General features: G+C 60.3%; 114 protein-coding genes, 1 other RNA gene and 1 riboswitch (2 of these 116 running past the window's edge). Of the genes, 40 read left to right on the top strand and 75 right to left on the bottom strand.

Features of this window, described 5'->3' with window-relative positions; genetic code table 11:
* The 15 genes from HCF10_RS01420 to rsmI all read right to left on the bottom strand — a co-directional run.
* On the bottom strand, positions 1-170 hold the beginning of the coding sequence (locus HCF10_RS01420; protein WP_131698380.1) for a cell division protein FtsQ/DivIB. 700 nt of this gene lie to the left of the window's left edge; the window shows 170 of its 870 coding nt (coding positions 1-170); the start codon lies at positions 168-170; the stop codon falls past the left edge of the window.
* Between the two features lie 4 nt (positions 171-174).
* Positions 175-1,131, bottom strand: a complete 957-nt coding sequence (locus HCF10_RS01415; protein ID WP_012722298.1) for a D-alanine--D-alanine ligase — start codon at positions 1,129-1,131, stop codon at positions 175-177.
* Positions 1,128-2,573, bottom strand: coding sequence for a UDP-N-acetylmuramate--L-alanine ligase (murC, locus tag HCF10_RS01410; protein ID WP_131698381.1), 1,446 nt, complete (start codon positions 2,571-2,573; stop codon positions 1,128-1,130). Before murC ends, HCF10_RS01415 begins: the two co-directional genes overlap by 4 nt.
* Complete coding sequence (gene murG / locus HCF10_RS01405) at positions 2,566-3,636, bottom strand: undecaprenyldiphospho-muramoylpentapeptide beta-N-acetylglucosaminyltransferase (RefSeq protein ID WP_131698382.1); 1,071 nt, start codon at positions 3,634-3,636, stop codon at positions 2,566-2,568. The genes murC and murG overlap by 8 nt, the downstream gene beginning before the upstream one ends.
* Positions 3,626-4,849 (bottom strand): putative lipid II flippase FtsW, encoded by a 1,224-nt coding sequence (ftsW, locus tag HCF10_RS01400; RefSeq protein ID WP_053131437.1) that lies wholly within the window; start codon positions 4,847-4,849, stop codon positions 3,626-3,628. Before ftsW ends, murG begins: the two co-directional genes overlap by 11 nt.
* Positions 4,846-6,192: a UDP-N-acetylmuramoyl-L-alanine--D-glutamate ligase gene (gene murD / locus HCF10_RS01395; RefSeq protein WP_167654745.1), complete on the bottom strand. Its 1,347-nt coding sequence runs from the start codon at positions 6,190-6,192 to the stop codon at positions 4,846-4,848. Before murD ends, ftsW begins: the two co-directional genes overlap by 4 nt.
* A gap of 6 nt (positions 6,193-6,198) precedes the next feature.
* Positions 6,199-7,281, bottom strand: coding sequence for a phospho-N-acetylmuramoyl-pentapeptide-transferase (gene mraY / locus HCF10_RS01390; protein WP_003171875.1), 1,083 nt, complete (start codon positions 7,279-7,281; stop codon positions 6,199-6,201).
* On the bottom strand, positions 7,281-8,651 hold the full coding sequence (locus tag HCF10_RS01385; protein WP_167654744.1) for a UDP-N-acetylmuramoyl-tripeptide--D-alanyl-D-alanine ligase: 1,371 nt from the start codon (positions 8,649-8,651) through the stop codon (positions 7,281-7,283). Before HCF10_RS01385 ends, mraY begins: the two co-directional genes overlap by 1 nt.
* Positions 8,644-10,107, bottom strand: coding sequence for a UDP-N-acetylmuramoyl-L-alanyl-D-glutamate--2,6-diaminopimelate ligase (locus HCF10_RS01380; RefSeq protein ID WP_167654743.1), 1,464 nt, complete (start codon positions 10,105-10,107; stop codon positions 8,644-8,646). Before HCF10_RS01380 ends, HCF10_RS01385 begins: the two co-directional genes overlap by 8 nt.
* Positions 10,107-11,849 (bottom strand): peptidoglycan D,D-transpeptidase FtsI family protein, encoded by a 1,743-nt coding sequence (locus HCF10_RS01375; protein ID WP_167654876.1) that lies wholly within the window; start codon positions 11,847-11,849, stop codon positions 10,107-10,109. The genes HCF10_RS01380 and HCF10_RS01375 overlap by 1 nt, the downstream gene beginning before the upstream one ends.
* Positions 11,849-12,142, bottom strand: a complete 294-nt coding sequence (ftsL, locus tag HCF10_RS01370) for a cell division protein FtsL (protein WP_003216203.1) — start codon at positions 12,140-12,142, stop codon at positions 11,849-11,851. Before ftsL ends, HCF10_RS01375 begins: the two co-directional genes overlap by 1 nt.
* Positions 12,139-13,086 carry a 16S rRNA (cytosine(1402)-N(4))-methyltransferase RsmH gene (rsmH, locus tag HCF10_RS01365; protein WP_010213048.1) on the bottom strand — a complete coding sequence of 316 codons (948 nt, stop codon included), beginning with the start codon at positions 13,084-13,086 and terminating at the stop codon, positions 12,139-12,141. Before rsmH ends, ftsL begins: the two co-directional genes overlap by 4 nt.
* Positions 13,083-13,538 (bottom strand): division/cell wall cluster transcriptional repressor MraZ, encoded by a 456-nt coding sequence (gene mraZ, locus HCF10_RS01360; protein ID WP_003171868.1) that lies wholly within the window; start codon positions 13,536-13,538, stop codon positions 13,083-13,085. Before mraZ ends, rsmH begins: the two co-directional genes overlap by 4 nt.
* 354 nt (positions 13,539-13,892) lie before the next feature.
* Positions 13,893-14,246, bottom strand: an RNA gene (rnpB, locus tag HCF10_RS01355) — RNase P RNA component class A.
* Between the two features lie 96 nt (positions 14,247-14,342).
* A complete protein-coding gene (gene rsmI / locus HCF10_RS01350) occupies positions 14,343-15,215 on the bottom strand; it encodes a 16S rRNA (cytidine(1402)-2'-O)-methyltransferase (RefSeq protein ID WP_078731724.1) in 873 nt (290 codons plus the stop codon).
* A 209-nt stretch (positions 15,216-15,424) separates the two neighbouring features.
* On the opposite strand from rsmI, the gene HCF10_RS01345 reads away from it, so the two are divergent.
* The 4 genes from HCF10_RS01345 to HCF10_RS01330 all read left to right on the top strand — a co-directional run bounded on the left by HCF10_RS01345 (position 15,425) and on the right by HCF10_RS01330 (position 18,871).
* On the top strand, positions 15,425-17,236 hold the full coding sequence (locus tag HCF10_RS01345) for a penicillin-binding protein activator (protein ID WP_167654742.1): 1,812 nt from the start codon (positions 15,425-15,427) through the stop codon (positions 17,234-17,236).
* On the top strand, positions 17,236-17,607 hold the full coding sequence (locus HCF10_RS01340) for a YraN family protein (RefSeq protein WP_074843924.1): 372 nt from the start codon (positions 17,236-17,238) through the stop codon (positions 17,605-17,607). The genes HCF10_RS01345 and HCF10_RS01340 overlap by 1 nt, the downstream gene beginning before the upstream one ends.
* A 92-nt stretch (positions 17,608-17,699) precedes the next feature.
* Positions 17,700-18,293, top strand: a complete 594-nt coding sequence (locus HCF10_RS01335) for a phosphoheptose isomerase (protein WP_007904374.1) — start codon at positions 17,700-17,702, stop codon at positions 18,291-18,293.
* Entirely contained in the window at positions 18,290-18,871 is a 582-nt protein-coding gene (locus HCF10_RS01330; RefSeq protein ID WP_027604770.1) for a BON domain-containing protein, read from the top strand. Before HCF10_RS01335 ends, HCF10_RS01330 begins: the two co-directional genes overlap by 4 nt.
* 68 nt (positions 18,872-18,939) lie before the next feature.
* Here HCF10_RS01330 and HCF10_RS01325 read toward each other — a convergent pair whose 3' ends face one another.
* Both HCF10_RS01325 and HCF10_RS01320 read right to left on the bottom strand, forming a co-directional pair.
* Positions 18,940-19,713: an OmpA family protein gene (locus HCF10_RS01325; RefSeq protein WP_131698388.1), complete on the bottom strand. Its 774-nt coding sequence runs from the start codon at positions 19,711-19,713 to the stop codon at positions 18,940-18,942.
* 215 nt (positions 19,714-19,928) lie between these two features.
* Entirely contained in the window at positions 19,929-20,573 is a 645-nt protein-coding gene (locus HCF10_RS01320) for an MBL fold metallo-hydrolase (RefSeq protein ID WP_167654741.1), read from the bottom strand.
* Between the two features lie 144 nt (positions 20,574-20,717).
* On the opposite strand from HCF10_RS01320, the gene HCF10_RS01315 reads away from it, so the two are divergent.
* The 4 genes from HCF10_RS01315 to HCF10_RS01300 are packed head-to-tail and all read left to right on the top strand — an operon-like array spanning position 20,718 to position 24,163.
* Positions 20,718-21,308 (top strand): paraquat-inducible protein A, encoded by a 591-nt coding sequence (locus HCF10_RS01315; protein WP_167654740.1) that lies wholly within the window; start codon positions 20,718-20,720, stop codon positions 21,306-21,308.
* Positions 21,305-21,949: a paraquat-inducible protein A gene (locus HCF10_RS01310; RefSeq protein ID WP_145335315.1), complete on the top strand. Its 645-nt coding sequence runs from the start codon at positions 21,305-21,307 to the stop codon at positions 21,947-21,949. The genes HCF10_RS01315 and HCF10_RS01310 overlap by 4 nt, the downstream gene beginning before the upstream one ends.
* On the top strand, positions 21,930-23,585 hold the full coding sequence (locus HCF10_RS01305; RefSeq protein ID WP_131698392.1) for a PqiB family protein: 1,656 nt from the start codon (positions 21,930-21,932) through the stop codon (positions 23,583-23,585). The genes HCF10_RS01310 and HCF10_RS01305 overlap by 20 nt, the downstream gene beginning before the upstream one ends.
* Positions 23,586-23,602: 17 nt before the next feature.
* On the top strand, positions 23,603-24,163 hold the full coding sequence (locus tag HCF10_RS01300; protein WP_167654739.1) for a PqiC family protein: 561 nt from the start codon (positions 23,603-23,605) through the stop codon (positions 24,161-24,163).
* A gap of 12 nt (positions 24,164-24,175) precedes the next feature.
* On the opposite strand, the gene HCF10_RS01295 is transcribed toward HCF10_RS01300, so the two are convergent.
* From HCF10_RS01295 to HCF10_RS01275, 5 genes are all read right to left on the bottom strand, one after another.
* Positions 24,176-26,905: a LuxR C-terminal-related transcriptional regulator gene (locus HCF10_RS01295; protein ID WP_167654738.1), complete on the bottom strand. Its 2,730-nt coding sequence runs from the start codon at positions 26,903-26,905 to the stop codon at positions 24,176-24,178.
* Between the two features lie 242 nt (positions 26,906-27,147).
* The gene (locus tag HCF10_RS01290; RefSeq protein WP_131698395.1) at positions 27,148-28,512 is read right to left on the bottom strand and encodes a DUF1329 domain-containing protein; all 1,365 of its coding nucleotides are present in this window, start codon (positions 28,510-28,512) and stop codon (positions 27,148-27,150) included.
* 29 nt (positions 28,513-28,541) lie between these two features.
* A complete protein-coding gene (locus HCF10_RS01285) occupies positions 28,542-30,416 on the bottom strand; it encodes a DUF1302 domain-containing protein (protein ID WP_131698396.1) in 1,875 nt (624 codons plus the stop codon).
* Positions 30,417-30,746: 330 nt separating this feature from the next.
* Positions 30,747-32,429, bottom strand: coding sequence for a fatty acid--CoA ligase (locus HCF10_RS01280; protein WP_167654737.1), 1,683 nt, complete (start codon positions 32,427-32,429; stop codon positions 30,747-30,749).
* A gap of 131 nt (positions 32,430-32,560) precedes the next feature.
* Positions 32,561-33,193, bottom strand: coding sequence for a LysE family translocator (locus HCF10_RS01275; protein WP_131698398.1), 633 nt, complete (start codon positions 33,191-33,193; stop codon positions 32,561-32,563).
* 84 nt (positions 33,194-33,277) lie between these two features.
* On the opposite strand from HCF10_RS01275, the gene HCF10_RS01270 reads away from it, so the two are divergent.
* From HCF10_RS01270 to HCF10_RS01260, 3 genes are all read left to right on the top strand, one after another.
* Positions 33,278-34,243, top strand: a complete 966-nt coding sequence (locus HCF10_RS01270) for a 2-hydroxyacid dehydrogenase (RefSeq protein WP_167654736.1) — start codon at positions 33,278-33,280, stop codon at positions 34,241-34,243.
* A gap of 30 nt (positions 34,244-34,273) precedes the next feature.
* Positions 34,274-35,272: a class I SAM-dependent methyltransferase gene (locus HCF10_RS01265; protein WP_167654735.1), complete on the top strand. Its 999-nt coding sequence runs from the start codon at positions 34,274-34,276 to the stop codon at positions 35,270-35,272.
* Between the two features lie 50 nt (positions 35,273-35,322).
* A riboswitch (yybP-ykoY riboswitch) is annotated at positions 35,323-35,444 on the top strand.
* 88 nt (positions 35,445-35,532) lie between these two features.
* A complete protein-coding gene (locus HCF10_RS01260; protein WP_092487038.1) occupies positions 35,533-36,117 on the top strand; it encodes a TMEM165/GDT1 family protein in 585 nt (194 codons plus the stop codon).
* A gap of 81 nt (positions 36,118-36,198) precedes the next feature.
* Here HCF10_RS01260 and HCF10_RS01255 read toward each other — a convergent pair whose 3' ends face one another.
* The 4 genes from HCF10_RS01255 to HCF10_RS01240 form a co-directional block, all read right to left on the bottom strand.
* On the bottom strand, positions 36,199-37,017 hold the full coding sequence (locus tag HCF10_RS01255) for a M48 family metallopeptidase (RefSeq protein WP_131698401.1): 819 nt from the start codon (positions 37,015-37,017) through the stop codon (positions 36,199-36,201).
* Positions 37,018-37,167: 150 nt separating this feature from the next.
* Positions 37,168-37,788, bottom strand: coding sequence for an SOS response-associated peptidase (locus HCF10_RS01250; protein WP_131698402.1), 621 nt, complete (start codon positions 37,786-37,788; stop codon positions 37,168-37,170).
* A gap of 36 nt (positions 37,789-37,824) precedes the next feature.
* Positions 37,825-38,085: a putative signal transducing protein gene (locus HCF10_RS01245; RefSeq protein WP_131698403.1), complete on the bottom strand. Its 261-nt coding sequence runs from the start codon at positions 38,083-38,085 to the stop codon at positions 37,825-37,827.
* A gap of 11 nt (positions 38,086-38,096) precedes the next feature.
* Positions 38,097-38,279, bottom strand: a complete 183-nt coding sequence (locus HCF10_RS01240) for a CPXCG motif-containing cysteine-rich protein (protein ID WP_027604787.1) — start codon at positions 38,277-38,279, stop codon at positions 38,097-38,099.
* A gap of 133 nt (positions 38,280-38,412) precedes the next feature.
* Between HCF10_RS01240 and HCF10_RS01235 the strand changes: the two genes are divergently transcribed.
* Complete coding sequence (locus HCF10_RS01235) at positions 38,413-39,576, top strand: 1-acyl-sn-glycerol-3-phosphate acyltransferase (protein WP_178116709.1); 1,164 nt, start codon at positions 38,413-38,415, stop codon at positions 39,574-39,576.
* Positions 39,577-39,610: 34 nt separating this feature from the next.
* On the opposite strand, the gene HCF10_RS01230 is transcribed toward HCF10_RS01235, so the two are convergent.
* The gene (locus HCF10_RS01230) at positions 39,611-39,868 is read right to left on the bottom strand and encodes a hypothetical protein (protein WP_131698405.1); all 258 of its coding nucleotides are present in this window, start codon (positions 39,866-39,868) and stop codon (positions 39,611-39,613) included.
* 183 nt (positions 39,869-40,051) lie between these two features.
* Between HCF10_RS01230 and HCF10_RS01225 the strand changes: the two genes are divergently transcribed.
* Entirely contained in the window at positions 40,052-40,261 is a 210-nt protein-coding gene (locus HCF10_RS01225; protein ID WP_090409383.1) for a hypothetical protein, read from the top strand.
* Positions 40,262-40,319: 58 nt separating this feature from the next.
* Here HCF10_RS01225 and HCF10_RS01220 read toward each other — a convergent pair whose 3' ends face one another.
* Positions 40,320-40,907, bottom strand: coding sequence for a YajG family lipoprotein (locus tag HCF10_RS01220; RefSeq protein WP_131698406.1), 588 nt, complete (start codon positions 40,905-40,907; stop codon positions 40,320-40,322).
* A 194-nt stretch (positions 40,908-41,101) separates the two neighbouring features.
* On the opposite strand from HCF10_RS01220, the gene HCF10_RS01215 reads away from it, so the two are divergent.
* Both HCF10_RS01215 and mqo read left to right on the top strand, forming a co-directional pair.
* Positions 41,102-41,335, top strand: a complete 234-nt coding sequence (locus HCF10_RS01215; protein ID WP_131698407.1) for a hypothetical protein — start codon at positions 41,102-41,104, stop codon at positions 41,333-41,335.
* A 729-nt stretch (positions 41,336-42,064) separates the two neighbouring features.
* A complete protein-coding gene (gene mqo, locus HCF10_RS01210; RefSeq protein ID WP_167654734.1) occupies positions 42,065-43,591 on the top strand; it encodes a malate dehydrogenase (quinone) in 1,527 nt (508 codons plus the stop codon).
* 130 nt (positions 43,592-43,721) lie between these two features.
* On the opposite strand, the gene HCF10_RS01205 is transcribed toward mqo, so the two are convergent.
* The 4 genes from HCF10_RS01205 to HCF10_RS01190 form a co-directional block, all read right to left on the bottom strand.
* The gene (locus HCF10_RS01205) at positions 43,722-44,009 is read right to left on the bottom strand and encodes a PA4642 family protein (RefSeq protein WP_145335328.1); all 288 of its coding nucleotides are present in this window, start codon (positions 44,007-44,009) and stop codon (positions 43,722-43,724) included.
* 132 nt (positions 44,010-44,141) lie between these two features.
* Positions 44,142-44,627: a hypothetical protein gene (locus HCF10_RS01200; RefSeq protein ID WP_145335330.1), complete on the bottom strand. Its 486-nt coding sequence runs from the start codon at positions 44,625-44,627 to the stop codon at positions 44,142-44,144.
* A gap of 35 nt (positions 44,628-44,662) precedes the next feature.
* Positions 44,663-45,130, bottom strand: a complete 468-nt coding sequence (locus tag HCF10_RS01195) for a WbuC family cupin fold metalloprotein (protein ID WP_167654733.1) — start codon at positions 45,128-45,130, stop codon at positions 44,663-44,665.
* 3 nt (positions 45,131-45,133) lie between these two features.
* Complete coding sequence (locus HCF10_RS01190) at positions 45,134-45,691, bottom strand: hypoxanthine-guanine phosphoribosyltransferase (RefSeq protein ID WP_131698412.1); 558 nt, start codon at positions 45,689-45,691, stop codon at positions 45,134-45,136.
* A gap of 163 nt (positions 45,692-45,854) precedes the next feature.
* Between HCF10_RS01190 and upp the strand changes: the two genes are divergently transcribed.
* Together upp and HCF10_RS01180 are read left to right on the top strand one after the other, a co-directional pair.
* On the top strand, positions 45,855-46,493 hold the full coding sequence (upp, locus tag HCF10_RS01185) for a uracil phosphoribosyltransferase (protein WP_027604798.1): 639 nt from the start codon (positions 45,855-45,857) through the stop codon (positions 46,491-46,493).
* A 2-nt stretch (positions 46,494-46,495) separates the two neighbouring features.
* Positions 46,496-47,770 carry a uracil-xanthine permease family protein gene (locus tag HCF10_RS01180; RefSeq protein ID WP_131698413.1) on the top strand — a complete coding sequence of 425 codons (1,275 nt, stop codon included), beginning with the start codon at positions 46,496-46,498 and terminating at the stop codon, positions 47,768-47,770.
* A gap of 68 nt (positions 47,771-47,838) precedes the next feature.
* On the opposite strand, the gene hisC is transcribed toward HCF10_RS01180, so the two are convergent.
* The 10 genes from hisC to HCF10_RS01130 all read right to left on the bottom strand — a co-directional run bounded on the left by hisC (position 47,839) and on the right by HCF10_RS01130 (position 55,869).
* Positions 47,839-48,891, bottom strand: a complete 1,053-nt coding sequence (gene hisC, locus HCF10_RS01175) for a histidinol-phosphate transaminase (RefSeq protein ID WP_131698414.1) — start codon at positions 48,889-48,891, stop codon at positions 47,839-47,841.
* Between the two features lie 3 nt (positions 48,892-48,894).
* Entirely contained in the window at positions 48,895-50,214 is a 1,320-nt protein-coding gene (gene hisD / locus HCF10_RS01170; RefSeq protein ID WP_131698415.1) for a histidinol dehydrogenase, read from the bottom strand.
* A 128-nt stretch (positions 50,215-50,342) separates the two neighbouring features.
* Positions 50,343-50,978 (bottom strand): ATP phosphoribosyltransferase, encoded by a 636-nt coding sequence (gene hisG, locus HCF10_RS01165; protein ID WP_167654732.1) that lies wholly within the window; start codon positions 50,976-50,978, stop codon positions 50,343-50,345.
* A 213-nt stretch (positions 50,979-51,191) separates the two neighbouring features.
* Positions 51,192-52,457 (bottom strand): UDP-N-acetylglucosamine 1-carboxyvinyltransferase, encoded by a 1,266-nt coding sequence (gene murA, locus HCF10_RS01160; RefSeq protein ID WP_024073479.1) that lies wholly within the window; start codon positions 52,455-52,457, stop codon positions 51,192-51,194.
* A 23-nt stretch (positions 52,458-52,480) separates the two neighbouring features.
* Positions 52,481-52,720 (bottom strand): BolA family protein, encoded by a 240-nt coding sequence (locus HCF10_RS01155; protein WP_027604803.1) that lies wholly within the window; start codon positions 52,718-52,720, stop codon positions 52,481-52,483.
* Positions 52,721-52,834: 114 nt separating this feature from the next.
* Positions 52,835-53,140: an STAS domain-containing protein gene (locus HCF10_RS01150; protein WP_131698416.1), complete on the bottom strand. Its 306-nt coding sequence runs from the start codon at positions 53,138-53,140 to the stop codon at positions 52,835-52,837.
* Complete coding sequence (locus HCF10_RS01145; RefSeq protein ID WP_167654731.1) at positions 53,137-53,784, bottom strand: MlaC/ttg2D family ABC transporter substrate-binding protein; 648 nt, start codon at positions 53,782-53,784, stop codon at positions 53,137-53,139. The genes HCF10_RS01150 and HCF10_RS01145 overlap by 4 nt, the downstream gene beginning before the upstream one ends.
* A gap of 11 nt (positions 53,785-53,795) precedes the next feature.
* Positions 53,796-54,263 carry an outer membrane lipid asymmetry maintenance protein MlaD gene (gene mlaD / locus HCF10_RS01140; RefSeq protein ID WP_131698418.1) on the bottom strand — a complete coding sequence of 156 codons (468 nt, stop codon included), beginning with the start codon at positions 54,261-54,263 and terminating at the stop codon, positions 53,796-53,798.
* On the bottom strand, positions 54,263-55,060 hold the full coding sequence (gene mlaE / locus HCF10_RS01135) for a lipid asymmetry maintenance ABC transporter permease subunit MlaE (RefSeq protein WP_131698419.1): 798 nt from the start codon (positions 55,058-55,060) through the stop codon (positions 54,263-54,265). Before mlaE ends, mlaD begins: the two co-directional genes overlap by 1 nt.
* Positions 55,060-55,869, bottom strand: a complete 810-nt coding sequence (locus HCF10_RS01130; RefSeq protein ID WP_003171811.1) for an ATP-binding cassette domain-containing protein — start codon at positions 55,867-55,869, stop codon at positions 55,060-55,062. The genes mlaE and HCF10_RS01130 overlap by 1 nt, the downstream gene beginning before the upstream one ends.
* A 311-nt stretch (positions 55,870-56,180) precedes the next feature.
* On the opposite strand from HCF10_RS01130, the gene HCF10_RS01125 reads away from it, so the two are divergent.
* The 10 genes from HCF10_RS01125 (at position 56,181) to HCF10_RS01080 (ending at position 63,190) form a co-directional block, all read left to right on the top strand.
* Positions 56,181-57,155, top strand: a complete 975-nt coding sequence (locus HCF10_RS01125) for a KpsF/GutQ family sugar-phosphate isomerase (protein WP_131698420.1) — start codon at positions 56,181-56,183, stop codon at positions 57,153-57,155.
* Complete coding sequence (locus HCF10_RS01120; protein ID WP_131698421.1) at positions 57,156-57,680, top strand: KdsC family phosphatase; 525 nt, start codon at positions 57,156-57,158, stop codon at positions 57,678-57,680.
* Between the two features lie 8 nt (positions 57,681-57,688).
* Positions 57,689-58,261, top strand: coding sequence for an LPS export ABC transporter periplasmic protein LptC (gene lptC / locus HCF10_RS01115; protein ID WP_090409415.1), 573 nt, complete (start codon positions 57,689-57,691; stop codon positions 58,259-58,261).
* Complete coding sequence (gene lptA, locus HCF10_RS01110; protein WP_027604809.1) at positions 58,248-58,781, top strand: lipopolysaccharide transport periplasmic protein LptA; 534 nt, start codon at positions 58,248-58,250, stop codon at positions 58,779-58,781. Before lptC ends, lptA begins: the two co-directional genes overlap by 14 nt.
* The gene (gene lptB, locus HCF10_RS01105; RefSeq protein ID WP_027604810.1) at positions 58,781-59,506 is read left to right on the top strand and encodes an LPS export ABC transporter ATP-binding protein; all 726 of its coding nucleotides are present in this window, start codon (positions 58,781-58,783) and stop codon (positions 59,504-59,506) included. The genes lptA and lptB overlap by 1 nt, the downstream gene beginning before the upstream one ends.
* A 185-nt stretch (positions 59,507-59,691) precedes the next feature.
* Positions 59,692-61,185 (top strand): RNA polymerase factor sigma-54, encoded by a 1,494-nt coding sequence (locus HCF10_RS01100; RefSeq protein ID WP_065924292.1) that lies wholly within the window; start codon positions 59,692-59,694, stop codon positions 61,183-61,185.
* 75 nt (positions 61,186-61,260) lie between these two features.
* Positions 61,261-61,566 (top strand): ribosome hibernation-promoting factor, HPF/YfiA family, encoded by a 306-nt coding sequence (hpf, locus tag HCF10_RS01095; protein ID WP_090409416.1) that lies wholly within the window; start codon positions 61,261-61,263, stop codon positions 61,564-61,566.
* A 10-nt stretch (positions 61,567-61,576) separates the two neighbouring features.
* Positions 61,577-62,041 (top strand): PTS IIA-like nitrogen regulatory protein PtsN, encoded by a 465-nt coding sequence (gene ptsN, locus HCF10_RS01090; RefSeq protein ID WP_131698423.1) that lies wholly within the window; start codon positions 61,577-61,579, stop codon positions 62,039-62,041.
* 2 nt (positions 62,042-62,043) lie between these two features.
* Positions 62,044-62,901 (top strand): RNase adapter RapZ, encoded by an 858-nt coding sequence (gene rapZ, locus HCF10_RS01085; protein WP_027604814.1) that lies wholly within the window; start codon positions 62,044-62,046, stop codon positions 62,899-62,901.
* A gap of 16 nt (positions 62,902-62,917) precedes the next feature.
* Positions 62,918-63,190 (top strand): HPr family phosphocarrier protein, encoded by a 273-nt coding sequence (locus HCF10_RS01080; protein WP_131698424.1) that lies wholly within the window; start codon positions 62,918-62,920, stop codon positions 63,188-63,190.
* Between the two features lie 36 nt (positions 63,191-63,226).
* Here HCF10_RS01080 and HCF10_RS01075 read toward each other — a convergent pair whose 3' ends face one another.
* The 6 genes from HCF10_RS01075 to pmbA form a co-directional block, all read right to left on the bottom strand.
* The gene (locus HCF10_RS01075) at positions 63,227-64,120 is read right to left on the bottom strand and encodes a ZIP family metal transporter (RefSeq protein WP_145335336.1); all 894 of its coding nucleotides are present in this window, start codon (positions 64,118-64,120) and stop codon (positions 63,227-63,229) included.
* Between the two features lie 33 nt (positions 64,121-64,153).
* Positions 64,154-64,765 (bottom strand): superoxide dismutase, encoded by a 612-nt coding sequence (locus HCF10_RS01070; protein ID WP_131698426.1) that lies wholly within the window; start codon positions 64,763-64,765, stop codon positions 64,154-64,156.
* Between the two features lies 1 nt (position 64,766).
* Positions 64,767-65,195 (bottom strand): hypothetical protein, encoded by a 429-nt coding sequence (locus HCF10_RS01065; protein ID WP_131698427.1) that lies wholly within the window; start codon positions 65,193-65,195, stop codon positions 64,767-64,769.
* Positions 65,196-65,222: 27 nt separating this feature from the next.
* Positions 65,223-66,599, bottom strand: a complete 1,377-nt coding sequence (locus HCF10_RS01060) for a class II fumarate hydratase (RefSeq protein ID WP_131698428.1) — start codon at positions 66,597-66,599, stop codon at positions 65,223-65,225.
* Positions 66,592-66,987 (bottom strand): FagA protein, encoded by a 396-nt coding sequence (locus tag HCF10_RS01055; protein ID WP_131698429.1) that lies wholly within the window; start codon positions 66,985-66,987, stop codon positions 66,592-66,594. Before HCF10_RS01055 ends, HCF10_RS01060 begins: the two co-directional genes overlap by 8 nt.
* 147 nt (positions 66,988-67,134) lie before the next feature.
* Positions 67,135-68,481, bottom strand: coding sequence for a metalloprotease PmbA (gene pmbA / locus HCF10_RS01050; RefSeq protein WP_131698430.1), 1,347 nt, complete (start codon positions 68,479-68,481; stop codon positions 67,135-67,137).
* 108 nt (positions 68,482-68,589) lie between these two features.
* Between pmbA and yjgA the strand changes: the two genes are divergently transcribed.
* Positions 68,590-69,111, top strand: coding sequence for a ribosome biogenesis factor YjgA (yjgA, locus tag HCF10_RS01045; RefSeq protein ID WP_017138246.1), 522 nt, complete (start codon positions 68,590-68,592; stop codon positions 69,109-69,111).
* Positions 69,112-69,156: 45 nt separating this feature from the next.
* Here yjgA and tldD read toward each other — a convergent pair whose 3' ends face one another.
* The 8 genes from tldD to mreB form a co-directional block, all read right to left on the bottom strand.
* Positions 69,157-70,599, bottom strand: coding sequence for a metalloprotease TldD (gene tldD / locus HCF10_RS01040; RefSeq protein WP_131698431.1), 1,443 nt, complete (start codon positions 70,597-70,599; stop codon positions 69,157-69,159).
* Between the two features lie 16 nt (positions 70,600-70,615).
* Entirely contained in the window at positions 70,616-71,464 is an 849-nt protein-coding gene (locus HCF10_RS01035; protein ID WP_167654730.1) for a carbon-nitrogen hydrolase family protein, read from the bottom strand.
* A gap of 48 nt (positions 71,465-71,512) precedes the next feature.
* Positions 71,513-75,328, bottom strand: coding sequence for a YhdP family protein (locus HCF10_RS01030; protein WP_167654729.1), 3,816 nt, complete (start codon positions 75,326-75,328; stop codon positions 71,513-71,515).
* A gap of 76 nt (positions 75,329-75,404) precedes the next feature.
* On the bottom strand, positions 75,405-76,862 hold the full coding sequence (gene rng, locus HCF10_RS01025) for a ribonuclease G (protein WP_010213134.1): 1,458 nt from the start codon (positions 76,860-76,862) through the stop codon (positions 75,405-75,407).
* A 70-nt stretch (positions 76,863-76,932) separates the two neighbouring features.
* Positions 76,933-77,529: a Maf family protein gene (locus HCF10_RS01020; protein ID WP_167654728.1), complete on the bottom strand. Its 597-nt coding sequence runs from the start codon at positions 77,527-77,529 to the stop codon at positions 76,933-76,935.
* A gap of 51 nt (positions 77,530-77,580) precedes the next feature.
* On the bottom strand, positions 77,581-78,069 hold the full coding sequence (gene mreD, locus HCF10_RS01015; protein WP_131698435.1) for a rod shape-determining protein MreD: 489 nt from the start codon (positions 78,067-78,069) through the stop codon (positions 77,581-77,583).
* Positions 78,069-79,190, bottom strand: coding sequence for a rod shape-determining protein MreC (gene mreC / locus HCF10_RS01010; protein WP_145335341.1), 1,122 nt, complete (start codon positions 79,188-79,190; stop codon positions 78,069-78,071). Before mreC ends, mreD begins: the two co-directional genes overlap by 1 nt.
* Before the next feature lie 138 nt (positions 79,191-79,328).
* A complete protein-coding gene (gene mreB / locus HCF10_RS01005; protein WP_002555108.1) occupies positions 79,329-80,366 on the bottom strand; it encodes a rod shape-determining protein MreB in 1,038 nt (345 codons plus the stop codon).
* A 210-nt stretch (positions 80,367-80,576) separates the two neighbouring features.
* Here mreB and gatC point away from each other — a divergent pair, with 210 nt between their 5' ends.
* The 6 genes from gatC (at position 80,577) to HCF10_RS00975 (ending at position 85,816) form a co-directional block, all read left to right on the top strand.
* A complete protein-coding gene (gatC, locus tag HCF10_RS01000) occupies positions 80,577-80,864 on the top strand; it encodes an Asp-tRNA(Asn)/Glu-tRNA(Gln) amidotransferase subunit GatC (protein ID WP_003171764.1) in 288 nt (95 codons plus the stop codon).
* 16 nt (positions 80,865-80,880) lie between these two features.
* On the top strand, positions 80,881-82,332 hold the full coding sequence (gene gatA / locus HCF10_RS00995) for an Asp-tRNA(Asn)/Glu-tRNA(Gln) amidotransferase subunit GatA (RefSeq protein ID WP_167654727.1): 1,452 nt from the start codon (positions 80,881-80,883) through the stop codon (positions 82,330-82,332).
* A gap of 10 nt (positions 82,333-82,342) precedes the next feature.
* Positions 82,343-83,788: an Asp-tRNA(Asn)/Glu-tRNA(Gln) amidotransferase subunit GatB gene (gatB, locus tag HCF10_RS00990; RefSeq protein WP_131698438.1), complete on the top strand. Its 1,446-nt coding sequence runs from the start codon at positions 82,343-82,345 to the stop codon at positions 83,786-83,788.
* 174 nt (positions 83,789-83,962) lie between these two features.
* Complete coding sequence (locus HCF10_RS00985) at positions 83,963-84,334, top strand: septal ring lytic transglycosylase RlpA family protein (protein ID WP_131698439.1); 372 nt, start codon at positions 83,963-83,965, stop codon at positions 84,332-84,334.
* 58 nt (positions 84,335-84,392) lie between these two features.
* Positions 84,393-85,439: a calcium/sodium antiporter gene (locus tag HCF10_RS00980; RefSeq protein WP_145335656.1), complete on the top strand. Its 1,047-nt coding sequence runs from the start codon at positions 84,393-84,395 to the stop codon at positions 85,437-85,439.
* Positions 85,436-85,816 carry a carboxymuconolactone decarboxylase family protein gene (locus HCF10_RS00975; RefSeq protein ID WP_065924306.1) on the top strand — a complete coding sequence of 127 codons (381 nt, stop codon included), beginning with the start codon at positions 85,436-85,438 and terminating at the stop codon, positions 85,814-85,816. Before HCF10_RS00980 ends, HCF10_RS00975 begins: the two co-directional genes overlap by 4 nt.
* On the opposite strand, the gene HCF10_RS00970 is transcribed toward HCF10_RS00975, so the two are convergent.
* The 5 genes from HCF10_RS00970 to kdgD form a co-directional block, all read right to left on the bottom strand.
* Positions 85,813-86,754: an AEC family transporter gene (locus HCF10_RS00970; protein ID WP_131698440.1), complete on the bottom strand. Its 942-nt coding sequence runs from the start codon at positions 86,752-86,754 to the stop codon at positions 85,813-85,815. The genes HCF10_RS00975 and HCF10_RS00970 overlap by 4 nt on opposite strands.
* Positions 86,755-86,917: 163 nt before the next feature.
* The gene (garD, locus tag HCF10_RS00965; protein ID WP_167654726.1) at positions 86,918-88,471 is read right to left on the bottom strand and encodes a galactarate dehydratase; all 1,554 of its coding nucleotides are present in this window, start codon (positions 88,469-88,471) and stop codon (positions 86,918-86,920) included.
* 11 nt (positions 88,472-88,482) lie between these two features.
* The gene (locus HCF10_RS00960; RefSeq protein ID WP_131698442.1) at positions 88,483-89,847 is read right to left on the bottom strand and encodes an MFS transporter; all 1,365 of its coding nucleotides are present in this window, start codon (positions 89,845-89,847) and stop codon (positions 88,483-88,485) included.
* Positions 89,848-89,945: 98 nt separating this feature from the next.
* The gene (locus HCF10_RS00955; protein WP_167654725.1) at positions 89,946-91,391 is read right to left on the bottom strand and encodes an aldehyde dehydrogenase family protein; all 1,446 of its coding nucleotides are present in this window, start codon (positions 91,389-91,391) and stop codon (positions 89,946-89,948) included.
* 54 nt (positions 91,392-91,445) lie between these two features.
* Positions 91,446-92,357, bottom strand: a complete 912-nt coding sequence (gene kdgD, locus HCF10_RS00950) for a 5-dehydro-4-deoxyglucarate dehydratase (RefSeq protein WP_027604837.1) — start codon at positions 92,355-92,357, stop codon at positions 91,446-91,448.
* A gap of 242 nt (positions 92,358-92,599) precedes the next feature.
* Here kdgD and HCF10_RS00945 point away from each other — a divergent pair, with 242 nt between their 5' ends.
* Entirely contained in the window at positions 92,600-93,772 is a 1,173-nt protein-coding gene (locus HCF10_RS00945) for a phospholipase (RefSeq protein ID WP_131698444.1), read from the top strand.
* Positions 93,773-93,882: 110 nt separating this feature from the next.
* Positions 93,883-94,296 (top strand): hypothetical protein, encoded by a 414-nt coding sequence (locus HCF10_RS00940; protein WP_131698445.1) that lies wholly within the window; start codon positions 93,883-93,885, stop codon positions 94,294-94,296.
* Between the two features lie 16 nt (positions 94,297-94,312).
* On the opposite strand, the gene HCF10_RS00935 is transcribed toward HCF10_RS00940, so the two are convergent.
* Complete coding sequence (locus HCF10_RS00935) at positions 94,313-95,062, bottom strand: FadR/GntR family transcriptional regulator (RefSeq protein ID WP_131698446.1); 750 nt, start codon at positions 95,060-95,062, stop codon at positions 94,313-94,315.
* Positions 95,063-95,340: 278 nt separating this feature from the next.
* Here HCF10_RS00935 and HCF10_RS00930 point away from each other — a divergent pair, with 278 nt between their 5' ends.
* A complete protein-coding gene (locus tag HCF10_RS00930) occupies positions 95,341-96,930 on the top strand; it encodes a glucan 1,4-alpha-maltotetraohydrolase domain-containing protein (protein ID WP_167654724.1) in 1,590 nt (529 codons plus the stop codon).
* A 61-nt stretch (positions 96,931-96,991) separates the two neighbouring features.
* On the opposite strand, the gene HCF10_RS00925 is transcribed toward HCF10_RS00930, so the two are convergent.
* From HCF10_RS00925 to rplM, 7 genes are all read right to left on the bottom strand, one after another.
* A complete protein-coding gene (locus HCF10_RS00925; protein WP_131698448.1) occupies positions 96,992-97,411 on the bottom strand; it encodes a ClpXP protease specificity-enhancing factor in 420 nt (139 codons plus the stop codon).
* Between the two features lie 17 nt (positions 97,412-97,428).
* Positions 97,429-98,046, bottom strand: coding sequence for a glutathione S-transferase N-terminal domain-containing protein (locus HCF10_RS00920; protein WP_027604841.1), 618 nt, complete (start codon positions 98,044-98,046; stop codon positions 97,429-97,431).
* 148 nt (positions 98,047-98,194) lie between these two features.
* Entirely contained in the window at positions 98,195-98,974 is a 780-nt protein-coding gene (locus HCF10_RS00915; protein ID WP_027604842.1) for a cytochrome c1, read from the bottom strand.
* Complete coding sequence (locus tag HCF10_RS00910) at positions 98,974-100,185, bottom strand: cytochrome b (RefSeq protein ID WP_003171746.1); 1,212 nt, start codon at positions 100,183-100,185, stop codon at positions 98,974-98,976. Before HCF10_RS00910 ends, HCF10_RS00915 begins: the two co-directional genes overlap by 1 nt.
* Positions 100,185-100,778 (bottom strand): ubiquinol-cytochrome c reductase iron-sulfur subunit, encoded by a 594-nt coding sequence (petA, locus tag HCF10_RS00905; protein ID WP_027604843.1) that lies wholly within the window; start codon positions 100,776-100,778, stop codon positions 100,185-100,187. Before petA ends, HCF10_RS00910 begins: the two co-directional genes overlap by 1 nt.
* A 266-nt stretch (positions 100,779-101,044) precedes the next feature.
* Entirely contained in the window at positions 101,045-101,437 is a 393-nt protein-coding gene (gene rpsI / locus HCF10_RS00900; protein ID WP_003171743.1) for a 30S ribosomal protein S9, read from the bottom strand.
* Positions 101,438-101,451: 14 nt separating this feature from the next.
* The gene (rplM, locus tag HCF10_RS00895; protein WP_003171742.1) at positions 101,452-101,880 is read right to left on the bottom strand and encodes a 50S ribosomal protein L13; all 429 of its coding nucleotides are present in this window, start codon (positions 101,878-101,880) and stop codon (positions 101,452-101,454) included.
* A 248-nt stretch (positions 101,881-102,128) separates the two neighbouring features.
* Here rplM and HCF10_RS00890 point away from each other — a divergent pair, with 248 nt between their 5' ends.
* Positions 102,129-103,169, top strand: coding sequence for an NADP(H)-dependent aldo-keto reductase (locus tag HCF10_RS00890; RefSeq protein WP_167654723.1), 1,041 nt, complete (start codon positions 102,129-102,131; stop codon positions 103,167-103,169).
* Between the two features lie 77 nt (positions 103,170-103,246).
* Here the strand turns inward: HCF10_RS00890 and HCF10_RS00885 are convergent, their stop codons facing one another.
* Positions 103,247-104,383, bottom strand: a complete 1,137-nt coding sequence (locus tag HCF10_RS00885; RefSeq protein WP_131698450.1) for an acyl-CoA dehydrogenase family protein — start codon at positions 104,381-104,383, stop codon at positions 103,247-103,249.
* A 220-nt stretch (positions 104,384-104,603) separates the two neighbouring features.
* On the opposite strand from HCF10_RS00885, the gene HCF10_RS00880 reads away from it, so the two are divergent.
* Complete coding sequence (locus HCF10_RS00880) at positions 104,604-105,524, top strand: GlxA family transcriptional regulator (protein ID WP_178116718.1); 921 nt, start codon at positions 104,604-104,606, stop codon at positions 105,522-105,524.
* Between the two features lie 111 nt (positions 105,525-105,635).
* Here HCF10_RS00880 and zapE read toward each other — a convergent pair whose 3' ends face one another.
* The 3 genes from zapE to HCF10_RS00865 all read right to left on the bottom strand — a co-directional run bounded on the left by zapE (position 105,636) and on the right by HCF10_RS00865 (position 108,819).
* Positions 105,636-106,730: a cell division protein ZapE gene (zapE, locus tag HCF10_RS00875; RefSeq protein WP_053131627.1), complete on the bottom strand. Its 1,095-nt coding sequence runs from the start codon at positions 106,728-106,730 to the stop codon at positions 105,636-105,638.
* Between the two features lie 79 nt (positions 106,731-106,809).
* Positions 106,810-108,165 carry a tryptophan--tRNA ligase gene (locus tag HCF10_RS00870; RefSeq protein ID WP_167654722.1) on the bottom strand — a complete coding sequence of 452 codons (1,356 nt, stop codon included), beginning with the start codon at positions 108,163-108,165 and terminating at the stop codon, positions 106,810-106,812.
* A 24-nt stretch (positions 108,166-108,189) separates the two neighbouring features.
* Complete coding sequence (locus HCF10_RS00865; RefSeq protein ID WP_167654721.1) at positions 108,190-108,819, bottom strand: alpha/beta hydrolase; 630 nt, start codon at positions 108,817-108,819, stop codon at positions 108,190-108,192.
* 147 nt (positions 108,820-108,966) lie between these two features.
* On the opposite strand from HCF10_RS00865, the gene HCF10_RS00860 reads away from it, so the two are divergent.
* Positions 108,967-109,404: a YhcB family protein gene (locus HCF10_RS00860; protein ID WP_003171734.1), complete on the top strand. Its 438-nt coding sequence runs from the start codon at positions 108,967-108,969 to the stop codon at positions 109,402-109,404.
* 68 nt (positions 109,405-109,472) lie between these two features.
* Here the strand turns inward: HCF10_RS00860 and HCF10_RS00855 are convergent, their stop codons facing one another.
* Both HCF10_RS00855 and HCF10_RS00850 read right to left on the bottom strand, forming a co-directional pair.
* Positions 109,473-111,197 (bottom strand): ABC transporter ATP-binding protein/permease, encoded by a 1,725-nt coding sequence (locus HCF10_RS00855; RefSeq protein WP_131698453.1) that lies wholly within the window; start codon positions 111,195-111,197, stop codon positions 109,473-109,475.
* A gap of 100 nt (positions 111,198-111,297) precedes the next feature.
* On the bottom strand, positions 111,298-111,702 hold the 3' portion of the coding sequence (locus HCF10_RS00850) for a response regulator transcription factor (protein ID WP_003171731.1). It continues 156 nt past the right edge of the window; the window shows 405 of its 561 coding nt (coding positions 157-561); the start codon falls outside the window, past its right edge; it ends in the stop codon at positions 111,298-111,300.

The following is a 111,702-nucleotide window of genomic DNA, read 5'->3' as shown; positions in this document are numbered from 1 at the left end:
CCCAACACCACCAGCAACACCGGCCAGAACAGCGCCTTGAGGAAACCAAAGTTGGCTTTCGGCAGGCGCGCCGACATCGGCTCTTTAGCCACCATTCGACTGGCACCCCGTGGCACCGGCTTGCGGCTCGGTGCTTGTGGGGGCTGATGACGAAGCGATGCGCCTTTCATGTCCTTAGCCTCTTGGCTCAATGCTGGCGGCAAGAATTGCCAGCACCAACTGCTGGAAATCCAGGCCGGCTGCGCGAGCGGCCATAGGTACCAGGCTGTGGTCGGTCATACCCGGCGCAGTGTTGACTTCCAGGAACCAGAAATTCCCTTGGTCATCCTGCATCACGTCTGCCCGTGCCCAACCGGCAATACCCAACGCCTCACAGGCTTTCGCCGTGAGGTCCATCAATTCCTGTTCTTTGGTTGCGTCCAGGCCGCACGGGATCCGGTACTGAGTATCGGAAGCCACGTACTTGGCGTCGTAGTCGTAAAAGGTGTGGGGTGTGCCCAATGCGATAGGCGGCAATACCTGGCCACGCAGGGTGGCGATGGTGTACTCGGGACCCTGGATCCACTGTTCCACCAACACTTGCGAATCGTAGGTACTTGCCGCTTTCCATGCGTCGATCAATTCGGCGGCCGAGTTCACTTTAGCCATGCCGATACTGGAGCCTTCATGGGCTGGTTTGACGATCAAAGGCAGGCCCAGTTCCTTGGCTGCAGAAATACAATCGTCTTCACTGCACAGAACACTGTGACGCGGCGTTGGAATGCCCAGGCTGTGCCACACCTGCTTGGTGCGCAACTTGTCCATGGCCAGTGCCGAAGCAAGAATGCCGCTGCCGGTATAAGGAATACCGGCGCACTCCAACAGGCCCTGCATGCTGCCGTCTTCACCGCCACGGCCGTGCAGAATGATGAAGGCACGGTCGATCTTCTCGGCCTGCAGGCGGGCGAGGAAGTCATCGCCCACGTCGATACCGAACGCATTCACACCGGCGCTTTGCAGCGCTTCGAGCACGGCATTGCCGGACTTGAGCGACACTTCGCGCTCGGCGCTCTTGCCGCCGAACAGCACGGCCACGCGGCCGAAGTCGGCAGGCGTGATGGTGGAGAACAGGGAGCCGTAGTCAGTGGTCATTTCGACTTCCCCTTTTCGGCGGCAAACAGCGAGCTCGCCAATAGTTTAGGGGCAAGGCCACCGATATCACCGGCACCCTGGCACAGCAGGATGTCGCCGGCACGCAGCAGCGGCTTGACGATCGGAGCCAGGTCCACACCGCGCTCGATGTAGATGGGGTCCAACTGGCCGCGCTGGCGAATGCTGTTGCACAGCTTGCGGCTGTCGGCGCCCGGGATCGGTTCTTCACCGGCCGGATAGACTTCCATCAACAGCAGTACGTTGGCATCGGCCAATACATTGACGAAATCGTCGTACAAATCGCGGGTGCGGCTGTAGCGGTGCGGCTGGTAAATCATCACCAGGCGACGCTCCGGCCAACCACCCCGTACGGCCTTGATGACTGCGGCGACTTCGGTCGGGTGGTGGCCGTAGTCGTCCACCAGCATCACGTCACCGCCTTCCACCGGCAGTTGGCCGTAGACCTGGAAGCGCCTGCCGACACCAGCAAAGCGCGACAGGCCTTCGACGATGGCCTCATCGCTGACGCCCTCATCGGAGGCGATGCAGATGGTCGCCAGGGAATTCAACACGTTGTGGTTGCCCGGCATGTTCACCGACACATCCAGCGGCTCACGGTCGGGACGCAGCACGGTGAAGTAGGTCTGCATGCCTTCCTGGCGCACATTGATTGCGCGCACGTCAGCGTCTTCGCTGAAGCCGTAGGTCACGGTCGGACGCTTGACCTGCGGCAGGATTTCACGCACCACCGGGTCGTCCAGGCACACCACGGCCAAACCGTAGAACGGCAGGTTATGCAGGAACTCGACGAAGGTTTTCTTCAACTTGTTGAAGTCACCGTCGTAGGTAGCCATGTGATCTTCGTCGATGTTGGTGACGACGGCGACCAGCGGTTGCAGGTGCAGGAAGCTGGCGTCGCTTTCATCGGCTTCGGCGATCAGGTAGCGGCTGGTACCGAGCTGGGCATTGGTACCGGCTGCATTCAGGCGGCCACCGATCACGAAGGTCGGGTCCAGGCCACCGGCGGCGAACACCGAAGCGATCAGGCTGGTGGTGGTGGTCTTGCCATGGGTACCGGCGACGGCGATGCCGTGGCGATAGCGCATCAGCTCGGCGAGCATCTCGGCGCGTGGCACCACGGGAATGCGGCGCTCGAGGGCGGTGGCCACTTCCGGGTTGGAGGTGTTCACGGCGCTCGACACCACCAGCACGTCAGCGTCGGCGGCGTTCTCGGCGCGGTGGCCGATAAAGATCTGCGCGCCAAAGGACTTCAGGCGCTCGGTGACCGGCGACTCTTTCAAGTCCGAGCCGGACACCTGGTAGCCCAGGTTCAGCAACACTTCGGCGATACCGCACATGCCCACGCCGCCGATACCGACGAAGTGGATGCGACGGATGCGGCGCATTTCCGGTTGTGGCATGGCTTTCTGATTCTCAACCATGGGCCACCTCCAGGCAGATATCGACCACGGTGCGGGTTGCGTCAGGTTTGGCCAGGCGGCTTGCAGTGCTCGCCATGTTGTTGAGTCGTTCCGGTTGCATCAAAACCTCAGTCAGGCGTGCGGCCAAATCGGCGGCGCCAGTCGTTCTTTGCGGCAGCAGGAAGGCAGCGCCCTCCCCGGCCAAATATTCGGCGTTGCGGGTCTGGTGATCGTCGATGGCGTGGGGCAAAGGCACCAGCAAGGACGGCAGACCGGCGGCGGCCAGTTCACTGACGGTCAGCGCACCCGCGCGACAGACCACCAGGTCGGCCCAGCCATAGGCATGGGCCATGTCTTTGATGAAGGGCTGCACATTGGCCTCCACACCCGCGTCGCGATAACGCGTGGCGGTGACTTCATCGTGGTTCTTGCCGGCCTGGTGAAAAATCTCCGGGCGCAATTCCACAGGGAGTTGCGCAACGGCTTCCGGCAGCAATTTATTCAGCGGCTCGGCGCCCAGGCTTCCGCCCAGGATCAGCAGGTGCGCCTTACGCCCTGCGAGTGCTTCGCGGGCGATGTCCATAAACAGCTCGGTGCGCACCGGGTTGCCGGTGGTACGGCGCTTATCCGACACACTGAAGGTGTTGGGAAACGCTTCACACACCCGCGCAGCCAACGGCACCAGCAAACGGTTGGCGGTACCGGCCACGGCGTTCTGCTCGTGCACGATCACCGGCACGCCAGCAAGTCTGGCGGCGACGCCACCCGGGCCAGTCACATAACCACCGAAGCCGAGCACGCACACCGGCTGCAAGTCACGGATGACCTTGCGCGCCTGCCACACCGCCTTGAGCAACACGAACGGTGCCTTGAGCAGGGACAATTTGCCCTTGCCGCGCAGGCCCGTGACGTTGATCAGATGCAACGGCAGACCGGCATTCGGTACCAACTCGTTTTCGATGCCGCGCGGTGTACCCAGCCAGTGCACGGTGTAGCCACGGTTCTGGAATTCCCGCGCGCACGCCAGGGCCGGGAACACATGGCCCCCGGTGCCGCCGGCCATGATCAGCACGTTAGCGCCCATGGGTCGGCTCCTCGGCGAAGTCGCTTTCGCTGAACTCCATCTCTTCGCTGCCCAGATGGGTTCGACTCTCCCACTCGATGCGCAGCAACAAGCCAAGACAGGCGCAGCAGATCACCAACGAACTGCCGCCGTAACTGAGGAACGGCAAGGTCAGGCCCTTGGTCGGCAGCAGGCCGACGTTCACCCCGATGTTGATCAGGAACTGGCCGATCCACAGGAACGACAAGCCGTACGCCACGTAAGCGGCGAAATACTGTTTAGCCCTTTCGGCCCACAAGCCGATGTACATGCCGCGGACACACACGAATACGAACAGCGCGACGGTGCACAGCGACCCCACCACGCCGAGTTCTTCGGCGAGTACGGAGAACACGAAGTCGGTGTGCGCTTCCGGCAGGTAGAACTGCTTCTGCACGCTGTTGCCCAGGCCGACGCCCAGCCATTCGCCGCGACCGAAGGCGATCAATGCCTGAGTCAATTGGTAGCCGGAGCCGAACTGGTCGGACCAAGGGTCGGTAAAGGTGATCAGACGCGCCATCCGGTAGGGTTGCGCCTGCACCAGGATGGTCACCGCAGCCACCGCCAGCACCACCATCAAGCTGAAGCGGAACAAGCCCACGCCACCGAGGAACAGCATCGCCGCCGCCGCGCCCATCATCACGACGGTCGCGCCGAAGTCGGGTTCCATCAGCAACAGGCCGGCCATGGGCAGCAGCACGATGAATGGCTTGAAGAAGCCCATCCAGCTTTCGCGCACTTCTTTCTGGCGACGCACCAGGTAACCGGCCAGGTAGATCACCACGAAGACCTTGGCGATTTCCGACGGCTGCACGTTGAACGCGCCGAAACCGATCCAGCGCATGGAGCCGTTCACCTCACGGCCGATGCCGGGCAGGATCACCATGATCAGCAAGCCGAACGCGCCGATCAGCATCAGCCAACCCAGGCGCTGCCAGGTGGCAATCGGGATCATCATGGTCACGATGCACGTGCCCAGGCCGATGATCAGGTACACCAGGTGACGGATCATCATGTACAGGGTGTTGCCCGACTGCACGGCGGCCACTTCGGAAGAGGCCGAGGTGATCATCACCAGGCCCAGGCCCAGCAGCGCGAGGCAACCGGCGAGCATTGGGAAATCAAGGTCGATGCCACGCCCGGTGATAATCGGCGACGGGTACGGCTTGATGATGTTTCTGAAATCAATGCTCATGCCAAGCCCTCCACGGCGCGGGCGAACAACTGGCCACGCTCTTCGTAGTTCTTGAACATGTCGAAACTGGCGCACGCCGGCGACAGCAGTACCGCATCGCCTGGTTGGGCCAGGGCTTGGCACTGGGCAATGGCGTCGCCCAGGGAGGTGGCACGCACCTGTGGCACGGCGTCGCCAAGCGCGGCGGCGATCAAATCGGAGTCGCGGCCCATCAACACCACGGCGCGGCAATGCGCAGCCACCGGTGCCTTGAGGTCTTTGAAATCGGCACCCTTGCCGTCGCCACCGGCGATCAGCACCAGTTTGCCGTCGATATCGGCACCCAGGCCTTCGATGGCGGCCAATGCGGCCCCCACGTTGGTGGCTTTGGAGTCGTTGTAGTAACTGACACCATTAAGGTCGCGTACCCACTGGCAACGATGCTCAAGGCCGCCGAAGGTGCGCAGGCTCGACAGCATGGCGTCGAACGGCAAACCCACGGCATGCCCCAACGCCAACGCGGCCAAGGCGTTGGACTGGTTATGGGCGCCACGAATTTTCAGCTCGCGCACCGGCATCAGGTTCTGGAATTCGAAGGCCAGGTATTTCTCGCCGTTCTCTTCACGAATGCCGAAGGCCTTGAAGTCGGGTTTGCTCAGGCCGAAGGTCCAGCACGGCATGCCGTCGCCCATCAGCGGACGGCTCAGCGCGTCCTGGCGATTGACAACAAATTGCTTGGCGCCGCGGAAGATCCGGTGCTTGGCCAAGTGGTACGCCGGCAGGCCGCTGTAGCGGTCCATGTGGTCTTCGCTGACGTTCAACACGGTGGCCACTTCAGCGCCCAGGTCGTGGGTGGTTTCCAGTTGGAAGCTCGACAGCTCCATCACGTACAGCTCGATGTCGTCGCTGAGCAGGTCCAACGCCGGCGTGCCGAGGTTACCGCCCACGGCCACGCGCTTGCCGGCCGCCATCGCCATCTCGCCGACCAGGGTGGTCACGGTACTTTTCGCGTTGGAACCGCTGATGGCCACAATCGGCGCCTTCGCATTACGTGCGAACAGGTCGATGTCGCCGGACAGCTTCACGCCACGCGCCGCAGCGGCTTGCAGGGCCGGAGTCGCCAGGGCCAGGCCGGGGCTCACGTAGAGCTCATCGGCGCGGCACAGAAACTCGACATCCAACTCGCCACAACGCACTTCCACGTGCGGGTAGTCACGGCGCAGCGTGACCAGCTCCGGTGGATTTTCCCGCGTATCGGCCACGGCAAACGACGTGCCCCGGTTCGCCAGGAAGCGAACCAGGGACATGCCGCTCTTGCCGAGGCCGACAACGATGCGGAAGTGGTCTGAAGCGATCAGGGACACTCGTTTCTACCTCAGTTTCAGGGTGGCAAGGCCGACCAGGACCAGAATCACGGTGATGATCCAGAAACGGACAATCACACGCGGCTCAGGCCAGCCCTTGAGTTCAAAGTGGTGGTGAATCGGCGCCATGCGGAACACGCGGCGCCCGGTCAACTTAAAGGACGCCACCTGGATGACCACCGACAGGGTTTCCATCACGAAGACACCGCCCATGATGAACAGCACGATTTCCTGGCGAACGATCACCGCGATGGTGCCCAGGGCTGCGCCCAGCGCCAGTGCGCCGACGTCACCCATGAAGACTTGTGCGGGGTAGGTGTTGAACCACAGGAACCCTAGCCCGGCACCGATCAGGGCACCGCAGAACACGATCAGCTCACCCGCGCCCGGCACGTAAGGGATCAGCAGGTACTCAGCGAATTTCACGTTACCCGACAGGTAGCAGAAAATGCCCAGCGCACCGCCTACCATCACCGTCGGCATGATCGCCAGGCCGTCGAGGCCGTCGGTCAGGTTCACCGCGTTGCTTGAGCCGACGATCACGAAGTAGGTCAGCACCACGAAGCCGATGCCCAGTGGGATGCTGGCGTCCTTGAGCATCGGGATGATCAAGGTGGTTTCCACGGCGCTTGGCGCGGTGGTGTAGAGGAAGATCGCGGCGGCCAGGCCGAACACCGACTGCCAGAAATACTTCCAGCGGCTTGGCAGCCCCTTGGAGTTTTTCTCGATCACTTTGCGGTAGTCATCGACCCAGCCGATGGCGCCGAACAGCAGGGTCACCAGCAACACCACCCACACGTAGCGGTTGTGCAGGTCAGCCCACAGCAAGGTGCTGATACCGATGGACGAGAGGATCAGCGCGCCGCCCATGGTCGGGGTGCCGGACTTGGACAGGTGCGACTGCGGGCCGTCATTACGAACCGATTGACCAATTTGCAGGTTCTGCAGGGTGCGGATCATCCACGGCCCCAAAAACAGCGACAAAGACAGCGCGGTCAGCACACCCAGGATCCCGCGCAGGGTCAGGTACTGAAAGACCGCGAAGCCTTTGTGGAACTGTTGCAGATACTCAGCCAGCAGCAGCAGCATTAATGTTTCTCCGTACTTGAGCCACACAAGGCCGCGACGACGTTTTCCATCACCGCGCTGCGCGATCCCTTGATCAAAATGGTTGTGTGTTTGTCTTGTTCTGCCACGCCCAGCGCCTGGATCAACTCGGCCTGGGTTGCGAAATGTCGCGCACCGGGGCCGAAGGCGCTTACCGCATGGGCCATGTTCGTGCCAACGGCGTAGAGGGCGTCGACTTTGCCTGCGGCATACGCGCCGACTTCGCGGTGGCCTTGTTCAGCCCAGTCGCCCAATTCGCCGATATCACCCAGTACCAGCACCTTGCGACCGTCAAAACCCTTGAGCAGGTCTACAGCGGCATTAATGGAGGATGGGTTGGCGTTGTAGGTGTCATCAATCACACGCATGCCGTTGGTTGCCAACTGCGCCACGGTACGGCCCTTGACCGGTTGCACCGCGCCCAGGCCTGTGGCGATGCCGAACAGCGACACGCCCAAGGCATGGGCGGCAGCGGCGGCGGCCAAGGCATTGGCGACGTTATGGTTGCCCAACAAATTCAGTTGTACGTGTTCGTCACCTTGCGGGGTGTGCAAGGTGAAGGACGGGCAGCCACGGGCATCGACGGTGATGTTGGAGGCATGGAAATCAGCCGCTGCGTTAAGCACGGCAAACGTCAGGACCTTGCGACCGGCGGCGCGTACACGCCAGGTCTCGAAGGCCTTGTCGTCCAGGTTCAAGACTGCGGTGCCCGATGCATCGAGGCCCTCAAGGATCTCGCCCTTGGCTTCGACGATTTTTTCCGGGCCGCCGAACTCGCCAACATGGGCAGTACCGGCGTTGTTGATAATTGCAACGTGGGGCTTGGTCAGCGCCACGGTGTAGGCGATTTCGCCGATGCGCGAAGCCCCCAGTTCGATCACCGCCGCCGTGTGTTCCGGGGCCAGTTCGAGCAGGGTCAGCGGAGCGCCGAAATCATTGTTCAGGTTGCCACGGGTCGCCAACACGGGGCCGCGCGTACGCAGGACACCGGCGAGCAGTTCCTTGACCGTGGTCTTGCCGCTGGAGCCGGTGATGGCGGCAACGGGCTTATCGAAAGCGGCGCGGTTCAGCGCCCCCAATTGGCCGAGGGCCAGGCGAGTATCGGCGACCAGCAGTTGCGGCAAGGTGGCATCGGCCACTTCGCGCTGTACCAAGGCACCTACGGCACCTTTGGCGGCGACTTCGTTCAGGTAGTCGTGACCGTCGAAACGCGGGCCGGCCAGGGCGACAAACAGTTGCCCCGGTTTGATAGCACGGCTGTCGATGCTCACGCCGCTGAAGCTGCAATCGCTCGACAGTAAGCGTGCCGACAGGGCTTGAGTCAGTTCGCTGAACGTCATCGCCTTAAGCATGGGCGACCTCCCAGGCGGTCAAGGCGTGATCGGCCTCGACCAGATCGGAGAAGGCATGACGCTCGCCGTTGATTTCCTGGTAATCCTCGTGCCCTTTACCGGCCAACACGACCACGTCGTCAGCGCCGGCACTGGCGATCAACTGGGCAATTGCCACGCCGCGACCGGCAACGAAGGTGGCCTTGGACGCGTCTTTGAAGCCGGTGCGGATATCATCGAAAATCCGGCTCGGATCTTCGCTGCGTGGGTTGTCATCGGTGACCACTACACCATCGGCCAGACGCTCGACGATCTCGGCCATCAACGGACGCTTGCCGCGATCACGATCACCACCGCAGCCGAACAGGCAAAGCAATTTGCCCTTGGCGTGAGGGCGCAAGGCTTCGAGGACTTTTTCCAGGGCGTCCGGGGTATGGGCGTAATCGACCACCACCAACGGTTGAGTACCCCCACCCAGGCGCTGCATGCGACCGGCCGGGCCGTCCAGCTTCGGCAGTACCTTGAGGATTTCGTCGAGGGCGTAATCCAGGCCGAGCAACGCGCCGATGGCGGCGAGTACGTTGCTCAGGTTGAAACGCCCGAGCAGGGTGCTGCGCAAGTGGTGCTCGCCCTGAGGCGTCACCAGCGTGGCGCGCACGCCTTCGTCATTGAATTGGGCTTCACGGCAATACAGGTACGCCCTGGAGTCTTCCAGGCTGTAGGTGATCAGGCGCGCTTCGCTGTCTTGGGCGGCCAGTTGGCGACCAAAGGCGTCATCCAGGTTGACCACCCGGCACTTGAGGTCATTCCAGGCAAACAGCTTGGCCTTGGCGGCGGCGTACGCCTCCATGGTGCCGTGATAATCCAGGTGATCGCGGGACAGGTTGGTCATCACCGCCACATCAAAGGCCAGGGCGGTGACGCGGCCCTGGTCCAGGCCGTGGGACGACACTTCCATGGCAACCGCCTTGGCACCGGCCTTCTTCAGGTCAGCCAGGGTCGCTTGCACGGCGATAGGGTTCGGCGTGGTGTGCAGGCCGCTTTGCAGCGCGCCATAAAAACCGGTGCCCAGGGTGCCGACAATCCCGCAATGCTGGCCCAGCAGGTCGAGGGCCTGGGCAACCAGTTGGGTCACGCTGGTCTTGCCATTGGTGCCCGTCACGCCCACCAGATTGAGGTGGCGGCTAGGGTCGCCATAAAAGCGCCCGGCAATATCGGACAGCTGCTTGGCCAGACCCTTGACCGGAATCAGCGGCACGTCGGTGATCGGCAGCACGGTGGCGCCTTCCACTTCATACGCCACGGCAGCCGCGCCGCGCTGCAAGGCGTCGGCGATGTGCGCACGGCCATCGTACTTGCCGCCCGGCACCGCCAGGAACAGGTCGCCAGCGCGCACGTTACGGCTGTCCAGGGTCAACTCGCGAATCAGCAGATCGCGGCCGGCGTGGGCAAAAATCTTGTTCAGGCTAAGAGACATCAGCCGCGCCCTCCATTGGCTTTTACTGCAGCGGCCGGTGGTCCGGCATTCGCTTGTTGGGTCGGCGGCAGGTTATCCGGCGTGATGTTCATCAGGCGCAGGGTGCCGGACATCACTTTGCTGAACACCGGCGCCGATACCAGGCCACCGAAGTAACCGGCTTTGCTCGGCTCATCGATCACAACGACGATGGCGTAGCGCGGGTCGCTCATCGGGCCGAAGCCGGCGAACAGCGAGCGGTAGGAGTTTTCGGCATAGCCCTTGGTGCCGACCGACGTTTTACGCGCGGTACCGGACTTGCCCGCCACGTGATACGCCGGCACCTGGGCGCGGAATACACCGCGCGGCGCTTCGATCACTTGTTGCAGCATGCCTTGCATGGTCTTGGCGACGTTTTCAGGGATCACCTGGGTGGCTTTCGGCGCCTCATCGACGTGGATCAGGCTCAGCGGCACCATGCGACCGTTGTTGGCCAGCACGGAGAAGGCATGGGCCAGTTGGATCGCGGTCACCGACAGGCCGTAGCCATAGGAAAGCGTGGCGGTCTCGGCTTTTTTCCATTCGCGGTAGTTGGGCAGGTTGCCGACGCGCTCACCTGGGAAATCCAGGCCGGTGGGTTGCCCCAGGCCGATCTTCTGCGCGAGGTGGTAGATGGTTTCACCACCGATATCGAAGGCGACCTTACTCATGCCCACGTTACTGGAGTTGATCAGGATACCTGTCAAATCCAGCACCGGACCTTCAGTACGGGACACGTCACGAATGGTGTATTTACCCAGCTGCAAAGTACCCGGATACACCTCGACCTTGTCGCTGGGCTTCCAGCGACCGGTTTCCAGGGCGGCACTCATGGAGATGGCTTTCATGGTCGAACCCGGCTCGAACACGTCGATCATTGCGCGGTTACGCATCATCGCCGGTTGCAGGTTGCGACGGTTGTTCGGGTTGTAGGTCGGCTGGTTGACCATGGCGAGGATCTCGCCGGTCTTCACGTCCATGATCACAAGGCTACCGGCCTTGGCGCCGTTCTCGATGATCGCGTTACGCAGCTCGCGGTTGGCCAGATATTGCAGGCGCAGGTCAATCGACAACGCCAAGGGCTTACCGGCCTTGGCGTTCTTGGTGACCTGGACATCCTTGATCAGTCTGCCGCGCCGATCCTTGATGACTTGTCGTTTGCCGGGAACCCCGGCGAGCCATTCATCGTAGGCGAGTTCCACGCCTTCACGACCGTGATCATCGATGTCGGTAAAACCCACCATATGGGCAGTGGTTTCACCGGCCGGGTAGAAACGACGGAATTCCTCGATGCCGTAGACACCGGGGACTTTAAGGTCGAGCACTTGCTGGCCTTGCTCGGGGGTAAGGCCGCGAACGAGGTAGATAAATTCTTTATTTGCCTGGGCTTCAAGGCGCTCGGCCAAGGCTTTCGGGTCCTGGCCCAGGGCGGCAGCCAGTTGCGGCCACTTGTCCTTGGCAACCTGCAATTCCTTGGCGTTGGCCCACAGGGTGGTCACCGGCGTACTCACCGCCAACGGCTCGCCGTTACGGTCGGTGATCAGGCCGCGGTGCGCAGGGATCGGAATATGACGCAGGCTACGGGCATCGCCCTGGCCGATCAGGAAGTCACGATCGACCACTTGCAGGTCGATGATCCGCCAGGTAATCGCCCCCACCATCAATGCCAGCAAGCCGAGCATCAGGCGGAAGCGCCATGGGTAGAGTGCACCTTCAAGTTTCATCATGGCGCCACCATGCGAACTTCGGCCGCGCCCGGGATGTGCATTTTCAGCTGTTCGGTGGCCAGCACTTCGATACGGCTATGGGCCGTCCAGGTGCTTTGCTCGAGGATCAACCGGCCCCACTCCGCCTGCGCTTTGTCACGCACGCTCAATTCCCCATAGAGGGTATTGAGCAGTTGACGGTTGTAGTGGGCACTGTAGGACACCGCAATTGCGGACACCAGCACGCCGACAAACAGCAGCAACATAAAGAAGCTGCCGCCCGGGAGGGGCTTGGCGAAAAGCTTGCTCACCGCAGCTTCTCCGCAACGCGCATGACGGCGCTACGGGAACGTGGGTTGGCCTTGAGTTCGGCTTCGGAAGCGAACTGCGCTTTGCCATGGATTTTGATTTTCGGCACAAAGGCTTCGAAACGTACCGGCAGGTTGCGCGGCAGGTTATCGGACTCGCCCTTGACCAGGCGGCGCATGAACAGCTTGACGATGCGGTCTTCCAGGGAGTGGAAACTGATCACCACCAGGCGACCGCCCACTTCCAGCGCCTCAAGGGCAGCCTCAAGGCCAGCCTCCAGGTCGCCCAATTCGTTGTTGACGTGAATACGCAGGCCCTGGAACGCACGGGTCGCCGGGTTTTTGCCCTTTTCCCACGCTGGGTTGGCGACTTTAAGCACTTCGGCCAGGTCGGCGGTGCGCTCGAACGGCTGGATTTCGCGGCGCTCCACCACGGCACGGGCCATGCGGCCGGCGAAGCGTTCTTCACCGTATTCCTTGAACACGCGGGCAATTTCTTCCACCGGCGCGGTGGCAATGAACTGCGCGGCACTGACGCCACGGGTAGGGTCCATGCGCATGTCGAGGGGGCCGTCGTTCATGAAGCTGAACCCGCGCTCCGGGTCATCGAGCTGCGGCGAAGACACGCCCAGGTCGAGCAAAACCCCGGCCACCTTGCCCGCCATGCCGCGCTCGGCGACTTCGGCACCCAGCTCGGCAAAGCTGCGCTGCACAACGACAAAGCGGCCGTCTTCGGCCGCTAGCGCTTGCCCGGTGGCAATCGCTTGGGGGTCTTTGTCAAACCCGAGGAGCTTGCCGTCGGGCCCGAGCTGGCTGAGTATCAACCGGCTATGCCCGCCCCTGCCGAAGGTACCGTCCAAATAGCAGCCATCCGCGCGTACGGCGAGAGCCTCAACGGCTTCGTCAAGCAGTACGGTGATGTGGTTAAAGCCGCTATCAATAGTCACAGGATCAAATCACGCAGTTCATCAGGCATGGCGCCCGGTTGTTGAATAGCAGCCAGGTCAGCTGCAGAAACAGCATCCCAGGCATCTTCGTCCCACAATTGGAACTTGTTCAGTTGGCCGACCAGCATCGCGCGCTTATCCAGCTTGGCGTACTCGCGCAAGCGCGGGGGCACCAGGAAACGACCACTGCCATCGAGCTCGAGGTCGACGGCATTACCAATCAGCAAACGCTGCAGGCGGCGGTTTTCTTCACGCAATGAAGGCAGGGCACGCAACTTGGTCTCAATCAACTCCCACTCATCGAGGGGGTAAACACATAAACAAGGGTCAACGGCATCAATGGTGATGATCAACTGCCCGGAACTTCGCGAAATCAGCTCGTCACGATACCGGCTCGGCATGGCGAGACGGCCTTTTGCATCGAGACTGATAGCGTTAGCTCCGCGAAACACAGATGCGTTTCTCCAAATTTTAGCGTTTTACGTTCAAAAAACCCACTTTGTGCCACTTTCCGCCACTTGCGCACACTATAGGAATGCGCCCACCACACCGTCAAGGCGCGGATTCAAGGAAAAGCCTTACAGATCGGAGATTTAGGAGCGTAAAAGGAGGAGAAACCAGAGTTCGGCGGTGTTTTTGGCTCGATAAGCACAAATAGCTCAAAGAGCTACAGCTCAAAGTTAAAGTAATTTATTAAGAGTAAGATTTTTTTGGTATTACGAAGATGCATCTGCCAATGATTTGGCAGGGAGGGTTTCTTGCGTTACTACCGGTTTTCTGTCCGAGATTCGCACAGAAGGAAAAAGGTGGAGAGTCGATCTATAAGCCGGGTTCTGTCTTGAACAGTCATTCGTCTACGATGGCCATCACTGGACATCTTTAGCAACCTACCCGGTCCCAGCGCGGGCCACGCCTTGGGACCCTATTTGGTCTTGCTCCAAGTGGGGTTTACCTAGCCACGAACTGTTGCCAGTCGTGCGGTGCGCTCTTACCGCACCTTTTCACCCTTACCGGCACCGAAATGCTTAGGCGGTTATTTTCTGTGGCACTTTCCGTAGGCTCACGCCCCCCAGGCATTACCTGGCACTTCGCCCTATGGAGCCCGGACTTTCCTCCCCCCCCTAATTTTCATAGAGGGCAGCGACTGTCCAATCGACTCTCCGCCGCGCAGGTTAACGGCACGGCGGCCTCAGGACAAGTATTAAAAGTGCAGCATTGCCATCACGTTCGGACGGAATACCGGTTTAACCCCGGAACTATTCGGCTTTCTGTTTATCCAGCGCAACTTGATACAGCACATTCTTGCGTACGCCGGTAATTTCCGCCGCCAACGCCGCCGCGCGCTTGAGGGGCATCTCCTTGAGCAACAGGTCGAGGACACGCATGGCCTCGCTGCCGACTGCGTCTTCCGCCTCCGGTGCTGTCCAGCCTGCCACCAGCACCACGCACTCTCCACGCTGCTGATTGCTGTCGCCTTCGACAAACGCGCGCAGTTCTTCCAGCGGCAAGCCCTTGAGGGTTTCGAACGTCTTGGTCAGTTCACGCGCCAGCAACGCAAGACGCTCGCCACCAAACACCAGCTCCATGTCCTGCAGGCATTCGAGGATACGGTGCGGGGCTTCGTAGAAGATCAGGGTGCGCGGTTCTTCCTTTACCGCCTGGAGACGGGCACGGCGCCCCACCGCCTTGGCCGGCAGGAAACCTTCGAAGATAAAGCGATCCGAGGGCAGGCCCGCCGCCGACAACGCCGCTATCAGCGCGCACGCCCCGGGAACAGGTACTACATTGATACCTGCGGCCCGCGCCTGGCGAACCAGGTGATAGCCCGGATCGGAGATCAGCGGCGTACCCGCATCGGAGATCAGTGCGACATCGTCACCGGCCAACAGGCGGACAATAAAGCGGCTGCCTTCTTCGCGCTCATTGTGTTCGTGGCAGGCCGCCAGTGGTGTGCTGATACCAAAATGCTGCATCAAGCGCTGGGAGTGCCGGGTGTCTTCGGCCGCGATCAATTTAACCTCGCGCAACACTTTCAGTGCTCGGGCACTGATGTCGTCCAGGTTGCCAATGGGCGTCGCCACGACAAAAAGCGAGCCTGCAGTGGAATTCAAAGGACCTGGAGCAGTCAAAGCGCACACCTCGATGGTTGGCAAAAGCCATATTGTAGCGCGTAGGCGCCTTGAAAATATGCCATCACGGCCGATGCCTTTTCTGCCATCAATTGCCAACAGCAACATTTGCACGACCTAAATCAAAGGTTTCACGCCAGTAACATCGCGCCTGGGCCAGTGCTTGGGTACAATTCCACGCTAATTTGATCGGTATCAGGAACACTTACATGATCGCTTGCCTGCGGCTGCTCTCCGCCCTCTGCCTCGCTGCCTTACTGGCCGCTTGCGCCAGCTCGCCCTCGTCCAGCCTTGGCGACCTTCCACGGACCCCGGACGCCAGTATCGAGCAACTGCTCGAACAGGCCACCACCGCCAAGACACCAGAAAAGGCCGCATTGCTGCGCCTGAGTGCGGCAGACATGGCCTACCGCCAGAACAACCCCGGCCGCTCGTCGCAGATTCTTGCGCAAGTGTCCCTGGATGTCCTCAAGCCAGCCGCGCAAGTATTTGCCAGCACCCTGGCCGCCGAACTGGCCATGACGCGCAACCAGCCCAAGGCCGCGTTGACCGCCTTGAACCATCCGAGCCTGCAAAGCCTGAAGGAGCTGCCGACCGAACAGCAGATCCGCACCGGCACCGTGCACGCCCGCGCTTATGAAGCTGATGGCCAGACCCTGGCCGCTGCTCGCGAGCGCGTTGCCATGGCGCCACTGCTCAGCGGCGATGCGGCTAAAAGCAATCACGACGCCATCTGGACCTTGATTGCCGCACTGCCTGCAGAACAACTGCAAGCCAGCGGCAACCCGACCCTGGACGGCTGGATCACCCTGGCCCAGGCGGTCAAGGGCGCCGGTACGCTGGAGCAACAACAGGCCGCTATCGACACCTGGCGCGCACAGAACCCAGGCCACCCGGCTGCTGTGCAACTGCCAACCCCGCTGACCAAGCTCAAGGAGCTGGCCAGCCAGCCCTTGAACAAGATCGCCCTGCTACTGCCGCAGGAAGGCCCACTGGCCTCCGTCGGCAAGGCGCTGCGCGAAGGCTTCATGGCGGCGCACTACCAGGCTGAACAAGCCGGGCAGAAGCCACCGGCCATCGAGTTCTATGACAGTTCGCGCCTGACCTCCATCGACGACTTCTACGCCAAGGCCCAGGCCGCCGGCGTGCAACTGGTGGTCGGCCCGCTGGAGAAGCCGCTGGTCAAACAACTCAGTGCGCGCCCTCAATTGCCGATCACCACCCTCGCGCTGAACTACAGCGAAACCGACCAGAGCCCACCGCAACTGTTCCAGTTCGGCCTGGCCGCTGAAGACGAAGCCCGCGAAGTGTCGCGCCGCGCCCGTGCCGATGGCCTGCACCGCGCTGCTGCCATGGTGCCCCGTGGCGAATGGGGCGAGCGTGTCTACAAGGCCTTCCGCCAGGATTGGGAAGCCAACGGTGGCACGGTTGTTGGTGTTGAGTATGTCGACCAGCCGGTCGCCCTCGCCCAGCAAATCGCCGACCTGTTCCAACTGCGTAAAAGCGAAGGTCGCGCCAAGAGCCTGCAAAGCACAGTGGGCACAGACGTAGCGGCACAGCCGTCACGTCGCCAGGACATCGAGTTCATCTTCCTGGCCGTTACCCCGCAGCTGGCCCAGCAGATCAAGCCGACCCTGAACTTCCAGTACGCCGGTGATGTGCCGGTGTACGCCACGTCCCATGTGTTCAGCGCCAGCGGCGACAAGAACCAGTACCTGGACATGACCAACGTGATGTTCTGCGAAACCCCTTGGCTGCTCAACACCACCGACCCGCTGCGCAACCAGGTTGCCGCACAATGGCCGCAAGCCAATGGCAGCCTTGGCCGCCTGTATGCGATGGGCGTCGACGCCTACCGCCTGGCACCGCGCCTGGGCCAGTTGAAGGCGCTGCCGGATACACGGGTTGACGGTCTCTCGGGCAACCTGGGCATCAGCACCAACCAGCGCGTCGATCGCCAGATGCCATGGGCGAAGTTCGTCGGTGGCGAGATCCAACGCCTGCCGGACACCCCGCGCTGATGCCGGAGCGGTCCACTGCACAAAGCGGCAAGGATGCCGAACTTCAAGCGCTGAAACACTTGCAACAACAGGGTCTGCGCCTGCTGGCGCAGAACTGGTTGTGTAAACGCGGCGAGCTTGATCTGGTCATGCTTGACGGCGATACAGTAGTATTCGTCGAAGTCCGCTACAGAAAACACGCACAATGGGGTGGCGCGCTCGCCAGTATCGACGGGCGCAAGCGTCAGAAGCTGATACTCGCTGCGCAGTTTTTCCTGCAAAAAGAGCATCGCTGGGCCGACGCCCCCTGCCGTTTCGATGTGGTTGCCATGGAAAGCACACCGTCTGGTCAAGTTGATCTGAACTGGCTGCAAAATGCCTTCGACAGCTGATTCGCCGGACACCTTCATCACACACTTTTGCTCTTTGCTTTGCGGGCTGCACATTTCTGTGCCAAACAGCCGCGCTACTTAAGGTCACACAGATGGACATGCAATCCCGAATTCGCCAGCTTTTCCAGGCCAGCATCGACACCAAGCAACAGGCGATGGACGTACTTGCACCGCACATCGAGCAAGCCAGTCAGGTCATGGTCAATGCCTTGCTCAACGAGGGCAAAATGCTTTCGTGCGGCAACGGCGGTTCGGCCGGCGATGCCCAGCATTTTTCGTCGGAGCTGCTCAACCGCTTCGAGCGTGAGCGCCCGAGCCTGCCGGCCATCGCCTTGACCACCGATTCGTCGACGATCACCTCGATCGCCAACGACTACAGCTACAACGAAATTTTCTCCAAGCAGATCCGCGCCCTGGGCCAACCAGGCGATGTGCTGCTGGCGATTTCCACCAGCGGCAACTCGGCGAATATTATTCAAGCGATCCAGGCCGCACATGATCGCGAAATGATTGTCGTAGCATTGACCGGACGCGACGGTGGCGGCATGGCCTCGCTGCTGCTGCCCGAAGATGTGGAGATTCGCGTCCCGGCCAATGTCACCGCACGTATTCAGGAAGTCCACCTGCTGGCGATCCACTGCCTGTGCGATCTGATCGACAGCCAACTGTTTGGGAGTGAAGAATGACCGTTAACCGCCTCGGCCTTTTGGCCATTACGTTGTGCCTCGGCATCAGCGGCTGCAGCACGGCAATCACTGCGACACGTGACACCCCTATTCAGGATGACAAGGGCACCCGCACCTTCGGCAGCAAGATTGACGACTCGCTGATCGAAACCAAGGTCGAAGTCAACATTGCCAAAGCCGCCACGGACCTGGGCAACGGTGCTTCACGCATCGTCGTGACCAGCTTCAACGGCGTGGTACTGCTCGCAGGCCAAACGCCACGCGCCGACCTCAAGGCCCAGGCCGAACAAGCCGCCTCGGCCGTACAACGAGTCAAGAAGGTCCACAACGAATTGCAGGTGATGGACCCGATCACCCTGTTGGCCATCAGCAACGACGCCCTGCTGACTACCAAGATCAAGGCGCAGATGCTGACCGACAACGCGATTCCCGGCTCGCGGATCAAAGTCGTTACCGATAACGGCATCGTCTACCTGATGGGCCTGCTGACCCAGGCGGAAGCCACGCGCGCAGCCAACCTGGTTCAGGGCGTGTCCGGCGTGCAGAAGATCGTGAAGGTGTTCGAATACATCGATTGATGTAAGCGGCAGCTATAAAAAAGGGCGCCATGCATTCACTGCATGGCGCCCTTTTTAGTGAGCAGCGTTTATTGGTACTGCTGGTACGGGTTGCCCTGGAACTGGTTGTTCTGCTGCGGCACTTGTTGCTGCGCGCCAGGTTGGCCGTACTGCTGGCCCGGGATCGGACCGAGGTTCACTTCTACCCGACGGTTCTGGGCACGGCCATTGACGTCGGCGTTGCTGGCAATCGGGTTATCCGGGCCGGCACCGCGTGCGCTGAGGTTCGCACCATTGACGCCTTGGGAAGTCAGGTAGTTGGCCACGCTCTGGGCACGGCGCTGGGACAGGTCCATATTCAGTTGGCGGCTGCCGGTGCTATCGGTGTAACCCACGATCTGGATGGTGTTCTGGTTGAACTGCTTGAGGGAGTTGGCCAAGTTGTTCAGCGGCTGGTAAAAGCTGCTGGAGATCGCGTCCGAGTTGGTGGCGAAGGTGATGTTACCCGGCATGATCAGCTTGATCTGGTCGCCCTGGCGCTGAACTTCAACCCCGGTATTGGCCATGCTTTCGCGCAGTTTCTTTTCCTGCTGGTCGGCGTAGTAGCCATAGCCCGCGGCGCCGGCACCCGCAACCACTGCGCCAATGAGCGCGCCCTTGCCACGGTTGTTATGGTCGATGGCAGCCCCCGCCAATGCACCGGCCAGGGCACCCAGGCCACCGTACTTGGCGGTCTTGCTCATACCGCTGGATTCATTATTCGCCTGTCCCTGGCTGCTGCCGTCATAAGGATTAGGTGAAGCGCAGCCGGACAACAAGGCTACGGCGGTAGCGACAACAAGCAGACGACGCGGAGTGAACATGAAGGGAGCTCCTACTTTTTGCATTCTGTGGTGCAAAGGACATTGGCAATGGACCCGTGCCGAGTTTGGAACGCGACAAACGGTAAAAATTCCGTGTACACGCCCCAACCTGTAACAAAACGTTCGGGACTTGCGTTGCTACAGAAACCGTAGCAGACACATGCTGAACGCGGCCTGTGTTTTTGCTACAGCGGATTGCCGTTTGAACCATTGCTTCACGCCCGCACAAACGGGTTCTCACGCATCTCGTCACCCAGGCGCGTGTCCGGGCCATGCCCGGTCACCACCGTCGCGCCCTCATCCAGCGTGTAGAGCCGTTGCTTGATCGAACGCACGATCGTCGCCTGGTCCCCGCCCCACAAATCCGTACGCCCTACCCCGCGCCGAAACAGCGTGTCCCCGGCAATCAGTAGTTGGGCATCGGCAAACCAGAAGCTCATCGAGCCTGGCGTATGCCCCGGTGTATGCAGCGCCACACCGCACCCACAGGCCAACTCTTCATCATCGGCCAGCCAGCGATCCGGCGACGGCACCGGAGTGTAGGGCACACCAAACATCTGGCACTGCATCTCCAGGTTGTCCCAGAGAAACTGGTCTTCCTTGTGCAGGTGCAGGGTGGCACCGGTCTTCTCCTTCAATCGCCCCGAGGCCAGGAAGTGATCGAGATGGGCATGGGTGTGGATGATGCTCACCACTTTCAGGCCCAGTGCATCGAGACGTGCCAGGATCAATTCATGATTGCCACCCGGGTCGACCACGATAGCCTTTTTGGTGACGGGGTCGCCAATGATCGTGCAGTTGCACTGCAACGGGCCGACCGGGAAGGTTTCGCGGATCAGCGCGGCTTTTTCAATATTCATCGGTGCTCCTGCGGGCTCTATGGCATATTCCGCACAGTATGGTTGACGAGGTGCCAGACCTGAAGAGCAGCGACTGCTAAGCTTGCCCACACCATCGAAAAACAACCCAGCCCCCCGCCACTGTGCCGCGTTGGAGCGATCTCCATGGCGAATCAACTGATCATCTGCGAGCACTGCGACTGTGTTTACGAAAAAGTCACGCTCGCCAGACATCAAAAAGCCCACTGCATACGGTGCGCCGGCGTACTCCAGCGCTACAACGGCCTGTCGGTGCAACAGCGCCTCGCCCTGACGCTGACGGCTGCGGTGCTGTGGACTTTCGCCAATTTCTATCCCGTGATGAGTATCAGCCTGCAAGGCCTGAAAAGCAGCGCCACGCTATGGGATTCGGTAGTAGCGCTGAGCCTGGGGCCGATCACCTTTATCGCGCTGGTGGCGGCCATTTCCATCATCATCGCGCCCGTGTTCCAGTTGCTGCTGTTGACGTGGGTCTTGAGTTTCGCCCTCGCGGGCAAGCGCTCACCGGCGTTCCGGCTGTGCATGCGTTGGCTGGAGGCGCTCCGGCCCTGGAGCATGCTGGAGGTGTGCCTGCTCGGGGCGATGGTGGCGGTGTTCAAGCTGGCCGGCATGCTTGATGTGATACCCGGCACCGGCCTGTTTGCCCTGGCCGTGCTCAGCCTGTTGCTGATCCGCATTGCCGGACGTGATGTGCGCGACCTATGGGACACCTTATGAACACACCACCCACGGCCAGTGAGCTCGATCTGTGCCTCTGTCACAGCTGCGGATTGTCCTGCGACATGCGCGCCGGGCCGACCGAATGCGAGCGCTGCGGCGCGCCCCTGCACCGGCGCAAGGTCAGTTCCCTGACACGCACCTGGGCCTACATGCTCACCGCGCTGGCGTTCTATGTGCCCGCCAACCTCCTGCCGGTGATGAACACCACCATGCTCGGCTCAGGGGCGGACAGCACCATCATGAGCGGGGTCCTGGAGTTCTGGCAGCATGGCGCGTGGGACATTGCGCTGATTATTTTCATCGCCAGCATCGCAGTGCCCGGCATCAAGTTTGTGTCCCTGACCCTGCTGCTGGTCACCGTGCAGCGCAATAGCCTTTGGGCACGCAAGGAACGTTCGAAGCTGTTCCGCTTCGTCGAACTGATTGGTTACTGGTCCATGCTGGATGTCATCGTGGTTGCGCTGGTGGCCGCACTGGTGAAGTTCCAGGCCCTGGGCACCATCGAGCCGCGCCTGGGCATCCTGTTTTTCGGCCTGGTGGTGGTGTTTACCATGCTGGCCGCCATGAGCTTCGATCCGAGGCTGATCTGGGAAAACCCGCACAACAAGGAGACCTCGGATGACGTCACATCCCACTGACACCCCGCAAGCCCCAGGGTCACCTGCGATCAAGACACGGCGCTTCAGCGTTTCGCTGGTGTGGATCGTGCCGATCGTCGCGGTGCTGGTGGGGATTTCGCTGGTGGTACACAGCGTCCTCCAGCAGGGCCCGACCATCACCCTCAATTTCAAGACCGGCAGCGGTTTGACCGCGAATAAAACCGAGGTCAAGTACCGCAACGTGGTGATCGGCCAAGTGACCGACGTCGCCTTGAGTGACGACCAGAAAAGCGTCAACGCCACCGTTCAACTGGCCAAGCAGGCCGAAAGCTTCACCCGCGCCGACTCGCAGTTCTGGGTGGTGCGCCCGCGTATCGGCGCCGGCGGTGTATCCGGCATCGACACCCTGCTCTCCGGCGACTACATCGGTGCCGACATCGGCCAATCGGAGACACGTGCCAAACAGTTCAAAGGCCTGGAAAACCCGCCGCCCATCACCTACGGCGAACCGGGCAAGCGTTTCACGCTGCACACGCAGACCCTTGGTTCGCTGGATATCGGCTCACCGGTGTACTACCGCAAAATCGAGGTCGGCCAGGTGGTGGCCTACGAGCTGGATGCCGAAGGCAAGGGTGTCAATGTCGAGGTGTTCGTGCATGCGCCCAATGATGCCTATGTCACCGAAAACACGCGTTTCTGGAATGCCAGCGGGGTTGACCTGAGCGTGGGCGCCAATGGCTTTGCGCTGAAGACCGAATCGCTCTCGTCCATGCTGGTCGGTGGCATCGCCTTTCGGGCGCCGCCGTACAGCCCGAACGACAAACCGGCCGACGAAGCACGTACCTTTGAGCTCTTCGACGATCAAGACAGCGCCCTCGCCCCACCCAGCGGCGAGGGCCAATACATGGTCCTGCGATTCGACCAGGCTTTGCGCGGGCTCAAGGTCGGTGCGCCAGTGGAATTCCTCGGTGTCGAGTTTGGCAAAGTGGTGTCGATCAACCTGGACTTCGATGCCAATAAACGCAGCTTCCCACTCAACGTCGGCATCGTGATCTATCCACAGTTGCTCGGGCAGGCCCACACCAAGCTGCTCAAGGTCATGAACCATAATCCCAACGACGAGGCCGCCGGCGTACGGCTGATCGGTTCGTTCATCGAAAATGGCCTGCGCGCCCAGGCGCGCAGTGGCAACTTGCTGACCGGCCAGTTATACATCGCGCTGGACTTCTACCCGAAAGCCGAGAAGGTCAAATTTGACCCCAGCCTGCGCCCAGTCAGCATTCCAACCATTCCCGGCAACCTGGAGCAGTTGCAGGAAAAACTCGAGAGCATCGTCAACAAGATCAACCAACTGCCGATCGAACGCATTGCCGGCAACCTCGACAGCAACCTGGTCGAGCTGCGCAAAGGCCTGACCCAATTCAACGCCAAAACCCTGCCCGGCGTTCAGAACACCCTGGCTGACGTGAGCAAGACGCTGCAATCGGCCAGCTCGACCCTGGCCGAGGACTCACCGCAGCGCGAGCAGCTGACCCAGACCCTGGATGAACTGGGCCGTATGTCGCGCTCGCTGCGCGAACTGTCGGACTACCTGGGCCGTCACCCGGAATCGCTGATCCGCGGTCGCCCCGACAACGCCGCGCCCCTGGACCTGCAAGGACCTCCGCGCAAATGACCCCTGGAGCAAGCGCCATGACGTTTCCGTTGAAAATCACCTTGATCGGCATGTTCATGTTGCTGGCGGCGTGCAGCAGTACTCCGATTACCTTTCATACGCTGACCCCGGCGCACTGGAATACGGCCACTGGAGCCGACGCAGGCACCCTCCGGATTGAAAGCATCACCGTTCCACCCCAGGTCGACCGACCGCAGATTGTGATCCGCCAGGGCGACAGTGGCGTGGCGATCCTGGAAACCCAGTGGTGGGCCGCGAGCCTCGCGGATGAGTTGAGGAGTGCGCTGGTGGACCAACTGGCCAACAGCAAACCTCAGCAATCGATGTTGCTGCGTCTTGAAGTACAGCGCTTTGACTCCGTACCCGGCCAGTACGCGCTGCTCGACGTCAAATGGCGCCTACGCCCGGCCGGTGGCATCGAGAGCCCGCCGCTGACCTGCCGGACCACATTGCAGTCGCCCGCCGGGCCGAGCATCGACGACGTAGTGCTCGCCCATCAAAACAATATCAAGCGCTTTGCCGCGCAGGTCAGGCAGGCGGTCGACAGGTCAGCCGGCCAGTGCCCGACGGCACCGTAAACCGCCCAGCACTTACGCCAGCAAGCCCATCGCCTTGGCTCGCGCCACGGCCTGGGTGCGCCGCTCCACCCCAAGCTTGCTGTTGATGTGGCTGGCGTGGGTCTTGACGGTGTGCAGGGAGATAAACAGCTGGTTGCTGATCTCCTGGTTAGAGCAGCCTTGGGCGATCAGTTGCAAGACCGCCAGCTCGCGCGTGCTCAGGGTTTCGTGGCTGGTCGTGACCTCGGGCGTCACAACCGCCGGGAGAAGTGCGAGCAGGCTCTGGTGCAGCGGACCTTGCGGGTCTTTGCCCAATTGCTCGCGCATCCAGTCCGGATACCCGTCCAACAAGCGTTGGAACGGCTGTAACGCGCCCCCGGCGCCCGCCTCAAACGCCTGGGCCAGCACCGGCCGCGCCCTGGCTTCCTGACCGCACTCGAGCAGCAACTGGGCCTGCTGGGTCAGCGCCATCAGAGCAATCATCTCGCGCCCGCTGTTGCGGGCCTGTTGCGCCAATGCTTCAAGCCGCTCCAGCGCCGCCTGGGGCTGATGGCGCACGGCATCGAGGGCGGCTTGTTGCAGCCCGATATGTTGCGGCAGGTGCGGGTGGAATTCCGGTGCGGCGGCGGCTTTTTCGCCGTTGTAGGTCTGGCCCAGCCGCGTCAGCCAGGCATCCGCCAGGTCGGTGCGGCCTTGGGCCAGCCACAGTTCGCATTTGATCAGGGTAATCATCGCCAGGTAGTAGATCGGCGGCACATCCCAGATATGCATCAAACGCTCGGCTTCGGCGAGTTCGGCGAAGGCTCTGGGAAAGTCATGGCGCCGCCCTTCGAAGCTGGCGATCACGCAATGGCCGATCAGCACGCTGATATCGCGACAGGCCCGCGCCTCGGCCACGCCCGCGCGCAGGTGGGCGATGCCGGCTTCGGACTGGTTACGCACCAACAGCAAGTAGCCTTCGTAGAGCGACAGCCGCGCACGCACCGCATACAGTCGCTGCGGTGCCAGGCCGTGCAGGCGCTGCTGGCCCTGGCGCACCTCATCGAGGGCGCGCAGGATTTCGCCACGGGCCTGTAACACCCGTGCACGGTCGTAATGGGCCAGGGCTTCGAACAATGGGTTGCCGACGCGCTGCGCCAGTTCCAGGGATTCACGGTTCAGGCCACGGGCACGCCACAAATCGCCATCGGCGATGGCCAGGTTGGACAGGGTCGACAGGCACACCAGGCGCTGGCCGTAACGCCGTTGCGGCAGGCTTTCCAACGCCTCGCTGCAATAGCGCTGAGTCAACTCACGCTCACCTCGGCCGCGGGCGATAATCCCGCTCAGCGCCAGCCACTGGGCCAGCATCGAGCGCTGTGCAGTGGCCGAGGGCGCCGGCAGGAAGCGACTGAGGTACGCGGATAACTCCTCCGCCGCATCCAACTGGCAGGCCAACCCCAATGCCCAGCTGTACAGCACAATCAGACGCGGCGTGCTGATCAGCAGGCTGTCGGGCAAGTCCATTTTCCAGCGCAGCAACATGCCGACATTCTGCTCGGCCAGCAGTTGTTCTTCGGACAGGTTCTGCACCAGGTTGGCCGCCACGTCGAGGTGCCCGGCGCGCAATGCTTGCTCCACCGCCTCGTCGATCAAGCCCTGGGCGTTGAACCAACGGCACGCGCGCAGGTGCAGGCTGGCGGCCGGCAATACATTGCTGCTCGCGCGGCGGGTGCGCAGCAGGTCGGAGAACAAATGGTGATAACGGTACCAATGCCCCTGTTCGTCCAAGGGCACCAGGAACACCTGGTGGGCTTGCAGGTAACGCAGGATCTCGGCGCTGTCATGAGCTTCGCGCACGGCATCGCACAACTCGCTGCAAAAACGGTCCTGGGGCGCGGTGTCGAACAGGAACGCTTGCACTTCGGGCGGCAGGCAGTCGATCACTTCTTCCAGCAGGTAGTCGCGGATCAGCCCTTCCCCACCGTGCAGGCTTTGCGGCAGGGCGTCCTCGTTGCCGGCTTCGGAGGCCGCCAGCAACCAAAAGCGCAGGCCGGCCACCCAGCCTTCGCTGCGGCGGATGAGGTTGTCGAGGGCTTCACCACTCAAGGAATTGCTGTGGCGATCCAGCAAGGCCTGGGATTCGGCATGGGTCAGGCGCAGGTCTTGCTCGTGCAACTCCAGCAAATGCCGTGACAACCGCAAGCGCGCCAGATGCCAGTCCGGGCGCTGGCGGCTGGTGACCAGCAGCACCAGGCCATCGGGCAAATGGTTGAGGAAAAATTGCAGGCAACGGTCCAGCACCGGTCCCTGGGCCAGATGGTAGTCATCCAGCACCAGCAATAAAGGCGCACAGGTGGACAGGTGCACGGTCAGCTCATCGAGCAGACCATCGAGCCATTCTTCAAATGCAAAGGGTTGGTGCCGCTGGCGCATTTTCAGCAGGCCCAGGGATTGGGTGCCGAGTGCCGGGAAGTAGTGCTGCAACCCTTCGAGCAGACGCTCAAGAAAACGCCCGGGCTCGTTGTCCCGGGGGCTCAGGCCCAGCCACAGGCTTTGCCAGTGAGCCGGCAGGCCCTGGCAGAACTCCACCGCCAACGAACTCTTGCCGAACCCAGCCGGTGCGCTGACCAGCAGCAACCGCCCTTCCAGGCCGGCGCTCAGCCGTTCACACAGCCGCGGGCGCAGCACGTAGCCGTCGGGTAGAGGAGGCCTGTAGAAGCGGCCTTCCAGGGTCGGGATTACCGCACTGGCGGGCCCTTGGATTCGGGACAGATCAGTCATCGCCGGGCTCTTGTAGAAGGCTGTTGTCGGCATTGCAGATGACCGCAGACTAGCGGTAAAAGCGGCGAGTTTGTAGATCTTTGCAACATTTGCCTGAAAAAGAACTGAGACAAGAAATATCGCCACAAACAAAAAGTGGGAGGGGGCTTGCTCCCGATAGAGGCGGATCAGTCAATGCATGCGCTGACTGTCACATCGCTATCGGGGGTAAGCCCCCTCCCACATTGAGGCGCTAGTGGAATTTAGCGAACACCTTCCTGGCGCAGGGCCGCTGGGGTGAAGTCGCTGGTGGTGGCGGTGAAGCCGAAGTCATAGGCCTGTTTCTCTTCGTTCTTCATGCCCAGTGCCAGGTAACGGCCGGACTGCAGGTCGTAGAGGGTTTCGAGGGCGTACCACGGTACTTGCTTGTCGTAGTAGTTCTCGGCATGGGCCTCGGCAACGCGCCACAGTTGGCCACGGCCGTCGTAGTGGTCGATCACTGCGGCTTGCCAGGTGTCTTCGTCGATGTAAAAGTCACGCTTGGCATAGATATGGCGCTGGCCTTCCTTCAAGGTGGCGACCACGTGCCAGACACGGCGCAGCTCGTAGCGTGTCAGGTCCTGGTTGATGTGGCCGGCCTTGATGATGTCGGCGTACTTGAGCTTCGGATCGTCGATCTTGTAGCTGTTGGAGGCGATGTAGATTTCCTTCTTGCCTTCCAGTTTCCAGTCGTAGCGGTCCGGCGCACCGTTGTACATGTCGAGGTTGTCGGAGGTCCGCAGGCCATCGGCGGCGGTACCCGGCCCGTCATAGGACACTTGCGGTGCCCGGCGCACACGGCGCTGGCCGGCGTTGTAGACCCACGCCGAACGCGGCTCCTTCACCTGGTCCAGGGTTTCGTGCACCAGCAGCACACCACCGGCCAGACGTGCCGGCGCGGTCACTTGCTGCTTGAAGTAGAACAGGATGTTGCCTGGGTTTTTCGGGTCGAAGTCCTTCATCTTGTCGCGGAACACGAACTGGTCGCGGAAGTACACCAAGCTGTAGGAACCGTTGGTTTGCGGCGTGGCCTGGGTCACCAGACGAGTCACGCTGCCCCCGCGATAACGGGTGATGTGGTTCCAGATCACTTCCACACCGCTTTTCGGGATAGGGAACGGTATGGCGGTTTCGAAGTTCTCCAGGCCGTTGCCGCCAGACACCAGGTTGGTGGTGGTGGCGTTCTTCTTGATGGATGCGAACACATCGGCCGGCACGGTAGCGCCGCGATGAGTTGGGTAGACCGGCATCTTGAAGGTTTCCGGGTAACGCTTGAACATCGCGTACTGCCCCGGTGCCAGCTTGTCTTTGTACTGCTCGACGTTCTGCGCGGTGATGGTGAACTGCGGCTGCTCACTGGCGTAAGGGTTGGCGAGGAAACCTTTGGCATCCACGGCGCCGGCGTTGGTCGGCATCGGCGACCATTTCGGGATGGTGCCGGCGGCGTTACCGGCCATTTCCGCACCCATCGGTGTCAGGGTCGTGCCCAGCTTGGCGGCTTCATCCGCCGACACTGCCGCCATGACATTGCTCGCCAGGATCGACAGTCCAAGCACACCCACGTGCAACAGACTTTTGGTTATTTTCATGTTCTGGTCTTCCTGAAAATACAGTGTGCTTAGAAGTTCGCGCCGAAGCTCAGGGCGACGAAGTCGCGGTCACTCGAGGTATTGAAGTCGCCCCCAAAGAAGTTGGTATAGGCAAGGCTCGCTGTGTAGGTGTTCTGATACTCAGCATCCAACCCCAGGCTCACCGCTTTGCGACCCTCTTCAAAGTTGCCACCAGGACCTGGCGAATAACCGCTCACGTCATGGGACCACGCCACGTTGGGTTTGAGATTCACACCGGCAAAGACATCCGGGTATTCCCAGATTGCGCGGCCACGGTAGCCCCAGGAAGTGGAGGTGGTGAAGCCATCATTGTTGCAGTTAGCCGTACGGTTGCTGGCATCGGCACCAGGACCGGCACCGGTGATCGTGCCGGAGTTAAGCGTTGCACAGAGAGCACCTTGTCCAGGGCCGTACACAGGGTCACGCCCGTAACGCGCTTTGTCGCGGCTTTCCAAGCCCCCCACATGCGTCACGCCCACTTCGCCGACCAGCGTAAGACGACTGGCACCCATGACCTGATCGAAAAAGTGCGTGAAGGTTGTCTGGAACTGAGTGATTTCCTTACGGCGATAGCCGTTCAGGTCCGTGTCGGCAGCACCCTTGAGCGGAGAAGCAGCGCCCAGACCAATCAGCGGCGTGACGCCCGCGTAGAGGATGTCAGTGGTATTGAGTTGCACCGGAGCGTTTGGTCGGTAGCTGAGTTCTCCGCTCCATGCCGTGCCGGTAGGTAACGTCGTGGAGAAGCTCAAGCCATAAAGGCGGATATCCTCTGGGTACTCGACAAAGTAGCTGGAGTTACCCGCGACAATGAGCGGACGCAGGCCCACCGCCGGCGTAGGTGTCAGAGAGTTGGCCGCTGCATAAGTCGCAGCCGACGCCCCCCGCGCACTGAAAATCGGAGCCCGGCTGTGATAGTTCATGAAGTAGGCGCCGAACTCGGTGTCCAGCGGTTCGTAGTTATAGTGAAACGCCACGCCGAATTGACCACTGTCGCGCGCATCACGATCAGGCCCACGCTTGACCAGCACGCCCTCTTCGTTAACGTTGACCCCAAAGTTGTTCAGCAGCGGTAACGCGCCAGGCTGAGTCGCGAGGAACGAACGTTTGCTGAGCAGTCGGAGGTTGTCCGTACAGCCATCGGAAATAACATCAGGCTGAGAGAAGAACGTCCCGCAGTTATCCGTAACGGTCTGGTCCCATTCCAACTGATAAAACGCTTCTGCCGACAAGTTATCGGTCAGGGTTTGCGACACATAGAACATGTTGACCGGAATCAAGCCTTCCTTGATTTCGGCACCCGGACGACGGAATGCGGACACGTCGATCGGGTTGACGGAGTTGATGCCGCCGCCGATGAAGGTGCTTTCACCCCAGCTCACTACCTGCTTACCGAACCGCACGTTGCCGGGCTGATCGGCAATGGAATAGTTGTGGTAGATAAACGCATCAAGAATCTGCCCACCAGAAGACTTGGCGCCCTCTTTGCGGTTGTTATCGCTGATGTCCTTGAACTCACGGCTTTCATCCTTGAGTTCGAAGTCATACCAGTACTTGCCGCGCACAAACACACCGGTATCGCCGTACTTCAGTTCCAGATCGTGGATACCCTTGAATATCTTCGAAAACGTTTCCCCACGCTTGAAGTTCAAGTGGCCGTCATCGGAGGTCTGGGACAATCCCTTGCCACCATTGTTGACGCCAATGAGGTCACGGTTGGGCTTGGCTGTCGACCAGCTCGCCCCCACAGACAGCGACGAGTCAAAACTCCCTTCGATTTCACCGATATTGAAACTGACGCCGAATGCGGGCCCGGCGAGCGTAGAGGCGAGACTGACGGCCAGGGGCAGTCTTGCCCGGCGCCAGAACTGGTTTACTGAGGTCATCGACGCTACTCCATGTGCATTATTGTTATGGCAGTGAGTTCTTTCTGTGATGCTTGTAACGGCCGGAATACAACGATTCCAATGCCGCCTGGCAACTGAACCTCCATGGCCCGAAGCGACGCATCCTTGAAAAACTCTGGGTGGGACTATAGCCAGCAGGGGGTACCGCTTGATCCCTCTAAAGTGTGATTTGCATCACCAACCCGTCTGCCACAGTCCTTTCGCCATGTCGGCGAAGGCCGACGCGGCAAGGATGGCTGAAAATTGGCAAATCACAAGTGAAGGCGCGAGATAGAGCATCGCCGTGCCACGAGGGCACGGCAAATCAGCTCAGAGGGTGGACAGGAAGGTGCTGTTGTTGGCCTGCCATTCAATGATGTCAACGCGGATACGTTTTTTGTCGAGCTTGCCGACACTGGTCTTGGGAATTTCCGTAACAACGGCAATCTGGCTCGGAATCGCCCACTTGCTCAAATGGCCCAATTCGACAAAAGGCTTGAGATGTTCCTTGAGCTCGCGAGCCCCAATCTCATGGCCATCACGCACCACCAACAACGCAAACGGGCGCTCGCCCCACTGCGGGTCGGCGATGCCCACCACCGCTACTTCGCGTACCGCCGGGTGACGGCTTACCAATTCTTCGAGGGCCAGGGAGGAGATCCACTCGCCGCCGGTCTTGATCACATCCTTGATGCGGTCGCGAATATCGATCACGCCAAATGCATCGAGGGTGGCCACGTCGCCCGTGTGCATCCAGCCGCCCGCCCACAGCTCGGCGCCCTTCTGCGGCTCGTTGTAATAACCCTCGGTCAGCCACGGCGCGCGCAGGACCAACTCGCCCTGGGACTCGCCGTCGGCGGGCAGAAAGTTACCCTCAGCGTCCATGATCGCCGCCTCCACCAATGGCCCAGGCACACCGGCCTTGATGCGGTAGGTGATGCGCTCGTCCTCGGTGCCGGCCATCAGTTCTTCGTTGAGGTGGGCGCAGGACACCAGCGGACCGGTCTCGGACATGCCGTACGCGGCGGTCAGTTGAATCCCACGGGCCTTTGCCGCCTCATACAGCGTACGGTTGAGGGCGCTGCCACCGATGACGATTTTCCAACCGCCAAAATCCACGCCTTGGGCGGCCTTGGCGTTGAGCACCATTTGCAGGATGGTCGGCACGCAGTGGGAGAAGGTGACCTTCTCCTTGCGCCACAGCTCCACCAGGTATTCCGGGTCGTAGCGGCCGGGGTAGACCTGTTTCAGGCCGAGCATGGTCGCCACATACGGCAGGCCCCAGGCATGCACGTGGAACATCGGCGTGATCGGCATGTACACGTCGTTGGTGCCCAGCAGGCGCACGCTGTCGACGCTGCCCATGATGGTCGCCACGCCGATGGTGTGCAGCACCAGCTGGCGATGGGTGAAGTACACGCCCTTGGGGTTACCGGTGGTGCCGGTGGTGTAGAAGGTGGTGGCGACGGAGTGTTCGTCGAAGTCCTGGAAGTCGTACTTCGGGCTGGCGGCAGCCAACAGGGTTTCATACTCACCCACCAGGTTGGGCAGCTCGGCGGTCTTGGCTTCGCCGTCAGTGAGCAGCAGGGTCTTGTCGACGGTGGTGAGCTGCCCGGCAATGGCCTGGTAGAGCCCCACGAACTCGCTGTTGACCAGTACGAAGCGGTCCTCGGCGTGGTTCATGGTGTAGAGAATCTGTTCCGGCGACAGGCGCACGTTGATGGTGTGGATTACCGCGCCGATCATCGGGATGGCGAACATGCATTCCAGGTAACGATGACTGTCCCAATCCATCACCGCCACCGTGTCACCGGCCTTGACTCCGGCTTCGGTGAGCACGTTAGCCAAGCGCGCGACCCGCTCGATCAAGGTCGGGTAGGTGTAGCGCAGCTTGTCGCGGTAGACGATTTCCCGGGTCTTCTCGTAACGGGTACCGGACATCAACAGGCGCTTGATCAACAGCGGGTATTGATACGCACCTTCGGCGGGCGGAATAACACGGGTCTGCAACATACGAATCCCTTTTATGACTGCACGGTCTTGGCTTGAAGACCTGCACTGTAGAGAGGTTATGTTTCAGCTAAATCAGCCAAAGGAATGATTTGCAGACCGCCGCAAATGCTAGCTTTGCGCCAGCATCCGCCCTATTTCACGCTGGTAAACGCCAACTTCACCCCAATCGCAATCAACACCGCTCCCATGGTCCGATCAAACCAATGCCCCATCCGCGCAAAACCCGCGCGCACGCGTTGCTGGCTGAACAGCATGGCCACCAGGCAGAACCACAACGCCGTCGCCACCGCCAGGTACACGCCGTAACCGGCCTGGATCGCCAGCGGCGTGTGCGGGTTGATCACCACGGTGAACAGCGACAGGAAGAACAACGTCGCCTTGGGGTTCAGGCCGTTGGTGACGAAGCCTGCGGTAAACGCGCCACGCGGGGTACGCTCGCCCGCTTCGCGGTGCAACTCGCCCTCGGCGGCAGGCTTGGCTGGTTTGGCGCGCAGGGCCTTGAAGCCGATGTACAGCAGGTAGGCGGCCGCCGCCCATTTCAGTGCGTTGAACAACACGATGGACTGGGACACGATCAGGCCGATGCCGAGCAACGAATAGCCCACGTGCAGGAAAATCGCCGAGCCCACGCCCAACGCAGTCCAGGTTCCGGCGCGGCGGCCGTGGGTCACACTCTCGCGCACTACCACCGCGAAATCCGGGCCGGGGCTGGCCACCGCCAGCAAGTGAATCAGGGCTACGGTCAAAAACTCGGCGGCGTACATACTCACTCCATTAAGTAACGGATTATTTCATCTGATAGGCTCGGCAGATTACGCCTTCGAACCCTGTCGCAAAAGGTACAGTTGATGACGAACAATCGCCGCGCCGTCTTCCTTGATCACCCCTCCCTGGATCTGGGCGACCTCGACCTCAGCGAGTTGCGGGACAGTTTCAGCGACTTGCAGCTGTTGACGGGCACCACGCCGCAGAATGTGGTCGAGCGTCTCCAAGGCGCGCAGGTGGCGATCAGTAACAAAATCGCGCTCAATCGCGAAACCCTGGAGGCCTGCCCGGAACTCAAGTTGATCCTGGTTTCGGCCACCGGCACCAACAACATTGACCTGGAAGCCGCCCGCGCCCATGGCATCACCGTGAGCAACTGCCAGGGCTACGGCACACCGTCGGTGGCGCAGCACACGATCATGCTGTTGCTCAACCTGGCGACGCGGCTGAAGGACTATCAGCGGGATGTGACTGCCGGCAAATGGCAGGAGGCCAAGCAGTTCTGCCTGCTGGACCACCCGATTGTCGAGCTGGAAGGCAAGACCCTCGGCCTGCTGGGCCATGGCGAGTTGGGCAGTGCCGTGGCGCGCCTGGCCGAAGCCTTCGGGATGCGCGTGCTACTCGGCGCGATTCCCGGGCGCCCTGCCCGTGCCGACCGCGTGCCGCTGGATGAATTGCTGGCGCAGGTGGACGCACTCACCTTGCACTGCCCGCTCAATGAACACACCCGTGACCTCATCGGCGCCCGTGAATTGGCGCTGCTCAAGCCCGGCGCGTTTATCGTCAACACCGCCCGTGGTGGTTTGATCAACGAACAAGCCCTGGTCGATGCCTTGCGCAGCGGCCACTTGGGCGGCGCAGCGACCGATGTGCTGAGTGTTGAGCCTCCGGTCAATGGCAACCCGTTGCTGGCCGGCGATATTCCTCGATTGATCGTCACGCCCCACAATGCCTGGGGCAGCCGTGAAGCGCGCCAGCGTATCGTCGGCCAACTGGCAGAAAACGCCCGGGGCTTTTTCAGCGGCGCCCCGCTGCGCGTCGTCAGTTGATAAACTGCGCCCCTTTTCAAGGAGCAGACCATGGATCCGCGCAGTGAAGTACTGCTTCGTCAGGCCGAACTTTTTCAAGGCAACCTGCTGCTGGTGGGCTTGCCCGCCGATGACCTGCTGGGTCGGCTGCCCAACGCCCACGGCTGGTGCTGGCATGCCGGCGACCAGGCGGCGCTCGACGCACGCTTCCCGGAGCGCAGCCAATTCGGCGTGAACGTGCCCGAGCGTGGGTTTGATGCAGCGGTAATCTTCCTGCCCAAATCCAAGGAGCTCACCGACTACCTGCTCAACGCCGTGGCCGCACGCCTGCCCGGCGCCGAGCTGTTCCTGGTGGGGGAGAAAAAAGGCGGTATCGAAAGTGCCGCCAAACAGATGATTCCCTTCGGCAAACCACGCAAGCTCGACAGCGCGCGGCATTGCCAGCTGTGGCAAATCACCGTGGCCAACGCGCCGCAAGCGGTCGAGCTGGAGAGCCTGGCGCAGGTGTTTGAGGTGCCCCTTGCGGAGGGACCGCTGAAGGTGGTGAGCCTGCCGGGCGTGTTCAGCCACGGCCGTCTGGATCGCGGCACCGAGTTATTGCTGGAGCACTTGGACAAACTGCCGAGCGGCCATTTGCTCGACTTCGGTTGCGGCGCTGGTGTACTGGGGGCGGCGGTCAAACGTCGCTACCCGCACAATACCGTGACGATGCTGGATGTGGATGCTTTCGCCGCCGCCAGCAGCCGCTTGACCCTGGCCGCCAACGGCCTGGAAGCGGAGGTATTGACCGGTGACGGCATCGACGCCGCGCCGATGGGGTTGAATGCAATCTTGAGCAACCCACCGTTCCATGTCGGCGTGCACACCGACTATTTCGCCACCGAGAACCTGCTGCGAAAGGCGGCGAAACATCTGGCAAAAGGTGGCGAACTTCGCCTGGTTGCCAACAGTTTCCTGAAGTACCAGCCGTTGATCGAGGAGCACCTGAGCGTGTGTGCAGTCAAGGCCGAGGGCAATGGTTTTCGCATCTACCGCGCCAAGCGAGGCTGATGGCTATTTGAAAAAGAAGGCTTGCCGAATGGATTTTGCCTAGGCAGAATCCGCTCCGTCCTAGGGGAGTAGTCTCCCACGAGCGCCACGCTCGTCCGGCATACGTCAACATACTTGGTCAACAGGCCATGGCGTATGCGACCCAGGAGTCCGCACAGACGGACCGGGGTTTGACAAGACCTATGACACGCACACCTTACCCGGGGCGGGAAGGCTGTACGTGTCATAGCCGTGTCGACCCGCCCCTGGAAGCCTACCTGATGCTGGATTCATTACTCGTTCCTACCGCAATCGTTGCCTTGGCCGAAATCGGCGACAAGACGCAACTGCTCGCGCTCATCCTTGCCGCACGCTTTCGCAAGCCCTGGCCGATCATCGCCGGCATCGTTGCCGCGACCCTGGCCAACCATGCGGCGGCCGGTGCCGTGGGGGCCTGGTTCGGAAGTTTCTTCTCGGATGCGGTATTGCACTGGATTCTCGCGGCCAGCTTCTGCGCCACCGCGCTGTGGACCCTGGTGCCAGATAAACTCGACGATGACGAAGCCAGCACCTCCCGCAAGTTCGGGCCGTTCCTGACCACACTGATTGCATTCTTCCTGGCGGAAATCGGGGACAAGACCCAGATCGCCACGGTGATGCTGGCGGCGCAATATCCGGAGCTGTGGCTGGTAATTATCGGCACCACCCTGGGCATGCTGATTGCCAACGTACCGGTGGTTCTGGCGGGGAATTTTGCGGCGGAGAAACTGCCGCTGACGTTGATTCGTCGACTGGCGGCTACGGCGTTTTTTGTCCTGGCCATCGTGGCGGTGTACAAGGCCATGCAGAGCAGTGGCTGGATCTAGCTGCAAGCTTCAAGCCTCAAGTTGCAGGAAGAAGCAGTGCTTTTTCTTGCAGCTTGAAGCTTGCTACTTGTAGTTGAAGTCTTAGGACTTCTTGGCCTTCTGGTAGAGCGGCATCACCTTCGGAATCGCCGCCTGCAACGAGGCGATCCGGCTGTCGGAGGCCGGGTGAGTGCTCATGAATTCAGGCGGCGCGCCTTCCGAAGCCTTGGCCATCTTGTTCCACAGCGTGATGGCCGCGTTCGGGTTGTAGCCGGCGCGAGCCGCCAGTTCCAGACCGATCAGGTCCGCTTCGTTTTCATTGCTGCGGCTGTTGGGCAAGGTCATGCCGTAGTTGGCCACGGTATCGGCCAGCGCCAGGCTGTCCTGGCCCAGGCCGAACAGCGCACCGGCGCCCTGCTTGGCCATCTCGATGCCGTAGGCCTTGGACATGGCTTCGCGGCCGTGCTCACGCAAGGCGTGGGCGATTTCATGGCCCATCACCGCAGCCAGTTCATCATCGGTGAGCTTGAGGTTGTCGATCAACGCGCTGTACACGAAAATCTTGCCGCCAGGCCCGCAGTTGGCGTTCATCTCATCGCTCTTGATCAGGTTCACTTCCCACTTCCACTGCGCCGCATCCGGGCGGAAGGTGGGCGCCTGGGCGATCAGGCGATTGGCGATCGCCTGCACGCGCTTGGCATTGGCGCTGGTCTTGTCCAGCTGGCCTTTGCTACTGGCCTCGCCCAGGGTCTGCTGGTAGGACTGGGCGTACATCTGGTCGACTTCCTGGCTCGACAGCATGCTGAACATATATTGCTTGCGCTCAACCCCGACGGCGCCGCCGCTGGTGGTGTTGACCGACTGACACCCGGCCAGCAGCATCGCCGCAGCCAATACACTTACCGCCAATGATTTCTTCATCAATACACTCTCCCTGAAAAGACGCCCTGAAAACATGGCGCGTATCGTAGGCGCTCATTTGTATCGGCGCCAGATACACCAGACGCGTAACCGATGAATTTCGGATACATCTCACACATCCGACAATTCAGCGAGCAATCGGCCTCAGGCTCAGGCCGGGGTCAGGCACTCTGGCCCGTTGAGCTTGGGATCATTGACCATGTTGGCCAGGACCCGCTCGCGCAACGCGACCGGCTCACTGGCCAACAAGCCTTGCAACACATGCAAGGGCGTCTCGGGATCGAGCCAGGCGGCCTGCCCCGCCGCATCCAGAATCAACGGCCGGCGCTGACTCTGGGCGGCCTGGGTCACCACTGCCGTGCTCAGCCACACCTGCTCCTGCACCGGGTATGCCTCCCAGATCGCGGCAAAAAACAAGGTGGAGCCCTCCCCCGGCGTCAGCCAGTACGGGCGTTTGCGCTGGGTGCCGCGCCATTCATAGAAACCGTTGGCCGGCAGCAGGCAACGGCGCTGGCGAAACGCTTCGCGAAACATCGGTTGTTCGGCCAGGGTTTCGGCACGGGCATGGGCCGGGGTGCGGGAAAGGTCCGTCAGCCAGGGCGGCGTCAGGCCCCAGCGCGCCCGGGCCAGGGTGCGCTGGCCTTCGTTCTGGCGCTGGATCAGCACCGAATCATTCGGGGAGATGTTCCACTGGGCCTGCTGGTCGGCCGGGAAGCCAGGCAAGGCAGCAAAGGTAGGGTTCCAGCGAAACAGGGCATAACGTCCACACATGGGGTAACACGACTCTTGGGTAAACCGACCGACAGCCTAACAGACCAATACGTCGGGGAAGCTGTCGGGTTCATCGCCGGGCAGAGGTTGCGCGCCGATATAGGCGGTAATCAGCTCGCGGGCTTCAGCCGCCCGGTCGTTAGCCACTTCCAGCCCCAGCAGGCCAAAGATCGGCAACTCCCCCGTACCGCCGAGCAAATGGCGCCCTACCAGGTGCGCCTCGATGCCCTCGCTGGCAAGCATTTGTTGCAGCAGCTCGCCTTCCATCAGGTTTTCCGGTTCGTAGATTCGCTGCATGGGCGTACCTGTTATTCGTTTTCACTGCGGGTTTCGAGCATCCACTCTTCACCATGGACCTGTAGGTTGAAAATAATCGGTCGGCAACACACCTGACAGTCTTCTATGTACGTCTGATCACCGCCGGATAGATCCACCGCGGTCTCTACCGCTTCACCACAATAAGGACAATCGTACAGCGCAGTTTCCAGCATCGCAGTCTCCCAAGTGACTTGTGCGTATAATCGCCGGTCTATTTACAGGGCTATTTTCCGGCCGGGTCAATTACCTGGGCCACACCCTGGTATTTCCTTTACTTACCCTAGCCGTTTCTAACAAGAGAGCATGATGGGCGAATTCGATACCATCCGACCTTACAACGACAGCGAAGTCCCGGCAGTGCTGGCACGGCTGTTCAGTGACAAGGCCTTTCTGGACATCCTGACCCACTTCCGCTTCCCGCGCTTTGCCGGCACTCTTGGCTGGCTGCTCAAGCCGATGATCGCGCGCAAACTGCGCCGTGAGTTCGCCGGTGTCACCACCGTGGCGACGCTGCAGGACAAAGTCGAGTATTACGTCGACCACACCATTGACCGGGCGACCGACGGCGTGACCTATACCGGCGTGGAACAGCTCAAATCGGGCACTGCCTATGTGTTTCTGGCCAACCATCGCGACATCGTGATGGATCCGGCCTTTGTCAACTATGCCGTCTACCACGCCGGCCTGCCGACGCCACGCATCGCCATCGGCGACAACCTGCTGCAAAAGCCATTTGTCAGCGACCTGATGCGCCTGAACAAGAGCTTCATCGTGCACCGCTCGATCACCGGGCGAAAGGAGAAGATGGCGGCGTTCAACCTGCTGTCGGCCTACATCAACCATTCGATCCGCAACGACTGCCAGTCGATCTGGATCGCCCAGGCCGAAGGCCGCGCCAAGGATGGGGATGACCGCACCGAGTCGGCGATCCTCAAGATGTTCCATGTCAGCCGCAAGGACGAGCCGTTTGCTGAGGTGATCCAGTCACTTAACCTGACGCCGGTGTCCATCAGCTACGAGTACGACCCGTGCGATGCCGCCAAAGCACGTGAGCTGTATATTCGCGCCACCACCGGCACCTACGTCAAGGCACCGGGCGAAGATGACGTCAGTATTGCCCTGGGCATCACTGGCTACAAAGGCCGTGTACATATCAACTTTGCACCGCCGATTACCGAGCGCTTCGAAGACACCAAAGTGCTGGCCGTGGAAATGGATCGGCAGATTCTCGGCGGCTATCGGCTGTTCCCGGTGCACTACCTGGCCTACGCCCAATGGAGCGATGCCGACCCGCAGTTGCAGGTGCCAAAGGCGGCCGACGTGTTCCCGGCGGACGAACTGGCCAAGGCAAAGGCAGAGTGGGAGCGGCGCCTGAGCGAATGCCCGGCCGAGCACCGGCCGTTCCTGGTGGTGCAATACGCGACGCCAGTGCGCAATCAGTATCGGGTCAAGGCTGGAATCCCGCTGTAACTACCGATCAAAAAAATGTGGGAGCGGCGGTTTTTTAGATTCGGGTGCTGAGCCAGGAAATAGCCAGCGCCAACCCAAGGCAGGCGAACCCAATGCGGTAAGCCACACGATTCGCCCGCTCGGTGCGCACATCCAGGAACAGCATGGGCTGGTCAATTGCGCGCTCTTCACTTTGCGCAGCCAGATCAGCCATGGCGCGTTGCTGGCGCAGACGGGTGATGAACAGCAGCGCTGCGCCTGGGCAGGCCACCAATAAAGCCACAACATTGATCAACAGTGCGGGCAGCGCCATCGCAAACCTCGGGTGAAACGGTGTCTGGGTATCGGTTCAGATATCAACCTGAACGGTAGTGGCAGCCAGCGCCAAACCGCTCCCTCTCCCATGGACGGCTAATGTATCCAGTAATTTACGGCGTCACCTGAACGTCACCTTAACAAGCCACTCTGTTGCCCTTCGAACATTCAGGAGCTTGTCATGCTGCACGCGCACAACCAGGATCGGCTGTATCTGATAGCCCCAAGCGACGAGCAAGAGGCGCTGATCGGCGGCCTCGCGTTCAACGTGCAGGACCGCCACTGGCTGGTGTATTGCGCCCTTGGCGGGCACCAGCATGCGGACTTGCCGGAGGCCGATCTGTTGACGGGGGTGAGCATGCTGGACTTTTGTATCGACACGGCCGCGTGAAACTGAAGGCATAAAAAAACCGGACTCATCGCTGAGCCCGGTTTTTTTGTTTGAGCGGTTACTGCGCGCTGAGCAATGAACCGATGCTTGGGTCCTTGAACAGGCGGGTCAAGGCGTCACTCAGGACGTCGCTGACCAGCTTTGTGTTGGTTTCCTGGTTAGGCGACATGCCGAAACGCTGGTTCAGCGAAGCACCGTAACGGCCGCTGTAGCGACGAGTGCCGGCGGTGACGTCGGACTTGAAGGTGGCGCCAATGGACGCCTCGGTCACGTAAAGACCGTCTTTAGGCGACTGATACTTCAATTCGGCCAGGGTGATCGTCAACTGCGGAGCGCCCGGCGCGTTGGGGCTGGGGGTGAACCCCAGCAGGCGCACAGCTGCTTCGGCCTGGGCTTGCAGCTTGGGCAGCACGTCTTGAGCGTTCACCGACACCAGGGCGGTTTCCGGGTACAGGCCACCGCGCGAACCGAGTGTCGGCGAAGGACGACCGTCCACCACCCGTACCGACACCGGCTGGCCGTGGCCCACCGGGGCCAGTTGCGTGGTGATTTTCGGTTCCGGGCTCAGTTGCTGCGGGCTGTTGGCGCAGCCAACCAGGGTCAAGCTGGTCACAGTGATCAAACCGAACAACAGGCGTTGCAACATGCGCTTCTCTCCAGAAATCAGGTACCGACAGGCGGGCAGTATAGCGGGGCGCGCCCGCAGGGAACTAGCGTCAGTTACAACCTATGACCTGTCGCCCCGGCGGCGGTTCGTTGTCACCGATATGTAATAGCCGTTACATCCGCTCGTCATCCCCGACGGGCATGCTTGGCCCCAATCTTAGGAGGTCTATCGCCATGCATTTTCTCTGGTCGCTGTTTACGCGCAAGCCCGCCCTTCGCCAGTTTGCCCTGCTCGATGCGCAAGGCCGTTGCCAGGCCTTCAAAGAGTGCTGCCAGCCTCCCGTCGGCGAAGGCTGGGTGGAAATCGAAGAAATTCGCCTGAGCTGGATGCATCATCCATTGCCGGCCCGCGCCCGTGTAAGCCCACGCCCGGCGCGGTCGTCCCGCCACCAGGCGTTGGCCGCCTGACCGAACGCCTAATAAAAGTCATAAAACACGTCCATTTCCCTGACGTTCTTCGCTACAATCTCCCCCCGATTATAAGGACGTCTCCTGATCGGGCCTCGCAGCATCGTTAATGCCTCGGTATTAACCCCCAAGAATCGCCCACAGAGAGCCGCCCACACAGATCGAGTGAAGCTGGCGCGCTTGCTGTTTCCTTTGCAAACTACCCGCCTTTACCGAATCTGCCAGAGCTGCCATTGCGCTCGGCCACTTGAGTTGTTTGCCCGTTTTGCCGCGTGTCGGCAGAGGTTTGCGGGCCAGGTGCCAGGCCGGGGTAGCCCTTTTTTGAGGTTCACGTCTTCAAAAGAGCGTGAAAAAAACGGGTTTTCACAACTTCACAAGAGTGTGGCGAGCAAATGAATAGTTTGGCGTTTGTACAAGCACCATCAGCGTCTGGAACAGCCCAACCACACAGGCCCGAGTACTCCGCAAACACCGGAGCTTGAGCCTGTCCGCTACGGATTGATTGCACGAATCGCACGCTTTGACCATAAGTCGAATTGCCACAGCCGCCCATGAATGCGTTCATAGGCAGATCAGGCCGGGCAGGAAGCGTGCGCTGAAGTTGCAAAGAATTGCGAAACGGACATGGCGATCCTGGCCATGGGTACCCTGGGGCAACACGTGAACCGCCCCGTCACTCCTGGCAGCCATGCCGTCAATTTGGTGCTGCAGATTTTGGAGACGCGTTAAATGGCGCATAACGAAGCAGTCGACGTAGTACTGGTAGGGGCCGGCATCATGAGTGCCACCCTGGCCGTACTGCTCAAAGAGCTCGACCCCGGCCTCAAGCTGGAAGTCGTTGAGCTGATGGACTCGGGTGCCGCGGAGAGTTCCAACCCGTGGAACAACGCCGGTACCGGCCACGCCGGGCTGTGTGAGCTGAACTACACGCCCCAGGCCGCCGATGGCTCCATCGACATCAAGAAAGCCGTGCACATCAACACCCAGTTCGAGGTGTCGAAGCAGTTCTGGGCCTACCTGACCAAGAAGGGCACCTTTGGCTCGTCCAAGTCCTTTATCTGCCCGGTGCCGCACCTGAGCTTCGTGCAGGGCGAAAAAGGCGTGGAGTTCCTCAGGAAGCGCTTTGAAACCCTCAGCCAGCACCATGCGTTCTCGGACATGCACTACACCGAAGACCGCAGCGAGATGGCCGAGTGGATGCCACTGATGATGCCGGGCCGCCCGCTCGACGAAAAAATCGCGGCCACCCGCGTGATGAACGGCACCGACGTCAACTTCGGCGCCCTGACCAACCAGTTGCTCGCTCACCTGACCAGCTCCCCGGACGCCCAGGTCAAGTACAGCAAGCGCGTGACCGGCCTCAAGCGTAACGGTGCGGGCTGGACCGTGAGCATCAAGGACGTCAACAGCGGCAACAGCCGCGAAGTGGACGCCAAGTTCGTGTTCCTCGGCGCCGGCGGTGCGGCCCTGCCGCTGCTGCAAGCCTCGGGCATCGAAGAAAGCAAAGGGTTTGGCGGTTTCCCGGTCAGCGGCCAGTGGTTGCGTTGCGACAACCCGGAAGTGGTCAAGCACCACCAGGCCAAGGTCTACAGCCAGGCTGCCGTGGGCTCGCCGCCGATGTCCGTGCCGCACCTGGACACCCGCGTAGTCGACGGCAAGAAATCCCTGCTGTTCGGGCCATACGCCGGCTTCACCACCAAGTTCCTCAAGCACGGCTCGTTCCTCGACCTGCCTCTGTCGGTTCGCGCCGGCAACATCGGCCCGATGCTGGCTGTGGCCCGCGATAACATGGACCTGACCAAGTACCTGGTCAGCGAAGTGATGCAATCGATGGAACAGCGCCTGGAATCCCTGCGTCGTTTCTACCCGGAAGCCAAAGCTGAAGACTGGCGCCTGGAAGTGGCCGGCCAACGGGTGCAGATCATCAAGAAGGACCCGAAGAAAGGCGGCGTGCTGCAATTTGGCACCGAGCTGGTCGCGGCCAAGGACGGTTCACTGGCAGCGCTGCTGGGTGCCTCCCCAGGCGCTTCGGTGACGGTGTCGATCATGCTGGACCTGATCGAGCGTTGCTTCCCGCAGAAAGCTGCCGGTGAGTGGGCGACCAAGCTGCACGAGATCTTCCCGGCTCGGGAGAAGGTCCTGGAGACTGATGCTGAGCTGTATCGCAAGATCAACGCGCAGAACAACATCAGCCTGGAGCTGGTTGAACCTGCCGCCGAAACCGATAGGAGCGAGCTTGCTCGCGAAGATCGTTAACGATAACGCCGCGCATCTGGTTTAACGCGGCGTTCTCTGGTTTTTCGCGAGCAAGCTCGCTCCTACAGTAAAAAGCAAAAACGCCCCGTTCTCGCGATGAGAACGGGGCGTTTTTTATGGCCAGGAAGCATCAGCCGCGGGCGTTGTCGATCAGCTCGATGTACTCGGCGGCGTTACGCTGGTCCTTGATCAGGTCGACGAAGGTCTGGCCGTGCTCATCCTTGCCATCCAGGTCCAAACCGGCTTCCTTGAAGAAAACCAGGAAGCGCTCGAAGTCGTCTATACGCAGGCCACGGTAGGCCTTGATCAGTTTGTGCAAGGACGGGGAAATCGCGTCAACCGGCTCGAAGTCCAGGAACAACTTGATCTGATCGTCGCCGATCTCGTCACCAATCACCTGTTTCTTATCTTTACGCATTACCGACTCCAGCCAGCAGACATTTACACGGGGTTTGAAGTCTACCTGTGCAACACAGGCTTCGAAAGCGCTCGAGGACCAATGCGGGACGGGACTTGCCCCCATCCCACACTTGGATCTTCAGTGTTTTTGCTATTTGCTACGAACAGCACCGGTATGCAAATCCGCCCAGATATGCCCGTTGGCGTAACTGAGGAACTGCACATACACCGTGTCATTGCGCAGCAAGTCGACAATCACTCGGTACTGGGCCACCGGGTACGACAGGATCAAGGTTTTACTCTTCTCATCGTATGCCGGCTTTTTCAGGCTTTTGCTTTCGGCATCGAAGTTGAGCACCACCTGGTTGATGGTCGCGCCCTTGTTCAGGGACTTGCCCTTGAGGCGGATCATCAGCGGTGAGGTCACGGGGATCGGTTGCTGGTTGGATTGACGTTGGTTGCCCACCACCACGGTGTACTCGGTGACTTGCAGCAACTGCTGCTGGTCAGGCGCCTCGGCGCGCAGGGCAAGGTCGTCGGCCGGCAGGAATTGGTTGTGCATCGGTGCAGGAGCAGCCGCCAGGGGCAAACTGACGGTCAACGCCAGGGCGGCGCAGGTGCGTATCAACAGGCTCATGGGCCGCTCCGCAAGAGGTGGCCCAGCACTGTAGCTCAATCGAACTGGGCAAGCATCCAGCGTTGATACTCGGCCACGTTGGCGTCGCCTTCGCGGGGCGCCCAATCGGCCAGTTCGCCCTCGCCCACCGGCCGATAAGGCCCGGCCTTGCACTCGAACATCACCGTGTCGGGCGCGAGCACCACCAGGCCATGAAACACGCCAGGCGGCAGGTCGACGCCCGAGCATTCGCCGCCGGCCTGCATCACCCGCTTGGCGAGCACCTCGCCGGTATCGCTGAACACCAGCAAGCCCAAGCGCCCCTGGAGGACCAGCAAGGTTTCCGCCTTGTCAGCGCTCAAGTGCCGATGTGGCGGCACATACGTGTTGGGCTGCAGACCCACGGCCAGGCGATGGCACGGCTCTTCCATTTGATGGAAGTTGTGATGATGCCGACCACGCGGGCTGGCGCCCGCTTTCTCGGCCAGCTCGGCAAACAGCGTCTGATCAAGAAAGTGCGTCATACGTTACATACCTTTGACGGCGTAGATTCCATTGGCGTTGCGCCAGTAGCCTTTGTAATCCATACCGTAACCGAAGATGTAGCGATCGATGCATGGCAAGCCGACGAAATCGGCTTTCAACTCGGGACGGGCCTTGCGGTCGTGGTCTTTGTCGATCAGCACGGCGGTGTGCACTTTGCGTGCGCCAGCGTGTTTGCAGAAGTCGATGATCGCACCCAGGGTGTGGCCCTCATCGAGGATGTCGTCGATGATCAACACGTCGCGGTCGATAAACGAGACTTCCGGCTTGGCTTTCCAGAACAGGTCGCCGCCGGTGGTTTCGTTGCGATAGCGAGTGGCGTGCAGGTAAGACGCTTCCAACGGGAATTGCAGGTGAGTCAGCAATTTGCCGGCGAAAATCAAGCCACCGTTCATCACGCAGAAGACCACCGGGTTGGTGTCGGCCATTTCGCGGGTGATGTGTGCGCCAACCTTGGCGATCGCTGCTTCGACTTGCGCTTCGGTGTACAGGCAGTCAGCCTCGCGCATGATTTGACGGATATGCTCGAGATCAGCGGACATGGCGCTCTCCAAGGGGTGCTGTGGCAAGAAAAGCGGGCAAAGGTACGCATGTGAGGCGCAACGATCAAGCCTTAATGGACTAACGTACTAGATGTCTATAGGACAACACCCTCGGATAGATTAATCTAGGCCGGTTTTTTTGCCCGCCGCCGGAGCCTTTCCCATGCCCACTCGCGAGATCCGCCACCCGCTGATCCGACACAAACTCGGCCTTATGCGCCGTGCCGACATTAGCACGAAGAATTTCCGTGAGCTTGCTCAGGAAGTTGGAGCGCTGCTCACTTACGAAGCCACCAAAGATTTGCCTCTGGAAACCTACGACATCGAAGGTTGGGCAGGCACCGTTCAGGTCGAGAAGATCGCCGGTAAGAAAATCACCGTGGTGCCGATCCTGCGCGCCGGTATCGGCATGCTCGAAGGCGTGCTCAGCCTGATTCCGGGCGCCAAGGTCAGCGCCGTCGGCGTAGCCCGCAACGAAGAAACCCTGCAGGCCCACACCTACCTGGAAAAACTCGTACCGGAAATCAACGAGCGCCTGGCCATGATCATCGACCCGATGCTCGCCACCGGCAGCTCCATGGTTGCCACCATCGACCTGCTGAAAAAAGCCGGTTGCCGGGACATCCGCGCCATGGTGCTGGTGGCCGCGCCCGAAGGCATCGCGGCCGTCGAGAAAGCCCATCCGGACGTGCAGATCTACACCGCCTCCATCGATGAGCGCCTGAACGAACACGGTTACATCATCCCAGGCCTGGGCGATGCCGGTGACAAGATCTTCGGCACCAAGCAGAAGGACGCGTGAGCATGCAGGATGAATTCAACGACCCGCTTTGGCGCCAGATCCTGTCTGGCGCACAGATGCTCTTCGTCGCATTTGGCGCGCTGGTGTTGATGCCACTGATCACAGGTCTTGATCCAAACGTCGCACTGTTCACCGCCGGCCTGGGCACGCTGTTGTTCCAGGTGGTGACAGGGCGGCAGGTGCCGGTCTTCCTGGCGTCGAGCTTTGCCTTCATCACCCCGATTATTCTCGCCAAGGGCCAGTTCGGCCTCGCAGCGACCATGGGCGGGGTGATGGCAGCCGGGTTTGTCTATACCTTCCTCGGCCTGGCCGTGAAGATCAAAGGCACCGGTTTCATCGACCGCCTGCTGCCTCCGGTGGTCATCGGCCCGGTGATTATTTCCATCGGACTGGCCATGGCACCGATCGCCGCGAATATGGCGATGGGGAAATCCGGCGATGGCGCCGAACTGATTCATTACCAGACGGCGATGATGATCTCGATGCCTGCGCTGCTCACCACGTTGATCGTGGCGGTGTTCGGCAAGGGTATCTTCCGCCTGGTGCCGATCATCTCCGGCGTGCTGGTGGGCTTTGCCATGGCCTTCTACTTTGGCGTGGTCGACACGGCAAAAATCGCCGCCGCACCGTGGTTCGCCCTGCCCCACTTCACCGCGCCGGAGTTCAACTGGCAGGCGATCCTGTTTATCGTCCCGGTAGCGCTGGCGCCGGCGATCGAACATATCGGCGGTGTGATTGCAGTAGGCAGCGTGACCGGTCGCGACTACCTGAAGAAGCCTGGCCTGCACCGCACTTTGCTCGGCGACGGCATTGCCACCACCGCCGCCGGCCTGTTTGGCGGCCCACCGAACACCACGTACGCCGAAGTAACGGGCGCGGTGATGCTGACCAAGAACTACAACCCGAAGATCATGACCTGGGCGGCAGTGTTTGCCATCAGCCTGGCGTTCATCGGCAAGTTCGGTGCACTGCTGCAAAGCATCCCGGTGCCGGTGATGGGCGGGATCCTGTGCCTGCTGTTCGGCTCGATTGCTGCGGTGGGGATGAACACGTTGATCCGCCACAGGATCGACCTGGGTGAAGCGCGCAATCTGGTGATTGTGTCGGTGACCCTGGTGTTCGGCATTGGCGGTGTGCTGGTGGGGACCGGTACGGGTCCGGATGACTTCGGCCTGAAGGGCATTGCACTGTGTGCGGTGGTAGCGATTGGCTTGAACCTGCTGCTGCCGGGCAATGATGGCTGGAAGAACAAGAAGCCGGAAGAGCCGCTGATCTAACACATATGGCAGAACCTAATGCGGGAGGGGGCAAGCCCCCTCCCACATTTTTTGATCTTCAGTGTGGCTTAGAGCTCACCCAACCCATCGATCAGCGCCTGGTTCTGCTCCGGCGTACCGATGCTGATCCGCAGGAACTGGGCAATCCGCTCCTGCTTGAAGTGCCGCACAATCACCCCTTGCTCACGCAACTTGGCCGCCAGGCCGGCAGCGTCGTGCCGTGGGTGGCGGGCAAAGATAAAGTTGGCCGCTGACGGCAACACTTCAAAGCCTTTACCTTCCAGTTGCGCGACCAGCTGGTTGCGACTATCGATAACCAACTGGCACGTCTTCTCGAAGTACTCACGATCCTCGAAGGCCGCTGCCGCGCCGACAATCGCCAGGCGATCCAGCGGGTAGGAGTTGAAGCTGTTCTTGACCCGCTCCAGCGCTTCGATGAGGTCCGGGTGGCCCACGGCCAGGCCCACACGCAAACCGGCCAGTGAGCGCGACTTGGACAGGGTCTGGGTCACCAGCAGGTTCGGGTAACGGTCCACCAGACTGATGGCGGTTTCGCCACCGAAGTCGATATAGGCTTCATCGACCACCACCACCGAATCCGGGCTGGCCTTGAGGATCTGCTCCACGGCGTCCAGCGCCAGGACGCAGCCGGTGGGCGCGTTCGGGTTGGGGAAGATGATCCCGCCGTTGGGCTTGGCGTAGTCCGCTACGCGGATCTGGAACTGCTCGTCCAACGGCACCGGGTTGGACTTGATGCCGTAGAGACCGCAGTACACCGGATAGAAGCTGTAGCTGATATCCGGGAACAGCAGCGGCAGCTCGTGCTGGAACAAGCCGTGGAAGATGTGCGCCAGGACTTCATCGGAACCGTTGCCAAGGAACACCTTGCCGGCGTCGATCCCGTAATACTTGGCCACGGCCTGCTTGAGCAGGTCGCTGTTGGGGTCCGGGTACAGGCGCAGGTTGTCGTTCAACTCGGCCTGCATCGCGGCCAACGCCTTGGGAGACGGGCCGTAGGGGTTTTCATTGGTGTTGAGCTTGACCAGTTTGGTCAGCTTCGGTTGCTCGCCGGGCACGTAAGGCACGAGGTCCTTGACGAAGGGGCTCCAGAATTTGCTCATGTGTTATTTCCCCTCTTCCAGGATTCGATACTCAGCACTACGGGCGTGGGCGCTCAGGGATTCACCACGGGCCAGCACCGAGGCGGTCTTGCCCAATTCGGAAGCGCCTTGTGGAGAGCAAAAGATGATCGACGAACGTTTCTGGAAGTCATACACCCCCAGCGGCGACGAGAAGCGCGCGGTGCCGGAAGTCGGCAGCACGTGGTTAGGGCCGGCGCAGTAGTCGCCCAGCGCTTCGCTGGTGTGGCGGCCCATGAAGATCGCACCCGCATGGCGAATCGACGGCAGCCAGGCCTGCGGATCGGCCACGGACAGCTCCAGGTGCTCCGGCGCGATACGGTTGGCCACTTCGATGGCCTGTTCCATGTCACGCACCAGGATCAGCGCACCACGACCATTGATCGACTTCTCGATGATCTCGGCGCGGTCCATGGTCGGCAGCAGCTTATTGATGCTGGCGGCGACCTTGTCGAGGAACTCGGCGTCGGGGCTGACCAGAATCGCCTGGGCGTCTTCGTCGTGCTCGGCCTGGGAGAACAGGTCCATGGCGATCCAGTCCGGGTCGGTCTGGCCGTCGCACACCACGAGGATTTCCGACGGGCCGGCGATCATGTCGATACCGACCTGGCCGAACACATGGCGCTTGGCAGTGGCGACGTAGATGTTGCCGGGACCGACCACCTTGTCGACCTTCGGCACGCTTTCGGTGCCATAAGCCAGGGCGGCAACCGCTTGGGCACCGCCGATGGTGAACACGCGGTCGACACCGGCAATACATGCGGCAGCCAGTACCAGTTCGTTGATTTCACCGCGCGGGGTCGGTACCACCATGACCACTTCGGTCACGCCGGCCACTTTGGCCGGGATCGCGTTCATCAATACTGAGGACGGGTAAGAAGCTTTGCCGCCCGGTACGTACAGACCAGCACGGTCCAGCGGCGTGACCTTCTGGCCCAGCACGGTGCCGTCGGCCTCGGTGTAGCTCCAGGAGTCCTGCTTCTGTTTTTCGTGGTAGCTGCGCACTCGGCTCGCGGCGACTTCGAGGGCTTCGCGCTGTGGCGCGGTGATGCGCGTCAGGGCCAGCTCCAGGCGTTCGCGGGGCAGGATCAGGTCAGACATGGACTTGACGTCCAGACCGTCGAACTGGCGGGTGAAGTCCACCAACGCCGCATCACCGCGCTCGCGCACGGCCTTGATAATGTCGAGCACCCGCTGGTTGACCGAGTCGTCGGACACGCTTTCCCAGCTCAGCAGATGATCCAGATGATGGGCGAAATCCGGGTCGGCAGCGTTGAGTCGGGCAATTGCAGTGGACGTGGTCATAGCGAGGGCCTCAATAGAATTGGCAAAAACTCAGGCGCCCTAAACTAGCAGTCGTTTCCGCTTGGGCACCTGAGAATTCTGGCTATGAGGCGGATAGACGGGCGCAGCTTTTCAGCTACGCAGGTGAGTCAACCGCGGTGTCGAGAGTCCACTGCCTGGCGCAGGGTGTCGATCAACGCCTGGATACGGGCGTGTTGCATCTTCATCGACGCTTTGTTGACGATCAGCCGAGAGCTGATATCGGCGATAAAATCCTGTGGTTCGAGACCGTTGGCACGCAGGGTGTTGCCGGTGTCGACCACGTCGATGATCTTGTCAGCCAGGCCGATCAGCGGCGCCAGCTCCATCGAGCCGTAGAGCTTGATGATGTCGACCTGACGGCCTTGTTCGGCGTAGTAACGCTTGGCAACGTTGACGAACTTGGTGGCCACGCGCAGGCGGCCTTTAGGCTCGACATCACCGACACGGCCGGCGGTCATCAGCTTGCACAGGGCAATGCGCAGGTCCAGCGGCTCGTACAGGCCTTGGCCGCCGTATTCCATCAGCACGTCTTTACCCGCGACGCCGAGGTCGGCCGCGCCATGTTCAACGTAAGTCGGCACGTCGGTAGCCCGTACGATCAGCAGGCGAACGTCGTCCTGGGTCGTAGGGATGATCAGCTTGCGGCTCTTGTCCGGATTCTCGGTCGGCACGATGCCCGCTTCAGCCAGAAGCGGCAAAGTGTCGTCAAGGATGCGGCCCTTGGACAGTGCGATGGTCAACATGGGAAACGTCAATCCTTCATCAGGCTATTGCTGTCCGGTCGCAAACGGCGCCAGACACAGATCGAGGCCATGACAGCCTCGACTTGAAACAAATCAGTGTATGTAGGAGCGAGCTTGCTCGTGAAAAACGTCAACGATAACGCGTTTATTCAGACTCAACGCGGTGCCCACGAGTTCTTCGCGAGCAAGCTCGCTCCTACAATGCAGTGGGGACTAGCCCGGTACGCGGCGGATTTTCGCGCCGAGCATCTGCAGTTTTTCCTCGATGCACTCGTAACCACGGTCGATGTGGTAGATGCGGTCGATCAGGGTATCGCCTTCGGCGATCAGCGCCGAGATCACCAGGCTGGCCGAAGCGCGCAGGTCGGTGGCCATGACTGGCGCGCCCTTGAGCTTCTCGGTGCCGGTAACGATGGCAGTGTTGCCTTCAACCTGGATCTTCGCGCCCATGCGGTGTAGTTCGTACACGTGCATGAAGCGGTTTTCGAAGATGGTTTCGATCACTGCACCCGTGCCTTCGGCAATGGCGTTCAAGGAGATGAACTGCGCCTGCATGTCGGTCGGGAACGCCGGGTACGGAGCGGTACGCACGTTAACGGCTTTTGGCCGCTTGCCGTGCATGTTCAGCTCGATCCAGTCTTCACCGGTGGTGATTTCGGCACCGGCTTCGCGCAGTTTTTCCAGGACCGCTTCCAGAATGGTCGGATCGGTGTCCTTGACCTTGACGCGACCACCGGTGACGGCGGCAGCAACCAGGTAGGTACCGGTCTCGATACGGTCCGGCATCACTTTGTAGGTGGCAGGGTGCAGGCGTTTCACACCGTCAATGGTGATGGTGTCGGTGCCGGCGCCGGTGATGTTGGCACCCATGGCGATCAGGAAGTTGGCCAGGTCGACCACTTCAGGCTCGCGCGCAGCGTTTTGCAGAACACTGCGGCCGTTGGCCAGGGCAGCGGCCATCATGATGTTTTCGGTACCGGTCACGCTGACGGTATCAAAGAAGAAGTTCGCGCCACGCAGGCCGCCTTCCGGCGCCTTGGCCTTGATGTAGCCGCCTTCGACGTCGATGGTCGCGCCCATGGCTTCAAGGCCACGGATGTGCAGGTCCACCGGACGCGAGCCAATGGCGCAACCGCCAGGCAATGCGACTTCGGCCTCGCCGAAACGGGCGACCATCGGGCCCAATACCAAGATCGACGCACGCATGGTTTTCACCAGTTCGTACGGGGCGATCAGGGTCTTGATGGTGCGCGGATCGATTTCGACGGACAGCTTCTCGTCGATTACCGGCTCAATACCCATGCGACCAAACAGCTCGATCATGGTGGTGATGTCGTGCAGGTGCGGCAGGTTGGCTACGGTTACCGGGCCATCGCACAGCAAGGTCGCGGCCAGGATCGGCAAGGCAGAGTTTTTCGCACCGGAAATGCGAATCTCGCCATCGAGGCGGGCACCGCCGGTAATAATCAATTTATCCATAAGAATCTCGACGCCTTGGGGGCTCAGGTGCGCTCGGCCCAGGCCGCGCGACTGAAAAATTTCATAGTGACCGCGTGGATGCTGCCATCGGTGATCCACGGGTTCAAATGGGCATAGATCTGCTGCTGACGCTTGACCGGGCTGAGTGCCGCCAGTTCATCGCTAATCACGTTCAGCTGGAAGTTGCAGCCTTCGCCTTCAACTTCTACGTTCGTATCCGGCAGCTTTCCTTCGAGAAAGCTCTTAACTTCTAGGGCCTGCATGATCAACCTCTATCGGCGCCCAGTGCGCACGGGTCGCACATCATACAAAAAAGCCCCGCGCCTGCGAACCCCGCATAGCAGGACTCTGACGGGGGGCTTCATCGATAATGTGTATTAAGGATGCACCAACAGCTCGGTCAAACCGGAAACTTCGGCGATTTCACGCATGTCTTCAGGCAATGCACGGATGCTGACCGGTTTTTTGGCCGCCTCAGCATCACGCATGAAGCACAGCAGCAACGACAAGCCGACGCTGCTGGACTTGGTTACCGCCGAGCAATCCAGCACCAACGCAGGGGCAGTGCTGGCCTTGATCAGCGCCTGGCCCTGCTTGCGCAGGTCAGGCCCGGTGCGGTAATCCAGCACGCCGCTGAGGAACAACTCGCCAGCGTCGCCGAGACGAACAGCCGACTCGGTCATTGCGCAGGCTTCCCTGCAGTTTTATCGGTCTCTTCCTTGGCCTTGGCGACTTCACCGGCCCAACCATTGATGGTTTTGTCCAGGTCGTTGCCATTGCGCTGCATGGCGTCGGCGAACTGGTCACGGAACAGCTTGCCGATGTTGATACCGTTGATGATCACGTTGCGCAGTTTCCACTCGCCATTGATCTTCTCCAGCGTGTACTGCACCGGGTAAACGGCACCATTGTTGCCCTTGACGCTCATGTTGACACTGGTGCGGTCACCCGACTCATCCCCGGCAGGAGCGACGGTGATGCCCTGGTTGTTGTACTCAAGCAAAGCGTTGCCATAAAACTGGAACAGGCCGCGCTTGAAGTTTTCCTGGAACGTTTGCATTTGCGCAGGAGTGGCCTTGCGCGAATATTTGACCGTCATGATGCTTTTGGAGATACCTTCAGCATCCACCACGGGACCAACAATAGTGTTGAGCGCTTCATAAAACTTGGAAGGGTCTTGCTTGTACTGCTCTTTATTGGCAGTCAGGTCAGCCAACATCCTGTTGGTAGTGTCCTGCACCAGTTCGTGCGCAGAACCTGCTGCGTTGGCCATCAACGGCAGCGCTGCAAGCAGTACCAGGAGACCACGTCGCAAGGTAGAGATCATGTACAGATTCCTCATTTAGCGTCTTTATTGACCGTATTGAGCAGGAATTTACCGATCAGGTCTTCAAGCACCAACGACGACTGTGTGTCGTGGATTGTCGAGCCATCCTTGAGCAGGGCTGTTTCCCCGCCCACGCTGACACCGATGTATTTCTCGCCCAGCAGACCCGCAGTGAGGATAGATGCAGTGGAATCGGTAGGCAGATTATCTACCTTCTTATCCAGCTGCATCGTCACTCGACCCGTGAAGCTGTCATGATCCAGATCGATTGCCGTGACCTTGCCGATGGTGACACCGGCCATGGTCACTTTAGCTCTGACAGTCAAACCAGCGATATTGTCGAAGTAAGCGTAAAGTTTATAAGTATCGGCGGTCGGGCTGGCGGAAAGGCCACTGACTCGCAGGGCCAGCAACAGTAAAGCCAGGATGCCAGCCAGCAAGAAAAGGCCGACACCGATTTCCACAGTGCGGTTTTGCATCAGAAATCTCCAAACATCAAGGCGGTCAAAATGAAGTCAAGGCCCAGTACCGCCAGTGAGGCGTACACAACGGTCTTGGTGGTGGCGCGACTGATCCCTTCTGAAGTGGGCTCACAGTCATAGCCTTGGAATACGGCGATCCAGGTCACTACAAAGGCGAAGACGATGCTCTTTATGACGCCATTGAGCACGTCACCGCTGAAAGTCACGCTGTTTTGCATGTTGGCCCAGTAGGAGCCGTCGTAGACGCCCAGCCAGTCCACTGCCACCCAGGAGCCGCCCCAGATACCGACCACGCTGAAGATCATCGCCAGCAAAGGCAGGGAAATAAAGCCGGCCCACAGGCGCGGGGCAACAATGTACTTGAGCGGGTCCACGCCGATCATTTCCAGGCTGGACAACTGCTCGGTGGACTTCATGTTGCCGATTTCGGCAGTCAACGCGGAACCCGCTCGTCCGGCGAACAGCAACGCGGTCACGACCGGCCCCAACTCACGCAGCAGCGTCAGGGCAACCATCTGCCCCACCGCCTGCTCCGAACCGTAGCTGGACAGGATATTGAAGCCCTGCAACGCCAGCACCATCCCGATGAACATCCCGGAGACCACAATGATCACCAGGGACATCACGCCCACCGAATGCAGTTGCTTGATCAACAGGCCGAAGCCGCCACCAATGCCACCGCGGCCGAGCAAGGCGTGAAACAGGAAAATTGTCGAGCGACCCAGCACTTCGACGATGTCGATACCGGATCGACCGAAAAGGCGAACCTTCTCGATGAGAGATGTCTTGCGCATCAGCGCTTCCCCAGAAGGTCTGAGCGGTAATCCGCTGCCGGAAAGTGAAAAGGCACAGGGCCATCGGGATCGCCGGTCATGAATTGGCGAATACGCGGGTTGTCGGCGTTCATCAGTTCTTCAGGCGTACCCTGCCCCAGCACCTGGCCATCGCCGACTACATAGAGGTAATCGGCAATGCTCGCGGTTTCTGCAAGGTCGTGAGAGACCACGATGCTGGTGATACCCAGCGCATCGTTGAGCAGACGAATCAGGCGCACCAGCACACCCATGGCAATCGGATCCTGGCCGACGAAAGGCTCGTCGTACATGAGGATCTGCGGGTCGAGGGCGATGGCACGCGCCAGAGCCACACGGCGCTTCATGCCGCCGGACAGTTCGTCGGGCATCAGGTCGATGGCACCACGAAGGCCTACGGCCTGCAATTTCAGCAACACAATGTCACGAATCATTTCGTCGGACAGCTGGGTATGCACCCGCAACGGAAACGCCACGTTCTCGAACACATCGAGGTCGGTAAACAGCGCACCGCTCTGGAACAGCACGCCCATATGCTTGCGAGCATCGAACAGATCGCTGCGCGACAAGGTCGGCAGGTTCTGGCCGTTGACCCACACTTCACCGGCGCTGGGGCGCAATTGCATGCCCATCAGACGCAACAGCGTGGTCTTGCCGCAACCGGACGGACCCATGATGCCCGTGACCTTGCCGCGGGGAATGCGAATATCGACGTTATTGAAGATGCTGCGCGTCCCGCGCTTGAAGGTCAGTCCCTTCAGCTCGACCGCGTAGGCGTTATCGGCACTCATCTAAACTCCTTGGGATGCAGCCTCTCACTCAGACACCATGCATGCGACAAACGTTTGCAACGGTGACGCATATAGATAGCCTCATGGGCTGGGCGGACTGAACTGGCGGCGAACTATATCACTGCTGGTACAGGGCGCCCAAGGCCGGAACAGCGCTAGTTCAGTTTAGGGACAGGGAAAAAAGGTTGCTGGCTATGTTACTGAGGATCGATCTCAGGTATTCGTTGAATAAAGCCTGACGAACTTGCGTGAGGGAATTGATCATTACCGCTATAATCGCCGACTTTTCGTCAGGCTATACGACTTCAGACATGAGCCAATCCAGCGACCTTATTCAATCCGCGCAACGCACCATCCGCCTCGAAGTTGAAGCCGTAGAAGGCTTGCTGGCCCATATCGACGCAGATTTCGTACGCGCCTGCGAGATGATTCTGGCCAGCAAGGGCCGTGTTGTCGTGGTCGGCATGGGCAAGTCGGGCCACGTCGGCAACAAGATCGCCGCCACCCTGGCCAGCACCGGGACCACCGCATTTTTCGTACATCCGGCCGAAGCCAGCCACGGCGACATGGGCATGATCACCAAGGATGACATCATCCTGGCGCTGTCCAACTCCGGCACCACCAACGAAATCGTGACCCTGCTGCCGCTGATCAAGCGCCTGGGCATCAAGATGATCAGCGTCACCGGCAACCCGGAATCAACGCTGGCCAAGGCCGGCGACGTGAACCTGAATGTTCACGTGGACCACGAGGCCTGCCCGCTGAACCTGGCGCCGACCTCCTCCACCACCGCAGCCCTTGTCATGGGCGACGCCTTGGCCGTAGCGCTGCTGGAAGCCCGCGGATTCACCGCTGAAGACTTCGCGTTTTCCCACCCAGGTGGTGCCCTGGGCCGCCGTCTGTTGCTGAAAGTGGAAAATGTCATGCATTCGGGCGAGGAATTGCCCCACGTCCAGCGCGGCACCCTGCTGAAGGACGCGCTGATGGAAATGACCCGCAAGGGCCTGGGTATGACCGTGATCCTGGAAGCCGATGGGCGCCTGGCCGGGGTATTCACTGACGGTGATTTGCGCCGCACCCTGGACCGCACCATCGATATCCGCACCGCGACCATCGACGCCGTGATGACCCCCCATGGCAAGACTGCACGCCCTGAAATGCTGGCAGCCGAAGCATTGAAGATCATGGAAGACCACAAGATCGGCGCACTGGTGGTGATCGATAGCGACGACCACCCGATTGGCGCCCTGAACATGCACGACTTGCTGCGTGCGGGAGTGATGTAAATGACCAGCGACCTGTTGCAACGCGGCAAACACATCAAACTGGCGATTTTCGACGTTGACGGCGTACTGACCGATGGCCGCCTGTACTTTCTCGAAGACGGCAGCGAATTCAAGACGTTCAATACCCTCGACGGCCAGGGCATCAAGATGCTGATGGCTTCGGGCGTGCAAACGGCGATTATCAGCGGCAGAAAAACCCCGGTTGTGGAACGCCGCGCACAAAACCTCGGTATTCCTCACCTGTATCAGGGCCGCGAGGATAAACTGGTGGTTCTGGACGAGCTTCTTGGCAAACTCAACCTAAGCTATGAGCAGGTCGCCTATCTGGGCGATGATCTGCCTGACTTGCCGGTCATTCGCCGAGTAGGCCTGGGCATGGCCGTCGCCAATGCGGCGACATTTGTTCGCGAGCACGCCCACGGCATCACCACCGCCCGCGGCGGCGAAGGTGCCGCCCGCGAGTTCTGTGAACTGATCCTGCGAGCCCAAGGCAGTCTTGAAGCGGCCCACGCCGCCTACCTATAGAGCGTTTTATGCTGAGCAAAAAGATTCGCAACTTCCTGCTATTCGGAGTCATCGCCGCGCTGTTCCTTGCGGTGGGCTACTGGAATATCAGCCCGGGGCGCTTCCTCGACCAGCCTGCAGCGCAGGTTGACGGCGGGGCCATCGACTATTACGCCACCAATGCCTATAGCGTGCAGTTCCTGCCCGACGGCAAGGTGCAGTACGAAATGACGTCGGACAAAGTCGAGCACTTGAAGGCCACGGAAGTCACCCTGCTGACCAACCCGGACCTGAACCTGTACCGCGGCACCGAGTTTCCGTGGCATGTCACGAGCAAGCGTGGCGAGGTGAACCCGGACGGCACCGAGGTAGAACTGATTGACTCGGTACGCGTTGCGCGTACTGACGCGAAAAACCGTGACACCGTGATTACCAGCAGTCGCATGACCGTATTCCCACAGAAGCAATATGCGCAGACCGAGCAAGACGTTAGAATCGACGGCGCTGGCGGTGTATCGACTGGCAAGGGAATGAAAGCGTATTTGAAAGAAAGCAGGATACACCTGCTATCGAACGTAAGAGGACAGTATGAGGCTCGTTAAAACTCTCCCTATTTTGCTCGGCCTGGGCGCAGCACTGGGAAGCGTGAGCGCCTGGGCTCTGCCGAACGATAGCCAGCAACCGATCCACATCTCGGCTGACGATGCGCAACTGGATGACAAGCAAGGCGTCGCCACCTATACCGGCGGCGTGATCATCACCCAGGGTTCGATGAAGATCACCGGCAACACGGTGACACTGACGCGCACCCAAGCGGGCGATATCGACGTGGTGACATCGGTGGGCAACCTGGCTTACTTCGAACAGAAGCAGTCGGCTACCGACACCGGCCCGATGAAGGGCTACGGCAAGACCATCCAGTATCACGCCCAGCAGAATCGCATCGTGCTGATCGACCAGGCCAAGGTACTCAGCCCCGATGGCAACTCCACGGAAGGTGAAAAGATCACCTATGACACCGTGAAGCAGATTGCCAACGCCGGTCGCGCCAATGGCAGCAAGGTCACCGCGCCACGCCCCCGTATCGATATGGTTATCCAGCCGAAGAAGAAGGCCGAGTAATGGCAACCCTGAAAGCCCAGCATCTGGCCAAGGCCTATAAAAGCCGTCAGGTCGTGCGCGACGTCAGCCTGTCGATCGACAGCGGCCAGATCGTCGGCTTGCTTGGCCCCAACGGCGCCGGCAAGACCACCTGCTTCTACATGATTGTCGGCCTGGTCCAGGCGGACCAAGGTCGCGTACTGATCGACGACCTGGATGTGAGCCACCAGCCAATGCACGGGCGCGCCCGTGCCGGTATCGGCTATCTTCCGCAGGAAGCGTCGATCTTCCGCAAGCTGTCGGTATCCGACAACATCATGGCCATCCTTGAAACCCGCAAGGAACTCGACCGTGAAGGCCGCCGCAAAGAATTGGAAAGCCTGCTTCAGGAATTCCACATCAACCACATTCGAGACAACCTTGGCATGAGCCTGTCCGGTGGCGAGCGGCGTCGCGTGGAAATCGCCCGCGCCCTTGCCACCGCCCCCAAGTTCATCCTGCTGGACGAACCGTTTGCCGGCGTCGACCCCATCTCGGTCGGCGACATCAAGCAGATCATCCATCACCTCAAGGCCAAGGGCATCGGTGTACTGATCACCGACCACAACGTGCGTGAGACCCTCGACATCTGTGAAACCGCGTATATCGTCAACGATGGTCAGCTGATCGCCGAAGGCGACTCTGCCACCATCCTGGCCAACGAGCTGGTCAAGGAAGTGTACCTGGGTCACGAGTTCCGCCTGTAAACACCGTGGTGTCACGGCCGCTCGCCAAAGCGCGCGGGAGTCAATGAAAACCTCCGGATTTTTATTGTTACCGCGCTCTAGGCAAAGCCCCCGATATCAGGCATATAATTTGCTTATGTTTGGCGCTCACGCGCCCTGTCGTGGATGGCGCATTGCGCCGGCGAATAAGGTGTTAAGCCCCTGCCATGAAACCATCGCTAGTCCTGAGAATGGGCCAGCAGCTGACGATGACACCGCAGCTGCAACAGGCCATCCGCCTGCTCCAATTGTCGACCCTGGACCTGCAACAGGAAATCCAGGAGGCCCTGGAGTCCAATCCGATGCTCGAACGCCAGGAAGAAGGCGACGACTTCGATAATGCAGACCCACTGGCCGACAACATCGAGCAAAAACCCAATTCCGACGTACAGGAACCCTCCTACCAGGAAACCGCCCCCACGGTGGATAACCTTGAGGAAGGCGATTGGAACGAACGTATTCCCAACGAGCTCCCGGTGGACACCGCCTGGGAGGATGTCTACCAGACCAGCGCCAGCAGCCTGCCCAGCAATGACGATGACGAGTGGGACTTCACCACCCGCACTTCCGCCGGCGAGAGCCTGCAGAGCCATCTGCTGTGGCAACTGAACCTCGCGCCGATGTCGGACACCGATCGCCTGATCGCCGTAACCCTGATCGACTGCATCAATAACCAGGGCTATCTGGACGAGACGCTCGAAGAGATTCTCGAGGCCTTTGACCCGGAACTGGATATCGAGCTGGACGAAATCGAAGCGGTCCTGCACCGCATCCAACAATTCGAGCCCGCCGGCATCGGTGCCCGCACCCTGAGCGAATGCCTGCTGCTGCAACTGCGTCAGTTGCCCGCCAAGACCCCATGGCTCGCCGAGGCCCAGCGCCTGGTCACCGACTACATTGACCTGCTGGGCAGCCGCGACTACAGCCAGTTGATGCGGCGCATGAAGCTCAAGGAAGACGACCTGCGCCAGGTCATCGAGCTGGTGCAAAGCCTCAACCCGCGTCCAGGCTCGCAGATTGAGTCCAGCGAAGCCGAATACGTCGTTCCCGACGTGATCGTGCGCAAGGACAACGAACGCTGGCTGGTGGAACTGAACCAGGAATCGGTGCCGCGCCTGCGGGTCAACCCGCAATATGCCGGTTTTGTGCGCCGCGCCGACACCAGTGCCGACAACACCTTCATGCGCAACCAGTTGCAGGAAGCCCGCTGGTTCATCAAGAGCCTGCAGAGCCGCAACGAAACCCTGATGAAAGTGGCCACCCAGATCGTCGAGCACCAGCGCGGCTTCCTGGAATATGGTGACGAGGCGATGAAGCCGCTGGTCCTGCACGACATCGCAGAAGCAGTGGGCATGCACGAATCGACGATTTCCCGGGTGACCACACAAAAATTCATGCATACCCCACGGGGTATTTATGAGTTGAAGTACTTTTTCTCCAGTCATGTCAGCACCTCGGAAGGTGGTGAATGCTCGTCTACGGCAATCCGCGCGATCATCAAAAAACTGGTTGCTGCGGAAAATCAGAAAAAGCCGTTGAGTGACAGCAAGATCGCTGGTTTACTGGAAGCACAAGGCATTCAGGTCGCCCGTCGAACCGTCGCCAAGTACCGCGAATCCCTTGGGATCGCGCCTTCCAGCGAGCGTAAGCGTTTGATGTGACGGGCGGGCCACAGCGTTCCAGTGGCGGGTATTCCTACCCGCCGCTTTATGCACTGGCAACGAAGGAGAAGCTGTATGCAAGTCAACATCAGTGGACACCATATAGAAGTCACCCCTCCACTACGCGACTACGTCGAGCAGAAGCTGAGGAAGCTTGAGGGCCATTTCGACAAGATCACCAACGTGCAGGTCATCATGAAGGTCGACAAGCTTCAGCAGAAAATCGAAGCGACACTTCAGATACCCGGTGGAGAAGTGGTCGCCAATGCCGAACATGAAGACATGTATGCATCAATCGACTTGCTCACAGACAAGCTTGACCGCCAACTCAAAAAGCATAAGGAAAAGAATCTGAGCCTGCTTCAGGGCACAGGTCGTTAACTCTCCCCCCATGATCCGACTTGAAACCATCCTGACCCCCGGCCGTTCCCTCGTGAACGTGCCGGGCGGCAGTAAAAAGAAAGCCCTCGAACAAATTGCCAACCTGATCAGCAGCCAAGTGCCTGATCTGGAGATGCAGGATGTCTTTGAGGCTCTGATCGCCCGTGAAAAACTCGGTTCCACCGGTTTTGGCAACGGCATCGCCATTCCTCACTGCCGCCTCAAAGGCTGCGAGACACCTGTCAGCGCCCTGCTGCACTTGGACGCACCTATCGATTTCGACGCGATCGACGGTGCCCCGGTGGACCTGCTTTTTGTTCTGCTGGTCCCACAGGCCGCCACCGATGCACACCTGGAACTGCTTCGGCAGATCGCAAGCATGCTCGATCGCAAGGAAGTACGCGACAAACTGCGCAGTGCCAGTAGCAACGAGGCGCTGTACCAAGTTGTCCTGGATGAGCAAAACGGGCAGTAATCATGCGTTTGATCATCGTCAGCGGCCGCTCCGGCTCGGGTAAAAGTACTGCCCTCAACGTTCTTGAGGACAACGGATTCTATTGCATCGACAACTTGCCGGCCGGACTGCTCCCGGAATTGGCAGAGCGGGCACTGATCCATACCGAATTGGCGCAACCCCTGGTCGCCGTTTCGATTGACGCCCGCAACCTGCCGAGCCACCTCACGCGTTTTCCGGAATTGCTCGAAGAAGTGCGCGCCAAGCACATTCACTGCGATGTGCTGTATCTGGACGCCGACGAAGAAACCCTGCTTAAGCGCTTCTCAGAGACCCGTCGACGTCACCCCCTCAGCAGCCCACACCGTTCTCTGGCCGAAGCCATCGAGGATGAAACCAAGCTGCTGGGGCCGATCATTGACCTCGCCGATCTCAAGATCAACACCACCAGCCTCAACCTGTATCAGTTGCGCGATGCCATCAAGCTACGCCTGCTGAACCAGCCGGAGCCTGGCACGGCATTTCTGGTCGAGTCCTTTGGGTTCAAGCGTGGCATGCCGGTGGATGCCGACCTGGTGTTCGACGTGCGCTGCCTGCCCAATCCTTATTGGAAGCCGGAACTGCGTGACCAATCGGGGCTGGATCAGCCAGTGGCCGATTACCTGGCCGCGCAACCGGATGTGGAGGAGATGTTCCAGGACATTTCCAGCTACCTGCTCAAATGGTTGCCGCGTTTTGCCGCGAGCAATCGAGCCTATGTCACCATTGCCATCGGCTGCACCGGCGGCCACCACCGTTCCGTCTACCTGACCGAGCGCCTGGGCCAGGTGCTGCAACAAACCCTCAAGAACGTCCAGGTTCGCCACCGCGACCTTAGCTGAAAGGAACACCCCCGCGATGCCCGCTCTGGAAATTGAAATCATCAACAAGCTGGGCCTGCATGCCCGCGCCTCGGCCAAATTCGTCGGTATTGCCGGGCAGTTCCCTTGCCAGGTCCGCGCCGGGCGCACACCGGAGAGCATGGTCGATGGCAAAAGCATCATGGCGATGATGATGTTGGCGGCCGGCAAGGGCACCAAGATTCATTTGAGCACCGAGGGCGAGCAAGAGCAGGAAGCAATGGACGCCCTGGTGGCGCTGATCAACAACTTCTTTGATGAGGGTGAGTAAAACCCACCCGTTGAGGCGGGTGTGAAGCAAGAGGCTTCACCCCAAGGCGGTATCCATCACCATCATCAAGCAGAACCCCATGCACAACCCCAGGCTCGCAAGCTTTTCGTGACCATTGCGGCGCGACTCCGGGATCACTTCGTGGGTGACCACCAACAACATCGCGCCAGCGGCCAGCGCCAGGCCCAACGGCAACAGCACCTCGGCCAGGCTCACCAGCCAGGCGCAAAGCACGGCGAACACCGGTTCCACCAAGCCTGACGCGGCGCCGATCAGGAATGCCTTGACCCGCGACATCCCTGCCCCCGCCAATACCAACGCAATCACCAGACCTTCTGGCACATCCTGCAAGGCAATGCCCATGGCCAGGCTGTCGGCATCCGGCATGCCGCCGCCGGCTGAGACGCCAACCGCCATGCCTTCGGGGATGTTGTGGGCGATGATGGCAAACACGAACAGCCAGATACGCGGTGGAATCACCGGTTTATCCGGCGTGCCCACCAACATCTCCGGGCTGGCACCGGAGACCTTGCGATCCACCAGATACAGACCGAACGCCCCCAGCATGATGCCGAAGCTGATCAGCCCCCCTGCCCCCCAGGGCGAAAGACCAATCGCTTCGGCAGCGGCAATACCCGGTACGACCAGCGAAAAGGCGGTCGCCGCCAGCATCACGCCAGCACCGAAGCCCAACAAGGTATCGCTCAACGCCAGCGGCATCCGTCGAATCACCAAGACCGGAACTGCCCCCAGCGCCGTGCCAAGCGCGCAAATCGCCCCGCCCTGCAAGGCGCGCATGATGCGCGGCTCCAGATCCAGCCAGGCCAGCCCGTGAGCCACCAGCAATGCAGTACCTGCCAATAGCAGCAACGAGCCAAACGCATAACGAAACATTCGCACGCTGCTGATCGCCAGTGTTTCAGTGCCCATAGTCGGCCTTAGATCTTGTTATCGAAGGGAATGTCAGGCCAACGCGGCCTGATAGCGTGCGGCAACTTCCGGCCAGTTAATAACACTGTAGAAGGCATTGATGTATTCAGGACGACGGTTCTGGTACCGCAGGTAATAAGCATGCTCCCAGACGTCCAGGCCGAGGATCGGCGTATTGCCATTCATCAGTGGGCTGTCCTGGTTGCCGCTGCTTTCCACTATCAGCATCTTTTGCGGGGTGACGCTCAGCCAGGCCCAGCCGCTGCCGAAACGGGTCAAGGCGGCTTTGGTGAAGGCCTCCTTGAAACTGTCGAAACCGCCGAGTTGTTCTTCAACAGCTTTTCCCAACGCACCGTCGGGCTTGCCGCCACCTTTAGGTGACATAACCGCCCAGAACAGTGAGTGGTTGGCATGGCCGCCGCCTTGGTTGATGACGGCCGCACGTAGTTTTTCCGGCAGCTGCTGCACGCTGGACACCAGTTTCTCTACAGGCCAGCCCGCAAATTCGGTGCCCTCGACCGCAGCATTGAGGTTATTGATGTAGGTCTGGTGGTGCTTGGTGTAGTGAATCTCCATGGTTTGCGCATCGATATGCGGTTCCAGGGCATCGTAGGCATAGGGCAAGGCAGGCAAGGTGTAGGTCATATCAATGTGCTCCGTATTGAGACGTGGTCGGCTGCACCGCAGCACCGCCCAGTAAGCGATGGGTGCGCGGGTACTCACCGTGATCGCTGATGAAATTCAACAGTTCGACGTAAGTCTTGCTGCTCTGGCGCAGGGCCGCTTCGCGCAGCTGCGGGCTCAGGCGCACGTCCTGCATGGCCTGCAGCAAGCGCTGGTGAATAGCGCAGAGGTATTCGGCACTTTCCTCGGGCTGATTCAGGCGCAGGTGCAGGTCTGCCAGGTTGTGATGGGAAATGACACAAGCCGCGACTGCTTCGTCGGCATTCGCCCAGCGTTCGAACAGCACTTGAGCCAGGGCCAGGGCCTGCAGATAGGCCTCGCGAGCGTCAACCAACTCGCCCTGCATAAAGCAGTGATTGGCGCGCTCGATCGTGCGTTTCCAGTGCTCCATGGTGAGCCTCCAAAGCAGGGTCGGTGATTACACGCCGCCAGCCGTGAGTTTTTCCGGATCCAACAGGACTTCCAGTTGGTTACGGGGCAGGTCGGTGTGCTCAAGGGCCACCTCAATCACCGGACGGCCTTGCTGATAAGCCTTCTTGGCAATCTCGGCGGCCTTTTGGTAACCAATGATCGGGTTGAGTGCGGTGACCAGGATCGGGTTGCGCGACAACGCTTCCTTGAGCTTGGCTTCGTTGACCTTGAAGCTGGCGATGGCCTTGTCCGCCAGCAGGCGGCTGGCGTTGGCCAGCAATTCGAGACTGCTGAGCAGGTTCTGGGCAATGATCGGCAGCATCACGTTCAATTCGAAGTTGCCGGATTGGCCGGCAACGGTAATCACCGTGTCATTGCCGATGACTTGTGCAGCCACCATGGCCGTGGCTTCCGGAATCACCGGGTTGACCTTGCCTGGCATGATCGAGGACCCCGGCTGCAGGCCTTCCAGTTCGATCTCCCCCAGGCCGGCCAGCGGGCCGGAGTTCATCCAGCGCAGGTCGTTGGCGATTTTCATCAGCGATACGGCGGTGGTCTTCAACTGGCCGGAGACGGCGACGGCAGTGTCCTGGGAGCCGATCAATGCGAACAGGTTCTTGCCGGGGGTGAATTTCACGCCGGTCAGGCTGCTCAACTGTTGGCTGAAACGTGCCGAAAACTCCGGATGTGCGTTGATCCCGGTGCCAACAGCGGTACCGCCCTGGGCCAGAGCCTGCAGGGCCGGCAACAAGTCCTGCAGGTGGCCGATATTGGCCTTGAGTTGCTGCGCCCAGCCGTTGAGCACTTGGCTCATGCGCACGGGCATGGCATCCATCAGATGAGTACGGCCGGTCTTGATGAACGGGTGAACCTCTTCGGCTTTCTGCTCGATCACTTGCACCAGATGCTGCAAGGCCGGCAGCGTTTGCTCGTGCAGCACCAGCGCAGCACTGACGTGGATGGTGGTCGGAATGATGTCGTTGCTGCTTTGGCCACAGTTCACATGATCGTTGGGATTGACCGCTTCGCCAAGCAAACGGCTGGCGAGCGTCGCAATCACTTCGTTGGCGTTCATGTTCGAACTGGTGCCGGAACCGGTCTGGAAGATATCCACCGGGAAGTGCTGCATATAATCGCCTTCGAGCAAGCCTTGGGCGGCATCGACGATGGCTTTGCCCTGCCCTTCACTGATCTGCTTGAGGTCGACGTTGACCTTGGCAGCAGCCGCCTTGGCCAGGATCAGTGCGCGAATGAATTGCGCCGGCATGCGTTGGTGGCTGATCGGAAAGTTGTTCACCGCGCGCTGGGTTTGCGCACCGTACAAGGCCTCGGCGGGGACTTGCAGTTCGCCCATGCTGTCGCGTTCGATACGGGTGTTACTCATCGTTAGATCCTTGCACCAAGTCGGAGTGAGAGATTGATGGCAGCAATTCGCAGGTCGCCAATTGCCAGGCAAAGGTCTGCCAGCGCTTGAGGCGGCAGGCACAGTGAGAGAGTTTTTCCAGGTCGCGTAATGGGCGCCAGGCCTGGTCAAGGCAAATGGAGCGCCAATGCCACGGCAGTGCAATATCGCTGGCGGTGTCGATCAGCAGGCGGAATGAGGTTTCAGCGATGGTCCACGGATGGGTCGCGGTACAACACGCCAGGTATCGGCCCTCGTTGAGGTAATGTTCGATCAGGCGAGGTTCATTGGGATCCAGACCACAGCGAATCTGGCGACTCATCCAGCGCCAGCTTTCCAGGTAAGGATCCTCATGCAGGACAGAACTCATGATCCACACTCATCCGGTAATGATATTTATTATTAAATGATATTGAGAATCAAAACAAGAGCGACACCTCAAACCTCCTGAAACACGTCCACAAAAAAGGCGCGCCATTCGTAAGAAGGCGCGCCTTTTTGTGAAGCTGCAGCGGGATTAACTGCCTGCGACGGTCATCCGCTCGATCAGCACCGAGCCTGTGCGAATATTGCTGCGCAGCTCCAGGTCATTCCCCACGGCAACGATCTGCTTGAACATATCGCGCATATTGCCGGCGATGGTCACTTCCTGGACGGCGAACTGAATCTCACCGTTTTCCACCCAGAAACCCGCCGCACCACGTGAATAATCCCCAGTGACCATATTCAGGCCATGGCCCATCAATTCGGTCACCAAAAGACCACGTCCCATGCGACGCAACAGCGCCGCCTGGTCTTCGTCGCCATGGGTCACGAACAGGTTATGCACGCCGCCGGCGTTGGCAGTGCTTGGCAGGCCGAGTTTGCGGCCTGAATAGGTGCCGAGTACGTAAGACACCAGCTCACCGTTTTCGACGAACGGCTTGGCATACGTGGCCAGGCCGTCCCCGTCGAACGCCGAACTGCCCATGGCACGCATCAAGTGCGGACGCTCATCGATGGTCAGCCACTCGGGAAACAACGTCTGGCCGATCGCCCCTTCAAGGAACGAAGACTTGCGATAAAGATTGCCGCCAGAAATGGCCCCCAGGAAACTGCCGAACAAACCGCCTGCCAGCTCCGCCGAAAACAGTACAGGCACTTCACACGTCGGCACCGGGCGCGCGCCCAGGCGGCTCGCGGCACGTTGTGCGGCACGTTGACCAATACTGACCGGGTCTGCCAGCAATTCACCCTGACGACTTACGTCGTACCAGTAATCACGCTGCATCTGGCCATTGGCCTCGGCGATCATCACGCAACTCAAACTATGGCGAGTGGACGCATACCCGCCAATAAACCCGTGGCTGTTGCCGTATACGCGACAGCCCTGGTGAGTGTTCAACGTGGTTCCATCGGCGTTCTTGATGCGGGTATCGGCATCGAACGCTGCCGCTTCACAGGTCAGCGCCAGCTCGATGGCCCGCTCGGGCGTGATATCCCAGGCATGGAACAGATCGAAATCCTTCAAGTCCTTGGCCATCAGCGCCTTATCGGCCAAGCCCGAGCTTTCATCCTCGGAGGTGTGCTGGGCAATCGCCAACGCGGCGGCAACCGTTTCGCGTATAGCCTCCGGGCCGCTGGCCGACGTACTGGCCGAACCTTTGCGCTGCCCCACGTACAAGGTGATGCCAAAGCCCTGATCACGGTTGAATTCGACGGTCTCCACTTCCCGTTGACGGACCGACGTCGACAACCCCTGCTCCAGCGACACCGCCACTTCACAGGCACTGGCCCCCTGGCGCTTGGCCTCGGCAAGGATCTGCTCGACTTGTTCCTGCAGGGCCGGTAACGCTTGCGGACCGACGCTTTGGGCTGCACTCATGGTTTTCTCCACTCAAATTCTGCTTTCGGTTAAGGCCATCGAGCGACCGGGCCGGACAAGCGGCCCCCGACTGGTTATCATGGCGGCGTTTCTTTGCGGACTGCCACCATGGTTGATTCTTACGACGACTCCCTCGATGGGGAGAAAAGCAAAACCCAGGTCAAACGTGAGCTGCATGCTCTGGTTGACCTGGGCGAGCGCCTTACAACGCTCAAGAAAGACTTGATTGCAAAACTGCCACTGACCGACGAAATGCGCCGGGCGCTTGCGGACGCGCCCAAGCACACCGCGAATATCGCGCGTAAACGGCACATCATGTTTATCGGCAAGCTGATGCGCGATCAGGACACTGACGCCATTCTCGCCTTGCTTGATCAAACCGATGCCTCCACTCGCCAGTACAACGAACGTTTCCATAACCTGGAACGTTGGCGTGACCGCCTGATCTCGGGCGATGACGCGGTGCTGGAGAAGTTCGTGCTGGATTACCCGGACGCGGACCGCCAGCAACTGCGCTCCCTGATCCGTCAGGCCCAGCACGAGCAGGCGCATAACAAGGCGCCGGCCACCAGCCGTAAAATCTTCAAATACATCCGTGAGCTGGACGAGACTCAACGCGGCCTGCGTTGATGCCCTTCCCCGGGTGGCGATCTTCGCCACCCGAAGCTCCACCCCTTACGACCCCGTGCCACCCACGGTGATCGCATCAATTTTCAGCGTTGGCTGGCCGACCCCTACCGGCACCGACTGCCCATCTTTCCCGCACATGCCCACACCACTGTCCAGGGCCAAGTCGTTGCCGACCATCGACACCTTGCTCATGGCTTCAGGGCCATTGCCAATCAACGTTGCCCCTTTGACCGGCGCGGTAATCTTGCCGTCTTCGATCAGGTACGCCTCGCTGGTGGAGAACACGAACTTGCCGCTGGTGATATCCACCTGGCCGCCGCCGAGGTTGGCGCAGTAGATACCGCGCTTCACCGAGGCGATGATCTCCGCCGGGTCGCTTTCGCCACCGAGCATGTAGGTGTTGGTCATGCGTGGCATCGGCAGGTGCGCATAAGATTCGCGACGGCCATTACCGGTGCGTGCCACGCCCATCAGACGGGCATTGAGCTTGTCTTGCATGTAGCCCTTGAGCACACCGTTTTCAATCAAGGTGGTGCATTCGGTCGGCGTGCCTTCATCATCGACGCTCAGCGAGCCACGGCGACCGGCCAGGGTGCCATCATCGACAATGGTGCAGAGCTTGGACGCAACCATCTCGCCCATGCGCCCGCTGTAGGCGGAACTGCCCTTGCGGTTGAAGTCGCCTTCCAGGCCATGGCCCACGGCTTCGTGCAGCAATACGCCGGACCAGCCTGAGCCCAACACCACCGGCAACGTGCCGGCCGGCGCCGGAATGGCTTCGAGGTTCACCAACGCCTGGCGCAAGGCTTCACGGGCATAGCCCATCGCACGGTCGTCGGTGAGGAAGTACCGGTAGTCGGTACGCCCCCCGCCGCCATGGCCGCCACGCTCGCGGCGGCCGTTCTGCTCGACGATCACGCTGACGTTGAAACGCACCAGCGGCCGTACGTCCGCCGCCAGGCCACCGTCGGTGGACGCCACCAGGATGCGCTCCCACACACCGGCCATGCTCACGGAGACCTGCTGGATACGCGGGTCCAGGGCGCGGGTGGCGGCGTCGACACGCTTGAGCAGCTCGACCTTTTCCGCGCGGCTGATCACTTCCAAGGGATTGTCCGGGGCATACAACTGCGCCACGTCCTGGGTACTGAATGCCTGCACGGTGCCATTTTGGCCCGCACGGGAGATCGAACGCGCAGCACGCGCGGCCAGGCCCAACGCCTCCAGGGTGATCGCGTTACTGTAGGCGAAACCGGTCTTTTCACCGGATTGCGCACGTACGCCTACACCTTGGTCAAGATTGAAACTGCCTTCCTTGACGATGCCATCTTCCAGGGCCCAGGACTCGGAGATCTGCCCCTGGAAATACAGGTCGGCGGCATCGATGCCTGGCCCGGCCAGGTCGCCAAGCACGGTTTGCAAGCTTTCGATGGTCACGCCACCGGGCGCCAGGAGGTGTTCACTGACTGAGGACAACAACTCGCTCATAGGTTTGGCCTTAAATTCATCGTTCTGAAGCAGGTCGCTGTGCGCCCTGCGAGAAAAAGCGCCGATGGTTCACCACCGGCATGCGCGCCCGTATCGACGCCTGTTCACTGCTATCGCGTTCGGCCAGCAACACCGCTTCGCCTTGATCCTGTTGTGTCAGCACCTGGCCCCATGGGTCGACGATCGCCGCGTGACCATAGGTTTCCCGCGGCCCCGGATGCACACCGCCCTGGGCGGCCGCCAGCAGGTAACACTGGGTCTCGATGGCCCGCGCACGAATCAGCACGTCCCAGTGGGCAGCGCCGGTGACGGCGGTAAAGGCCGAGGGCGCGGTGATCAATTCAGCCCCCGCTGCGCGTAGCTCGCTGTACAACTCAGGGAAGCGCAGGTCGTAACAGACCGTCAGGCCCAAACGGCCAACCGGCGTATCCGCCACCACCACATTGCTTCCAAAAGCATAGTCATCGGATTCCCGATAGCGACCCCGGGCGTCCGCCACATCCACATCGAACAAATGCAGCTTGTCGTAACGGGCAACGACTTCGCCGCGATCATCAATCAGCAGCGAGCAGGCGTTGGGCTTGGCGTGTGGATGGTCCTTGGGCGGCAACGGTAATGTGCCAGCCACTATCCATAAGGTGAGGTCACGGGCGGTCTGTTTCAACCACGGCAGGATCGGACCTTCGCCCAGTGCCTCGGCGCGGCCAATATCCGCGGCGTCGCGGCGGCCCATGGCGGCAAAGTTTTCCGGCAGCACCGCCAGCTTCGCACCGCGCGCCGCCGCTTGCTCCAACAAGCGCCGGGCCTGGACCAGGTTGGCCAGCACATCGCTCTGACTGACCATTTGAATTACCGCAAAGGACATGGGCCGATACTCCGTAAAAGGCATGGGGCCATGCTACTCCACAGGCTCTCAGTTTGGTTTTTCAAAGGGCTTGTCGAAGGTGATTTTTGGATCCTTCCATGGGCCTTCCACCTTGTATTGCACGCTGGCGAAACGCGAAACACGGTCACCGATCAGCTTGTCGATCAGGAACAGTGCGCCACCAATCGCCGGCGCGCCCACGATCAGCGCGGCAATCGGCAGGTTGTTGGTCACCGGCAACGTCACCAGCAACTTGGCATCGACACGATCAGCCACCAGGTCCAGGGTGCCATTGAGCTCCAGGTTGCTCGACGGGCCTGTCATGGTGATCGGCTCGCGCGTCACGAACACGCCATTGCTGGCGACCAATTGCCCCTTGACCCGGTCATAACTCAAGCCCTTGCCCAGCAGGTCGGAGAAGTCCAGGCGCAGGCGGCGCCCGATGGAGTTGAAGTTGAGCAGGCCGAATACCCGCAGCGCCTGGGCGCCACCTTCCACCTCGACAAACTGACCTTTACGGAACGCCGCATCCAGGCTGCCGGAAAAACGCTTTGGCCCGACCCAGGCCGGCGAACCCGGCCAACGCCCATCCACATCCAGGTGGAAGTTCTCGCTGGTGACCGTGGGCGCATAGCCCCAGCCTTTGAGTACGTCGGCGATGTTCTTGCCGTCCAGGCGGCCCTTGTACCAGCTGCTGCTGTCACCCGGAGCCCCTTCCCATCCGCCGGCGCCCTTGAGTTGCATGCCCTTGAGGCCCAGGTCGAGCGTATTGAACGCCAGGCCCTTGGCAGTTGGTCGGATCTTGAGCGACCAGGCGCCAATCAGGTCCGGCCCCTGAAACAGCTGGTCAATGGCAATATCCAGCGCGGGAATATCCTTGGGATCAATACTGGCCAACGGATCCGGTGCATTTTCATCAGCCTGTACCGTCGGGTCCACCGCCGGCAGCTTCACGTATTGCAGGTTGACCGCAATTGGCGCGCCCTTGGCATCCGGCAGGTTCACGGCCCCCTTGGCCTGCTGGCTGTCGAACTGTAAGCCCCAGGCAGCGGACTTGCGATCCAGCAGCAGGTTGACCTGATCGAACTGGGTACCCAGACCGGTGAGCTTGCCAATCTTGAATTCGGCACCGCTCAGCAGTTGCTTGGCACTGCCACCAGGGTCATTGCCAGCATACTGGTTCACCAGCTTTTTCCATGGGTCGATATCCAGTTCCGAGAGCACGCCGCGGATGCGCAAACCCTTGGCGCCTGGCAGTACGGCATCACCATCGCCGAGGAACAACTCGCCACGGCCGTCATTGAGTTTGTCTGGCGGCGCGGCGAAGGTGAAGTTGGCCAACTCACCATAATCGAACCAGTAGCGGCGCTCAGCCCCCTGCAAGGTCATGCGGAATACGCTGTCACGTCCCTGGCTGGCCGGCATGCCGAACGGCGCAGGCAAATCCACCGCAACGCCCTTGAGATTGGAGCTGACCATCAGTTGGCTGTCGGCACCGTCCAGGTTGAGCTGCAACTGATACGAAATATCACCGGACACCGGCAACGGCTGGCTGACTTTCAACCAATCCGTCAAGCGCTTGACCGTCACCTGCCCCCTGGCGGCGACACGGGTACTGATATTACCCGGCTTGCCATCGGCAAATATCTGCGCGGTGATCGGCCGGTCAAATGCCTGGGCTGTAATCTTTTCGCCGCTCAGGCCCTTGGCGCTGTCGAAGCGGAAACTGCCCTTGAGCTGCGTCAGGTCCAGGGGCGGCTCCGCCAATTGCAGGCGCGCCTTGTCAGTCTGGAAATCCACCACGATCCTGGGCTCGATACCCTTGACCAGCGGAACGTCCAGATCCAGCGTGCCTTGCAGGTCTCCTTCGCCTTTCCAGCCGGCGAAGGTGGATGCCGTGCCAATTGGCGCTTCCTGGAGGATCTTCAGCCCATCACCCAGGCCACCGGCAAAACCACCGGTAAGCAACAGATGACTTTCCTTGCCGGACGGCGCGTGGGGAATATTGACGTAGACGTCCTTGACCTTGGTGTCGAGCAACTGCCCCTTGCTGGCCAGGATGCGTACGCCAGTCTCCTCGACAAACACTTCACCATTGACCTTGTTCACATGGGGCCAGCCCGGCTGGAAAGCCAGTTCTGCGTCATGCACCTTGAAGAACAGGCTGATATTGCGCGCGGCTGGCAACGCGTCGTGGTTCAGCGACCCCTGGTACTGGAAGAACCCCTGATCCACCGCGCCCTTGAGAATTGCCGTGCGCAGCCACTCATCCAACGCGGGGCTCAGCACGGCCGGCAGGTATTTAGGGGTAAAGCGTCCATCGCCATCGACCATACCGACCCGCAGGTCCATATAGTCTTCCTGGCTGTGGTCGAAATGCAGGCGAATCAGGAAATCGGCGGCGATCTTGCCTTCTTCCCCCAGCACCTTGATATACGGGGCGATCAGGGTGAAGCCTTCTTTATCCAGCTTCCACGTCAGGCGTGCATTGGCCTGGAGATACTGCCAGGGCTTGGCGAAGATCGGATCGAGGTGCAGGGAAAAATCCTTGCTGTCCATGCGCAACTCGCCACGGCCCAGGTCGCCGCTGATGCTGCCGGAAACGTTGCGCGCAGCCGGCGCACCGAAGTAGGCGTCAAACCCGACCCGCTCCAGGTTGGCGGCAAAGCTGACTTTTTGATCGGTAGTGTCTTGAGGACGGAAATCCACCAGCACATTACGCAGCAGGCCGGTGGCCTTCAGATGCTCGACGGTCTTGGCGACACCTTCCGGCAGCGGCGCCAGGGCGTTGAGCAACGGTGTGATGGGGGTCAGGTCGAGGCGGTCAGCCTGCAGCTTCCAGGCTTCCTGAGCCTTGTCGGTAGCCAGTGTCTGCTGCAATTGCAGGCGCGATTCCCATCGGGTCTCGCCCAGGCTCATCGCCAGGGAATCAAACAACACCTTCAAGCCGGTATCACTGCGTTGCAGATAGGCCGTAAGTGCAAGGTTTTCGATATGGACCGGCTTGCGCTCGGCGTAGCTGCCCTTCACTTGCGGCGAGTTGAGGCGCACTACTGCACTTTGCACAGTGCCTTTACCCCAGCTCAGCCAGAATTCACCACCGGCCTTGAACTGCGTGAGTTTCCACTGCTGGGTCAGCCTGGCGGGAATCCACTTGGCCCAGTCGCTTTGGGGCAGGCTCAGGTAGGCCTCGACTTCAGCGTCCTTCCACTGGCTCGCTCGAATGCGACTGCGCAGGCTCAGGGCAAGAGGCTGGCCGTCGGGCAAGGTCAGGCGAGCGTCCAGGCGCTGGCGGGTGACGCCCGTGTGCAGGCTCAGGCCCACATACGTCAGGGTCAGCGGCGCCTGGTCGAACGGTTGCAGGGTGACCTGGCTGTCGAGCAGCGACACGCGCTTGACCATCTGCATGCGCTTGAGCAATTGCTCCGGATCCAGCGGCTGGTCATCCTGCATCGGCAAGCCTTGCAGGGCCCAATGGCCGTCCTTGTCTTCCTTGCCGGTCAGTTGCAGGCCACTGACTTCCAGGTGCGCAATACGCACTTCGCGCGCCATCAGGCTCGCCCATATATCCGGCACCACTTCGACCTGATCCAGGCGCAAGGCACTGCTGCCCTCGCCGACCATCACGTCGTGGGCCAGCAACATGGGCGCGAAGCCGCTCCAACGGCCTTCAAGGCTGCCGATGTGCACAGGCATGTCCACCGCAGCCTGGGCCTTGGCTTCGATTTCCGCGCGGTATTCGGCCACCAGCGGGGTCAATTCACGCCCCAGGCTCACATACACCGCCGCCAACACCAGCAGCAAGGCGCACAGCCCAAGGCCCCAACGGGTCAAAGCGGCAAAAAAGCGTATCAGACGCTCCATGTCAGGCGACCCTCAAGGCAGTAGACGGACTGCAGATCAAGGCCTGCGAGTCGCGTAAAGAGAAAGCGAATGAGGATCAGAGCAGCACCACGTCATATTGTTCCTGGGAATACATGGTTTCGACCTGGAAGCGAATCGTACGCCCGATAAAACCCTCCAGTTCAGCCACGTTACCGGACTCTTCATCCAGCAGGCGGTCAACCACTTTCTGGTTGGCCAACACTCTATAACCTTCGGCCTGATAGGCCCGCGCCTCTCGCAGGATTTCCCGGAAAATCTCGTAGCAAACCGTTTCCGGGGTCTTCAACTTGCCGCGGCCCTGGCAACTGCTGCACGGCTCGCACAGCACCTGCTCCAGGCTCTCGCGGGTGCGCTTGCGGGTCATCTGCACCAGGCCCAGCTCAGTGATGCCGATGATATTGGTCTTGGCGTGATCGCGCTCCAGCTGCTTTTCGAGGGTGCGCAGCACCTGGCGCTGGTGCTCTTCATCTTCCATGTCGATGAAGTCGATGATGATGATACCGCCCAGGTTACGCAGGCGCAGTTGGCGAGCAATGGCCGTGGCCGCTTCGAGATTGGTCTTGAAGATGGTCTCTTCAAGGTTGCGATGGCCAACGAACGCACCGGTGTTGACGTCGATGGTGGTCATGGCTTCCGCCGGGTCCACCACCAGGTAACCGCCGGACTTAAGCGGCACCTTGCGCTCCAGGGCTTTCTGGATTTCGTCCTCGACGCCATACAGGTCGAAGATCGGCCGTTCGCCAGGGTAGTGCTCCAGGCGATCGGCAATTTCCGGCATCAGCTCGGCAACAAATTGCGTGGTGCGCTGGAAGGTTTCCCGCGAGTCGATGCGAATTTTCTCAATCTTGGGGCTGACCAGGTCGCGCAATGTGCGCAGGGCCAGGCCCAGGTCTTCGTAGATCACGCTCGGCGCGCCGATGGTCTTTATCTGTGCGCCGATCTGGTCCCACAGGCGCCGCAGGTAGCGAATGTCCATGAGAATTTCGTCAGCGCCGGCGCCCTCGGCGGCGGTGCGCAGGATAAAACCACCCGCTTCCTTGATACCTTCGGCGGCCACGCAGTCGCTGACCACCTTTTTCAGGCGCTCGCGCTCTGCTTCATCTTCAATCTTCAGGGAAATGCCGACATGGGCGGTGCGCGGCATATACACCAGGTAGCGCGACGGAATCGACAGCTGAGTCGTCAGCCGCGCGCCCTTGGAACCGATGGGGTCCTTGGTGACTTGCACCACCAGGCTCTGCCCCTCATGCACCAAGGCACTGATGCTTTCCACTGCCGGCCCTTCGCGCAGGGAGATCTCCGAGGCGTGGATAAACGCCGCCCGGTCCAGGCCGATGTCGACAAATGCCGCCTGCATGCCCGGCAACACCCGCACCACCTTGCCCTTGTAGATATTGCCGACGATCCCGCGTTTCTGGGTGCGCTCGACATGCACTTCTTGCAGAACACCGTTCTCTACCACCGCCACGCGCGATTCCATCGGCGTGATATTGATCAGAATCTCTTCACTCATGGCTGGGTCTCGTTCAGGCGTTTTCACAATAGTGACCGATCGCTTAAGGCTGGGCGCTGACGTCACGCGCTCAGCGCACGGTAAGGTGTTGCCAACAGGGTATGCCGAATTGGGCCAGCAGTTGCGCGGTTTCGCACACCGGCAGGCCTACCACGGCGGAATAGCTGCCATTGAGCCCGGCCACAAACACCGACCCAAGCCCTTGAATAGCATAGCCGCCCGCTTTGTCCTGGGGTTCGCCGCTGTGCCAGTAGGTTGTAGCCTCCTCGACAGAAATCCCACGAAAAAGTACACGACTACTGACACATCGGGTTTCACAGCGCAGACCATCAGTGAGCGCGATGGCGGTGAGGACTTCATGCTCACGCCCCGCCAAGGCCATCAACATCGCCAGGGCATCGGCCTGGTCCACAGGCTTGCCAAGGATCTGGCCGTCCACAACCACCGCCGTATCGGCGCCCAGCACGCAAGCACCTGGCTCTTCCCCAAGCGCAGCAAATCCCGCCGCCGCCTTGCCGCGCGCAAGACGCTCAACGTAGGCAACAGCCGATTCATTGGTAAGGGGAGTTTCATCAATCGCGGCGCTGACCACAGTGAAAGGCACGCCGATCTGGGTCAGCAGTTCACGCCGCCTCGGGGAGCCCGAGGCCAGATAAAGCGAATTCATTGCAGACTCTCCCTGTGGGGTTCGATAACCAGGCAGAGCCTCGCAATCCATTCAATTGATTTTATAGCGGCGACGTAACCCGCGCAGGCCAAAACTGATCCACGGCCACAGCAGCGCACTGACCAGGGCCGGTAACACGAGCGCCAGGGTTGGCTGGCGGTTACCGGTCAAGGCACTGAGCCACAGCTGTACCAACTGCGCCAGGCCGAAGATCACCAGGATCACCAGGCATTGCTGCCACATCGGGAACATCCGCAAGCGCTGCTGCAACGACAGTATCAGGAAGGTAATCAGGGTCAGGATCAACGCGTTCTGGCCCAGCAAGGTGCCATACAGCACATCTTCCGCCAAGCCCAGGAACATGGCCGTAACCATGCCCACTTTATGCGGCAGGTTCAGCGACCAGAATGCCAGCAGCAATGCCAGCCACAGCGGACGCAGGATCTCCATGAATTGCGGCAGCGGCGAAACGCTGAGCAGCAAGCCGATGGCGAATGTCAGCCAGACGATCCAGCCATTGCTCGAATGGGTACCGGCCATTATTCCTCCCTCTGCCGTGTGGTTGCCGGGGCGGCGGCTGGAGGCTTCGCAGCAGGCGTCGTGGTGGCAGGTGTGGTGGCAGGTGGTTTCGCAGCCGTCGGTTTTACCGGGTGCGCGCTATGGGCTGCAGGCTTGACCGGCGTGGCCACAGGCGCCGTAGCTGCCGGAGTTGCCGCCGGTACAACGGGGGTAGTCGACTGAGGCTTGGGCACGGTCGCAGGAATGATCGGCGCAGTGCCGTTCTTCTTGTCTTCCGCTTCCTGGGCCTGGGCGGCGTCGTTGGCACGCTCTTCCGGGGTACGGTTGTCGCTGAACACCAGCAGCAGGTAGCGGCTGCGGTTCAGGGCGGCAGTGGGCACGGCGCGCACAATGGCGAATGGCTGGCCGGAGTCGTGGATCACCTCCTTGACCGTTGCCACCGGGTAACCCGCCGGGAACCGCTGGCCCAGGCCGGAGCTGACCAGCAGGTCGCCTTCCTTGATGTCGGCAGTGTCCGCGACGTGACGCAATTCCAGGCGCTCGGGGTTACCGGTACCGCTGGCAATCGCGCGCAAGCCGTTACGGTTGACCTGCACCGGAATGCTGTGGGTGGTGTCCGTCAGCAACAGGACCCGCGAGGTGTAGGGCATCAACTCTACGACCTGCCCCATCAGTCCCCGAGCATCCAGTACCGGCTGACCAAGCACCACGCCGTCGCGCTCACCCTTGTTGATGATGATGCGATGGGTAAAGGGGTTGGGGTCCATACCGATCAACTCGGCGACTTCGACCTTCTCGTTGACCAACGCGGAAGAGTTGAGCAACTCGCGCAGCCGAACGTTCTGCTCGGTGAGGGCCGCCAGCTTTTGCATGCGCCCCTGCAACAGCAGGTTTTCGGTCTTGAGTTTTTCGTTCTCGGCAACCAGCTCGGTGCGGCTGCCAAATTGGCTGGCCACGCCCTGGTAGAGACGTTGCGGCAGGTCGGTGATCCAGTAGGTCTGCATCAACACCAGCGACATTTGGCTACGCACCGGCTTGAGCAGCGCAAAGCGGGCGTCGACCACCATCAATGCGACCGAAAGCACGACCAGCACCAATAAGCGCACGCCCAATGAGGGGCCTTTGGCGAAAAGCGGTTTAATAAGCCGCTCCTCCCAGGCAAATGTTCTCTTTATTCATACGGCATCTAACCGGCCTGGATGCAGATTGAAGACGATAAACGCCAACAGGCAGCACTGCAAAGTGCTGCCTGCGGGCGAAACATGGTGCAACCAACGATCTTATTCGCTGGAGAGCAGGTCCATGGTGTGTTTATCCATCATTTCCAGTGCACGACCGCCACCACGGGCAACGCAGGTCAGCGGGTCTTCGGCGACGATCACCGGCAGGCCGGTTTCCTGGGCCAGCAGCTTGTCGAGGTCGCGCAACAGGGCGCCACCACCGGTCAGCACCAGGCCTCGCTCGGCGATGTCGGAAGCCAGTTCCGGCGGCGATTGCTCCAGGGCGCTCTTCACAGCCTGAACGATAGTGGCCAGGGACTCTTGCAGAGCTTCCAGCACTTCATTGGAGTTCAGGGTGAAGGCACGTGGAACGCCTTCGGCCAGGTTGCGACCGCGAACATCGACTTCGCGAACTTCGCCGCCCGGGTAAGCGGTACCGATTTCCTGCTTGATGCGCTCGGCGGTGGATTCGCCGATCAGGCTGCCGTAGTTGCGACGGACATAAGTGATGATCGCTTCGTCGAAACGGTCGCCGCCTACGCGTACGGATTCGGCATACACCACACCATTCAGGGAAATCAGGGCGATTTCAGTGGTACCACCACCGATATCCACCACCATCGAACCGCGCGCTTCTTCAACCGGCAGGCCGGCACCGATCGCAGCAGCCATCGGCTCTTCGATCAGGAACACTTCGCGGGCACCGGCGCCAAGGGCCGATTCACGGATGGCACGACGCTCCACCTGGGTGGATTTGCACGGAACGCAGATCAGCACACGAGGGCTCGGCTGCAGGAAACTGTTTTCGTGAACCTTGTTGATGAAGTACTGCAGCATCTTCTCGCAGACGCTGAAGTCGGCGATCACGCCGTCCTTCATCGGACGAATGGCAGCAATATTGCCTGGTGTTCGACCGAGCATGCGCTTGGCCTCGGTGCCGACGGCAACGACACTTTTCTGATTACCATGGGTCCGAATGGCCACAACCGATGGCTCATTCAGAACGATACCGCGCTCGCGCACGTAAATAAGGGTGTTGGCAGTGCCCAGGTCAATGGAAAGATCGCTGGAAAACATGCCACGCAGTTTCTTGAACATGGGGAAAGGACCCTAGGCAACGCGTGGGTAAAAAAGTGCGGCAAACTCTAACAACGACAGGGATTTTGGGCAAGGCGCCAATGTGCTAAATTGGCCGACTTTCTGTGCACCAACCCCCACAATCGCGGCCGTAAGACCGTAGAAATGCGGTAGTGTTCCGACAATCTAACACACGGACAGCCTCCGTTCTGTTTTCCACTGGAGATTCCCATGGCGCTTGAACGCTCCGACGTGGAAAAAATCGCTCATCTGGCCTCGCTTGGCCTGAATGAAGCCGATCTTCCACAGACCACCGCAGCCCTGAACAGCATTCTAGGGCTGGTTGACCAAATGCAGGCCGTGAATACCGACGGCATCGAGCCCCTGGCTCACCCGCTGGAAGCCAGCCAGCGCCTGCGCGCAGACGTCGTGACCGAGCGCAATAATCGCGAGGCCTACCAGTCCATCGCGCCAGCGGTCGAAAACGGCCTGTACCTGGTTCCGAAAGTCATCGACTAAAGGGAAAGAGCCTGCAATGCATCACATGACTCTGGCCGAGATCGCCCGCGGTCTCGCCGACAAAAAGTTTTCTTCCGAAGAGCTGACCAAGTCCCTGCTTGCGCGTATCGCCGAGCTGGATCCCAAGGTCAACAGCTTCATCAGCCTCACCGAAGAGCTGGCCCTGAGCCAGGCCAAGGCTGCGGATGTACGCCGCGCCAACGGTGAAAACGGTGCCCTGCTGGGCGCACCTATCGCCCACAAGGACCTGTTCTGCACCCAGGGCATTCGCACCAGTTGCGGCTCGAAGATGCTCGACAACTTCAAGGCGCCCTACGACGCCACCGTGGTCGCCAAGCTGGCCGCTGCCGGGGCCGTGACCCTGGGCAAGACCAACATGGACGAATTCGCCATGGGTTCGGCCAACGAGTCGAGCTACTACGGTGCGGTGAAGAACCCCTGGAACCTGGAACACGTGCCCGGCGGTTCGTCCGGTGGTTCGGCTGCGGCCGTTGCCGCGCGCTTCCTGCCGGCCGCCACGGCCACCGACACCGGCGGCTCGATCCGCCAGCCGGCGGCCTTCACCAACCTCACCGGCCTGAAGCCGACCTACGGTCGCGTTTCCCGCTGGGGCATGATCGCCTACGCCTCAAGCCTCGATCAGGGCGGCACACTGGCCCGCACGGCCGAAGACTGCGCGATTTTGTTACAAGGCATGGCAGGCTTCGACACGCAGGACTCCACCAGCATCGATGAACCGGTGCCGGACTACAGCGCCAGCCTCAACACTTCGCTCAAGGGCCTGCGCATCGGTGTGCCGAAGGAATACTTCAGCGCCGGTCTCGACCCGCGCATTGCCGAATTGGTGCACAACAGCGTCAAAGAGTTGGAAAAACTCGGCGCGGTGGTCAAGGAAATCAGCCTGCCGAACAACCAGCACGCGATTCCTGCCTACTACGTGATCGCGCCGGCGGAAGCCTCCTCCAACCTGTCGCGTTTCGACGGCGTGCGCTTCGGCTACCGCTGCGAAAACCCGAAGGACCTGACCGACCTGTACAAACGCTCCCGTGGCGAAGGCTTCGGTGCCGAAGTTCAACGCCGGATCATGGTCGGTGCCTACGCCCTGTCCGCCGGCTATTACGACGCGTACTACCTCAAGGCGCAAAAAATCCGTCGCCTGATCAAGAACGACTTCATGGCGGCCTTTGAAGAAGTCGACGTGATCCTCGGTCCAACCACGCCGAACCCGGCCTGGAAGATCGGCGCCAAGACCGGCGACCCGATTGCCGAGTACCTGGAAGACCTCTACACCATCACCGCCAACCTCGCGGGCCTGCCGGGCTTATCCATGCCTGCCGGTTTCGTCGATGGCCTGCCGGTGGGCGTGCAATTGCTCGCCCCGTATTTCCAGGAAGGCCGCCTGCTCAATGTGGCGCACCAGTACCAGTTGAACACCGACTGGCACACTCGCACCCCTACCGGCTTCTGAGGAGAACACTATGCAATGGGAAGTTGTGATCGGGCTGGAGATTCATACCCAGCTCGCCACCCAATCGAAGATTTTCTCCGGTAGCGCCACCACGTTCGGCTCCGAGCCCAACACCCAGGCCAGCCTGGTAGACCTGGGCATGCCCGGCGTACTGCCGGTGTTGAACCAGGAAGCCGTGCGCATGGCAGTGATGTTCGGCCTGGCGATTGACGCCGAGATCGGCCAGCACAACGTGTTCGCGCGCAAGAACTACTTCTACCCGGACCTGCCCAAGGGCTACCAGATCAGCCAGATGGAATTGCCGATCGTCGGCAAGGGCTACCTGGACATCCCGCTGGAAGACGGCACCATCAAGCGTGTCGGCGTGACTCGTGCGCACCTGGAAGAAGACGCCGGCAAAAGCCTGCACGAAGAGTTCAACGGTGCTACCGGTATCGACCTGAACCGTGCCGGCACCCCGCTGCTGGAGATCGTGTCCGAGCCGGACATGCGCAGTGCCAAGGAAGCCGTGGCCTACGTCAAGACGATCCACGCGCTGGTGCGTTACCTGGGCATCTGTGACGGCAACATGGCCGAAGGCTCGCTGCGTTGCGACTGCAACGTGTCGGTGCGGCCAAAAGGCCAGGCCGAGTACGGCACCCGCTGCGAGATCAAGAACGTCAACTCGTTCCGCTTCATCGAGAAGGCGATCAACACCGAAGTGCGTCGCCAGATCGAACTGATCGAGGACGGCGGCAAGGTGATCCAGCAAACGCGCCTGTACGACCCGAACAAAGACGAAACCCGCGCCATGCGCAGTAAAGAGGAAGCCAACGACTACCGTTACTTCCCCGATCCGGACCTGTTGCCAGTGGTGCTTGAGGATTCGTTCCTCAATGACATCCGCGCCACCCTGCCGGAATTGCCACCGCAAAAACGCGAGCGCTTCCAGGCGCAGTTCGGCCTGTCGGTCTACGATGCCAGCGTGCTGGCTTCGAGCCGTGAGCAAGCCGACTACTTCGAAAAAGTCGTGAGCATTGCCGGTGACGCCAAGCTGGCGGCCAACTGGGTGATGGTCGAGCTGGGCAGCCTGTTGAACAAACAAGGCCTGGAGATCGATGAAGCGCCGGTGTCGGCCGAGCAACTGGGCGGCATGCTGCTGCGCATCAAGGACAACACCATCTCCGGCAAAATCGCCAAGACCGTGTTCGAAGCCATGGCCAACGGTGAAGGCAGCGCCGACGAGATCATCGACAAGCGCGGTCTCAAGCAAGTCACCGACAGCGGCGCTATCTCGGCCGTGCTGGATGAAATGCTGGCGGCCAACGCCGAGCAGGTCGAACAGTACCGTGCGGCAGACGAAGCCAAGCGCGGCAAGATGTTCGGCTTCTTTGTCGGCCAGGCGATGAAAGCCTCCAAAGGCAAGGCCAACCCGCAACAGGTGAACGAACTGCTGAAAAGCAAGCTCGAAGGCTGATTGCGATGAATAGCCCGAGGCAGATTTCATGATTGCCTCGGACCCTGTGGGAGGGGGCTTGCCCCCGATAGCGGTCTATCAGCTTGCACATCTGTGCCTGACAGAACGCTATCGGGGGCAAGCCCCCTCCCACATAAGCCCGCGCCCATATTCGATACAGGGGTAACCTTGGAAATGAAGCGTTTACTCGGCCTTTTAGCCCTGTTCTCACTGCTGGCCGGCTGCGCCAGCGGCCTCATCGACCCCAACGGCTACGACGAAACCGGCACCGCCTCTTATTACGGCGCCAGGCACCATGGCAAGAAAACCGCCAGTGGTGAACCCTTCAACCAGAACGCCCTGACCGCTGCCCACCGGCGACTGCCCTTCGGCACCCAGGTCAAGGTCACCAATCTCGACAACGACAAATCCGTCGTGGTCCGTATCAACGATCGCGGCCCGCATACCCGTGGGCGCTTGATCGATCTATCACGCAAGGCTGCCGAGCAACTGGGTATGCTGAGCAGTGGCACCGCACGCGTTCGCGTGCAAGCCCTGCGCAATTGAAGACGGAGCCCTGGCCATTTTCGGATTAACCGCCCTCTCGCCCTGGAGCCTGCTCGAACTGGTCAGCGGCCTGCTGCTGCTGATCATCGGCGCCGAAATTCTGGTGCGCGCCGCCGTGCGCCTGGCCGCCAGCCTCAAGGTGCGGCCGCTGATCATCGGCCTTACGGTCGTCGCGTTCGGCAGCAGCGCGCCACAGATGACCGTCAGCCTGCAGGCCACCCTGGCCGGTAATACCGACATTGCCGTGGGCAGCGTGATCGGCAGCAGCATCTTCAACATCCTCGTGACCCTGGGCCTGTCGGCGCTGATCATCCCCCTGCGCGTCTCGCGACAGCTGGTGCGCGTGGATATTCCGGTGATGATCCTCGCCGGGTTGCTGGTGTTTACCCTGGCGGCCAATGAAGAACTGACGCCGGTCGATGGCCTGTTGCTGCTGATTGCCCTGCTGGCCTACCTCGGCGTGCTGCATTACCAGACTCGCCATTCGCGCCGCCCGCGCACCCTGGATACCGTCGCCCGGGCGCCCTGGCTGAGCAGTGTGCTGCAGATGCTGGGCGGGCTGTTGATCCTGGTGCTGGCCGGGCACTTGCTGCTCGGTGCGGCGGTGGATGTGGCGGCTGACCTGGGCCTGTCGGAGCGCATCATCGGCCTGACGCTGATCGGCGTCGGGACTTCCTTGCCATGCCTGGCCACCTCACTGATTGCCGCCCTGCGCGGCCAGCGGGACATTGCCGTGGGCAACGTGATCGGCAGCAACCTGTTCAACCTGCTGGGCGTATTGGGGCTGACCGCGCTGCTCGCGTCTTCGCCGCTGTCGGTGTCGCCCAACGCCCTGGACTTCGACCTGCCGGTGATGCTTGGCGTGGTGGTGTTGTGCCTGCCGGTGTTTTATACCGGCTACCGCGTCACCCGCGCCGAAGGCCTGGTGTTGCTGGGCCTGTATCTGGCGTATGGGCTGCACGTGATGTCATTCACCACCGGCATGCCCCTGGCCAACAAGCTTGAACAACTGATGCTGTATTACGTCCTGCCAGTGCTGGTGGCTTTCCTGTTGTTCAGCACGCTGCGAGCCTGGCGCCGCCAACACAAGAGGGAATCGCAATGACCGATCAGAAAAAGCCCGGGGTTGAAATGCGTCGCCAGGTGATGGGCGATGTGTTCGTCGACCGCGCCCTGGGCAACGCCACCGAGTTCACCCAGCCGCTGCAGGACTTCGTCAACGAACATGCCTGGGGCAGCGTGTGGACCCGCGAAGGCTTGCCGCTGAAGACGCGCAGCCTGATCACCCTGGCCGCCCTCACCGCACTCAAGTGCCCGCAGGAGCTCAAGGGCCACGTGCGTGGCGCGTTGAACAACGGCTGTACGGTGGAGGAAATTCGCGAGGCGCTGCTGCATTGCGCGGTGTATGCCGGCGTACCGGCGGCGATTGATGCGTTTCGGGCGGCGCAGGAAGTCATCGACACCTATCAGAAAGAAGGCTAGATCCAGCCACCCGCCTGCAACACGAAAATCCCGATATTCGTGGTCACTGCCGCCATCAGCGTGGTGATCACGATAATCGCCGCCGCCAGTTCATGATTGCCCTCGGCCGCCCTGGCCATCACGAAGCTCGCCGCGGCGGTCGGTGCGCCGAAGTACAGGAACAGAATCCCCAACTCCGGCCCGCGAAAGCCCAGCAGCCACGCCCCTAAGGTCGCGACCACCGGCAGCCAGACCATCTTCATCAAGCTCGCGCTCAGCGCCATATTGCCGCTCTTGCGCAACGCCGCCAGGGACAAGGTGCCGCCAATGCAGATCAATGCCAGCGGCAAGGTGGTGTCCGCCAGGTACTGCATGGATTTTTCCAGCCAACCGGGCAGGCCAATCTGAAAATAGGCGAACGGCGCCGCCACGATGACGCTGATGATCAGCGGGTTGGCCACAACACTTTTGCAGATACTCCACGGGTCGGACTTGATCACCGGGCTGTACACCGCCAGCACAATGGTCGACAGCGTGTTGTAGAACAGGATCACCAGCGCCGCGAGGATCGCGCCGAGGGAGATGCCGTAGTCGCCATACATGCTGGCGGCCAGGGCCAGGCCGATCACCCCGTTATTGCCGCGAAACGCGCCCTGGGTGTAGATGCCCCGGTCTTCACGCTTGCAGCGAAAAATCGCCCAGCCCCAAGCCAGCGCAAAGCTCACCAGTGTGGCAATGGAGAAGTAGATCAGCAAACCCGGCTTGAGCGCCGAGTGCAGGTCGGCGTGGAGGATGCCGAGGAACAGCAACGCCGGCATGGTGACGTTGAACACCAGGGACGAAGCCGTGTGGATAAAGTTGTCGTTGATCCAGTTGATGCGCTTGAGCAGCACACCCAGGAACAGCATGGCGAATACCGGCGCGGTGATGGTGAGGGTGGTGAGGAAGATAGCCAGCATGCCGGGGAGAACCTTGGTGAGCGTCGTCAGGTGGCTAATGATAAGCCATACAGCCCAACGGCGCCTGATAGACCGCTATCGGGGGCAAGCTCCCTCCCACAGTTTGAATGGTGAATACCTTCAGTGTGAGAGGTGGGCTTGCTCCGATGCAGGCGACTCGGTCTCAGGTAATCGGCGCCGGGTTGAACAAGGTGATGTCGTTATGCAGCTTGTGATGCTCCGCCCAGGTCTGCTTCTTACCGCTGGCCACGTCCAGATAGAAGTGGAACAACTCCCAGCCCAACTCCTCAATGGTCGCGCGCCCGGTGGCAATGCGCCCGGCGTCGATATCGATGAGGTCCGGCCAGCGCTGCGCCAGCTCCGTACGCGTCGAGACCTTCACCACCGGCGCCATCGCCAGCCCGTATGGCGTGCCGCGCCCGGTGGTGAACACATGCAGGTTCATCCCCGCCGCCAATTGCAGGGTGCCGCAGACAAAGTCACTGGCCGGCGTCGCGCAAAAGATCAGGCCCTTGCTTTTGAAGCGCTCGCCCGGGCCCAGCACGCCGTTGATCGCGCTGCTGCCGGACTTGACGATGGAGCCCAGGGACTTCTCGACAATGTTCGACAACCCGCCCTTCTTGTTGCCCGGTGTGGTATTGGCACTGCGATCCGCCTCTCCCTTGGCCAGGTAACGGTCGTACCAGTCCATTTCCCTGACCAACTCTTCGGCAACTTCCTTCGTCTCTGCGCGCGAAGTCAGCAGGTAAATGGCATCACGCACTTCGGTGACTTCAGAAAACATCACCGTCGCCCCCGCCCGCAGCAACAAATCCGAGGCATAGCCCAGCGCCGGGTTGGCGGTGATGCCGGAAAACGCATCACTGCCTCCGCACTGCATGCCCAGGATCAGCTCGGACGCCGGCACGGTTTCCCGGCGACGCTGGTCGAGCTTCTTCAGGCGCACTTCGGCCAGGTCCATGATCTGCTCGATCATCTCGGTAAAGCCATGGCTGGAATCCTGCAACCGATACAGCCACGGCTCGCTGAGGTCGACGGAGCTGTCGTTGTCGTGCATCACCTGCCCGGCCTGCAACTTCTCGCAGCCCAGGCTGATCACCAGGGCTTCGCCCCCCAGGTTCGGGTTGCGCGCCAGGTTACGGACGGTACGGATCGGGATGTAGGCATCCGTCGCAGTAATCGCCACCCCGCAGCCGTAGCTGTGGGTCAGCGCCACCACGTCATCGACGTGGGGGTATTTGGGCAGCAATTCGTCCTTGATGCGCTTGACCGCATGGTCCAGCACGCCCGTCACGCACTGCACCGTGGTGGTGATGCCGAGGATATTGCGCGTGCCCACAGTACCGTCGGCGTTGCGATAGCCCTCGAAGGTAAACCCCTCCAACGGTGCCAGGGCTTCAGGCACCTCGGTGGACAGCGGCAAGCTGTCCAGCGGTGGCGCGGTGGGCATGCGCAGTTGATCTTCCTGGACCCAACTGCCGCGCGGAATCGGCGCCAGGGCGTAACCGATGGTCTGGCCGTAGCGAATAATCTGACCGCCTTCGGGGATGTCTTCCAGGGTCACTTTGTGGCTCTGGGGGATGAAATCCACGGTCACCAGGCCGTCCGGGAACTCGGTCCCGGCCGGTACGCCCTGGTCGTTGACCACGATCACCACGTTGTCGCGCTCGTGCAGGCGAATGGAGCGCGGCGAGTCGGCATGTTCAATCAACTGCATCACGGGGCCCCTCAGGAATGCGCTTCGGTTAGGTTGGTCAACTCAGGCCCCTTGCTTGGCGGCTCTTTGAGTACTACACGCTTGATCGGGCCGACGATGACCAGATAGCTGAACACCGCCACCAGTGCGTTGGCGCCGACAAACACCAGGGCCCACTTGAACGAGCCGGTGGTGCTGATGATGTAGCCGATGACAATCGGCGTGGTGATCGACGCGAGGTTACCGAAGGTGTTGAACAAGCCGCCACTGAGCCCGGCGATTTGTTTCGGCGAGGTGTCGGATACGACCGCCCAGCCCAGTGCGCCAACGCCTTTGCCGAAGAAGGCCAAAGCCATGAAACCCACCACCATCCATTCAACGTCAACGTAGTTACACGCGATGATGCTACTGGAGACCAGCAGGCCTGCAATGATCGGCGCCTTGCGGGCGAACGTCAGCGAATGGCCTTTGCGCAGCAGATAGTCGGAAATCACCCCGCCCAGCACACCACCGATAAACCCGCAGATCGCCGGCAACGAGGCGATGAAACCGGCCTTGAGGATGGTCATGCCGCGGTCCTGCACCAGGTAAACCGGGAACCAGGTCAGGAAGAAGTAGGTGATGCCGTTGATGCAGTACTGGCCCAGGTACACGCCAAGCATCATGCGGTTGGTCAGCAACTGACGGATGTAATCCCACTTCGGACCGTCGGTTTTCTTACCCTTGCCCTTGTCCTGATCCATATCGACCATCGCGCCATTGGCGGCGATGTGATTGAGCTCGGCTTCGTTGATCATCGGGTGCTGGCGCGGACTGTGGATAACTTTCAGCCAGATCAGCGAGAACACGATGCCGATCACGCCCATCACGATAAACACGTGCTGCCAGCCGAAGCTGTAGACGATCCAGCCCATCAACGGCGCGAACAACACGGTGGCGAAGTACTGCGCCGAGTTGAAAATCGCCGAAGCCGTACCGCGTTCGGCGGTCGGGAACCAGGCAGCAACAATGCGCGCGTTACCGGGGAAGGACGGCGCCTCAGCCAGGCCCACCATGAAGCGCAGCATGAACAGCGCAACCACTGCGGTGGAGACACCGAACTCACCGACATAGCCTTGCAGCACGGTGAACAGTGACCAGGTGAAGATACTCAGGGCATAGACTTTTTTCGAGCCGAATCGGTCCAGCAGCCAGCCGCCGGGGATTTGCCCGGCCACGTAGGCCCAACCGAATGCGGAGAAGATATAACCGAGGGTGACCGCGTCGATGCCGAGGTCTTTTTGCAGGCTGGAGCCCGCGATTGCAATGGTCGCCCGGTCGGCGTAGTTGATCGTGGTCACCAGGAACAGCATGAGCAGGATCAAATAGCGGACATGGGTCGGCTTGGTCGCTTGCATGTAGCAGTACTCCCACTAATTATTTTTTTTGCGGGTAATGGTTTTCTATTTTTGTCGTGGGGACCGGCAGGCCTCCGGCCCCCACTGGGTGTTGCGTATTACGAACCGATGTAGCTGGTTTTCACCACGGTGTAGAACTCCTGCGCATAGCGACCCTGCTCCCGCGAGCCATAGGACGAGCCTTTACGGCCACCGAATGGAACGTGGTAATCCACACCTGCCGTCGGCAGATTGACCATCACCATCCCCGCCTGGGAATGACGCTTGAAGTGGTTGGCGTACTTCAACGATGTGGTGGCAATACCCGCCGACAAACCGAACTCGGTGTCGTTGGCCATGGCCAGTGCCGCCTCGTAGTCAGCCACGCGCACGACGTTGGCGACCGGGCCGAAGATCTCTTCACGGCTGATACGCATGGCGGCTTCGCTGTCGGCAAACAGCGTCGGCGCCAGGTAGTAGCCTTCGGTGTCACACGTCACCAGGCCGCCACCGCTCACCAGCCGCGCGCCTTCGCTTTGGCCGATGTCGATGTACTTCATGTCCTGGTCCAGTTGGGCCTGGGAAACCACCGGGCCGATGTCGGTGCCGCTTTTCAGCGCGTGGCCGACTTTGATCGACTTCATGCGCTCGGCCATGGCCGCGACGAACTGGTCGTGAATACCGGCGGTGACAATCAGGCGGCTGGACGCCGTGCAACGCTGGCCGGTGGAGTAGAACGCGCTCTGTACCGACAACTCGACGGCCTGCTTGAGGTCGGCGTCGTCGAGAATGATCTGCGGGTTCTTGCCGCCCATTTCCAACTGCACTTTGGCTTGGCGCGACACACAGCTGACAACGATCTGACGACCCACACCGACGGAACCGGTGAAGCTGATGCCGTCGACTTTCGGGCTGTTGACCAGCACGTCGCCCACCACACGGCCGCTGCCCATCACCAGGTTGAACACACCGGCAGGGAAACCGGCGCGGGAGATGATCTCCGCCAGGGCCCAGGCGCAGCCCGGTACCAGTTCAGCCGGTTTGATCACCACGCAGTTGCCGTAGGCCAGGGCCGGGGCGATTTTCCAGGCGGGGATGGCGATCGGGAAGTTCCACGGGGTGATCAGGCCGACCACACCCAGGGCTTCGCGGGTGACTTCCACGTTGACGCCCGGGCGTACCGACGGCACGTAGTCGCCGGACAAACGCAGGCATTCACCGGCGAAGAACTTGAAGATGTTACCGGCGCGGGTCACTTCGCCGATGGCTTCCGGCAGGGTCTTGCCTTCTTCACGAGCCAACAGGGTGCCGAGTTCTTCGCGACGGGCGAGGATTTCGCTGCCGACTTTATCCAGGGCATCGTGGCGAGCCTGGATCCCGGAAGTGGACCAGGCCGGGAATGCGGCGCGAGCAGCGTCGATGGCGGCGTTGACCTGGGTGACGTCGGCCTTGGCGTATTCACCGATGACATCGGACAACTCCGACGGGTTGAGGTTGACGCAGTAGTCGGCGCCGGCAACCCATTCACCGTTGATGTAGTTCTCAAAACGCTTTACTTGGGACACGAATCTTCTCCTGACGCAAAAGGCCGCTGATTGCTCAGCGGCCTTGTGGATAATTTATTGCGGACCTTGCTTGTCGATCAGCGCGGCCAGGGCTTCGTATTCTTCCGGCAGCAGATCGGTCAGCGGCGTGCGCACAGGGCCTGCGTCATAGCCGACGATTTTTGCACCCGCCTTGACGATGCTCACGGCATAACCGGCCTTGCGATTACGGATGTCCAGGTACGGCAGGAAGAAGTCGTCGATGATCTTGGCGACGGTGGCGTGATCATCCTTGGCAATGGCGTGGTAGAAGTCCATCGCGGTTTTCGGGATGAAGTTGAACACCGCCGAGGAGTACACCGGTACGCCCAGGGCCTTGTAGGCAGCGGCGTAAACCTCTGCGGTCGGCAGGCCGCCGAGGTAGCTGAAACGATCGCCCAGACGGCGGCGGATCGACACCATCAACTCGATGTCACCCAGGCCATCTTTGTAGCCGATCAGGTTCGGGCAGCGCTCGGCCAGGCGCTCCAGCAGCGGAGCGGTCAGGCGGCACACGTTGCGGTTGTAGACCACCACACCGATTTTGACCGATTTGCACACGGCTTCAACGTGGGCGGCAACGCCGTCCTGGCTGGCTTCAGTCAGGTAGTGCGGCAGCAGCAGCAGGCCTTTGGCGCCCAGGCGCTCGGCCTCTTGCGCGTACTCGATGGCCTGGCGGGTCGAACCACCGACACCGGCGAGGATCGGCACGCTGGTGGCGCAGGTATCAACGGCGGTCTTTATCACTTGGGAATATTCGCTGGCGGCGAGGGAGAAAAACTCACCGGTGCCGCCCGCTGCGAACAAAGCAGTGGCGCCGTAAGGTGCCAGCCATTCCAGGCGCTTGATATAGCCTGCCTGGTGGAAGTCACCCTGGGCATTGAAATCGGTCACCGGGAAAGACAGCAGACCGTGGGAGAGGATGGACTTCAGTTCTTGTGGATTCATTATTCGAACACCCTGGGCGAAGACTTTCTATTGAAAGGTTGTTGGTTTTGTTGATGTCGTACGTCATCGTACAACTATAAATAATTTCGTCAACTCCAATTCATCGGCGTTGTGCATTTGAGTGAGTTGAACGGCTCAGGCAGCGGTGTTCTTGACGTAGGAAATTATTCCTCTATGCTCCGCTTAACTGTATATGCATACAGCTATCAAGGAAGATTCCTACGACATAGCAAGGAGCTAACATGTCAGGTCTTGAACTCGCAGCACCCGAAAAGAAACCGCCAGTCCTACGTTTCGAAGGGGGTGAACACACCGCCATCGGCGACGATACGTTGTTGCGCTTTAGTAAGGACGCACCGGCGATTCCCGCGCGACAAGTCGAACTGCATCTGCCCAACGGGCTGGCACTGACCTACGGGCAAGTGATCGCCCTGGGCGGTGACTTTTATGGCATCCCCGGCCAGCCTATCAACGAGGGCACCTCACCTGCCGATCGTGTGCAACGCTTTAGCGCAGCGTTCAACTCACTGGCCGTGCTGCCAGCCGCGCGGGACGAAGCACCGAAAATCCTGGCGGTGATGCAAAAAGAGATCAGCGCGGTCAACCAGGCGATCAAGGACGGCAAGCAAGCCCATGAAGCCTATGATGCCCTGGGTGATACGTTGTCCGAGGAATGGAACCGCATCACCGGTGGCGGCAGCGCGGTGTCGGCACTGGTCCCATTGGGGCGCTACCTGAAACTGGCGGCGGACAATGCCGACCACTTCGGCGAATGGGCGCTGGCGGCCTACCTGGCGGGGCATGCAGCCGCATTGCAACAGGCCGTGGTGTCGCATCAAACCGGCACCGACCAGGCATTGGAACTGGCCTACGCCATGAACAGCTTTGCCGATCACTTCTTGACCGATCTGTTTTCTGCCGGGCACCTGCGGGTGCCGCGCAAACAGCTGGCAGCGGTCGTCACACCGGGCGAATTGGGTTCTCTGATCAGCCGCTTCATGCACGATGAAGACAGCAAGTTCGGTCTCAAGGTACGCAATGCCATGGGTGACGAGTGGCATGCCTATGGCGACAAACGCTATTTCGACAGTATCGACGCAGCCAATCGGGCACAGGTCAAACGCGCCGTTCAGGCATCCGCTGATGAGATCTTCGAAACCTTCATCAATGGCGTTGCGCCCTCCCCGGCTGACTTCAAGGCACCGCTGTATGTGCCGGATTTGAACGCGGCACAGAACCCGGCGAATAACTTCTCGCCGCTGTTCAAAATGGAGGGGGATAAGGTGCTAAGGCGTAAAGATGTCAGTGACCTGAACGACAAGCACTGGACGAATGACTGGTGGGGCTGGAGTACGTATTTGTTGTTGAAGGACTACAAACCCAACACACCTCATGAGAAGGACCGCTTGTCGTAACTGTTATTTCTAACAGTTACGCAGGATCTGTCCACGGTAGATAAGTCTCTTCAGGGCCGCACTGCCGCCCCTGAAGAGCATCGTGCGCTCATAACCAGAGGAACTCCATCATGACGCTTCCACTCCCCACCCTTGACCATCCGGCGACGGGCACATTGGCCCAGGGCGAGGTGACTGTTTCGCGCCTTGGGACCGAAATGAGCCTGAGCATCTCGAACACAGCCGATTTACCGAGTGATGGGAAAATCTACGCTTTTATCCTGAGCGATAAAACGGATGATCCCGAATCCCCAAGCTGGTCTGGACAGAAAACGCATGCGACCGAAACGGGCGACTGGTACGTCCTGCATGGCGAAGACCCGGAGGACGGGGAATTCCGCCGGCGCATAAACATTCAGGTCAACATCCCTAAAAGCGAGCTGCAGAAGCACACCGGGGAAAAAATTTATGTTGGCTATACGGCCGTAGCCAGTGAGTCCGGTGTGACCGAAAGCTCTGGGACGATTGAACTGACCGTCAAGTGAACCAGGCTCTCATGCTTCAACCCCGCTGCGCTTCTGCCTCTTCATGAGCATGGCGCAGCCGCTCGCGACTGTTGGTCAGGTGCAAACGCATGGCCGCCCGCGCCGCATCCGAATCCTGGCGGGCAATCGCCTCATAAATCTCTTCGTGTTCGCGACTCAGGCGTCCCATGTAGTGCTGGTGGTCATCATGGGCCAGGCGTGCCGAGTTCAGGCGCGTACGCGGAATGATGCTGGTGCCCAGGTGGGTCATGATGTCGGTGAAGTAGCGGTTGCCGGTGGACAACGCAATTTCCAGGTGGAAGGCGAAGTCCGAGGCCACTGCATCACCGGCGTGCGCCGCGCTTTCATTGAGGGCATCGAGGGCCGCGCGCATGGAGGCCAGCTGTTCATCGCTACGGCGCAGTGCGGCCAGCCCGGCGGATTCCACTTCCAGGCTGATACGCAGTTCGAGAATCGCCAGCACATCACGCAGGGTCACTACGGTGGCCGGGTCGATGCGAAAGCCGCTCGGGCTAGGCGTGTCCAGCACAAAGGTGCCGATACCATGACGGGTTTCCACCTGCCCCGCCGCCTGCAAGCGGGAGATGGCTTCCCGGACCACGGTGCGGCTGACGCCATGGGCGTCCATGATCGCCGATTCGGTGGGCAGCTTGTCGCCACGCTTGAGTTGGCCGTCGCGGATCTGCTCGGACAACACCGTGACCAATTCCTGGGCAAGGCTGCGGCGCTTGCGGGGAAGACGAGGGGCGGTGCTGGCGTTTTCCATGTGGAATCATCTATCTCGGCGGACTAAAACAGCATCATAGCCCATGGCGGTTGTACGATCACCGTTTGTACCGCACTTTCATGTACAAGCCGGCAGCTTTCAGCCCCGGCCGTACATGCCCCCCCGTGCAAAGGGGTTCAAACTCGAGCATAACGCGTGGCTACTTCACACCTGAGTCTTAGTGCCAAACGATCTCGCGCACCTGGCAACTATGACAGCAGACGGGTTTGCATCCTCGTAGCAGAGTAAAGCCTGTTCCAGCAAACAGGTGACGGGTGATGAAACGCACAGGCTGGTATTGCACAACGGTTGTCTGGCTGCTGGCATGCACCGTCCACGCGGCGCCGCCGACTGTGCGCAATGGCGGTGGCGAAGACATCCTGCTGCAAGGCTTCCACTGGAACTCCAGCCGCAATGCTCCGCAGAAATGGTATGAGGTGCTGGCACAAATGGCCCCCACTATCGGCCAGGACGGCTTCACCAAAATCTGGCTGCCACCCGCCTGGACCGATCAATCCAGTTGGAGCGACGCGGCGTCGGGAACGTCCGGTGGGGGTGAAGGTTACTTCTGGAGCGACTTCGACAAGAACAGCCGATACGGCAGTGACAGCCAGCTCAAACAGGCGGTCGCCGCCTTGGCAGGGGCCGGCGTGCAAGCAATATACGACGTGGTGCCCAACCATATGAACGACAAGCTGCCGAGTCAACAGATACGCTTCCCCAGGGACCTCAAGCTGTGGCGCGATGACTGCACAACGCCCGTCGTCTGTGATGAGGGCGACGCGTTCATGAGCGGTTCGGCCGACCTCAACACAAGCAACTCGGAAGTCTCGCAGCGCTTCATGCAGGAATTCAGGAACCTGCGGGACAACTACAGCGCCAAAGGCTTGCGCTTCGATTTTACGCGCGGCTACGCACCGGAGCGGGTCGATGTGTGGATGAAAAACTTTGGTGACCAAGCGTTCTGCGTCGGCGAGTTGTGGAAAGGCCCCAGCGAGTATCCGGCGAACGACTGGCGCAGTCAGGCCAGTTGGCAGGATGCGTTGAAGGACTGGTCGGATCGGTCCCACTGCAGCGTGTTCGATTTCGCCCTCAAGGAGCGCATGCAAAATGGCAGCTTGGCCGAGTGGCGCCATGGCTTGAATGGCAACCCCGACCCGGCATGGCGACAGGTCGCGGTGACCTTTGTCGATAACCACGACACCGGTTATTCGCCAGGGCAATACGGCGGGCAGCACCATTGGTCCCTTGCCGATCCGCAACGCAATATTGCCTATGCCTATATCCTGCTGAGCCCCGGTACGCCCACTGTGTATTGGCCTGATATGTACGACTGGGGCCGGGGCGACCTGATCCGCAAGCTGATCAGCCTGCGCAAGGACGCCGGTATCAGTGCCGATTCACCGATCAGGTTCCAGACCCACTATTCCGGATTGGTGGCCGCCATCCAAGGCAGCCGCAAGCGCCTACTGATCGCTTTGGACTCCGACCTCTCCAAGGTGCCTGACGGTTTCAGCCCTGCGCTGTTTGCGGACGGGCAGCGCATCCGCTCGTGGCAGGCCGCTCCGGCACCTTCCGACACCACCACCACTTTGCACTGCGACAACGTCAGGCCGGGGCTCGGCCAGGCAGTCTACGCAGTGGGATCGCCTATCGAACTCGGCGCCTGGGACCCGGCCCACGCCATCGCACTGCAACCCGGCGCAGCCAATCGCTGGAGCGGTACTGTCGTGTGGCCGACCCAGCAACACATCGAATGGAAATGCCTGATCCGCAGCCTGAGCAATATCAACGAGGTCTACTGGCAAGACGGCCTCAACAATCAGTTCACCACGGGGGCCGCCAGCGAAACAGCGGGGAATTTTTGACAAAAAAATGCCCCGGCAGAGCCGAGGCATTTTTTAACGTAGGCCCGAAGACTTACGCACTTTACTTCACCACTTTCAGGCTCGGCCGACCGCTCGGACGCGGCGGCTCGGTCTCCGGTGGCGGCACATCATCGCCGTCTTCGTTTTCAATCGCTTCGTCGTCCTCGAAAGGCGACTCCAGATCGAACACCATGCCTTGGCCGTTCTCCCGGGCATAGATGCCGAGGATAGCGCCAATCGGCACGAACAGCGTATGCGGCACACCGCCGAAACGCCCTTCGAAGCTGACCGCTTCATTGTCCATGTGCAGGTGGCGCACGGCACTGGGTGATACGTTCAACACAATCTGCCCGTCACTGGCAAACCCCTGCGGTACCTGAACCGCAGGAAATTCGGAATTGACCAGCATGTGCGGGGTGCAATCGTTATCCACAATCCACTCATAGAGCGCGCGGACCAGGTAAGGTCGACTGGAGTTCATCAACGGCTCCTTAAGCCTTAGCGCATATCGCGTTCGACACCAGACAGACTCGCCTGGAAAGCCTCACGCGCGAACTGGCGCTCCATGTAATCAAGCAACGGCTTGGCCGGCCGTGGCAGTTCAATGCCCAGAATCGGCAAGCGCCAGAGTATGGGTAATAGGCAGCAATCCACCAAGCTTTGTTCCTCACTGAGGAAAAAAGGTTTATCGGCGAACAACGGCGAAACACCGGTCAGGCTCTCGCGCAATTCCTTGCGCGCCTGCACCCGAGCAGCTTCTTTGCTGCGGGTATCCAGAATCAAATCCACCAGCCCGCACCAATCTCGCTGGATCCGATGGATCAGCAGGCGGCTGTTGGCACGGGCCACCGGATACACCGGCAGCAAAGGCGGATGCGGGTAACGCTCATCCAGATATTCCATCACCACGGTTGACTCCCACAACGCCAGGTCACGATCGACCAGGGTGGGCAAGCTGCCGTAAGGGTTCACTTCGATCAGTTTCGGCGGATGACGACCCACCTCCACACTGATGATCTCGGCGCTGACACCCTTCTCTGCGAGTACGATGCGTACTCGGTGGGAATAGTGGTCGGCGGGGTCGGAGTAACAGGCCAACCGATTGGTCACGCCCATGGCGGTCCTCCTCGCTTGTTGAAATTATGGAAAGCTCAAAAACGAGCGCGCCCAGAAAGCATCTCTGCAGCCTCTGGAAAGTCCAGATCGCTACGGGTTAGAGATGCCGCTGGGCGCGCAAGATTAACAGCAATTGCTTACGGTTGGATCAATGCACATCCTTCCAGTATTCGCGTTTAAGCAGATAAGCGAATACGAAGAAGAAAGCCAGGTACAGCAAGACATACGTCCCGATGCGCTGGTGTTGCAGTTTGACCGGGTTGGCGGAATAGGCCAGGAAGGTCACCAGATTCTTGACCTTCTCGTCAAACTGCTCGTCAGTCAACGAACCAGGGGTTTCTATCTTCAGTTGATCGCACGCTTCATGAGTCAAAGGCGTACCGGTCAACGGATCATATTGCTTCTTGCCGTCTTCGACGACCTGAACCTGCTTGCATCCTACCACTTGCTTGCCTTGCAGGCCGACCAGAACGTTAGGCATGCCGACGTTCGGGAACACACGGTTGTTCACGCCATAAGGGCGCGCCGGGTCCTCGTAGAAGGATTTCAGGTAGCCGTAGAGCCAGTCGGTGCCGCGTACACGTGCCACCAGAGTCAGGTCAGGAGGCGCTGCGCCGAACCAGGTCTTGGCGTCGGCAGGCTTCATGCCGATATTCATGTGGTCGCCGATCTTGGCACCGGTGAACACCAGCTTCTCCAGCATCATTTCATGGGGGATACCGAGGTCATCGGCCACCCGCTCGTAACGCTGGAACTTGGCGCTGTGGCAGCCCATGCAGTAGTTGGCGAACGTACGCGCGCCGTCTTGCATAGCCGCCTTGTCAGACACGTCGATATCGACTTTTTCCAGTTCCGGGCCGCCGTGCTCGGCAGCGAAGGACAGTAGCGGCAGCGCCGCAAGCATCAATGCAACGAATAATTTTTTCATCAGCCAGTCACCCTTTCCGGAACCGGTTTGGTCTTCTCGAGCCGGGTGTAGAACGGCATCAGAATGAAGTAGGCGAAGTACAGGAAGGTGCAGACCTGCGACAGCAGCGTACGCTCAGGGGTCGGCGCCAATACGCCCAACACGCCCAGAATCACGAATGCAATGCAGAACACCCACAGCCAGATTTTGCTCAGCCAGCCTTTGTAGCGCATGGACTTGACCGGGCTTCGGTCGAGCCACGGCAACACGAACAGCACCGCAATGGCCGCGCCCATGGCGATGACGCCCATGAGTTTGTCGGGGATCGCCCGCAAGATCGCGTAGAACGGCGTGAAGTACCAGACCGGGGCAATGTGCTCAGGTGTCTTGAAGGCGTTCGCCTGTTCGAAGTTAGGCTTCTCGAGGAAATAACCACCCATCTCCGGGAAAAAGAACACGATCGAGCAGAACACGAAGAGGAACACGACCACGCCGACAATGTCTTTCACGGTGTAGTACGGGTGGAACGGGATGCCATCCAGCGGGATGCCGTTCTCGTCCTTGTGTTTCTTGATGTCCACGCCATCCGGGTTGTTGGAACCCACTTCGTGCAGCGCCAGGATGTGCAGCACCACCAGGCCCAGGATCACAATCGGCAGCGCTACGACGTGCAAAGCGAAGAAGCGGTTCAGGGTGATACCGGAGATCAGGTAGTCACCACGGATCCACTGGGTCAGGTCGTTGCCGATGACGGGAATGGCACCGAACAGCGAGATGATCACCTGGGCGCCCCAGTACGACATCTGGCCCCATGGCAGCAGGTAGCCCATGAAGGCTTCCGCCATCAGCGCCAGGTAGATCAGCATACCGAACACCCACACCAGCTCCCGTGGCTTCTGGTACGAACCGTAGAGCAAACCACGGAACATGTGCAGGTAGACCACGATAAAGAACGCTGAAGCGCCGGTGGAGTGCAGCAGGCGCAGGATCGAGCCGTACTCGACGTCACGCATGATGTATTCGACGGAGGCAAACGCTTCTTCCGCCGACGGGGTGTAGCTCATCGTCAGCCAGACACCGGTGACGATCTGGTTAACCAGCACCAGCAGTGCCAGGGAACCAAAGAAGTAGAAGAAGTTGAAGTTTTTTGGCGCGTAATACTTGCTGAGATGGTCTTCCCACATTTTAGTGGCGGGGAAGCGTGCATCCACCCAATCCATGAACTTGCTCATCACGCGTTCTCCTTATCGAGGCCAATGACAATGAGGTCGTCAGTTTCGTAGGTATGCGGAGGCACGGGCAGGTTCAAGGGAGCGGGCTGGGACTTGTAGACGCGCCCCGCCAGATCGTAGTGGGAGCCGTGGCAGGGACAGAAATAACCACCGACCCAGTCTTTACCCAGATCGACCGGGGCGACTTCAGGGCGGAAGGTGGGCGAGCATCCCAAGTGGGTACACAGGCCAACCAGCAGCAGAATCTCTGGCTTGATCGAACGTGCTTCATTTTTGGCGTAGGCGGGTTGGTCGGATTTCTCAGATTTGGGGTCAGACAACTGGCCTTCGATCTTTTTCAGATTTCCCAGGATTTCCTCAGTACGACGAACAATGAATACCGGCTGGCCGCGCCACTCAGCAATCATCTGCTGGCCTGGTTCGATCTTGCTGATATTCACCTTCACCGGTGCACCTGCGGCTTTCGCCTTGGCACTGGGAAACCATGACCCCACGAACGGGACCGCAGCCCCCACCGCTCCTGCAGCACCCACCACGGATGTGGCTGCTACTAAGAAGCGACGCCGGCCTGCATTCACGCCGTCATTGCTCATTCAGTCCTCTCCCATCAGCTTTTTGGCCTGTTAAATCAGGCGTCTACTAAGTATTAAATCTGAACTTATAAAAATTTTGCCGAATGGTAATGAAAAGCCCCACGTATGACAAGGGAATTGCCCGGGGCTCCGCCTCCAAGCCTTGTAGTATAGGGGGTCTACGGATGTGGCAAGTTGTCACGGTGAAAAATGTGCATAAATCGCAGGCAATAAAAAACGCCCAGCTCCGTAAGGAGGCTGGGCGTTTTTGTGGAACGTAAAGCGAATTAACGCTTCGAGTACTGCGGACGCTTACGCGCTTTACGCAGACCGACTTTCTTACGTTCAACTTCACGGGCATCACGAGTCACGAAGCCAGCTTTGCGCAGAGCGCCACGCAGGGTTTCGTCGTACTGCATCAGAGCGCGAGTGATACCGTGGCGGATTGCGCCAGCTTGACCACTTACACCGCCACCGATAACGGTGACGTAGATGTCGAACTTTTCAACAGTCTCGGTCAATTCCAGCGGCTGACGAACTACCATGCGGGCAGTTTCGCGACCGAAGAAGTTGTCCAGAGTGCGGTTGTTGATCGAGATGTTACCAGTGCCCGGACGCAGGAAAACGCGTGCGGTTGCGGTTTTGCGACGGCCAGTGCCGTAATTTTGAGTCGCCGACATAATGAACTATTCCGTTAAAACTTCAGTTCTTGGGGCTGCTGAGCAGCATGAGGGTGTACAGCGCCCGCATAGACTTTCAGCTTGCGAAACATATCGCGACCCAGTGGGCCCTTCGGCAGCATGCCTTTGACCGCGATTTCGATCGGGGCTTCAGGCTTCTTGGAGATCAGGCCTTCAAAGTTGGAAGACTTGATACCGCCTGGGAAACCGGAGTGACGGTAGTACATTTTGTCTTGCGCTTTGTTGCCGGTAACACGTACCTGCTCAGCGTTGATGATCACGATGTAGTCACCGGTGTCAACGTGAGGGGTGTACTCAGGCTTGTGCTTGCCACGCAGACGGCTGGCGACTTCAGTGGCCAGACGACCCAGGGTCTGACCAGCGGCGTCGACGACAAACCAGTCGCGCTGAACTGTTTCCGGTTTTGCAGTAAAAGTTGTCATTCTTTAATAGCCTCAGGGGCCGCCCTGTAAATTAGACGGCGGATCTTACTGAATAGTGCTTACTTTGACAAGTCAAAGGCAGCCGGATACAGACGCTATCGGGGGCTCGGGTCGGCGCGTCCGTTCAACGGCAAGATTCTTCGGCAGGCGGCGCATCACTTCCACTGCAGAAAGAGGTGGGCAATTATGCAGATTGCGAAAAAAAATTCAACCTGCTTTTATGATTGTTTTCCCTGAAGGAGCACCCGATGGATTATCGACAGCTGGGCCGTACGGATCTGAACGTGAGCGCGATAGCCCTGGGCACCATGACGTGGGGTGAGCAGAACAGCGAGGCAGAGGCCTTCGCGCAGATCGAACGGGCCAAGGCGGCGGGGATTAACGTCCTCGACACCGCAGAAATGTACCCGGTGCCGCCCAAGGCCGACACCTATGCCACCACCGAGCGTTACATCGGTAATTACTTCAAAAGCCGCGGTGACCGTGCCGACTGGATCCTCGCCAGCAAGATCGCCGGCCCCGGCAACACCATCGACTACATCCGCGACGGCCATCTGCGCCACAACCGCAAGCACATCGTCGAAGCCCTGGACGCCAGCCTCAAGCGCCTGCAAACCGACTGGATCGACCTCTACCAGCTGCACTGGCCGGAGCGCAGCACCAACTTCTTCGGCCAATTGAGCTACAAACACAAGGACGAAGACGACCTGACCCCGCTGGAGGAAACCCTCGAAGCGCTGGATGAGCAGGTGAAGGCTGGCAAGATCCGCCACATCGGCCTGTCCAATGAAACCCCGTGGGGCGCCATGAAGTTCCTGGCCCTGGCCGAAGCCCGCGGCTGGACCCGCGCGGTATCGATCCAGAACCCCTACAACCTGCTCAACCGCAGCTTTGAGATTGGCCTGGCGGAAATCGCCATTCGTGAGCAGTGCGGCCTGCTGGCTTACTCGCCCCTGGCATTCGGCATGCTCAGCGGCAAGTACGAAGGTGGCGCACGCCCGGCCAAGGCGCGCCTGACGGAGTACAGCCGTTTCAGCCGCTACTTCAACCCGCAGTCGGAGGCGGCGTGCAGCCGTTATGTGGCACTGGCGCGGGAGCATGGCCTGGATCCTGCGCAGATGGCATTGGCGTTTGTGACACAACAGCCGTTCGTGACCAGCAACATTATTGGCGCAACATCGCTGGAGCAACTGGACAGCAACATCGCCAGTGCTGATCTGAAGCTGTCGAAGGAAGTACTGGAAGGGATTGAGGCGATTCAGAAGGATCATCCGAATCCGGCGCCTTGATCGATCTGTAGGCCGCTATCGGGGGCAAGTCGAATCGTCGCACCGCCCCGATAGGGCCCTCACAAACAACACAGCACTCAAAGCGCCCGCGCAATGATCTCCTTCATGATCTCGTTGGTCCCCGCATAAATCCGCTGCACCCGCGCATCCGCCCACGCCCGTGCAATCGGGTACTCCCACATGAACCCGTAGCCGCCGTGCAACTGCACGCACTCATCGAGCACCTTACATTGCAGGTCCGTGGCCCAGTACTTGGCCATCGCGGCAGTGGGCACATCCAGCTTGCCTTCCAGGTGCAACGCCATGCATTTGTCGACGAACACGCGGCCGATCTGAATCTCAGTGGCCATCTCCGCCAACTTGAACCGGGTGTTCTGAAAGTCGGCAATCGCCTTGCCGAACGCCTTGCGCTCACGGGTGTATTCCAGGGTCCACTGCAACGCCGCCTCGGCAGACGACAGCGCGCCAATCGCGACAGTCAAACGCTCCTGCGGCAATTCCTGCATCAAATAGGCGAAGCCCATGCCGGCCTGGCCCAGCAGGTTTTCCTTGGGTACGCGCACGTCCTGGAAAAACAGCTCTGACGTGTCCTGGGCCTTCATGCCGACCTTCTCCAGGCGCTTGCCCTTGGCGAAGCCGGGCGTATCGGCGTCCACCAGAAACAGGCTGGTGCCCTTGGCACCCGCCTTGGGATCGGTCTTGGCGACCACGATCACCAGCTCAGCCAGGTACCCGTTGGTGATAAAGGTCTTGGAGCCATTGATCACGTACTCATCACCGTCCAGCACGGCTGTGGTCTTGACCCCTTGCAAGTCGGACCCGGCACCCGGCTCGGTCATGGCGATGGCCGTGACCCTCTCACCGGAGATCAACTTGGGCAGGTACTTGTGCTTCAGCGCCTCACTGCCGTAATGCAGGATGTAGGGCGCGACAATGTCCGAATGCAGGGAAAAGCCGATGCCGGTCAGGCCCAGGCGGCTGATCTCCTCGATCACTACCGCGCTGTAGAGAAAGTCCGCGCCCAGCCCGCCGTATTCCTCCGGCAGATGGGAACACAACATCCCCGCCTCCCCTGCCTTGCTCCACAGGTTACGGTCGATGTAGCCCTGCTTCTCCCATTGCCCGTGAAACGGTGCAGCGTCTTTTTCAAGAAAGGTGCGCACGCTCTGGCGGAAGAGTTCGTGCTCCGGGCTGAACAAGGTTCTCGGAATCATGGGTCACCTGCGTGGATTGTCGGACAAGGACGAGCCCACAGAGCCTATGCCCCGATGGCGTCACAGGACACTGGACACATGCGACAAAAAATAAGACGATCCAGCCGTCTGGTGACCACTTTCCCCTATAAGAATAAATGAAATTATGTCTAACCAAATCTCCACGCCGTTGCGGCGCGTCAGCATTTTGGCCATTGATCGGGTATTCGCTTCTACCCTCATGCAAGCCAAGGATTTCTTCCATCTCGCCAGCCTGCGTTATGGCAAACAGCAAGGCCTGGGCCTGACCCCAGCGTTCGAAACACGCCTGGTGAGCCCCGACGGAAAATCGGTGCGCAGCTTCAGTGATGTGATCATGCCGGTGGACGGCGGCCTGGAAGACGCCGACATCATCGTGCTACCGGCCTTCTGGGATGACTTCGATGCCCTGTGTGTGCGCTACCCGCAAGTGCTGCCGTGGCTGCGCGAGCAACATGCACGCGGCGCGGTACTCTGCGGCGAAGCCACCGGGGTGTTCTGGCTGGCCGAAGCCGGCCTGCTCGACGGCAAGGAGGCGACCACCTACTGGCGTTTCTTCAACGCCTTCAGCGAACGCTTCCCCAAAGTCCAGCTCAATCAGGACAAACATCTCACCGACGCCGACAACCTGTATTGCGCCGGCGGTACCACCTCGGCGTGCGACCTGTATATCTACCTGATCGAACGCTTCTGCGGCGCCAACATCGCCCAGGCCGTGGCCCGCGACATCCTCTACGAAGTACAGCGCAGCTATTCACCCGGACGTATCGGTTTTGGCGGCCAGAAGCTGCACCAGGACGTGATCATCCTGCAGATCCAGCACTGGCTCGAAGAGCATTTCGCCGACAAATTCCGCTTCGAAGACGTTGCCCGGGAACACGGCATGAGCATCCGCAATTTCATGCGCCGCTTCCAGACCGCCACCGGCGACAAGCCGCTGCATTACCTGCAACGACTGCGTATCGAGACGGCCAAGGGCCTGCTCTCGGGCAGCCGCAAGAGCATCAAGACCATCAGTTATGAGGTGGGTTACGACGATGCGAGTTTCTTTGCGCGGTTGTTCAGACAGCACACGGAGCTGTCACCGAACCAATATCGGCAACAGTTCCAACAAGCCGCGTAAGCAAATGTGGGAGGGGGCTTGCTCCCGATAGCGGTGGATCAGTCAGTGCATCTGTTACTGAAAGACCGCTATCGGGGGCAAGCCCCCTCCCACATTTGACCTACATCGCTCTTAAGGCTTGTGCCCGCGCGACAGGAACTCGTGGGATTGCATTTCCAACAGGCGGCTCAGGGTGCGCTGGAATTCAAAGTTCAAGCGCCCGCCGGTATACAGATCCTTGAGTTCGACTTCCGCCGAGATGATCAACTTGACGTTACGGTCGTAGAACTCGTCGACCATGTTGATAAACCGTCGTGCGATGTCGTCGGTGGTGACGCTCATCTGCTCCACGCCGCTGAGGATCACCGCGTGGAAGATCTTGCCCAGTTCGATGTAATCGTTCTGGCTGCGCGGGCCGTCGCACAACTGGCGGAATTCGAACCAGGCCACGTCATCGCAGGTACGCAGAGCGATGATTTCGCGGTTCTCGATCATCAGCTTGTCGTTTTCCACCGCCTGGGTGCATTCCGGCGTGAGGGCGCGGAAGCTTTTGCGCAGGCTTTCGTGCGCCGCTTCGTTCAGCGGGAAGTGGAACAACTCCGCTTGCTCGAGGTGACGCAGACGGTAGTCGACCCCGCTGTCGACGTTGACGATCTCGGTGTTCTGCTTGATCAGCGCGATGGCAGGCAGGAAGCGAGCGCGCTGCAGGCCGTCCTTATACAGGCCGTCGGGCACGATGTTCGAGGTGGCGACCAGGGTCACGCCGTTCTTGAACAGCTCTTCCATCAGGGTGCCGAGGATCATGGCATCGGTGATGTCGGAGACGAAGAATTCATCGAAGCAGATGACCCGCGCTTCATCGGAGAAACGCTTGGCGATGATGGTCAGCGGGTTTTTCTCACCCGGCAGGGTCTTCATTTCTTCGTGCACGCGCTTCATGAAGCGGTGGAAGTGGGTGCGGACCTTTTCCTTGAACGGCAGCGCTTCAAAGAACGTATCGACCAGGTAGGTCTTACCCCGGCCTACACCGCCCCAGAAATACAAGCCCTTGACCGGCGTGTGGTCTTTCTTGCCAAACAGCTTGCTGAGCATCCCCGGCTTGCTTTGCGAGGCCGCAACCAAGTCGTCGTACAGGCGCTGCAAATGACGCACCGCCGTTTCCTGGGCCGCGTCATGGAAGAATTCAGGGCGTTTCAGATCAGCTTGGTATCGTTCTAGGGGCGTCATAATTTCGTTAGCAAGGCAACAAAAACGGGCCGTCACTGTAACGACGGCCCTGGATAATGGCAATCAACCCTTGGTCGGGTTAATCCTCGATTGGGGTCAACGCAGTGCGCAAGGCTTCGATGGCGGCATCACGCGATGCACCATCGGCGAACTCGGCGCTGTCGGCCACTGCGGCACCGTCCAGCCATACGCTGAAGCTCAGGGCTTCGGTGCGTAAGTCCAGCGCAGCGCCACTTTGCAGTTGTTTGGTGACTGCGCCGGCCGCTTTACCATCGGCAAAGTTGCGCGACAGCAGCAATTGCTCGCCATCGGCGGCCAACAGGCGGAAGCGGAAGCTGCCGTCATCTTCACGGAAGCTCACGAAACGCGCGGCCTTGGCGGCCTTCTTCTTGGTGGCGATCGGCGCTGCAGCCTGCTCGACGAACGAACGCAGGCCCACCGCTTCACGCAACTCGGCCAGGAATGGCGCGGCTACGGCACGGGCTTTCCTGGCCCCGACCTGCAACAGGTCTTCCATGTCCGACGGGCGCGACATCAACTGGTGGTAACGCTCGCGGGCCTCGCCCAGTTGGCTGTCCAGCAGTTGGAACAGACGGCTCTTCGCCTCGCCCCAACCCAGGCCTTGCAGCAGCTCGCCGCGGAACTCTTCTTCCTGGGCCTTGCTGGCAAACGCCTGGTAGAGGGTGAACAGGTGCGAGTTGTCGGGGTCCTTGGCTTCGCCGGGCGCGCGGGAGTCGGTGACGATCCGCGAGATAGCGTCCTTCATGTCCTTGGCGCTGGTGAACAACGGGATGGTGTTGTCGTAGCTCTTGGACATCTTGCGGCCATCCAGGCCCGGCAAGGTGGCAACGCTTTCTTCGATCAGCGCCTCGGGCATGGTGAAGAATTCTTTACCGTTGCCGAACAGGTGGTTGAAGCGCTGGCCGATGTCGCGGGCCATTTCAACGTGCTGGATCTGGTCGCGGCCCACCGGCACCTTGTGCGCGTTGAACATCAGGATGTCCGCCGCCATCAGCACCGGGTAGCTGTACAGGCCCATGGTGATGCCCGCATCCGGGTCTTCGCCGGTTTCCACGTTCTTGTCCACCGAGGCCTTGTAGGCATGGGCGCGGTTGAGCAGGCCCTTGGCGGCGACGCAGGTCAGCAGCCAGGTCAGCTCGGGGATTTCCGGGATGTCGGACTGGCGATAAAAGGTCACCCGGTTCACATCCAGGCCACCGGCCAGCCAGGTCGCGGCGATTTCCATACGCGAACGCTGGATGCGCTGCGGGTCATCGCATTTGATCAGGGCGTGGTAGTCGGCCAGAAAGTAGAAGGAGTCAGCATTGGCGTCCTGGCTGGCAAGGATCGCCGGGCGGATCGCACCAGCGTAGTTGCCCAGGTGCGGCGTGCCGGTGGTAGTGATGCCGGTGAGGATACGGGTACGAGTCGTCATGGGTAATCGCTTATCAGACTGCTATCAATTCGAGAGGCGCGGCAGCACCAGATCCTTGAGATCGGTGAGCTTGCCATGAAAAAAGTGCCCGCATTCTGCCACTTTCCGCAGCTCATGGGGGCGTTTCAAGGCGGCAGACCAGTCGTAGACCAATTGCGGATCGACCACTTCGTCGGTTTCCGGTTGAATCAAGGTCAATGGGCAGGTCTGGGGCAGCACGTCGTTATTGCTCAGACGCATCACGGCGGCGGCGACCATAAACAGGTGCGCGAGCTTTTCGCCTTTGGCTTCCAGGCGGCCGCCGAGGCTTGCCGCCACGTAGCCACCAAAGGAAAAACCGAGCAGGGTGAGCGGCAGGTTGGGGTGTTTTTCACGCAGCCAGGTAACAGCCGCTTCGGCATCGTCCACTTCACCGGTGCTCATGTCGTGGGTGCCGGCACTCGCGCCGACGCCACGGTAATTGAAACGCAAAGTAATCAACCCGGCATCGCGAGCTGTGCGTTGCAGGGTCGAAACGACTTTATTGAGCATGGTCCCGCCCTGCACCGGATTAGGGTGGCAGATCAGCGCCAGGCCACGTGGCTCGGGGTGATCCAGGTACAGTGCTTCCAATTGGCCTACCGGGCCATCGATCAAAACGGGGGTTTCACGCATGAGCAAGGAATGAACTCCGTGACCTCTCAAAGGGTCGACTCGTCTAGCTAAAAGTCTGTGCATGGCATCATTGCGAGCTTAATCGCGGTATACAGCGCAGGTTTGAGCCGTTAACGTAAAGCAAAGCCGTTTATAGAGGAAGGACTCGTGGAACACTCGCTCTTAGTTTGGTTGTTGCCGACTCTCGCCTTGGTTGCCGGTGTCGCCATTGGATTCCTGGTTGCCCGCCTGCTGCCGAATGCCGCGCCTAACCGCACGCAGCGTCAGTTGGATGACATTCAGGAACGTTTTGACAGTTATCAGAACGAGGTTGTTACCCACTTCAACAGCACCGCGACCCTGGTCAAGAAACTCACCCAGAGCTACCAGGAAGTACAGGATCACCTCGCCGATGGCGCAAACCGCCTGGCCCTCGACGACATCACCCGTCAACGCCTGCTGGCCGCGCTGCATTCCGATGCACCGCAAACTCCACGGGAACGCCTGACCCCACCCCGGGAAAACCAGGAGCCGCCACGGGACTACGCGCCAAAAACGCCAAACGCCCCGGGCATGCTGGATGAGCATTACGGCTTGAAGAAGTAAGTTATTTTCAAGCGATAAAAAGCCCGGCTGATCGATGATCAGCCGGGCTTTTTATTGGGCCTCACTCTTCAGGACATGGTCTGTTCCTGCAACCAACCGCCCTCGATCCGTACATGCCGCCCATGGAAGCGCTTGAGGCTGCTGCGATGCCCGACGCTGACAATGCTCAACCCCGGCAGCTCATCGATCAACGCTTGATACAGCGTCGCCTCATCCTCTTCATCCATGGCCGAGGTGGCCTCGTCCATGTACAGCCATTGCGGCGCGAACAACAAGGCACGGGCAAAGGCCAGGCGCTGTTGTTCGCCCGGCGAGAGCATGCGTTGCCAATGGTTGGCTTCATCCAGACGCCCCACCAGGTGCGGCAGGCGACAGGTTTCCAGCACCTGTGCATAACGCTCTGCCGAATAGACGCTGTCGTCCTGTGGATAACTCAACACCGCCTTGAGTGTGCCGATCGGCAGGTAGGGCTTCTGCGGCAGGAACAGGTAACGCCTGGCCGGCAGGCGAATGCTGCCGTGACCAGCAGGCCAGAGATGGCCCATAGCGCGCAGCAAGGTACTTTTGCCGCTGCCGGAGCGGCCGCTGAGCATGACGCGCTGACCCGGTTCAACGATCATGTTGGCGTCGGTCAGCAAGTGGCGACCATCCACCAGGCTCAAGCCCAGCCCTTGCACCACAAGACGCTCGCCCTCTGCGCTGACGTCGATGGTGGCTGGGCGCTGCTCGTTTTCACTCATAGCCTGCTGAAAACTCAGCAGACGGTCACTGGTCGCGCGCCAGCCGGCCAGGTCAGCGTACGCACTGATAAACCAGCTGAAGTTGCCCTGCACGTTGCCGAACGCCGAGTTGATTTGCATCAGCTCGCCCAGTTCGATCTTGCCGGAAAAGTAGCGCGGGGCAGCCACGATAAACGCAAAGACGATCGCAATCTGTTCATAGCCGGCAGTGAAGAACGTCAGGCGCTTGGACACCTTCATGATGTCCCAGTAGTTATGCCAGACCTTCCCGAACCGCGCACTCAAACGCTGATTCTCATTGGGCTCGCCGTTGTACAGGGCGATGCTCTCGGCATTCTCCCGCACCCGCACCATGGAGAAACGCAAGTCCGCTTCGAAGCGTTGTTGCTGATTGCTCAAACCGATCAGACGACGACCGATCAGATGGGTCAGCCAACTGCCGACACCGGCATAGACCAAAGCACACCAGAACATGTAGCCGGGGATGGTGATACCGAACACTTCAATACTGCCCGACACGCCCCACAGGATAATGGAGAACGACACCAGGCTGACCACATTGCGCAGCAGCCCAAGGCCAAGACTCAGCGTGTTCAGGGTAAAGCTATTGAGGTCTTCGGAAATTCGCTGGTCCGGGTTATCGGTGTAGCCGCCCTGCTCCAGCTGGTAGTAGTTCTTGTTGCCAAGCCAGCGGGCGAAGTGTTTTTCGGTCAGCCATGCGCGCCAGCGAATGGTCAGCATCTGAGTGAGGTAGAGACGGTAGACCGCACCGAGAATCGCCACCGTGGCGATACCGCAGAAATAAACGATCTGCTGCCAGAAGGCGGCGGTGTCCTTCTTTTCCAGAGCGTTATAAAAATCCTTGTACCAGTGGTTAAGCCACACGGAAATGGCCACGCTGAACAGCGACAGGCCGATCACGACTGCGAGCAACAACCAGGCCTTGCCCTTCTCTTCACTGCGCCAATAGGGCGTGATCATCGCCCACGTTCGGCGAAAAAACTGCCCACGCACCGCGTCGTTGACCGCGGAATACTCAGCGTTCTGATTCATCGTTCAGGCTCGATAGGAGGGTGGTGACAGGCGTTTGAACCGATCATAGATGATCGGTTCAGGGCTCCGTGCGGCCTGAAGCGGGTTGTTCAGCTTAGGTTCAGCGGCGTACCGGACGCTTCTGCAGCTTGCGTTGCAGGGTGCGCCGGTGCATGCCCAGGGCGCGGGCAGTGGCAGAGATATTGCCTTCGTGTTCGGTGAGGACGCGCTGGATGTGTTCCCACTGCAGGCGGTCCACCGACATCGGGTTTTCAGGCACCAGGGTGTCGAGGTCGGCGTGCTCGGACAGCAACGCAGCCAGCACGTCATCGGCATCCGCCGGCTTGCACAGGTAGTTGCAGGCACCGCGCTTGATTGCTTCGACGGCCGTGGCGATGCTGGAGTAACCGGTGAGGATCACCACGCGCATTTCCGGGTCGAGCTCCAGCAGTTTGGGCAACAGCACCAGGCCGGAGTCGCCGTCCATTTTCAGGTCGAGCGCGGCGTAGTCCGGCAAGTCGGCCTG

The organism is Pseudomonas sp. B14(2022), from assembly GCF_012030485.1.
GTDB lineage: Bacteria > Pseudomonadota > Gammaproteobacteria > Pseudomonadales > Pseudomonadaceae > Aquipseudomonas.
This window is presented reverse-complemented; position numbering and strand designations above follow the sequence as displayed.

What these genes read in the sequence shown, in the direction of transcription:
- tldD (WP_131698431.1), bottom strand. Translation starts at nt 70,599, where the DNA reads ATGAGCGAGTTGTTGTCCTCAGTCAGTGAACACCTCCTGGCGCCCGGT.
- HCF10_RS00925 (WP_131698448.1), bottom strand. Translation starts at nt 97,411, where the DNA reads ATGAACTCCAGTCGACCTTACCTGGTCCGCGCGCTCTATGAGTGGATT.
- HCF10_RS01220 (WP_131698406.1), bottom strand. Translation starts at nt 40,907, where the DNA reads ATGTTGCAACGCCTGTTGTTCGGTTTGATCACTGTGACCAGCTTGACC.
- HCF10_RS01375 (WP_167654876.1), bottom strand. Translation starts at nt 11,849, where the DNA reads ATGAAACTTGAAGGTGCACTCTACCCATGGCGCTTCCGCCTGATGCTC.
- HCF10_RS01290 (WP_131698395.1), bottom strand. Translation starts at nt 28,512, where the DNA reads ATGAAAATAACCAAAAGTCTGTTGCACGTGGGTGTGCTTGGACTGTCG.
- hisG (WP_167654732.1), bottom strand. Translation starts at nt 50,978, where the DNA reads ATGTTGACCATCGCACTGTCCAAGGGCCGCATCCTTGACGACACTTTG.
- upp (WP_027604798.1), top strand. Translation starts at nt 45,855, where the DNA reads ATGCCCACTCGCGAGATCCGCCACCCGCTGATCCGACACAAACTCGGC.
- HCF10_RS01180 (WP_131698413.1), top strand. Translation starts at nt 46,496, where the DNA reads ATGCAGGATGAATTCAACGACCCGCTTTGGCGCCAGATCCTGTCTGGC.
- HCF10_RS01235 (WP_178116709.1), top strand. Translation starts at nt 38,413, where the DNA reads ATGGGCGAATTCGATACCATCCGACCTTACAACGACAGCGAAGTCCCG.
- HCF10_RS00970 (WP_131698440.1), bottom strand. Translation starts at nt 86,754, where the DNA reads ATGCTGGCTATCTTCCTCACCACCCTCACCATCACCGCGCCGGTATTC.
- HCF10_RS00935 (WP_131698446.1), bottom strand. Translation starts at nt 95,062, where the DNA reads ATGGAAAACGCCAGCACCGCCCCTCGTCTTCCCCGCAAGCGCCGCAGC.
- HCF10_RS01385 (WP_167654744.1), bottom strand. Translation starts at nt 8,651, where the DNA reads ATGCTTAAGGCGATGACGTTCAGCGAACTGACTCAAGCCCTGTCGGCA.
- HCF10_RS00940 (WP_131698445.1), top strand. Translation starts at nt 93,883, where the DNA reads ATGACGCTTCCACTCCCCACCCTTGACCATCCGGCGACGGGCACATTG.
- HCF10_RS01255 (WP_131698401.1), bottom strand. Translation starts at nt 37,017, where the DNA reads ATGAAGAAATCATTGGCGGTAAGTGTATTGGCTGCGGCGATGCTGCTG.
- HCF10_RS01250 (WP_131698402.1), bottom strand. Translation starts at nt 37,788, where the DNA reads ATGTGTGGACGTTATGCCCTGTTTCGCTGGAACCCTACCTTTGCTGCC.
- HCF10_RS01100 (WP_065924292.1), top strand. Translation starts at nt 59,692, where the DNA reads ATGAAACCATCGCTAGTCCTGAGAATGGGCCAGCAGCTGACGATGACA.
- murC (WP_131698381.1), bottom strand. Translation starts at nt 2,573, where the DNA reads ATGGTTGAGAATCAGAAAGCCATGCCACAACCGGAAATGCGCCGCATC.
- hisC (WP_131698414.1), bottom strand. Translation starts at nt 48,891, where the DNA reads ATGAGCAAATTCTGGAGCCCCTTCGTCAAGGACCTCGTGCCTTACGTG.
- HCF10_RS01325 (WP_131698388.1), bottom strand. Translation starts at nt 19,713, where the DNA reads ATGTTCACTCCGCGTCGTCTGCTTGTTGTCGCTACCGCCGTAGCCTTG.
- HCF10_RS01145 (WP_167654731.1), bottom strand. Translation starts at nt 53,784, where the DNA reads ATGATCTCTACCTTGCGACGTGGTCTCCTGGTACTGCTTGCAGCGCTG.
- garD (WP_167654726.1), bottom strand. Translation starts at nt 88,471, where the DNA reads ATGCAGTTGATTGAACATGCCGACTCGCCGCGCTCCATTCGCCTGCAC.
- HCF10_RS01080 (WP_131698424.1), top strand. Translation starts at nt 62,918, where the DNA reads ATGCCCGCTCTGGAAATTGAAATCATCAACAAGCTGGGCCTGCATGCC.
- HCF10_RS01120 (WP_131698421.1), top strand. Translation starts at nt 57,156, where the DNA reads ATGACCAGCGACCTGTTGCAACGCGGCAAACACATCAAACTGGCGATT.
- petA (WP_027604843.1), bottom strand. Translation starts at nt 100,778, where the DNA reads ATGAGCAATGACGGCGTGAATGCAGGCCGGCGTCGCTTCTTAGTAGCA.
- hisD (WP_131698415.1), bottom strand. Translation starts at nt 50,214, where the DNA reads ATGACCACGTCCACTGCAATTGCCCGACTCAACGCTGCCGACCCGGAT.
- HCF10_RS01195 (WP_167654733.1), bottom strand. Translation starts at nt 45,130, where the DNA reads ATGACGCACTTTCTTGATCAGACGCTGTTTGCCGAGCTGGCCGAGAAA.
- HCF10_RS01065 (WP_131698427.1), bottom strand. Translation starts at nt 65,195, where the DNA reads ATGGAGCACTGGAAACGCACGATCGAGCGCGCCAATCACTGCTTTATG.
- HCF10_RS00960 (WP_131698442.1), bottom strand. Translation starts at nt 89,847, where the DNA reads ATGCAAGCGACCAAGCCGACCCATGTCCGCTATTTGATCCTGCTCATG.
- HCF10_RS00880 (WP_178116718.1), top strand. Translation starts at nt 104,604, where the DNA reads ATGCAAGCCAAGGATTTCTTCCATCTCGCCAGCCTGCGTTATGGCAAA.
- ftsW (WP_053131437.1), bottom strand. Translation starts at nt 4,849, where the DNA reads ATGAGCATTGATTTCAGAAACATCATCAAGCCGTACCCGTCGCCGATT.
- hpf (WP_090409416.1), top strand. Translation starts at nt 61,261, where the DNA reads ATGCAAGTCAACATCAGTGGACACCATATAGAAGTCACCCCTCCACTA.
- HCF10_RS01230 (WP_131698405.1), bottom strand. Translation starts at nt 39,868, where the DNA reads ATGGCGCTGCCCGCACTGTTGATCAATGTTGTGGCTTTATTGGTGGCC.
- HCF10_RS01075 (WP_145335336.1), bottom strand. Translation starts at nt 64,120, where the DNA reads ATGGGCACTGAAACACTGGCGATCAGCAGCGTGCGAATGTTTCGTTAT.
- HCF10_RS00975 (WP_065924306.1), top strand. Translation starts at nt 85,436, where the DNA reads ATGACCGATCAGAAAAAGCCCGGGGTTGAAATGCGTCGCCAGGTGATG.
- HCF10_RS01125 (WP_131698420.1), top strand. Translation starts at nt 56,181, where the DNA reads ATGAGCCAATCCAGCGACCTTATTCAATCCGCGCAACGCACCATCCGC.
- rng (WP_010213134.1), bottom strand. Translation starts at nt 76,862, where the DNA reads ATGAGTGAAGAGATTCTGATCAATATCACGCCGATGGAATCGCGCGTG.
- HCF10_RS01305 (WP_131698392.1), top strand. Translation starts at nt 21,930, where the DNA reads ATGACGTCACATCCCACTGACACCCCGCAAGCCCCAGGGTCACCTGCG.
- HCF10_RS01060 (WP_131698428.1), bottom strand. Translation starts at nt 66,599, where the DNA reads ATGAGTAACACCCGTATCGAACGCGACAGCATGGGCGAACTGCAAGTC.
- HCF10_RS00890 (WP_167654723.1), top strand. Translation starts at nt 102,129, where the DNA reads ATGGATTATCGACAGCTGGGCCGTACGGATCTGAACGTGAGCGCGATA.
- HCF10_RS01295 (WP_167654738.1), bottom strand. Translation starts at nt 26,905, where the DNA reads ATGACTGATCTGTCCCGAATCCAAGGGCCCGCCAGTGCGGTAATCCCG.
- HCF10_RS01245 (WP_131698403.1), bottom strand. Translation starts at nt 38,085, where the DNA reads ATGCAGCGAATCTACGAACCGGAAAACCTGATGGAAGGCGAGCTGCTG.
- rapZ (WP_027604814.1), top strand. Translation starts at nt 62,044, where the DNA reads ATGCGTTTGATCATCGTCAGCGGCCGCTCCGGCTCGGGTAAAAGTACT.
- HCF10_RS01270 (WP_167654736.1), top strand. Translation starts at nt 33,278, where the DNA reads ATGACGAACAATCGCCGCGCCGTCTTCCTTGATCACCCCTCCCTGGAT.
- HCF10_RS01205 (WP_145335328.1), bottom strand. Translation starts at nt 44,009, where the DNA reads ATGCGTAAAGATAAGAAACAGGTGATTGGTGACGAGATCGGCGACGAT.
- HCF10_RS01340 (WP_074843924.1), top strand. Translation starts at nt 17,236, where the DNA reads ATGCCGGAGCGGTCCACTGCACAAAGCGGCAAGGATGCCGAACTTCAA.
- HCF10_RS01335 (WP_007904374.1), top strand. Translation starts at nt 17,700, where the DNA reads ATGGACATGCAATCCCGAATTCGCCAGCTTTTCCAGGCCAGCATCGAC.
- HCF10_RS01200 (WP_145335330.1), bottom strand. Translation starts at nt 44,627, where the DNA reads ATGAGCCTGTTGATACGCACCTGCGCCGCCCTGGCGTTGACCGTCAGT.
- lptC (WP_090409415.1), top strand. Translation starts at nt 57,689, where the DNA reads ATGCTGAGCAAAAAGATTCGCAACTTCCTGCTATTCGGAGTCATCGCC.
- mreD (WP_131698435.1), bottom strand. Translation starts at nt 78,069, where the DNA reads ATGGCCGGTACCCATTCGAGCAATGGCTGGATCGTCTGGCTGACATTC.
- HCF10_RS01215 (WP_131698407.1), top strand. Translation starts at nt 41,102, where the DNA reads ATGCATTTTCTCTGGTCGCTGTTTACGCGCAAGCCCGCCCTTCGCCAG.
- lptB (WP_027604810.1), top strand. Translation starts at nt 58,781, where the DNA reads ATGGCAACCCTGAAAGCCCAGCATCTGGCCAAGGCCTATAAAAGCCGT.
- HCF10_RS00985 (WP_131698439.1), top strand. Translation starts at nt 83,963, where the DNA reads ATGAAGCGTTTACTCGGCCTTTTAGCCCTGTTCTCACTGCTGGCCGGC.
- HCF10_RS01055 (WP_131698429.1), bottom strand. Translation starts at nt 66,987, where the DNA reads ATGAGTTCTGTCCTGCATGAGGATCCTTACCTGGAAAGCTGGCGCTGG.
- HCF10_RS01285 (WP_131698396.1), bottom strand. Translation starts at nt 30,416, where the DNA reads ATGACCTCAGTAAACCAGTTCTGGCGCCGGGCAAGACTGCCCCTGGCC.
- mlaE (WP_131698419.1), bottom strand. Translation starts at nt 55,060, where the DNA reads ATGCGCAAGACATCTCTCATCGAGAAGGTTCGCCTTTTCGGTCGATCC.
- HCF10_RS01020 (WP_167654728.1), bottom strand. Translation starts at nt 77,529, where the DNA reads ATGAATTCGCTTTATCTGGCCTCGGGCTCCCCGAGGCGGCGTGAACTG.
- HCF10_RS01320 (WP_167654741.1), bottom strand. Translation starts at nt 20,573, where the DNA reads ATGAATATTGAAAAAGCCGCGCTGATCCGCGAAACCTTCCCGGTCGGC.
- kdgD (WP_027604837.1), bottom strand. Translation starts at nt 92,357, where the DNA reads ATGAATCCACAAGAACTGAAGTCCATCCTCTCCCACGGTCTGCTGTCT.
- HCF10_RS01265 (WP_167654735.1), top strand. Translation starts at nt 34,274, where the DNA reads ATGGATCCGCGCAGTGAAGTACTGCTTCGTCAGGCCGAACTTTTTCAA.
- mreB (WP_002555108.1), bottom strand. Translation starts at nt 80,366, where the DNA reads ATGTTCAAGAAACTGCGTGGCATGTTTTCCAGCGATCTTTCCATTGAC.
- HCF10_RS01415 (WP_012722298.1), bottom strand. Translation starts at nt 1,131, where the DNA reads ATGACCACTGACTACGGCTCCCTGTTCTCCACCATCACGCCTGCCGAC.
- HCF10_RS01150 (WP_131698416.1), bottom strand. Translation starts at nt 53,140, where the DNA reads ATGACCGAGTCGGCTGTTCGTCTCGGCGACGCTGGCGAGTTGTTCCTC.
- HCF10_RS01155 (WP_027604803.1), bottom strand. Translation starts at nt 52,720, where the DNA reads ATGCAGGCCCTAGAAGTTAAGAGCTTTCTCGAAGGAAAGCTGCCGGAT.
- murG (WP_131698382.1), bottom strand. Translation starts at nt 3,636, where the DNA reads ATGGGCGCTAACGTGCTGATCATGGCCGGCGGCACCGGGGGCCATGTG.
- HCF10_RS00920 (WP_027604841.1), bottom strand. Translation starts at nt 98,046, where the DNA reads ATGGGCGTGACCAATCGGTTGGCCTGTTACTCCGACCCCGCCGACCAC.
- pmbA (WP_131698430.1), bottom strand. Translation starts at nt 68,481, where the DNA reads ATGAGTGCAGCCCAAAGCGTCGGTCCGCAAGCGTTACCGGCCCTGCAG.
- HCF10_RS01275 (WP_131698398.1), bottom strand. Translation starts at nt 33,193, where the DNA reads ATGTACGCCGCCGAGTTTTTGACCGTAGCCCTGATTCACTTGCTGGCG.
- HCF10_RS01240 (WP_027604787.1), bottom strand. Translation starts at nt 38,279, where the DNA reads ATGCTGGAAACTGCGCTGTACGATTGTCCTTATTGTGGTGAAGCGGTA.
- rplM (WP_003171742.1), bottom strand. Translation starts at nt 101,880, where the DNA reads ATGACAACTTTTACTGCAAAACCGGAAACAGTTCAGCGCGACTGGTTT.
- HCF10_RS00915 (WP_027604842.1), bottom strand. Translation starts at nt 98,974, where the DNA reads ATGAAAAAATTATTCGTTGCATTGATGCTTGCGGCGCTGCCGCTACTG.
- HCF10_RS01315 (WP_167654740.1), top strand. Translation starts at nt 20,718, where the DNA reads ATGGCGAATCAACTGATCATCTGCGAGCACTGCGACTGTGTTTACGAA.
- mqo (WP_167654734.1), top strand. Translation starts at nt 42,065, where the DNA reads ATGGCGCATAACGAAGCAGTCGACGTAGTACTGGTAGGGGCCGGCATC.
- mlaD (WP_131698418.1), bottom strand. Translation starts at nt 54,263, where the DNA reads ATGCAAAACCGCACTGTGGAAATCGGTGTCGGCCTTTTCTTGCTGGCT.
- HCF10_RS01345 (WP_167654742.1), top strand. Translation starts at nt 15,425, where the DNA reads ATGATCGCTTGCCTGCGGCTGCTCTCCGCCCTCTGCCTCGCTGCCTTA.
- zapE (WP_053131627.1), bottom strand. Translation starts at nt 106,730, where the DNA reads ATGACGCCCCTAGAACGATACCAAGCTGATCTGAAACGCCCTGAATTC.
- mraY (WP_003171875.1), bottom strand. Translation starts at nt 7,281, where the DNA reads ATGCTGCTGCTGCTGGCTGAGTATCTGCAACAGTTCCACAAAGGCTTC.
- lptA (WP_027604809.1), top strand. Translation starts at nt 58,248, where the DNA reads ATGAGGCTCGTTAAAACTCTCCCTATTTTGCTCGGCCTGGGCGCAGCA.
- HCF10_RS01070 (WP_131698426.1), bottom strand. Translation starts at nt 64,765, where the DNA reads ATGACCTACACCTTGCCTGCCTTGCCCTATGCCTACGATGCCCTGGAA.
- gatC (WP_003171764.1), top strand. Translation starts at nt 80,577, where the DNA reads ATGGCGCTTGAACGCTCCGACGTGGAAAAAATCGCTCATCTGGCCTCG.
- HCF10_RS00910 (WP_003171746.1), bottom strand. Translation starts at nt 100,185, where the DNA reads ATGAGCAAGTTCATGGATTGGGTGGATGCACGCTTCCCCGCCACTAAA.
- HCF10_RS01310 (WP_145335315.1), top strand. Translation starts at nt 21,305, where the DNA reads ATGAACACACCACCCACGGCCAGTGAGCTCGATCTGTGCCTCTGTCAC.
- gatB (WP_131698438.1), top strand. Translation starts at nt 82,343, where the DNA reads ATGCAATGGGAAGTTGTGATCGGGCTGGAGATTCATACCCAGCTCGCC.
- yjgA (WP_017138246.1), top strand. Translation starts at nt 68,590, where the DNA reads ATGGTTGATTCTTACGACGACTCCCTCGATGGGGAGAAAAGCAAAACC.
- murA (WP_024073479.1), bottom strand. Translation starts at nt 52,457, where the DNA reads ATGGATAAATTGATTATTACCGGCGGTGCCCGCCTCGATGGCGAGATT.
- rpsI (WP_003171743.1), bottom strand. Translation starts at nt 101,437, where the DNA reads ATGTCGGCGACTCAAAATTACGGCACTGGCCGTCGCAAAACCGCAACC.
- HCF10_RS01300 (WP_167654739.1), top strand. Translation starts at nt 23,603, where the DNA reads ATGACGTTTCCGTTGAAAATCACCTTGATCGGCATGTTCATGTTGCTG.
- gatA (WP_167654727.1), top strand. Translation starts at nt 80,881, where the DNA reads ATGCATCACATGACTCTGGCCGAGATCGCCCGCGGTCTCGCCGACAAA.
- HCF10_RS01330 (WP_027604770.1), top strand. Translation starts at nt 18,290, where the DNA reads ATGACCGTTAACCGCCTCGGCCTTTTGGCCATTACGTTGTGCCTCGGC.
- HCF10_RS00930 (WP_167654724.1), top strand. Translation starts at nt 95,341, where the DNA reads ATGAAACGCACAGGCTGGTATTGCACAACGGTTGTCTGGCTGCTGGCA.
- ptsN (WP_131698423.1), top strand. Translation starts at nt 61,577, where the DNA reads ATGATCCGACTTGAAACCATCCTGACCCCCGGCCGTTCCCTCGTGAAC.
- HCF10_RS01225 (WP_090409383.1), top strand. Translation starts at nt 40,052, where the DNA reads ATGCTGCACGCGCACAACCAGGATCGGCTGTATCTGATAGCCCCAAGC.
- HCF10_RS01380 (WP_167654743.1), bottom strand. Translation starts at nt 10,107, where the DNA reads ATGTCTCTTAGCCTGAACAAGATTTTTGCCCACGCCGGCCGCGATCTG.
- HCF10_RS01130 (WP_003171811.1), bottom strand. Translation starts at nt 55,869, where the DNA reads ATGAGTGCCGATAACGCCTACGCGGTCGAGCTGAAGGGACTGACCTTC.
- HCF10_RS00945 (WP_131698444.1), top strand. Translation starts at nt 92,600, where the DNA reads ATGTCAGGTCTTGAACTCGCAGCACCCGAAAAGAAACCGCCAGTCCTA.
- HCF10_RS01190 (WP_131698412.1), bottom strand. Translation starts at nt 45,691, where the DNA reads ATGTCCGCTGATCTCGAGCATATCCGTCAAATCATGCGCGAGGCTGAC.
- HCF10_RS00855 (WP_131698453.1), bottom strand. Translation starts at nt 111,197, where the DNA reads ATGAATCAGAACGCTGAGTATTCCGCGGTCAACGACGCGGTGCGTGGG.
- HCF10_RS00885 (WP_131698450.1), bottom strand. Translation starts at nt 104,383, where the DNA reads ATGATTCCGAGAACCTTGTTCAGCCCGGAGCACGAACTCTTCCGCCAG.
- HCF10_RS01260 (WP_092487038.1), top strand. Translation starts at nt 35,533, where the DNA reads ATGCTGGATTCATTACTCGTTCCTACCGCAATCGTTGCCTTGGCCGAA.
- HCF10_RS01280 (WP_167654737.1), bottom strand. Translation starts at nt 32,429, where the DNA reads ATGTTGCAGACCCGTGTTATTCCGCCCGCCGAAGGTGCGTATCAATAC.
- HCF10_RS01035 (WP_167654730.1), bottom strand. Translation starts at nt 71,464, where the DNA reads ATGTCCTTTGCGGTAATTCAAATGGTCAGTCAGAGCGATGTGCTGGCC.
- HCF10_RS00870 (WP_167654722.1), bottom strand. Translation starts at nt 108,165, where the DNA reads ATGACGACTCGTACCCGTATCCTCACCGGCATCACTACCACCGGCACG.
- HCF10_RS00865 (WP_167654721.1), bottom strand. Translation starts at nt 108,819, where the DNA reads ATGCGTGAAACCCCCGTTTTGATCGATGGCCCGGTAGGCCAATTGGAA.
- HCF10_RS01030 (WP_167654729.1), bottom strand. Translation starts at nt 75,328, where the DNA reads ATGGAGCGTCTGATACGCTTTTTTGCCGCTTTGACCCGTTGGGGCCTT.